This is a genomic window from Streptomyces sp. NPDC007896, from assembly GCF_042959425.1.
Classification (GTDB): Bacteria; Actinomycetota; Actinomycetes; order Streptomycetales; family Streptomycetaceae; genus Streptomyces.
The window spans coordinates 440,425-549,709 of record NZ_JBIBKX010000005.1; the positions used below are offsets into that span (position 1 = coordinate 440,425).

Below are 109,285 nucleotides of genomic sequence, written 5' to 3' on the forward strand. Positions count from 1 at the left end.
AAGCGGATCGATGACGGAGTCACTGCAGTCGCCTGCGCCCAGCTCCTCCTCTGACAGGCCCTGGTCCAGCCAGTACGCGCGCCAGGTAGCGAACGGTGCAGGCGGCGACTCGACTTTGTAACCCAGTGCAGCGGCCCAGAATGCCGCGAGCCGCTCGGGCTCAGTACAGTCGATGGTTATCTGGAGTTTGGGATTGGTGATCACCAGCCCACTGTATCGGCCGTATCAGTGCCGACTCTTCGAGTTGCGCCAAGGACTGTTGGCTCCCGGTGGATACCGAGACCTGCTCGGTGATCGGCGCTGGCGAGCTCTCGGAAGGATGATCGTGCTACGTACACCGCCTCTTCGAACGCACGCCGTCCGGTTCCCCACAACGCCCACCCGCACCACTGGAACGTCATTGCGGGGACAAGCCTTATAGCGCTGCGCCGCGGAAGTTCCGCCGATGAGTTTTCGGCGGTTGTGCGGTCTACCCGTCGACGAAGGGAGCGCACCATGCGCGAGATCATCGTTTGCACGTTCCTGACGCTGGACGGCGTCATGCAGGCGCCGGGCGGTCCGGACGAGGACGCTGAGAGCGGCTTCGAGCACGGCGGCTGGCAGAAACCGGTGGCCGACGACGAGGTCGGCGCGGCCATCGCCGGTTGGTACGAGCACTCCGACGCGATGCTGCTCGGCCGCAAGACGTACGAGATCTTCGCGTCGTACTGGCCGACCGCCGATCCCGACAACCCGTTCACCCATCGGATGAACAGCATGCACAAGTACGTGGCGTCTCGGACCCGGACGTCCGTCGAGTGGCAGAACTCCACGCTGCTGGAGGGCGACATCGTCGATGCCGCACGCAAGCTGAAGGCGTCCGACGGCGGCAACATCAACGTCGTCGGCAGCGGCGACCTCGCCCAGACCCTCATGCAGCACGGCCTCGTCGACGAGTACCGGCTGACCATCCATCCGGTGATCATCGGCACCGGCAAGCGGCTGTTCGCCGACGGAGCGATCCCCACTGCGCTGGAGCCCGTCAGCGTCTCGACGACGAAGGGCGGCACCATCCTCGGCGTCTACCGGCCGAACGGTAAGCCCAGCTACGACAGCTACTAGCGGTCAACGCTCCCGGGTTTCTGAACCCCCTGACCCGCGAAGGAAGAGCGTCCAGAGGTGCAGCCGGTGCTGCAGCCCGCTGCCCCAGCAGCCAACGGGCCTGTACCTGAAGCGGTTACTGTCCCGAGCCTACGACCGTGCGGGTTGGTTGGCGATCAGAAGGGTGATATCGGCAGTGCAGAAGCCCAGGCGGGCGTAGATACGGGCGATGACGTCCTCCGCGTAGGCGAGGAAGACGGTATGCACCCCGTGGTCGCGGGCGTGGGTGGCCAGGGCCACCGTGACAGCGGCGGCAAGACCCTGGCGGCGAGCGGTGGGCAGGGTGCCGACACCGCCGATCTCGGTCGTGCCGTTCGTCGGGTGGTAGTGGCCGGCGGCGAGCGGGGTGCCGTCCGGGGCGAGGGCAGCGATGAGTGTCTTGTGCCCGGCGTGGATGGCGGGGCGGATCGTTGCGACCGTGCCGTCCGCGGTCAGTTCCTCGGCCGCCGCCGACAGTTCCGCGCGGCCCGCCGAGCCCACCGCGGTGCCCGCCTCGGCGAAAGCCAGGCGGGGAAGGGCGAGGGCTGCGGGCAGCGCCGGGTCCTCGGCCGACAGCGCGCGGATCGTGACGCCGTCCGGCAGAGGCTGCGGGAGCACCGGGCGGTGCGGGTCGAGGGCCATCAGCGGGCGTTCTTCCACCGGGAGCCCGACGGCCTCGATACGGGCGCGCAGCATCGGCGCTGCCTCAGCGAGCCACTCGAAGGCTTCCGGCACGCCGAGTTCGCGCTGCCGGGCACGCACCCGGGCGATGTCGGCGGCGGTGACGACCGCGGAGCCCTCTGTCGTGGGCTGAGCGTGACTCGGACCGCCGTAGTACGGGGTTCCTGGCTCCTTTCGCACAAACAGCCGCAACGGACCGAACGTTTCGGCGTCGGCGAACAGCAACGGCACAGTGGCGTAATACTGCTCGATACGGGCACGCAGCGATAGGTCGCTCATGCGGCGCATCCCACCACGAAGCGGCGGCGTGCCGCATCCAAAAATTGCCGTCCGGAACCGACACAACCTCCCCCAACGCGTCCGCATAGAGACACGGCAGCAGTGCCAGAGAAACGAGGTGCCGCACTCGGGCCTATCGCCAGAGGCAATCCCTTCAGAAAGCGTCACGCCGTGACGCCTTCATGTTCCAGTGGGCTCGGCCCGCCTTCCTTGGCCCGCTCCTCCTCGCCCCCAGCACCCTCTCGATGGTCTTTCCACGCCTGCCAGGCGGCTTTGAGGCCCAGCGCGAGCGGCAGCAGACCGAGATAGGGGATGGCAGCCTCACGAGGGCACCATGTCCCAGGCCGTCCAACGCTGCGGCCTGCGCAGATCCCGCTATGGCGGCCTGGCCAAGACCAGCTTGCAGCACCAGCTCACCGGCGCCGCGATCAACCTCGCCCGCATCGATGCCCACATCACCCAAACGCCTCGGGCCAGCACCCGCACCAGCCACTTCGCAGCCATTCGCCCCGCCGAGCTCATCTTCGACGGAGCGAAATAGACCCAAGCCTCGAAATAAACCAACAGCATCAGAGCGATACCGGGGCCGGGCTACTTGCTGCGCCGGCGGCGTCCGAAGAGGGTTTCGCGCAGGTCGGGTACTGGCGCAGGCCGATGCGTCGCTGGCCAGGTGCCCTACGACAGTCCGTGGAAGGCTTCCTGACGGCCCAACAGCAGGACGTCGATGCCGGGGACGCGGACTAACTGTGTCGTCTCATGAGGTTGGTGTCACCTCAGCGGCGAGGCTCGCGCCCGGCCATGCCACGTACGGGCCCGCGGCGCGCTTCGTTCTGAGACGCTTCCCGCGGTGCGTCAGTGTGCGCTCACCCGCTCGACGCCGGAGATCCAGCGACGGGGGCTGGGGCGCAGACACCGTCCACCTCCCCGACACCCCCCGCGGCGGACTCGGCACCGCCTACCTGACCGCCCTGCACACCTACCTGAACTCGACCAACAGCGAACTGCAAGGAGGTGCGGCATGACGCTGTGGCTCACCCGCATCCAGCCCGACCTCCGCCACCGCGACGTACGCCGCGACCTGGCCAGCGCCGTCGGCATGCACCACCGGCGGATGATGCTCTTCCCCGACGGCCTCGGCCCCACCGCCCGCAACACGCTCGGTGTCCTCTTCCGCATAGAAGACACCGCCGGCCCCGCCCGCAGCCCACAGATCCTCCTGCAAAGCCGCGAACACCCCGACCCCAGCCGCCTTCCCGCCGGCTACGGCACCACCACCACCAAAGATATCTCCGCACTGATCAGCCTGCTCAGCAACGGCCTGGCCGTCCGCTACCGCATCGACGCCAACCCCGTCCGCAAACCCGGCCACACCATCAGAGCCGCCACCGGCGCCAAAGCCGTCATCCCCCTGTCCGGCGCCGACGCCGACGACTGGTGGGCACGACAGGCCGAAGAACGCTCCGGCCTGAAACTGACCAGCACCCACACCACACCGCTCACCGCCGCCCGCGGCGAACGCCACCAGGACAAACACCACATCCGCCATACCCGCACCCGCTTCGAAGGCACCGCCGTCGTCACCGACCACACCACCTTGCAGCAACGCATCCTCGAAGGCATCGGCCGCGGCAAGTCCTACGGCTGCGGCCTCCTCAGCCTCGCACCCCTCGCCAACCCCGCAAGATAAACCACCGTCCTCCCCGCGCAGGCGGGGGTGAGCCGCGCTAGCAAGCGTCCAGCCGCAGTCAGGCTCTCGACGGCCGTGCGAGGGCGCGGGAGGCCGGGGTCAGTTTCCGTCCTCGTCCTGGGCGCGTTGGTAGAGCTTGGCGATGTCGTTGTCGAAGTACGCGGCATAGGAGACGGCGTCCTCGTCACCGCCGCCTTCATGGCCGCCCAGGACGCCGATGACGGTGCCGGTGTGGCTCTTGGGATCGTAGTCGGCGAGCCAGGGGCTGCCGCTCGTGCCGCCCTCGAAGTCGGTGCACTGGATTCGCAGTTGGGTGTCGCTGAATTTCGTGGTGCGGTTCTGGCAGGAGATCGGGGTGTCACGGCTGGTGGGGTAGCCGGTGATCTTGACTTCGTTGTTGAAGCCGCGATCTATGCCGAGGCTGTTGCCGCCCAGGACGTCCTGGATGTTCTTGCCGTCCTTCGGGTCGACCGTGAGGAAGGCGACGTCGAGGTCCTCGTCCTGCGTTTTGGCCCAGCGGTCGTCGACGACGACCTTGTTGACCTTCCACAGGCCGGTGGGTTCGTTGCCGTTGCGGTAGTCGGGGGCGAAGACCAGGTCGTCCACCGGCTTCCCGGCGTCGGTGTCGAAGGCGCAGTGGGCCGCGGTGATCAGCATGTTCCGGGCGGGGCTCTGCACCACGCTCGCGGTGCAGAAGTGGGCGCCGTGGTCGTCCTTCTCGAAGACCGTGCCGATCCGGGCGTTCTCCGTGGTCCTGCGCGGGGTGTACGCGGTGCCGTCCTGGGCGGGGGCGGTCGCCGAGGGGTCCTGGTCCTGAGGGGTCTGGCCCGGCTCGCCGGACTTGCCGTAGCTGCTGCGCCCGCTGTCTCTGCTCGTGTGGGTCTCCTCCGCGGCGGAACCCACCACTGCGGCTGCCCCCACGATGACCAGCGTCAGTGCCATGCCAGCCTTCATGGAGCGAAACGGTAGCTCAGTCCGGGCATGCCGGTCAGCCCGGGGTGAGGCAGACGGGCTGACCGGTCCCCGACCCTACTCAGGGCGGCCACCGAGCGGGCGCACCCGGCAGCGGTACTGATTCGACAGAGGCGCCGGCCCGTCGCCGCCGAGCGGCCATCCAGGACGTGGTTCGGCCGAACCACTTCGTAGACGTGCTGCCGCGCCTCGAACGGAAGTCCCGGAAGCGTTTCGGTCGAAACACTTCCGACGTCCTACGCGCCTAACTTGCCCGAAGCCGGAGCACCCCATCTGATCTGTATGGACCACCCCGAGCCATAGCAGGGATGCGGCGGACAACTCGCTGCGGGAGCAGTACGCGGCGGCGATCAGCGAAATCTGGAACGGATGGATGGCCGCCTGGACCGTCGACGTTCCAGACCCGGAGGGCGACCCCGCCGCCGCCGCCGTCCTCGCCGTCCGCGACCGGGAGTTGGAGCGCCTGCGGGCCCGGCTCGACGAGGCGCAACAGAATGCCCTCGCCCTCGACCAGGGCCGCGAGGAACTCGGCAACCATCAGGTGCGCAGGATGCGCAGGGCGAGCAATGTCTGCCAGGTCCAGCCGATCGTGAGTGAGAGGCGCTGGATCAGTCCGCCGAGGTCGACCCAGCGTTGATGCTGGCTGAACGCGGCACTGGCCAAGGCCATCATTGCTGCGAAGAGCACGCCGCTGGCGATCGAGTAGATGGCCCACCCGGGTGAGTGGGACAGGGCGAATACGAAACAGGCCACCGTAAGGGCGAGGAATCCGATGAGCGAGAACAGGTCATGCAGCGCCCCTGCGCGGGTGTGGTGCTGGAGCTGATCAGGGGTGCCGGGAGGATAGCCGCTCACCGGATCCGTCCGGAAGGCGCCTGCACCCAGCAGGCCCACCGCCCACACACCGATCAGCAGAGCACCCCACTGGGAAGGCCCTACACGCCACAGACCCACCGCGAAGATCAGCGACAGTAAGCCCGTGAGGAGGAAGTTGACGGTCTGCGCCCACCCGGCGCGGCCGAGGGAGAGCGAACTGACGGGATGACGGAACGGCCTGTAGTCCACACGGCCGGCGCCTTCCAGTAGATACGTGAGGGTGAACACAGGGCCAGCGGCCATCCCGCAGGCAAGAAGCGCTTGATTACCCATCATGTCAACATAGGTTGACGAGGCGGGGTGCGTCAACCTATGTTGACATGAATGTGAGCGTCCCACGAGACTCGCTCAGGCATCGACTCGCGCGTCTGCTCCGCGAGATCAATTGCGGAACAACCCTCAGGGCCCCTGACCGGCATCCGAACGCCACGACTACAGCGACCCCATAGTGGGGCCAATCGACTCGTTCACGACAAGCCTTGAAGATCGCCAATCGGGGCCAGCAGACTCGTTCCCCTGGGGCCAATCGACTTGTTCGAAGCTAGGGGTCCTCCCCGCGCAGGCGGGGGTGACTGCCTGTTCCTGATGCGGCCATGCCATGACGGTATTGGTGGATCTGGGGTTCGTTGCGCGCGCCCGTCAGCCGTGCTTGGCTCGCCCGATGAACCTTCTGTTGACGGCGAGTGGCCTGCGCAACGAGACGCTGCGGGATGCGCTGCGGGACATGCTGGGAAAGCCGTTCGGATCGGCGAACGTCGTGTACGTTCCCACGGCATCAGTCGCCGAGCCCGGGGACCACGGGTGGTTCGTCGCGGACATGAACCGGCTGCACGGCCTCGGCTGGCGGGAGTTCGACGTCCTGGAGCTGAACGGCCTGCCCCGGCAGATGGTGCTCGACCGGCTGCTCCACGCCGACGTCATCTATGTCGAGGGCGGCAGCCACTACCACCTCGCGCGCAGCATCACCGGCAACGGCCTGACCGACGGCTTCCTGGAGGCGCTGGAGAACCGGGTCTATGTGGGGGTCAGCGCCGGATCAATGATCTTCAGCCGTCATCTCACCGGACACTCCGCCGACGTCATCGGGGACACCACGGACCTCCACGTGCTCGGCGCGACGACCGTGGAGCCGCCGTTCGGCCTCTTCGACTGGTATCTCAAGCCCCACCTGTACTCGCCGGATTTCCCCGAGCGGGACGACGCCTGGGCTGATCGCATCGCCGCGCGGGCGGACTTCCCGATCTACTTCATCGACGACGAGACGGCCGTTCGCGTCAGGGACGGCAAGGTGGATGTCATTTCTGAAGGCCGGTGGCGGTTCCATACCGGAGGATGAGACACGGGCACTGAGCCGAACGGCTTCCACTTCACCGCGATTGACGGTGGGTCCTCCCCGCGCAGGCGGGGGTAAGCCGTAGCCGAGGCCGAAGGTGGATTCGGGGCCTTCGTCCTCCCCGCGCAGGCGGGGGTGTCGAGAGGGGGTGAGACGTCAACGTGCCAGTTCTCAATAGAGTGTTGACAGTCCTCCCCGGGGTGAGCCGGTGGAGCCGTTGTCGTCTCGCTGCTCGCGCCGGTCCTCCCCGCGCAAGCGGGGGTGAGCCGGACATCCGCACGGCGTTCGGCGGCCGGAGGGAGTCCTCCCCGCGCAGGCGGGGGGTGAGGCGCTGAGCGTGCACCATCCCACCAGTCCTCCAGACGGGGAAAGCCGTGGCGGTGCAGTGGTTGTCGGTCAGCAGGTGCGTGATGTTGCCCCGCGGTTGCCTCCGGACGGGAGGCAATGCGCCACGTGGCCCCGGCCTGTCGGCCCTGTCGATCCGATGCTTCCGCTCCGCGCCGGTCACTGCGACTCCTAGGATGAAGCGTTGCTGGCTGCCCGCGCGGAGGGCGCCGAGCATGGGGGCCATGACCTCGTCCCCCCGTCCTACAGCCGCCGCCCGAACCGCGGGCGATTCCGCCCAGCCGGCCACCGGCCTGACCAGGGCCGGCCTCGCCGTGCTGATCACCGCGGTCTTCCTGCCCCAGGTCGACTTCTTCATCGTCAACGTCGCGCTTCCCACGATCCAGTCGTCGCTGGAGGCGAGTGCCGGCGCGCTCGAACTCGTCGTCGCCGGCTACGGGACGGCCTATGCCGCGACACTGGTCCTCGGCGGGCGGCTGGGCGACATGATCGGCCGGCGGCGGATGCTGTTGATAGGGATGTCCGGCTTCGTGCTCACCTCGCTGGTCTGCGGGACGGCTCCCGGGATCGGCGTCCTGCTCGCGGCGCGGATCCTGCAGGGGGCCGCGGCGGGCCTGGTCGTCCCCCAGGTGATCGCAACGCTCCACGCGACGCTGAGCGGGGAACGGCGGCACCGGGCCCTAGGGCTGTACAGCTCGGCCGCGGGCGCGGCGATCGTGGTCGGCCAGCTCGTCGGTGGCCTGCTGGTGACCGCCGACGTCGCGGGCACCGGATGGCGGCCGATCTTCCTGGTCAACGTGCCGATCGGTGCGGTGGCCCTGATCGCGGCCGGGCGCTTCGTCCCGGCGTCCCGCTCGCCACACCCGCTCGGGCTCGACCTGGTGGGGACGCTCCTGTTCGCCGGGACCCTAGTGTCCCTGCTGGTGCCGCTCGCGGAGGGACCGACGATCGGTTGGCCCCCGTGGAGCTGGGGCGCGCTGGCGCTGGTGCCGGTGCTCGCGGCGGCGACGGTCGTCATCGAACGTCGCGCCGAGGCGGCCGGGCGGGTGCCGCTGCTGCCCCCCTCGCTGCTGCGGCTGCGGTCGATGAGGCGCGGCTTCGCGATGCACCTCCCCTTCATGCTCACCTACGGCGCCTTCATGTTCGTGTTCGCCCTCACCGTCCAGACGGGCCTGCACAGTGGGGTGCTCGGCGGGGGTCTGGCGGTCCTCCCCCTGGCGGTCGCCTACTTCGCCGGGTCCCTCGCCGCGCCGCGCGCCATCGCCCGGTTCGACGCCCGCCGCGTCGTCGCCGTCGCCGCGGTGGCCGTCGCCCTCGGCCTCCTGGTGCTCGTCCTGGTCACCGTGACCACGTGGCCGCACACCGACTACTGGGCGTTCGCACCGGGACTCGTGCTGGCGGGGGCCGGCCAGGCGCTCGTCTTCGCCTGCCTCTTCCGGCTGATCCTGCTCGACGTCCCCGAGCACCTGGTGGGGGTGGGGGGCGGTGTGGTCACCACAGCGCAACAGTCCGGCCTGGCACTCGGGGTGGCGACGCTGGGCACGTTGTTCGTCGGGCTTGAGAAGACCGGCGTCGGCACCGCCTTCGTGGTGTCGCTCGCGGTCCAGGCCGCGATCATGCTCGCGATCGCGGCCGGCTCGCTCTCTCTGCCCCACCTGCATGCGCGACCGGGGGAGACCGGGGTTGCGGTCGACGTGTGACCGCCCGCGGACCGAAGGAGTGGCGTGGCCAAAACGGTTTGATCCGCCGCCGCGGCTGATCGTCGGCACCTGCCACTGACCAGGGGCAAACGGCGAGACGGTGGCCGATGCCCCACTGGCCGGTCTGCTGCACCGCGGGGGACTGACCCGACGACCGGGCCGGCTGAGCGCGGGACGGGCTCAGCCGGCGTCGGCGACCAGCCTGGTCAGCCGCTCGACGGTGTGGGGATCCGCGGGGAGCAGCACCTGCAGGCGGGTCGTCGAGCCGGGCGCGACCCAGGTGTTGGAGACAGTGAAGGTCATCCGACCAATCGCGGGGTTGTCGATCTGGCGCAGCACACCGGCGTCGACACCGCGGACGGAGTGCCGGTCCCACAGTTCGGCGAACTCCGACGACTCCGCGCGCAGCCGCGAAACCAGCGCCTTCCATCGGCCGTCGTCGACGTGCTCGGCCATTGCGACGCGCAGGTTCGCGACCTGGCGAGCCGCGGCCTGCTCCCAGTCGACGACGCGCTCGCGCCAGCGAGGCTCGGTGAAGGTGAGCCAGACGCAGTTGCGCTGTGCGATCGGCACCTCGTCGAGGTCGGTGATCAGCAGGCGCATCGCGCTGTTGTAGGCGAGCAGGTCGAACTTCCCGTTCTGGACGCAGGCGGGGTAAGGGTCGAGCTTGTCCAGCACGGCGTGCAACTCGGTACTCACGGCGTTGCACTCCGCGACCACGGCGTCGTCCACGGCACCGGCGAGCCGGTAGAGGTGGTGGCGCTCGTCGTGGTCCAGGCGCAGTGTGCGGGCGAGCGCGTTGAGTACCTGCGGCGAGGGGCGCACGTCGCGGGCCTGCTCCAGGGCCGTGTACCAGGTGACGCTCATCCCGGCGTGCTGGGCGACCTCCTCCCTGCGCAGACCGGGGGTGCGCCGCCGAGTGATCGCCACGATACCGAGCTCGCTCGGCGACATGCGCTCGCGCCGGCTGCGCAGGAAGACGGCGAGCTCTCGGCGCCGGACAGCCGCGCCGTCAAAGTCGCCGCGGCTCTCAAGACCGATGGCATGACCGGAACCGGGCGACGGGTCGACCGGCTCCTCGGGCCGCGGCACGGTGTACACAACCATCAGGATCCTCCGGGGGCAGCCAGCCAGCCCCCCACTCAGTCTGGAAGCTAGCATCAGCAGTGACTTGATACCAGTCTTGGGACCGGAAACGATACGGCCATCGGCCTTGTGCACCCTGCTCTGAAGGAGCCCTCCTACCGTGTCCGCCGTTACGTCCCCCTCGCCGCATCCCGCCGACGCACGCCACCTGCTCGTGATCGGTGCCGGCCCCGGCATCGGCGCCGCCACTGCCCGTCGCTTCGCCCGCGACGGCTACCGGGTGACCCTGGCCGCCCGGCACCGGGACAAGCTTGAGGAGCTCGCCGCCGACCTGCACCCAACCGGGGCCGAGGTGGCCGTCGTGCGCGTCGACGCGGCCGACCCCGGGCAGCTGCGCGAGGCGTTGAGCTCGCTCTACGCGGCCCCGAACCCGCCCGGCGTCGTGCTGTACAACGTTGCCCGGCTGACGCCCGACGACCTCCTGTCGGCCGCGCCCGAGGACCTGCTGGGCGCCTACACCGTCGACGTCGTCGGCGCGGTGGTGGCCGCCCAGGTCGCGGTGCCGGCCATGCGAGCCTCCGGCGGCGGCACGTTGCTGTTCACCGGTGGCGGTCTGGCCGACCAGCCGCACCCGAGCCTCGCCACGTTGTCCCTGGGCAAGCTGGGGCTGCGCGGGGTCGCGAACCTGCTGGGCACCCAGCTGGCCGACGACGGCATACGGGTCCTCACCCTCACGGTCAACGGGGCGGTCGAGCCGGGCACCCCGTTCGACCCCGATCACATCGCCGAGCGGTACCGGCGGGCGATCGACGACGCCAAGCCGGGTTTCGTCGACGAGCACTTCAACGGGGCCTGAGCCGGCGCCATCCGGACCAGGGGAGCAGCACGAGTTGGACAGCCTCCTGCCCCTCGGCCGGCTCCCCCCGGACTGGCACCACCGGGGGGACCGGAATCTCGCCGCCCTGTTCCCGCTCCAGGAGACCTGGGCCTGCAAGAGCGAGCCCCTCGCCGACGACCACCACGAGCGCGTCGCCACTGTCTACGACAACGGCTCTGTCGCGCTCGGCACCGACGGTGGACCCGCCTACTGGGTCCTCGTCGTGACCGGTCCTGAACACCTGCCGGTCGCCAACGCGTCACGACCGCCACGGCAGGTCGCCACGCCCCGCGGGCTCGTGTACTTGGCACTACTTGATCCCGTTATCTTGTTCGCCTTGGTGCGGGCCAAGCGGCAGGACTCCGTACTCCATGCAGCCTCGACAATGTTGATTCCACAGAATGCGGGTGTGGCACGCCATGTGGCTGCAGCGCATCGACACCAAAGTCACGGCTTCGTGGCGGGAACGGGCCCGAGGAGGTAGCCGCCGTCGGCGACGAACTCCGCGCCGGTCGAGTAGCCGGCGTCGTCCGACGCGACGAACAGCACAAGGCTGCTGATTTCGTCGACGTCGGCCAGGCGAGGAATGGGCTGGTCGTCGATGCCGACGATGAGTTCGCCGGTGGCAGGGTCGTAGGCCAGAGGAGTCTCGATGATGCCGGGGTGCACGCCGTTGACGCGGATGTTGTCCCGGCCGAGCTCCTTCGCGCTGATCCTGGTCAGTCCCCGGATGCCCCACTTGCTGGTGCCGTAGGCGGCCAGCCCTGCGGCGGCGCCGATCCCCGCAGTGGAGTTGATGTTGACGATGGAGCCGCCGCCGCGTCGGCGCATCGACGGCACGGCCGCCCGCGTGCCCAGGAAGGTGCCGACGAGGTTGGTGTCGATCACCTCCCGGAACTCGTCCGGGGTCAACGACATGGTGGTGCCGACGATGGCCCGGGCCGCGTTGTTGACGAGAACGGAGACCGGGCCGAAAGCGGCTTCTGCGGTGGCGACGGCAGCGGTCCAGTCCCGTTCGCTGGTGACGTCGAGCTGGGCGAATACCGCACGGTCGGTGCCGAGCTCGTCGAGGAGTCCGGTGACCTGCTCCCGACGGCGGGCGCCGACCACCACGCGGGCGTCCTCGGCGGCGAAGCGGCGGACCATGCCGGCGCCCAGGGCGCCGGCGGCGCCGGTGACGATGACGGTCTTGTCGGTGAAGCGTGGCATGGCAGAGGTCCTTTTGCGGTGAGTCGATGGTGGGGCGTCACGTTCGGGGCGGCGTGAAGCCGTCCCGGTCGGTGGAGAAGGCGACCTCGCGCTGGGCCTGAGCGCTTTCCAGCCGGGCGGTGAGGGCGTCGTGGACCAGGTGGTAGGCGTCGGAGCCGAGGAGCTGGCGCCGCGGCGGCTCCTTGAGGTCGCCGATGCGGATCATGGCTTCAGCGACTTTGCGCGGGTCACCGGGCATGGCCTCCAGGGGCACGCTGCTCTTGCCGTGGGTGAAATCCGCGGCTTGGGTGCCGGCGTAGGCGGGCAGCTGTGAGGGGGTGCTGTCCGCTGCGCCGTAGAAGTCGGTGGCGACCATGCCCGGTTCGATCAGCGTGGTGTGGATGCCGAACGGTTCGGTCTCCAGCGCGTAGGCCTCGAAGAAGCCCTCGATGCCCCACTTGCTGGTGTGGTAGAGCGACATCGCGGGGAAGGCGATATGGCCGCCCATGCTGGAGGTCTGCAGGAAGTTGCCACCGCCCTGCGCGCGCAGGTACGGCGTCACCGCGCGCGCGAGCTGGATGGGGGCGATCACGTTGGTGTCGATCTGGCGCTCGATCTGCTCGTCGGTCAGCTCCTCGGCCAGGCCGATGAGACCGTAGCCGGCGTTGGAGACGACCACGTCGATGCGTCCGAGATCGGCGAACGCGCTGTCCACGACCTTCCGCATGCGTGTGGTGTCGGTGACGTCCAGCTCCGCGCGCCACAGCCGGTCGCCGTGTCGCGCGGCCAGGTCGTCGAGTCGGGCGGGGTTGCGCAAGGTGGCGGCGACGCGGTCGCCGCGTTCCAGCAGCAGCTCGGTCATCTGGCGGCCGAAGCCGCTGGAGGTTCCGGTGATGAACCAGGTCCTCATGTCGGTACTCCTTGGGTCGGACGGTCGGTTCCTGTCCTCCATGAGAGCGCCGCGCCCGCGACACGATCAACGACGAACGCCCGCATGGTCGACAGGCTGAACCTGTCAATATGGGGGTGTGGAGCTTCGCCAGCTGGAATACGCCGTCGCCGTCGCCGAGGAACTGCACTTCGGCCGGGCCGCGGCGCGGATGCACGTCACTCAGCAGTCGGTCAGTGAGCAGATCCGTCGTCTGGAGCGTGAGCTCGGCGCCCCCCTGTTCACCCGTACCAGCCGACGCGTGACCGTCACCGCGGTGGGCGAGGCGTTCCTGCCCGAGGCGCGCAGCGCGATCGCCGCTGTCCGCCACGCCCTCGACGTCGGCCGCCGCGTCGCCACCGGCACGGTCGACGAACTTCGTCTGGGCTACGCGGAGGATCTTGGTCCGCTGCTGTTCCAACTCACGGTGCCCGCGCTGCACGCCCGTTTCCCCGACGTCCGCCTGGCCCCGCGACCGATGACCACTGTCGCCCAGCTGTCCGAGCTCAGCGACCGCCGCCTCGACCTCGGCTTCTGCTGGACCACCGAGCACCCGCCGCCCGACCTGGCCTCGCTCCTGGTTGCCCGTGAACCGCTCGTGGTCGCGCTGGCCGCCGATCATCCCCTCGCCGCCCATCAATCGATCGACCCCGCCCAGCTGTCCCACCAGCCCCTGGTCATCGTCGAGCGCGAGGTCAACCCATGGCTGCACGATCATTTCGTCAGCCAGCTCGAAGCCCGAGACGCCACGGTGACCATCCACCGCGAGATCTCCAGCCTCGACCGGCTCCTCCCCTTGGTGCTCACCGGCTCGGCCATCGGACTCACCATCACCAGCGCAGCCGCAGCCAGGCCTTTCGCCGGAGTCGTCTATCGCCCCTTCACCGACCCGAGCCCCTACGCCGGCCACAGCATCGTCTGGCACCGCGACACCACCGATCCCGCCGTCACCGCGCTCATCGACATCGTCCGCGAACTGCGCGATACAGGAGCCTTCCTCCCACCCGAAGTCCCGCACGAACCCGACGAGCCACACCGCGGCACCGCCACCGACGACACAAGGCCAGACTGACCAACATGGTCACCTGGGGAATTCCGTGACCGCACGATGTCAGGCGGCCTGCCGGCGGGACTCAGGAGGAGCATCGTGCCGAACTCCCGCATGAGTGGGGTCTCTTCACGCGGCCACGCGAGCTCCCGGCGGGTGAAGTGACCCGCCGGCCCGTGATCGACATGGCGCTGGACGATAGCCCGTGGACAGCTCAATAGCGCATAACCGAAGTCGGACGGCTTCCGCGCCCAGCTCGCCGTGTACGCGGACGGGCGGGTGATGCTGCGCTCCCGGCAGGGAACAGACATGACCGGCTCGTCCCCGAGATCCAGGCGGCGGCCCTCGCGCAGCTGCCGGCGGACATCGGGCTGGACGGCGAGCTGGTGGTGTGGGAGTCCGACCGGCTGGCGTTCGAGCGGCTCCAGCAGCGTCTCGCCCAACGCGGGGGGCCGCTGCAGCCGAGGCAACGCGCCGGTGGCCGGCGCACTACGTGGCCTTCGACCCGGTGCACGCGGGCAAGGACCTGACCGGCTGGCCGTACGAGCGGCGGCGTGCCGCCCGGGAAGCGCTGTTCGCGGACCGCAGTCTGAAGGCGCCGTTGACGCTGTGCCCGTCGACCACCGACCCGGTACAGGCGGAACAGTGGCTGGGGTGGTCGGCGGCCGGGCTGGAGGGGCTGTGCTTCAAGCGGCTGGACGAGCCCTACCGGCCGGTGCGGTCGTGGCGGAAGTACAAGGTGCGTGTCACCACCGAGGCGGTCATCTGTGCCGTCACCGGTTCCCTCGCCGCGCCCCGGACGGTGCTGCTGGGCCGGTGGAACCCGGCTCGCCGGAAGTGATGGAAGCCGTCGACCGCGCCGTGGCAGATGTCCAGCAAGGCGTGCGGAAGGGGGGCGTCGTTCAGTGCCTTCGTGAGCGTGGCGAGGGTGCGTTCTGACAGAGGGCGCCACGCCGCTGCCTCGCCGATCGGCACGTTGATGCCGGTACGGAAGATGAAGTCAGCTGTCGGGGACCCGTCGTTGTCCTGCGGGATCTGCGGGGACGTGACGTGCTGCCCCATGGGCACGGCTTCAGCCAGGCGGTCCTCGCATGCGAGGGCCAGGAGGCGGTCGCGGTCGGCCGAGGCGTTGCGGCCGCTCAGCCGGATCGGCGCTTTCATGTCCATCAGGAGCGGGCGAGGAGCAGCGTTGGGATCGATCTTGATGACGATCACGCTCCGGCCGGAGCCGTCGTCCAGCGGAACCGGGATGAACTTAGGCTCCCATGGCGGGTCGAACTTCTCGTAGCAGCCGCTGACGATCTGGTCGAGCGCGCTCTGCGCGTCGACGCCTACGACCCGGTCTTCGCCGTCGGCGGCTCGGTCGTTGACACCGACGAGGATCATGCCGCCGTAGGTATTGGCCATGGCGGCGATCGACTTCAACAGGCTGGAGGAGTACTCGCGCTTGAACTCCAGCGTCTGGCACTCGACCTGATCCGGGCGCGCGGCCAGCGCTCGTATGCGCTCAATCGTCAAATCCGCCATCCCACCTGCGAAATCAGGATGAAAAACCTCAATGTGAGCTCGAGCGCTGAGGAGGTCCAGCCTTATCCCATCCGGCTGGTGAACTGGCTCATGTCGAAATAGTCGCGCCAGGCGTTGATCTTGCCATCAGTGACCTCGAAGGTCCCCATGACCGGCAGTTCGAACGATTTGTCAGGGAGCTTGAAGACGTCCACCCGCTCGGTCATCACGATCGGTCCATCGGCTGCGATGTTGATGACGCGGAACTCGATGTGCTCAATGCCTGGCGGGCCAGGGCGGATGAACGAGGTGATGGTGTTGGCGATGGCCTCCCGGCCGGTGATCGGCTCCAGCGGGATGTTGTGGTAGATGGCGTCGTCGGTGAAAAATGCTGCCAGCTCGGCGGCCGCGGTGTTGTCCGACCACGCCGCGCAAAACCTGCGCACTACCTCGATCGGGCTCTCCATCTGGCTCCTCCTGCGGTCGATCTTGACAGTACGCCGCGATAGGACGCTAAGCGGTAAGGATGAGCTTTTCGTGCGCTGTGCCCACTTCGAGGAGGGCGTGCGCCTGCGCGGCGTCCCGCATCGGCAGCAGCCGCTGGGCACGCAGGCGGAGTTGCCCGGAAGCGAGTAGCGGCATGGTCTGCTCGACCGCGTCGGGGGCACGGTCCGGGGTGGGGGCGGAGAGGGCGACGCCGAAGTCGGCCGCGTGCTCGTCCGCGAGGGTGATCACGCGCGCGGGGCCGCCCGCGAGTTCGACAGCGTCGCGCAGGCCGCCCTTGCCTCCGGCGTCGAAGACGGCGTCCACCTTGCCGACGTGCGCGCGCATCTGCGCAAGGAGCGCCGATCCGTAGCGGACCGGGATCGCGCCGAGATCCTTGGCGAACTGCTCGTCGCTCGGGCCGGTGGCGCTGAAGACTGTGAGGCCCTGGGATACGGCCAGCTGGGTGGCGATCACGCCGACCGAGCCTCCGCCCCCGAGGACGAGCAGAGTCTCGCCGGAGGTGACGCCGAGCTGGCGCAGGACGCCGACGGCGGCTTCGGCCGAGGCGGGCAGCGCTGCGGCGTCGGCCCAGCTGACGGTCTCCGGTTTGACGGTCCAGGCCGAGGCGAGGGCGTATTCGCCGTACCCGCCGAGCGTGGGCAGCTGGGCGGCGACCTCGTCACCCAACAACACGCCAGTCACGCCCGGGCCGAGGGCGTCGACGGTGCCGGCGGCCTCGAAGCCGAGAACGGCGGGGTCGGGCAGCGGGAAGACCTCTCGGAGGTCGCCGCGCCGGATCTTCAGGTCGGTCGGGCCGACTCCCGCCGCGTGTACGCGCATCCTGATCTGGCCAGGCCCGGGTGCGGGCAGGGCGACTTCCGACCACACGAGCGTCTCGGGCGATCCGTATCCGGTGAGCACTGCTGCGTACGGCATGGGTCCCCCTGCTCCTGGCGGTCCGCGCGAGAGGATATGGGAGCGGCACGCCTCGACGGTGGTGCTAGACAGAAAGCATAGGTGACATGTCACGCAATGCCAACGGCGGCGCGCCGGTGCCCGAGGGCGGGTGGCTCGACGGCGAACAGCAACGAGCCTGGCTGGCGTACATCCGGGTTCAGCTGCGGCTGACCTACGAGATGAATCGCCAGCTGCAGTCCGACAGCGATCTGTCCCTGCCGGATTACGATGTCCTGACGGCCCTGAGCGTCGCCGACGGGGGCCCGATGCCGATCACGGTGCTGGCCGCGCAGATCGGCTGGGAGCGCAGCCGGGTCTCGCACCACGTGCGGCGGATGGCCAAGCGGGAACTGGTGAGCTGCAGCCTGTCTGCGAACGACCGGCGCGTGACCGAGGTGAGTCTGACCCAACACGGCCGAAAGGTGCTCGAGGCCGCGGCTCTGGGACACGTGGAACTCGTGCGTCGCCTGTTCTTCGACGGCTTGCCGCGCGAGCTTGTCGGGCCGCTCAGCCATGCGCTGGAGAGCGTCTACGCGAACATAATCGCGCAGGGCACGCTGCCGCCGCCGGTGGACTGGCACCCGCCCGGGGCGAGTGACCGGCGGCGGGCGCCGGGCTTGACTTAGAGACCACCCGATAGGTCACGCGACAGACGATCAATCCCGGCGACCACAACCCCCTACCAGAATCCCGGCGATCACAACCCCCTACCAGCGCGAGTACCCCACACGAGTGCCATACCAGCCCGCCCACCAGCAGCTTCAAGTTGGAATTCGCTCAATGGGTGTGGTCGGGTTTCCGTACCACCGTGCGGTGGACGCGGGTACGGAAACCCGATGTGCCAGCGGTTCTGCCGCTACAGGGCCAGTCGGTGCACGCTGCCGCCGCGCAGGCCCGCGTACAGGCACGACTGATCGGGATCGACCACCAGGGCGCGTACGTCGAGGAAGGACGGGCCGTCGGAGGCATCGTGCCAGGTCGTGCCGTTGTCCCGGGACCGCAGGACGCCTTGACCCGCCGGTGATCACCGCCGGGTCACCCGGGTACCGAATGCTGGCCGTGGCGGCGAACAGGACGCCGTCATGCTGGGCGAACGCGACGACGCGCTTGGATCGCGGGTCCGTTCGATGCCCGCGGTGTGGAAGGTGGTGCCGTTGTCGTCGCTGTAATGCCCTCGGACGCCCCGGTTGAGCTGGTCCTCAGCGGGGGCTTCGGCGTCTCACCGGATTACTGCCCGGCGTCGACCAGTTCCTTGTCCCTGACTGCGGCGTCGAACAGCGCCGCAGCTGCCGCGCGGGCCGTCGTCGCCGCGGACGGATCCCGGTCCATCCGTGCCGAAACCCCCGCACCGTCGTACAGAAGGTGCAGCTGCCGCGCCAGGCCCTCGGCGTCGGTGACGCCGGCCTCCCGCGCCAGATCCGTGAACATGGTCCGCACCCACAGCCGGTACCGGTCCGCGGCGCCCTCGACGGGGCTGCCGTGCCGTGCCTCCGCGCTGGCCGTCATGTGCGCACAGCCGTTGAAGTCGGGTTCGGTGAACAGCTGGCCTTGCGCGTCGAAGACTCCGAGGAGGCGTTCGCGTGGCGTCCGGAACCGGGTCAGGGCGCGTTCGACCTGGTCACGGGTGTTGGCGTGGCGGGCGTCGAGGTATGCCTGGACCAGTTCTTCTTTGCTGCCGAACAGGTTGTAGAGCGATGCCTTGGCCACGCCGGCCTTCTGCACGATGCGGTCGATGCCGACGCTCTGCACGCCCTCGCTGTAGAACAGCTCGTCGGCGGCGGCCAGCAGACGTTCACGCACGGACGGCTTCGAGGCGTTGGCCTTGGTGGGCATGATGGCTTCCTTCTTTCAGACTGGCGGTCCAGTTTACGGCTCCGCGCGGGGACTTATTCGCCTTCTACCCCGTCCAACAGAGCCAGACAGACCTGTCTTCCCTCGCTGACGAGCAGAGGCGGTCACCGTGCTGCGGTGATCGCCTCTGCTCTGCGGGCCTGCTACCTGGCCGCTACGTCCTAGCGGTCGAGGAAGAGCCTGGTGTGGGCGACGAACCGCTCGGGGTACTGGAAGTGGGCGCCGTGGTTGGCGTCCGGGTAGATGATCAGCTCGGCGTCCGGGAGGAACTGCTGGAGGATGTACGAGTTGATCGTGGGGATGATGATGTCGTCGGTGCCGTTGACCACCAGGACCGGGATCGTGATGTTCTTCAGGACCGAGTACGCGGGGTCCTTCGTGGCGCCGTAGGTGTGGATGGCGGTGCCCTGGCCCGCGTAGACCTGCTTGCCGAACGGGGAGGCGTCGCGGTCCTTGCGGGCCACGATCCGCTCGACGTATGCGCGGCCCAGTTTCTGACTGGTCTCGGTCGGGGCGAACAGGACCGGGAGCCACATGTCTTCCTGCCGGGGCAGCTTGACGGTGAACAGTGCGGCGGTATCCGCCGGCGTCTCGCCGATGCCCACGCCGCCGCGCGGGCCGGTGCCGATCAGCACCAGCTTGCGGGCCAGGTCGGGGCGCTGGATGGCGACCTGCTGGGTGACCAGGCCGCCCATGGAGTGGCCGACCAGGTCCACGCTCGTCAGCCCGAGGGCGTCGATGAAGCTGCCCGCGTCGGTGGCCATCTGCTCGATGGTGTCCGGGACGACGCCGCTGGTGGAGGCCACTCCCGTGTTGTTGAACAGGATGACCTCACGGTCGGCGGCGAATCCGTCGCTGATCGCCGGGTCATGGTCGTCGAGGTTGCCGATGAAGTGCTGGAAGAACACCACCGGTGTCCGGCCGGCGGCTGTGTTGCCGAAGCGCCGGTAGGCGAAACGGATGCCGCCTGCCTCGACGAACTGGGTCGGAGCGGTGTCGTGGGTGTGATCGGGCATGCTGGCGCTTCTCCTCGGATCAGCGTGTGGAGGTGAGGTGGTGGGCCGGGCGGCGGATTCCGGCAGCCGCACGTGGGGGCGTCCGGGTGCACAGGGAAGCTCTGCACCCGGAGCGGATCAGTTGGCGGTGTGACCGCCGTCGGCGTTGAGGATGTGGCCGGTGATGAACGACGCCTCGTCCGATGCGATGAACACGATCGCGGCGGCGACCTCCTCCGAGAGCCCGAGGCGGGCCAGCGGGACCTCGCTCACCAGCGCTGCCTTGTTCTCCGGTGTGCCGGTGAAGCGGGTCAGCATGCCGGTGTCCGTGGGGCCGGGGGCCACACCGTTGACGCGGATTCCCGAGGCTGCGACCTCCAGGGCCACCGACTTGGTGATGCCTTCGACGGCGTGCTTGCTGCCGACGTAGACGGAGGCTCCGGCCGCACCCTCGTGCCCGTAGGTCGAGGAGATGTTCACGATGCTTCCGCCGCCTTGTTCCTGCATGACGCGGACCTGGTGCTTCATGCTCAGGAGCACGCCGAGGACGTTGGTGTCGAACGTCGCGTTGTACGTTTCCGCGCTCTGGTCGGTGATCAGGCTTGGCCGGCCTTCGGTGCCGGCGTTGTTCACCGCGACATCCAGACGGCCGAACCGTGCGACGGTCTCGTCGACCATGGCGCGTACGTCGTCCTCGTTGCGGACGTCGGCGTTGATGAACTCGGCCCACGAGCCGGCGGCACGCAGTTCCTCGACCAGGGCCTTGCCGGCCTCATCGCGGCGTCCGGTGACGACCACGTTCGCGCCCTGCTTGGCGAAGGCGACGGCGGCGGCGCGGCCGATGCCGGTGAGGGCACCGGTGATCAATACGACGGGGTTGTCCATTGCCTTGCTCGGTTTCTGTAGGGGTGGGGGTCAGACGGCGGTGCGTCCGCCGTCGACGGGGATGACAACGCCGGTGATGTAGCCGGCGGCCGGCGAGGCCAGGAATGCGATGACGTCTCCGATCTCCTCGGCCTCCGCCGTGCGGGCCAGGAGCGTGGTCTTGCCCAGGGCCGTGAGGTTCTCCCTGGAGGAGCCGCCGGTGTAGACCGGTCCGGGGGCGACGGTGATGACCCGAACACCCCGCGGGCTGTACTCGGCGGCCCAGGAACGGGTCAGCGAGGCGAGCGCGGCCTTGGTGGCGCTGTAGGCGGCGCCGCCCGCCAGGCCGACCTGCCCGGCCATGCTGCCCAGGTTGATCACGATGCCGTCGCCGCGCTCGGCCATCGCCGGCGCGATGGCAGCCGTGAGGTAGTAGGCGCTGCGCACGTTGGCGTCGAACAGCGCGTCGTAGGTGTCGGGCTCCAGGTCGGCGGTGGGGCCGAACCAGGAGAACCCGGCGTTGTTGACGAGAACGTCGATGTCCCCGGCCGTGGCCGCAAGCTGCCTGACGGCACCGACATCGGTGAGGTCGGCGGCGAGGAACTCGGCGCTGCCGCCTGTGCTCTCGATCTCCTTGACAACTGTGGCTCCGCGGTCGGCGTCGCGTCCGTGGACCAGGACTTTGAATCCGTCCCGGGCGAGCTTCAGCGCTGCGGCCCGGCCGATGCCGGACGTCGCGCCGGTCACCAGGGCTGTCTGCGTCTCGGACATGATCGCGACTCCTCTAGCTTTGGTTAGACCGGTCTGTCTTCTTTCGCCATCCAGCTAAACAGGTCGGTCTAGTCTCGTCAACCCGGCCAGGCAGTCAAGGCATCTAATCTGTGGTTTGACACCAACAAAAAGACGCTTCTAGGGTTACATCAACCAGTGAACAGACTGGTCTAATCACTCTTCAGTGCAGGGAGCAGTGCATGAGCAGCACCTTCTTCGGCGCGTCGTTCGACGCCACCGACGCCGTACGCGCGGCACAATTCTGGGCCGCGGTTCTGGACCGCACAGTCGCCGACGGGGCAGATGAGCACGACGCCGTGGTGGAGGCCGGTGATCCCGGCAGCGGACCACGGCTGGCCTTCCACCAGGTGCCGGAGGCCAAGAGCGTCAAGAACCGGTTCCACCCGGATCTGATCACCAGGAACTACGAGGGCGAGAGCGAGCGTCTGCTCGCTCTCGGCGCTACCAAGCTCCACGAAGTCGTGCGCGGCGGCGCCCGGTGGACCACGTTCGCCGACATCGAGGGCAACGAGTTCGACCTCATCTCCGGCTAGACCACCCACCACCAGGAATTGAGGAGACGACCATGACGACGACACGGGAACCCAAGGTCCCCGGTCCCGACCATCCGATCACCATCGAGCCCACCGGCGAGCGCGTCGTGGCACGCGCCGGCACACAGATCGTCGCCGACACCACCCGGGCCCTGACCCTGCGCGAGGCCAACTACCCGCCCGTCCAGTACATCCCGCTCGACGACGTCGACCAGTCGCTGCTCACATCCAGCGCCACCCAGACGTACTGCCCCTACAAGGGCGACGCGTCCTACTACGGCATCGCCCTTCCCGAAGGCGGACTCACCGACGCGGTGTGGTCCTACCGCGAGCCGTACGACTTCGTCGCAGCCATCGCCGGCCACGTCGCCTTCTACACCGACCAGGTGGACATCCAGGTCCGCGCCTGACAACCGCGGGAGGAGGCCGCGGGCCTCCTCCCGCCTGGCCGGCGCTCCCACCACCCCAGCCAGCGAGACGAGCAGAGAAAGACCACCACGAGCGTCGAAGAGTCCACACCGCCTGCCCCAGGGGCCTCCAGGAGAGCCTGGCCGGCGGTCCTGTCCGTGGCAGTGGGCAGCTTCACCCTCGTCACCAACGAGTTCCTGCCCGTCGGCCTGCTCAGCGACGTCGCGGCCGACCTGCACGTGTCCGAAGGCACCGCAGGCGCCATGATCACCGCCCCGGGGATCACCGCCGCGATCGCTGCACTGGCCCTGCCGGGACTGCCGCAACGCGTCAACCGGCGAGCAGCCCTCCTGAACCTGAGCCTGACCTTCGTGATCGCCGATGTCTACACCGCCGTACATCCGCAGTGGGGGCGGCTGGACGCGTCGCTGGACGACCTCGGCTGCGACCGTGCCTGGTCGGGCGTCCACCGCGTCAAAGACATCGAGCTGACGTGTCCCGAGTGCCGGGGTCGGGTCTTCGCCCGCATTTCCCAGTACCGCCTTCGGCACTTCTACCACCAGGTACGGCCGCCCGACTGCGAGCTGGCGAACGAATCGGCCGAACATCACCTCCTGAAACTGGAGTTGGCGATGGCGGCCCGCGCGGCGGGGTGGAGTTCGGAGCTGGAGGTCAGCAGCCAGTCCCGGGACTGACGTGCCGACGTCATGGTCTACGACGAGCGGGGCCAGCCGTTCATGGCCCTGGAGGCGCAGCTGTCGCCGATGACCGCAGATGACGCGCAGATGACGCGCAGATGACGCGCAGATGCGCACGAACCGGCATGTGCGAAACGGGGTCACGGTGTGTTGGATCCTGACCTGCGCTGGCAGCCCGCTCAACTTGTCATGTCAGGACCCGACACAGCTTCTCAGGCGTATCCAGCCCGACGTCGTCGACGAGGGCCTGGACGCGGGCTGCCGGAGCGGAACTCGCGTGGACGAGCCTCCGAGTGTGTTACCCGCTCGATCGCGCCGTGCGGTCGATACGCTTTCCCGGCTGGTCGGACGGGCGGATCAGCGCAGTCCGGCGAAGAGATCGTTCTCGGGTATGGCCGCGCCGGTGGCGTCCTGGACACGTACGAAGGTCTCCATGCCCATCAACTCGCCGAACCTCTCCTTGCCCATCTTGAGGAAGAAGATGTTCTCGCCCTGACTGGCGTGCGCGGCCAAGGCGTCAAACTTCTGACCGCTGAACGCGGTGGTGTCCACCCACGTGGTGATCTCATCGTCGGGGAGGCCGATCTCGGCCATCGCGGCGGCCTCGGCAGGATCCGGCTCCGGCATGTCCTCATGAAACTCGCGCATGATCTCGCCGAACCGCTGCATCATCGAGCGGGGCATCGTGGTCCAGTACACCTTCGGTGTCAGCGCGGTCATCTCCAGCGCCGCCATCGTGATGCGGTGGGCCTGGATGTGGTCGGGGTGGCCGTAGAAGCCGTTCTCGTCGTAGGTGACGACCACATCAGGTCGGTAGTGCCGCATGAGTTCCGCGAGTCGGGCCGCGCCTTCCTGTACGGGGGTCTGCCAGAAGGATCCGGGGGCGTCGTTGCTCGGCCAGCCCGTCATCCCGGAGTCGGCATAGTCCAGCATCTCCAGATCGCTGACCTTCAGGACGTCACAGCTCGCCTCAAGTTCTTGACGGCGCATCAAGGCGACCGCCGCCGGATCGTGCCCGGGATCGCCCGGCTTGACACCCCCCGGTCCGTCACCGCAACCGCCGTCGGTACACGTCACGAGAACCGTGCGGATGCCTTCCGCCGCGTACCGTGCGAGGACCCCTCCGGTTCCGGTGGCCTCGTCGTCGGGGTGGGCGTGTACTGCCATGAGCGTCAAGGGCCGGTCAGTCATCAAACAGTCCTCCTGCAGAAATACGTCTTGGTCCAAGTATCGCGGCGGGCGTACCGCGATCCTGAGGCCCGGATCCTGGTGGGGCGGACGACCTTGTGGTCTCTGTGTTCCCCGCCCGTGCGGCGCCGGTCCCTCGGTCGATGCAACCGTGCCTGCCGCACCGCTGTTCCCGGCGCGGCCGCTTGGCCTTCCAGCCGTCGGCGTTTCAACGCGAACGAGGTACAGGCGCCGCGACCTGCATGTCTCAGCGCCACGTCGGATCCGACTTCCATCCGGCACCAGCCGTGAGATTCCGACACGAAATTTGCGACCCTGATATGTAGAACGCTTTGTCAAGAGGGCAGGGGTGTACGGGCTCGCCGAAGTGGGTCTGGGGGTGGCGCTGTGGGGCCGGCGGGAGACCGGAAGCGTGTTGTGCGACGACGCGCGGTCAGCCTGATATCCGCGAGTTGGGTACCGCATGACCGGATGTTCGTCGGGGGCAGTGCCTTCGGTCTACAGCCGAGCGTGGCCCGCCGGAGCGGGTGCTCATAGGGCCCGCGGGCATCGTCCCTCGCGCTGAACACGTCCCGGCCTCCCGTCGGCCGTTCTGTGGGCCCCGCGGGGACGTCAGTCCTCCATCACCGCCAAACTCCAGCACCAGCCCGCCAGTTCACGGGCGACCGTTACGGCGGCGACGTTCGTGTTCTTCTTCGAATGCTGAAGAAAACGCCGCCGGGAGCAATACGCTGAATGAGATGTTCGACGGCACCGAGGCAGGGGTGATGCGTTCTCAGGCTGTGAGTCGGAGCATGGCTGTCGCGTGTTGGGGGCGTGAGCGGTAGTGATCGGCTGCGGCGGCGTTATTGGTCCAGCCTGCTTGGCGCATGAGTCCGATGGCGAGGTTGCGCAGGGTGGCCATGGCGCGGGGTGCGGTGCCGGTGCGTACCCGCGAGGCGTCCTCGCTGTAGGTGACGTCTCTGACGTCGGTCATTGCCCTGGGGGAACCCGCCCGCGTCCGTCGACCTGGTCACCGAGTACGTACACAACGCATGTCTACATCTGAGCCATGTCAACGAAGCGGGAGTAGTGGCCCTAAAAGGCAACCGTGATCGTGTCGGTAGGGCCGTCGCGGTGTTTCGCCACGATCAGGTCGGCCTCGCCGGCACGCGGGGATTCGCGGTCGTAGTGGTCCTCGCGGTGGATGAGGACGACGACGTCCGCGTTGTCCTCGAGGGCGCCGGAATCGCGTAGGTCGCTGAGATGGGCCGTCTATCGGTGCGCAGTTCGGCGTTGCGGTTGAGTGTGGAGACGGCGACGATCGGGATCTGCAGCTCTTTGGCAAGCAGCTTGAGGCAGCGGGAAATTTCGGAGATCTCTTCGTAGCGGGAGCCGAGCTGACGTGTGCCGTAGTTGAGCATGTGCAGTGCGTCAATGGCGATGAGCCGGACGTCGCGCTGGGCATGCAGGCGCCGGCAGTGGGCGCGCAGGTCGGTGAAGGTCCTGTAAGCGGTGTCCTGGATGAACAGGGGAGCAATGCTCAAGACCTGTGGAGCAGCCCTGGGAGGGACGCGAAGGACGTACCTTCCCGAATGATCCTTTGACGGTCACCGAGTAGGCCCGCGTTCGCAGCGTGGGTCAGGAAGGCACGCCTGTGCTCAGCGTAGTCGCCGATGAAGGCTCCACCGAATCCGGCTCCCTTATCGACGAGATCGTCCGCGAGGGCGCCCGCCGGATGCTCGCCGCCGCCCTGGAGGCCGAAGTCAACTAGTACATAGCCGAGTTGACGGCCGAAACGGACGGGGTCGGCCGCCGCCTGGTGGTCCGCAACGGCTATCACCAACCGCGGACCGTGGTCACCGCAGCCGGGCAGGTGGAGGTGAAGGCGCCGCGGGTGAACGACCGCCGCATCGATGAGGAGACTGGGGAGCGCAAGCGGTTCTCCTCCAAAATCCTGCCGCCCTGGTGCCGCAAGTCGCCGAAGATCTCCGAGGTACTGCCGCTGCTGTACCTGCACGGGCTGTCCACCGGTGACTTCGTCCCGGCGCTGGAGCAGTTCCTCGGCGGCGCGGCGGGTCTGTCCGCGGCGACCGTGACCCGGCTGACGAAGCAGCGGCAGGACGACCACGCTGCTTTCCAGGACCGGGACCTGTCGGATCGCGACTACGTGTACGTGTGGGCCGACGGCGTGCACCCCAAGGTCCGGCTGGGGCAGGCGCACTCGTGCGTGCTCGTCCTGCTCGGCGTTCGCCTGGACGGCACCAAGGAGCTGATCGCGCCGGCGGAGGGCTTGCGCGAGTCCATCGAGTCGTGGGCCGACCTGCTACGCGACTGCCGCAGGCGCGGCATGCGCGACCCCGAGCTGGCCGTCGGTGACGGCGCGCTGGGCCTGTGGAAGGCGCTGGCCGAGGTGTTCCCGGCTGCCCGGCATCAGCGGTGCTGGGTCCACAAGGCCCGAAACGTCACGAACTCCCTTCCGAAATCGGCACAGCCCGGCGCGACGAAGGCGATGCAGGAGATCTACAACGCCGAGGACCGCGCTCACGCCGACAAGGCGATCGAGGCGTTCAAGAAGAGCTACGGCGCGAAGTTCCCCAGAGCCGTCGCGAAGATCACCGACGACCGGGAGGAGCTGCTGGCCTTCTACGACTTCCCGGCCGAGCACTGGATCCACCTGCGGACCACGAACCCGATCGAGTCGACGTTCTCCACGGTCAAGCTCCGCACCAAGGTCACCCGCGGTGCCGGCAGCCCGGCCGCAGCTCTCGCGATGGTGTTCGAGCTCGTCGAGTCCGCCCAGGCCCGCTGGCGCGCGATCACCGGCGCCCACCTCGTCGCCCTGGTCCGCGCTGGCGCCCGCTTCGACAACGGCGTCCTGGCCGAGCGGCGGGAGGACGCTGCTGCCTGATCAGACCTCACGCGATTCATTCAGACCGTGATCGCAAGCTTGCCCTGCACACCGCCGGCAGCCAGCACCTCGTGCGCCTCGGGCAACCTCTCCAGCGGGAACACCTGCTGCAAGTGCACCCGAAGCCCCCCCGCCTCAACCAGCTCGGTCAGCGCCTCCAGGCCGGCCGGGTCCGGTTCCACGCCGACCGCCGCGAAGCGTACGCCGGACTGCTCCGCGAGCTTGGACAGGGTGGTGCTGAGCCGCTCCACCGCCGTCACCAGCACGCCGCCCTGCCGCAGCACGCCGAGGGAACGCTCGGCGTTCCCACCGCCCAGAGTCTCCAGCACCACGTCCACCGGCGCCTCCCGGAGCACCTCGGTGTAGTCCAGGGTCCGGTAGTCGACCAGCTGGTCCGCACCCAACCCATGCAGGAAGTCGTGCTTGGACGCGCTCGCCGTGCCGATCACCTCTGCGCCGAGGTGCTTGGCCAGCTGCACCGCGACGTGTCCGAGCCCGCCGCCCGCACCGTGGATCAGTACCCGTTGCCCCGGCCGCAGCTGCGCGATCTCCACCAGCGCATGCCAGGCGGTCAGGCCGACCAGCGGCAGCGCCGCAGCCTGCTCATGGCTGATCCCTGCCGGCTTGCGAGCCAACTGCCGTGCGGGGGCGACCAGATACTCGGCGTTCGCACCGGCCGCGGCCGGGAAGTACGGCATCCCGTAGACCTCGTCGCCGACCTGGAACCGGTGCACACCCGGATCGACCTGCTCTACCACCCCGGAGACGTCCCATCCCAGGACGAAAGGCGGCTCGCCCAGCAACGGGAAGGTGCCGGAGCGGACGAACAGTTCCACGGGGTTGACGCTCGTCGCCCTGACCCGGACCACCACCTGCGTCGGTCCAGGTGCCGGCTTGGGCGCGTCGTCGACGAGCTCCAGCACTTCGGGGCCGCCGAAGGACTTCTGGGTGATCGCGCGCATTGTCATGCACTCCTGTTCGGAGAGTCGTTTGGGATGTCCCTATCCTCGGCAGGGCGGTACCCGTTGAACAGAAGGCACTTCAAAGGCATATAGGTACCTCATGGGTACTACTGACAACCTGCGCTTCTACGGTGGCGCGGATGCTTATCTGGCCGCCTGCCCCTCGCGCCAGATCCTGGATGTACTCGCCAACAAGTGGACCATGCTGGTCATGGGCGCACTGTCCGGCGGCCCGATGCGCTTTGGCGAGCTGCGGCGCCGCCTGGATGGCATCACCCAGAAGATGCTCACCCAGACCCTGCGCACCCTGGAGCGGGACGGCCTGGTCACCCGCACGGTCTACCCGACCATTCCGCCGAAGGTCGAATACGCGGCCACCGGGCTGGGCGAGAGCGTCACCGCGCTGATACACGCGATCCGCGCCTGGTCCGAGGAAAATATCAATGCCGTCTTGGACGCCCGCGACGTCTACGACGCGCGGGCCGCCCAGGAGGTACAACCAGTCACGGCCTGATCGCTCCGGCTCGGCAGCGCCTGGTCGCCCTCGGATTGGTCATCAAGGCCCAGCCCCGCTTGTTCGCCTTGCGCCACCGCGATCCACAGCTCTTGATGCGATGAAGGGGCGGGGCCTCCGCCCCCGTGGCGGGGTAGGTCCCGGGTACTCACGTTCGTCACAGCGAAGGAGGCCCCTGGTGAGCGAGTATGACGGACAAATACGTCGGCATCGACCTGCACCGCAGGCGATCCGTCATCGTGCGGCAGACCGATCACGGCGAGCAGCTGAGCGCGGTACGAATCGTCAACGACCCGGTGGCGCTGGGCCTGCAGATCGAGCAGGCCGGGACCCGCCCGGACGTGGTCCTGGAGGCCACTTACGGCTGGTACTGGGCGGCCGACGTGTTCCAGGCGGCCGGAGCACAGGTTCACCTGGCGCACCCGCTGGGCGTGAAGGGCTTCGCCTGTCGGCGCGTCAAGAACGATGTCCGCGATGCTGCGGACCTGGCCGACCTACTGCGTATGGGGCGGCTGCCGGAGTCATGGATCGCCCCGGCCAAGACCCGGGAACTGCGCGAACTCGTGCGTTACCGGGCCAAGCTGGTCGCGCTCCGCTCCGGGCTGAAGGCTCAGGTACATGCCGTGCTTGCGAAGGCGGGCGTGCTCATCGCGGTGTCCGACCTGTTCGGGGTCGATGGCCGTGTCCAGCTCGAGCGGACCGCTCTGTCCGGCGCCTGTGCCCAGCGCGTGGCGTCCCTGCTGAAGCTGATCGACATCCTCGACGCGGAGGAAAGACCTCTTCAACCGCCGTATCGCCGAACGACTTCGCGGTCACGCCGGCTGCGGGGCCATCCAGTGGCTGCCCGGCATCGGGCCCGTACTGGCGGCCGTGCTGGTCGCCGAGATCGGCGACGTGCACCGCTTCCCCTCCGCCGACCGATTGTGTTCCTGGTCCGGACTGACCCCGCGCCACTACGCGTCCGACACCGTCGCACGCCGCGGACACGTCACCAAACAGGGCAGCAAGCTGGTCCGCTGGGCGGTCGTGGAGGCTATCCAGCGCAAGACCACCCCCAAGATCAAGGAGGATCGGGCCCGGATCGAGGCCCGCCGCGGCAAGAACATCGCGAAGATTGCCGCGGCCCGCAAACTGCTCACCCTGGTCTACTACGGGCTGCGCGACGCGCACATCCGCGCCCTGGCCCGCCAGGCCGCGTGAGCAGCTCGGTGGCGGCAGGCGCGCGGTCGGGCAATTGTCTGACCCCCACCCGGCGCGGTCGCGGTTTTGACTGACCCCGCCTGCCGCACGTCGCACCGCTCCATGCGGCCTCACGCCGCGAAGGAATGACCGGCAGCCGAGCCCTGGCCCTGCCCTCCTGCATCACACAGCGGAGACGAGCGACACCCACAACCCCACAGCACACCCGCACGCTCGCCGACCTCACCCGTTGCCCGCGAACCGGTCAACGCTGCCCAGAACCATCAACAACCAGCAGATATATCGCCCTTGACGAAACCCACCCCTTCAGGAATGACAATTACTCTCTCCGAGGGCGAGTCGCTGCCTTACGACTACTACTGCACCGGGGGAATCGGCAGCGACGGGAACTACAAGTACTTGCTGTACGTCTGGTACTAGACCGGACCTTCGCGGCGGGCGGCGCAAGAGCGGGCCCCCCTTGAAGCTCAGGCCCCTGGCCCCGCCAGGGGCCTGAGCGACGTCCCCTTCACCTTGGTGCGCGCCGTGGTCCGAGTAGAAGATCGTGACGCGTCAGAACGCCCGGGGGCGGGACTCTGCGGCGTTCGGCCCCAGGGAGTGCAGCGGCTGCCGCCCGCGCGGGGCTTCCAACAGGCGCGCACCTGGGTGGGTGAATGAACGGGGAGCATGTGGGTGACGACGTATTGCTCGGTTGACGCCTCGTCGATGACGGTCGCGGTCTCACCACGGCCGGCGCGATCCTGCACCGTCACTCGGTCGCCGACAGAGGAGTACGAAATGCGTGCCCAGGCTGCTGCGCAGTTAGGGCTCATTCTGAGCTCCACGTGACTCAGGCCGATCCGCAGGTCGGCGTACGAAGCCGCGTCCACGTCACACGCCATCGCGCTCGCCTCTCGGCCCCTGCACTGATCACCCCGACAACCAACGGTCAGAGGGACCGGCTTGAACGGCTCGGACCCGGCAGACAGCGCGCTGTCAGGCGGCGGGCCGAAGACCTGTGCGCAGGCCCAGGCCACTACGGCCACGACCGCCGCCACGATCATCCCCAGACGGAACCGGTGGGTGGCCGCGGAACGGTTCCCGGCGCCGGAGGCAGGCCGCGGCGGGGCGGCGTCCTGTCGTGCGGTGTTCGCCGGTGTGTCCGCGCCGGTCACGGGTTGGGCGTCACGCCCGCTCGACCGTGCCTCGGCATGCTGCCACAGCGCCACCAGCCGCTCGGGCGGCTCTCCGGCGAGCCGCCCGAGCATTTCGACCGCGTCCCGCGGAGGGAATTTCACCCCACCCAGGTAGCGGTCCCATGACGACCTGCTGTACGGCGTCCGGGCGGCCAGGGCGGTCAGGCTGAGTCCGGAACGGTCCTTCAGCTCCCGTAGCACCCCGACCAGATAGGCGGTCTGCGGATCGAGGGACGGCGGCAGCGGCCGCCAGGTGGCACCGCTCACGCCCGCAGCAGGGCCCAGGTCTGCGGGCCCACCTTCCCGTCGACGGCAGCACCACCGGCGCGCTGTAGTTCCTTGACGGCCTTTTCCGTGTGCGCACCGAAGAGACCGTCGATCCGGCCGGGTGAATGCTTGTGGTAAGCCAGCAAACACTGCACCTCGACGACCTGCTCGCCGCCGGCATTCAGCACGACGAGCGGATCGGTCGCACTGTGGCCTGCAAGGAGACGGCCGTTGCGTCGGGCGTAACGGCAGGCGAAGCCGGACGGCTGTACGGCCGCGAGGGTCTGCTGTTTTCCGGACGGTGCGGATGACGAGTCGTCGCGTGCCGTCATCCAGCCTGCCACGGCCAGCACGGCCAGCGTCGCCGCGGCGACGACCGCGATCACGACTGGGCGCCAACGGCGCGGACGGCGTTCTTCGTGCGAAGGTACGCCGACCTGCTGTTCCTGCGTGCGTGCGTGCTTGGCCAGTTCCCACAGGGCGAGCAGTTGTGCCATGTCGGTTCCGGACACCCTGCCCATGGCCTCGACGGCCTGACGCGGCGGCAGCGCCCTGCCGTTGAGGTACCGCTCCCATGACGACCTGCTGTATGCAGTCTTGTTCGCCAGGGTCGTGGTACTGACACCCATCTGGTCCTTGAGTTCCCGTAGCCGGACGACCAACCGGCGCATCGCCGGTTCGAGTTCGTCGGCCAACGGCTTCCACTGTCCCATGCTGTCCCCCTGGCATGCGGCGGTCTCCCTCACAACGATGGCGCACGAGCCCCGATTCGGTGTGCGCTTTCCGGTGCCGTTTTCGGTCATCAGCAGGCGACAGGCGTCCCAGAAATGCGCCAGCGGTCACCGAAGAACCGCAGGCCAGGCACTTGCCGTCCCGCCTTTGCCCGTCCTGCCGCCATGTCCTGTCTCCGGCCCTGTCTGCCTCGGCACAATCGGATCACCGCCCCGCGACCGGTTCGTCCGCCGACCGCGCTCGGGCTTCACTACGACAGGAGTGAGATCCATGACCACACGAAAGAGCCGCATCATGCTGTGCACGGTGGCCGCGGCATTGAGCGGCGGCCTGATGGCCGTTCCGCAGGCGCAGGCCCAGTCGACGGCACTTCCCGCGGCCGGGCCGGGCACCGGTCACACCTCAGCCCGGGCCGCGAGCGGCAACTACAGCTACCTGGAGTTCAAGAAGGGGTCGAATCCGCAGAACTCGCGTCTGTACTTCGTCTACGTACAGGCCTCGAATCCCGACCACCCCCACAGCCACACCCTCGGCAGCTGGCGGGCCGGCTCGGGCAACGGCAGCAAGAACACCTGCGCGAGCAACGCCGGATGGCTGCCCAACGGCAGCTACAGCATCAAAGCGTTCTACCCGCATCACAACGGCGGGCCTCACGGCGTCAACGGCATCGCCTGGTACCTCGGAGACCACAGGTGCCACAGCGGCCACTGGCGCACCGACCTGTTCGTCCACAGCGAGATGCTCCCCAGCGGCAGGGCGGGCAGCTCCGAGCCGTACCGGTGGGACGGCGATAGCGACTACAAGTCCAACGGCTGCATCAAGCTCAAGCCCTCCGACATCCGCGCGCTCCACAACCTCCAGGCCAGCTACCCCAATCCCCACACCCTCTACGTGCACTGACCTCGGCGTCCCCAAGGAATCCATGAACGTGATCGGCAATCTCATCAGCAATCGCTCGAAAGCCACCTCGGTCGCCGTAGGACTGGCCCTGGCCGGTGCTCTTGTGTCCACTGGCGCCGACGCATCCGCTGCCCCTCCAAGGACAACCTTCGTCGCGACACACACCCGTTCCGATGTCGGGTGCGACTACTTCTACGGTGACCGACCGACGATCTCGTACGGAAGTTCGGGACCCATCGTCAAACAGGCGCAGTGCGAACTCAACGGCGTCATAGGTACCGGCCTCAAGATCGACGGAGCCTTCGGCAGCGCGACGAAGAGCGCAACCAAGAAGTTCCAGGCGAAGTGCGGGCTGACCAAGGACGGAATCATCGGCCCGAAAACGTGGGCCCGCCTGAACGACGCCTACTACTACCACGCCCGCTGCTGATGGCAGCCGTCACTCCAACTGTGCCCTGAACGTCAGACAAGGGAAGGCGGAAACCCGATGAACCTCAAGCAATCACTGAGCCTGGTCACCACCGCCGCGCTCACGACCGTCGGTCTGGCTGCGCTGGCCACGCCCGCGGCCCACGCCGACGAATGGGCGTGCACCTACCCGGCGGTGTGCTTCTTCAAGGACTACGAACGCACCGGCTCCTTCGTCGACCTCACCTCCGGCTGGCAGACCCTGACTTCGAGCAAGAACGCCACCGGAGCCTGGAACACGCGCAACGACGACGGGGCTCTGCTCCACTTCACCAACGGCAAACGGCTGTGCCTGGGACCGGGTGCCTCGCGCAACGATCTGCGTTCCATCGGAACCGTCGACAAGATCCGGATCATGGACAATCCCAGTTGCTGACGGCCCATCACGGCTCTTCGAAATTGGTGGGGGTTTGAGCGCCGGACGGGGTTCCACTGTGGACCCTGACTGATAGATGCCCGCGGCTCTCGTAGATCATGTTGTTGTCGAAGCAAGATGATCACAACAGAAGAGCTACCGACGTGGCAAACGATACGCCGCGGTTGTTGGGCCTTGACGGCCTGGCCGTGGTCGGGGTCGCCGACGACACCGACGGGCCGGTGGTGCACCTGGTCACTGCTGATGAGCAGGCACGCCACTGCCCAGACTGCGGCACCCGGGCGCGGCGGTCGAAGGGCCGGCGGGTGACCCGGCCGCGTGACCTGTCGGTCGGTGGCCGCCGACCGCGGCTGGTGTGGGCCAAGCGCCGCTGGCGCTGCGACGAGCTGGCGTGCCGGCGTCGCTCGTTCACCGAGTCGGTCCCGCCAGTGCCGCCACGTAAGCGGCTCACCACACGATTACGGACTGCGGCCGGGGCGGCGGTGGCCGATCAGGGCCGCACGGTCGTCCAGGCGGCCCGCGACTATGCGCTCTCCTGGCGGGTCGTTGCGGCGGCGTTCACCAGCCATGCCCGGGCGGTGCTGCCGGCCCAGCCCGAGCCGGTGCAGGCGCTCGGTATCGACGAGATCCGCCGAGGCCGGCCGAGATGGATCCTCGACGAGGCCACCGGGATCTGGCAGACCGCCGTGGACCGTTGGCACGTCGGCTTCGTCGACCTGTCCGGCAGCAGGGCCTGCTCGGGCAGGTCGAAGGCCGCACCGCCCAGGCGGTCATCGACTGGCTGGCCGACCGCGACCAAGCCTGGCGCGACGCAGTCCAGTACGTCGCGATCGACATGTGCACGATCTTCAAGTCGGCGATCCGCCGGGTCCTGCCGCAGGCCACCCTGGTCGTGGACCACTTCCACCTGGTGCCGCCGGCGAACCAGACCCTCACCGAGGTCCGCCGCCGGGTCACCGTGACCCACCGCGGCCGGCGCGGCCGCAAGGGCAACCGCGAGTGGGAACTGCGCAACCGACTCACCCGCTCCGCCGCCCGGATGCGCGGCGAGCACGTCGACGCTCTCCTCGACGAGCTGTCCAACCTGCCCAGGGTGATCGGCGCGCCGATCACCGTTGCGTGGAACGCCAAGGAAGACCTCCTGGACCTGCTTGCCACCGCCCGGACCCGCCCGGACCGGGAACGGGTCCGCGATCTGCTGTACCGGTTCTACCGCCGATGCGCCGACGCCGACCTTCCCGAACTGCAGCGCCTAGCCACAAGCGTCGAGACATGGTGGCCAGAGATCCTTGCGTTCCTGCACACTGGGATCACCAACGTCGGCTCCGAAGGCACCAACCGGGTCATCAAGACCATCGCCCGCGACGCCTACGGCTTCCGCAACCCCGGCAACCAGCGCTTACGCACCCGCTGCGCGACCACCCGTCGAGCCCGTGGACACCTCGATGCCCGCTAATTTCATTGAGCCCGCACCCTGCAATCGTGTTGGCTAGCGGCACCGAACTGTCAGTACCGCAGGTGTCCGCTTGGCTGTAGCAGGGAGTTAAACGTGCAGGACATTGTTGTCGACCCCGTTGCCCACAATCGGGCAGCCTGGGACAAATATGTCCAAGAGGGCAACGAGTGGTCGAGGCCGGTGAGTGCTGAGGATGTCGAGCGCGCCCGCATGGGCGACTGGTCGATTGTTCTCATCGGGCGTGAGCCAGTCGACCGCTCCTGGCTGCCGACGGACCTGACCGGCAAGGACGTGTTGTGCCTGGCCTCCGGCGGTGGCCAGCAGGGTCCGATCCTCGCCGCCGCAGGGGCGCGGGTCACCGTATTCGACAACTCACCCCGCCAGCTCGGCCAGGACCAGATGGTGGCGGCGCGCGACGGACTCGAGCTGCGCACCGTCCTAGGCGACATGCGCGACCTCAGCGCCTTCGGCGACGCAACATTCGACGTCGTATTCCATCCGGTCTCTAACCTATTCGTACCAGACTTGGCACCGGTGTGGCGTGAGTGCTTCCGCGTCCTGCGACCGGGCGGAACTCTGCTCGTGGGCTTCCTCAACCCTGATGTGTACTTGTTCGACCACGAGGCGCTCGACGAGCGCGGCGAGCTGATCGTCGTGCACAAGCTGCCCTACAGCGATGTCACGCAGTACTCCGCCGAGGAACGCGCCACGAAGTACGGCGCGGATGCCCCTCTTGAATACAGCCACACCCTCACCGACCAGATCGGCGGGCAACTCGCCGCGGGGTTCGTCCTCACCGGCTTCGCGGAAGCGCCGCACCAATCCAACGCATCCGCTCAATACATGTCGAACTATTTTGCGACGCTGGCGGTCAAGCCGGGCTGACCCAGCCGTGGGGCCGGCCGAGACGACCGTGTCTCCGAATGGCCAAGGGGAGCGCTGTGCCAGCCCGACCCCCACTAACTTCGCTGAGCCCCCATCACCTCACGACCGGAGGACGGGGGAAACAGGGGGCCGGCCGTACGGCCAACCGGCTGGTCCAGGAACTGCCGGCGCCTAGGGAGTGTTTTGGAAGTTGGTGGCGTGCTCAGGGGGCCAGGTGTGCGCCGTAGATGGTCTGGAGAAACGCGTTCCGCGTCAGTCACTGTCAGTGGTCCCGCATACGGTTATCCAATGGATCATCAGCGGTCGTCGCCTCGCCAAGAGGACAACTTCACAGTCCGGGAGACCGGGCAACGCTCCCTGCGAGCCAGCGATATGGGTGGGGGTCCTCCACGTATGTGCGCATCCTGCCTGGGTGGAGATCACACGTGAGCGAAACTCCGATGCACGAGGCAGGAGACGTACGAGCGGCGTGGGGCCGGGTAACCGCGTGGCTTGAACGGAACGACCCTGAAGCTCTCGCTGCGCTCGGCGGCCCGGGGAGCCATGCGGCCATTAGCGAAGCCGAACTGCACATGGGTCTGAAGCTGCCAGGGGAGATGTGGCAGTGGCTGCTGGCGAACGACATCGATGCCGGCAGGCAACGCGACGGCCAATCGTGTCTGGTGGCGCTGGGGTGCGAGGTAGCAGCCATCCCCGGCGGCCATCTCCTTCTTGGCCTGACGGATATTCAGCGGGTCTACCTCAGCCAGATGGGCTTGGAGGAGATGCAGCCGTCCGCAGACCTCGACCATCCGTTCTGGCGTCGTGAGTGGGTGCCCATCGCTGCGGAGCGTGACGGTCTCTACGGGACGTTTCTGGACACGCTCAACGGAACCATCGGAACGTGGGCTGAAGCATACGGTCCCGAGGAGGGCGTATACGCCTCGTTGTTCGCTTTCTTCCAAGAGGCAGCGGACCGGCTGGAAGGGGTCTCCTCGGGAGACTGGAGAGGCCCCGGCAAGTCTGCTAGACCCCGTAAGCTCGATCCCCGTCCGGAAGACGAGCCGATACGCCTCTGGGCACGCACCAACGGCTATCTCGTAAATGATCGTGGGCGTATCCCTGCGGCCATCCGCGAGGCTTACGGGGCATCACAGAGGTGAGCACCAGATCCGGCTGTACCGGGCAGCGACCATCGGCTGGTCACAGCCATTCGTTGATTGCAGCAACGAGGACGGTGGCCTCGAAACGGACCGCAAGTTTGTCGAAGCGGCAGGCCACCGCCCGGTTCCGCTTCAAGCGGTTGATTCCGCACTCAACCGCGTGCCGGGCCTTGTAGTCCTCACGGTCAAAGGCTGGAGGCCGTCCGCCGGCCTTCCCGCGGCGCTTGCGATGGCCCGCCTGGTCGGCGGGTTCAGGAATCGTGCACCGGATCCCGCGCTTTCTCAGGTAGGCCCGGTTGGCTCGGGACGAATACGCCTTGTCGCCCCGCACTCGCAGAGGGCGGACACGGGGACGGCCCGCCCCGATACGGGGCACTCGGATGCTGTCCAGGACGGCGGCGAACTGGGGACTGTCGCCGCGCTGACCTGCTGTGACCAGTAGAGACAGCGGACGCTGGCCTTGCTCGCAGGCCAGGTGAATCTTGGTGGTGAAGCCGCCGCGGGACCGCCCCAGGCCGTGATCGTCGGGCTCAGGGGAGGCGCCGCCCGGCGGTTCCTTCTGGGCCTGACCGTCACGGCGGGCGCCTGCAGCGTGTTGATGGGCCCGGCATATCGTGGAGTCGACGTTGACCTCCCACGTGATCAGTCCGGCCGCATCCGCCCGGGCTTGCAGCCCGGTCAGCAGGACGAACCAGGTGCCGTGCTGCCAGCGGCGAAAGAGACCGTAGACCGTCTGCCACGGACCGTACTCCGACGGCAGATCCCGCCACGGAACACCGGTCCGCACCCGCCACCGGATCCCGTCGATCAGCCTCCGCCGGCCCGACGGCGGCCGCCCCAATATCACAGCCGGCAACAACGGCTCCAGCACCGACCACTGCTCATCGGAAAGATCCCCTCGCCCCGTACCTAGATCATTACGAAGCGAGGCAAGGGGATCGAGCCACTTTCAAAACACGGCCTAGCCCCTGCCTATCCCCCGGCACGAGTCCTGGCGGACCGCCAGCAGCTGACACCGAATTACAAGATCACCGACAGAGTCAAGCTCACAGCCGGTCGAGCAACTGTCGTTTCTTCTGCTCGAACTCGGCGGTGGTGAGGACACCGGCCGCGTGCAGCTCGCCGAGCCTGGCTATCTGGTCGAGGACGTCCTGGGACACGGCCGGGTCGCTAATCGGGGCCGGGCCCGGGGCCGCCCGCCCGAGAGAGCCGATGGCCAGGCGCAGCGCCTCGTCGAGCCGTGCCAGGTCCTCCCCCTTGAGGCCTTCGAACTCGACGACGAGACCCCGCAGGGTCTCCACCTGCAGGACGCCCTGGGTGATTTTCTGGTTGGCCGCCACCGCCCTGATCTCCCCGAGCTGGAGCACGGACAGCTCGTCTCCGGAGAACTTGTCCTTGACGAACATGAGCCGCTGGTTCGTGAGGACGACCGTGCCCGTGCCGAGGTCGCTGAGGCGGCACTCCGCCACGACGAACACCTGCTCCTCGCCTAGGAGGTAGCCGGGCAACCGCTTGAGGACGTACGAGCACCGGTCACCCGTGGCCGAGGCGAGCCCGGCGGCCATGATGTCCTCGCGGGCGGCGGCCGCCGGGCCGACCTTGCGGGCGAACCGGGCGATGCGCTCCTGTTCCGCGGCGAGTTCGTGTGCGGCCCGGTCTTCCTCGGCTCTTTCCCGGGCGCGTTCGCGCTGGGCCAGCCAGGCCACCAGAGGGTCGTTCGCGGCCTCGTAGGCGGCGGCCACGTCGATGTTCTGGGCCTCGTTTGTCCTCACGACGTTCCCAAGGTACTCGTGGAGGCCGCGGAACACCTCCCGCTGCCCGTAGGTGAAACCGATCGTGTTGGGGTCCTCGTCGGATCCCACCGGGACCAGGACGCGCCCGCCGAACCACAGGTGGAGGCGACCGCGCCGAAGCCGGGTCGCGTCCTTCAACTCGACACCGGACAGCGCCTGGAAGGGCAGTACGCGCGGCGGGAGGGGGTCCGGCCTCAGGTCCGTCCGGCAGACGGTGAGCGACGCCGGGCCGATCTCGACCCAGGCGCCCACACCCTCGTATCTGACCATCGAGCAACCTCCACCCGTTCGATTGCGATATTTCTTGCCCGTCCCCGGCACGCGAAGAACACGACGCGGGCCTGGCCATGCGGGTCATCCGTGACGGTCCGACCGCCTGCCGTCGGTTCTTCCGAGATCGAGACTTGTGAACTGCTCCATGGCCGCTCGGTAAGCCTCGGCCCGGTCCCTCGGAGATGCCGACTTCACCTTCCGCAGAACGTCCTCCGGCATACCCCCCTGCCGGGACCGGTGGTCCCGAAGGCGCTCCTGGTACTCCTCGTCCCAGTCCCGGAACACCGCGCCTGACCGGGCACCGCCGAGGCCGGCCAAGAACACACCGCACAGTGCGAGACCGAAGAAGAGCAGTGCCACAACGGTGCTGTCGTGCACCAGCGCTCCCTGAAAGGCGATGGCACCGACGGTGACGCCCGCACGGAGCAGACTTGTCCAGATTCCCCTGGCGACGGTTCTGAGCAGACCGGACCGGACGACCCGTGCCCGCGCCCGGCGGCGGAAGCCAGGCAGGGGTGGCTGGTAGGCGACGCCCAGCCGCAGCGCCGCCGGGACCCGGCCGGCGATGCCGGCCACCGTCAGCCACACGCACTGCCAGGACACGCTGCGTGCAATGCCGGGCTCAGCCCAGCCCCAGACGAGCCACACCGCGGCGGTCACGACCGCTCCCCACAGCCCGACCCAGACTACCGCCCGGAGAACCGCGCCCAGCCGGGCCGCGGGCGCGCGCCGCTCGGCCTCGTACGCCTGCCACTGGCGCACGCGGCCGAGGTGCGCTTTCTGCAGCGCCTCGGTCGTCCGCCGGTCCATCCGCTCCTTGGCGACCTGTTGGGCGGCCAGTTCCGCGTAGCGCATCGCGAAGGCGGCGAGGTCGGTGCGCACGAGCCACTCGACGGGGGAGCCCGCGCCCCCGCTGTGCGAGCGCAGCCAGTCGTACCACGCCAGAACTCCGTCGGAGGGCGGCATCACGCGTTCGCGGGCCAACCGCAGCCGCTCCCCGGCGCCAGGGTGGGGCAGGAGCGCCGCCAACAGCATGCCGCGCGCCTCGTGCTCGGCCCACTCCTGGGCGTCGTCCGGCACCCCGGGCGCCTGCCGGACCAGGTTCAGCGAGGACGCCCACGCCTGGTCCCATGCCTGCTGCAGGCCCTCAAGACGGCGCAGCGCGGTGAACCCGGCGAGTGCGTCCAGCACCCCGCCCAGGCACAGGTCGTCGTACAGCTCCCGTGTGGGGCCGCTGTCGTCCATACGGCCGACCAGGCACGCATCCGTAAGCGACTCCAGGGTCACCGCCGAACCACGCCATACGGGATCGCCCTCGGGATCGAGCCAGGCCAGCAGGTGCAGCAGCTTCAGGTCGGCCGTCACACCGGAGTTCAGAAGCCGACGGTCGATCAGGACCCGGAGACCCTCGATGTCGTCGCTCACCGGATCGTCGAACTGCCGCAGCCAGGCCAGCAGGTGCCGCAGCCCTTCGGACCGTTCCTCCGTCCGCCCCTCCCCGGCGAAGAACTGCCCCGCCGCCTCCGCCCAGTGGGAGCGGATCGTCGCCGCCAGGTCCCGCCGCATCATGTGCAGGACACCTGCGAGGACGAGGGGCTTCCGCTCCGCCGCGGCGACCGACAGCTCAGTGACAAGGGGAGGTGCTCCGCTGTGCTCGGCGACAGCCGCCGTAAAGGAAGCGTCGTCGAGCAACGTCGCGCTCCGCACCGCTTCCAGCCGACGACTGCTGAAGTTCTCGGGCATGCTCACGATCACGCCCAGCATCCGTCCGCGAGCGAAAAGCGCCGCGCCCGACATACCGCCCCACGGCGAACCCTGCCCGGCCGGCTCGGGCGAGACGTCCTTGACATCGAGGACGTACCTGCCACGGACCAGACCGGCACCGGGACGCAGCGCGCACTCGATGTGCTCGATGTCCAGCCTGCCCCCCGAGGCCCGTGCGATCCGTGGAAAACCCATCGCCTGGCAGTCCCCGATCGGCGACGCATCCGCGAGCCTGGCCCAGTGCACCGGGCCCAGGCGGTGCACAACGTCCGGCGGTACGAGATCACGGGGGGCCAGCAGCAGAGCGGCGTCGCACACGGGGTCGTGCCTGCGCCACACGACCCGGCAGACCTCCGTGCCACCGCGTACCGTCGACACGCTCATGTTGTCCGCGCCGTCGACCACGTGAGCGGCGCTCAGCACCAACCGGGGCGAGAGCAGATAGCCGCTGCCTGTCCGGCCGCCTCCGGTCAGAGCGGCGACGCTCTCGAGTTCCGGCCCGGTCGCGCGCCCCGTTCTCGGAGCACCGGTCACAGCGGCCCGGCTGCGGTGAGACCGGAGGCGTCGGCCTCACCCTCCGCAGAGATGAGCAGTGGATCCCCGGTGGCCTTGCGGGGCTCCAGGGTCAGGGCGACGCGATGGGTGTGGGTGCGGCCCGCCCCCGCATCGGTCTCCCCCGAGACGACGAACGCCTTGATCCCGCCGCGCACCCGGGCGTCCGCACGTAGTTCGACGGTGAACTCCATCTGTATGGGACCCACTTGGAACGCAACGTCGTGTCCGGCTCCCTGCGCCGCGGCACGCAGCAGTTCGTCGCGCACCGCCTGCACGGCCGCCGACAGCTCCATGCGTCTTGCGCTTTCTGCAGCCCCCAACTCCCGTCCTCCCGTGGGTAGATGAACTCACACCTTGATGCGCACACAGTAGGACATCAGAGTGCCGCATGGGGACGCACTGACGCACGATCAAATCGGGCCGGGTCAGGGCCCGGGGCGCGATGCGCGTCGAAGGTGACGACGTAGCCCGGGATCCCCGGCGCCGGTCCCCTGCCCGAAGCCAGGGCCCCTAGCCCATCTCGCCGCCGCGCTGCCTCGCTTCTCCTCCCCCACTGCTTTCACCGCCGTGCCCGCGGACTGCAGAAAGGCCCATGCCAAGCCCGAAAGCCAGACCCACTCCACAGAACTGACCTCGCAGTACGCAGCCCAGGTGACGGGCGATCTTGAGCGCAACACCAAGGAACAGGAACGTATCGGCCTGGAGATCGAAGCCCTGCAGGAGCAGTTGCGTGCCCTGCAGCACGACCACACCGTGCTGGTGAACATGCAGCAGGCACTCGGCAGTGCAAGTCCCGCCGCCGAGGCAACCCCGGCGGCCGCACCGTCCGTGCCTCACCAGACCTCCGCGGAGCCCAAGCAGAGCAAGCCCAAGAAGCCGACCGCCACCAGCGCGCAGAAGACGGCGCCCAAGAAGCCCGCCGCCAAGGCCCCATCCGCGAAGGCGCCCACGGCAGCCACCAAGCCGACCCTCGTCGAGCTGATCCGCGGCCACCTGGAGCAGGAGAGCGAGCCGCGTTCCGCTGCCGAGATCGCCGTCGCGCTCACGCAGGCCCACCCCGACCGGAGCGTGAAGACCACGGTCGTGCGCACCACCCTCGAAGGGCTGGTCGCCAAGAGCCATGCTCACCGCACCAAGCAGGGCTCGTCGGTCTTCTACACCGCCACGGCCGCCTCGGAGCCCGCTGCGGCCGAGCCGCAGCAGGAGGCAGTGGCCGGCTGAGCTTCCTCCGGCCGCTCAACGAACCGCCACCATGCCCACCCCAGTTGACGCGCCCCGGCCGGGAGATCAGCGCGAAGGGCGCAGCCTGCGCGCGGCGGTGCGGGACCCAGACGGTGCCGAGCAGACCAGATATAGCGGATCTTGCGGCCGGGGCGGACGCCCTCTCGCTTTCGACCGTGAGGCGTACAAGCAGCGCAACACCGTCGAACGGTGCATCAACCGCCTCAAGCAATGGCGAGGGAAGCCCACCCGCTACGAAAAGACCGCCACCATCTACCTGGCCGGCCTCCACGTCGCGGGCATCTTCCTCTGGTCAGCCCGCTGATGCAGGCGAAACAGCCTGGCGGTACGCCTCGCGATACCTGCGCAGCCTGGGGGCGCATACGGCGGGTAGCCGGACCAAGGTGTCCTCGAAGGCACGGTGGTGGGGCGTCAGCGGGCACCAAGGGCGCGGCGGCAGGGGGTAGTCGTCGCGCAGGACGCCCTCCGGGAGGACCCCAGTCGCGGGCAGCGGCGAGGTCTCGCCCGGGTGGGCGAGGTACGCCCAGACCCCGCTGTCCAGCGGCACCACAGCTCCCTCATCGCCTGGCGGGCGCCAGGACGCCCCCGTGACGGGGTGGCGGGGGACGAGGAGGACGTCGGGACGGGGCCGGGGCAAGTGGATCCCCGGGCCGGCCAGCCCCACGGACCGGGCCCCGGGACCGGCGGGGAGGTACCGGCCGACGGCGTGGCCGAGCAACTCGGCGACGGGACCGACGGGGAGACTCACCGGGCGGTCCTCGGTGACCGCCACGAGATGGGCCAGTGCGACCCCGACCGCCGCCTCCCAGCGGCGGCTCCACGAACCGTCGGGTTCGACAGGTGGGACGCGATGCTCAGCGCGTTCCAGATCGTCCCAGTCGGGAGGCCGACCGGCCGAGAGTCCCGAGGAGCGGCGTGCGACCGCGTCGGGCTCAAGCCACACCGTCTGCCACATTCCGCAGTCGTCCATGCGGGTTGCCACGGCCCGTCCGCATCCCTCGCACGCCAGGTTGGGACCGGCCCGGCCATCAACACCCTGGCAGTAGCCTTCGCACTTGTCGGGGATCAGGGTCATTGACCGGGAGTCGCCGGGGGCGATGACGATCCTGTTCCGTGCGCCGAAGGAGACGGAGTACACCGGCGCGAACACGCCCTGCCGAGCAGCCGCGTCCGCTCCGACCTCCTTCCACAGCCGCCAGGGCGGTCCGGTGGGCTGGGGGTCAACGGCGTACGTCGCGGGCTCCATCAGCGGAGGGTGGAGTTCCTCCCATCCTCCGTGGTGGACGTGGACGGGGAGGGCGACCCGGGACACCGGCGCCGTAAGCTCCGTGCCGCACCCGGCACACGCGAACACGTCCAAACACGCTCCCCCTCGCCCCGAATCCACGGGGATTGTGCCTCGCCCGCAGCGGAGAAGCCACCGGGATTTGGAATGACTCGTAGGTTGCTTCCTTCGGATCACCTCGCCGCCATCGTCCTCCGGTCAGCAAAGTGATCCGAACGAAACGGCCTGGTGCGCCTCCCCCGCCTTCGCGCCGGAGTGGACATCCCCGTTCCCCTCGCCTCGCTCGATGCCGGCCAGCGCAGGGCGGTTCGTGGTCAGCAGCTCAGTCTGAGGATGGGGTTCCAGGTAAGCCACGCAAGGGCCTCGGCTCCCAGCTCCGAGGTGGCCGACGGGGGCGATGCGCACGTCCTCGCCCTCTGGGTCGCTGGCGTCCCACTGGCGGAATCCCCATGGGTCCGCGGCCTCGGCGTCCAGGACGTCCCGCACGATCACTTCTGCGTGCTCGGGCAGTGTGGCGAGCACCTTCGCGGCCGCCGGCGACAGCCGTACGGCTGACCGGTCACCGGCGCCTGCTCCGGATCTCCTCCAGGTCCACGAACGTGCTGTCGTCGCGACCGGAGGCGAGGAACGCGTCGACCGCCGGAGCGGAGGCGACGCGGGGCCTGCCAGACCTGGACGACCTCGTACAGCCCGGCGAGGGAGAACGTCCGGCGCGACTCCTCCAGCGCGGCCGCCCACTCCTGCTCGAAGGCCGGCACCCACCGGTCCGCGCGCTCGCTGGCACGCAGCTGGGCGAGCAGTTCGGCCGGAGCTCCCGCGGCGGGAGCGTACGGCGTGACGGGGGCGTGGTCGGGCTGCGCGCTCATCGGCTGTTCCTCCCGGCGGATCGTACCGTCACGGTCCGCGCGCACGCAGGCCGTGGAAGCGGGCATGGCCAGATGTCCCCCAATCGTCGGGGCCACGGTGGCCGTCGCTCGTGACAAGTCGTCATCTGTGAGACGTCCACTGACGCAGTGGCCGTCCTCATGCCGACTGCCGCACCCGCATCATGCACGCGGTGGATTGGCCGTCGGCGTCGCTGGTGAGGATCGCCGTGGTGTCGTCCTTTCCGTCGCGGGTGACAGCCAGAACCGCTTTGCCGGCCCGGTCCCCCCACAGTCGGCGACTGCCGCGCGGGCACGGCGCTCACCATCGTCGAGCTACACGGGCCGGGCGGTGGCGGCCACGGTGCTGCTCCGTTCTGGCCGCGCTGCGGCAACGGATCGACGAGTTCGGCATGTTCCCGTTCCTGGACCGCACCATCGCTGCGAACCCCTCCCCCGCGCAGTTCGCTGAGACCCTGGCGGTTTGCATCGAGCCGCTCCTCGACAACCTGTACGAGGCGCTCATGGAACAGCTCGCAGCCGACCCGGACAACTTCCGGATCCCCGGCGAGGAGACGTGCCCGGCCAGCTTCATGGAGAGGCGGATCCGTACGCTGCGCGAACAGACCACGGCCGGGTGAGAGTCGGGCGGACCGCCCTGCGGCCGCGGCCGCAGGACCGAAGACGCCGGCCGCTATGCGCAGGGCCAGCCGAGGGTGGTGCACAGATCCTCAAGGACCTGCCGGTCAGCTGCCGACAGATGGGGTGAGAGACCGACGCCGATGTCGATCAAACCCGGCTGCTCCAGGCTCTGGCGCATGACGGCCAGCCCAGCGAAGGGGTAGTCGGGCGTGAAGTACTCACAGGCGGCGAGTCGCGCGGCCCACACGGTGCCGGGGCGCATCCAGGCGGCTCCGTAGCGGGAGACGTCGACGGCGAGGAGCACCGGCGCACCGTCCAGGGAACGGCCCTGGGCCGCCTTCTGCGCACCGCGGCCGGCGTCGAACGCGGCGTACTCAGCCGCGCCCAGCGGGCCGTCCAGTATCCCGGCGGTGACTTCCCAGCCCACCGCGCCGTTTCCCGGACAGACCTGGACGGTTATCTCCACGGGTCCCGCGTTCTTCGGGTCCTCGACCCGGATGACCTCGGCCACGGCCGGGCTGCCCGCGCCGAGGGCATCGGCCTGGGTGCGCACGGCCGCCGCGGCCTTGTCGGCGCCCCCTGGCTGCAGACGGCTGGGATAGCGGTCGAAGGCCAGATCCACGTCGAATCGGCCGCCGCCGGCCGCTTCCACACGCTCGACGAGTTCGTTGATGTTCCGCGGCGCCCGGGCGGTCACCTCGACCCCGGCACAGGCGTGCGCCGGACCGGGTGAGCAGAAAGTCGGGGTTCGCAATCTTGGTGTCACCGAGTTCGTAGCCGATCCCGGCATCGGCCCGGGCGAGCGCGAGAGCGAACTCGGCCCGCATCTCGAGGAGTTGCCCCATCGAGGTCAGCTGCCCGAATTCCGCGATCTTCCTGCGCCAGCGAGGGTCGCCGGCGGCCGCGCCGTCGAGTGCGGACGCCATCGTCTCCAAGGCGTCCAGCCCTACGAGGAGATCCAGGTTCGTCCCTGCGGCGGCTTCCATGACCCGCACGGGGTGGGTGTGGGAAGCGCCGGTGAGCCAGCGCTGGAGCACCGGGCGGGCGGCGGAGGGCTGGGAGGTGTCGCTGGTCATCGTGCCGATCTCCTCGATCTCGCCCGGCCGGTGGCCGGGGGGTGGGCAAAGACGCCGGGCTGTCATCCGCGAGAGCGGACCCCTGTCACCGACTGATACAGCCAGGCTCGGCGTGGCCCTGCTCGATGCCCTGATGACAGGTCACCGGTTGGGCATCCTGCATCGGGACGTCAAGCCCTCCAACATCCTGCTCACCACCCCCGAGCCTCAAGTCCCCGACTCTGCGCAGCTCGGAAGGATCCTGCTCAGCGACTACGGCATCTCGCTCCAACGAGACGTCGGCGAAGCACGGCTCACCACTGCTTCCGGAATCGTCGGAACCCCCGGCTACCTCGCGCCGGAACGCGCGCGCGGAGCAGAGCCGACACCGGAATCAGACCTGTTCTCCCTCGGCGCCACGCTCTATTACGCCGTCGAAGGACACAGTCCCTTCGACCGCAGCTCTTACCTGGCCACGCTCACCGCACTGCTCACCGAAGAGCCCACACCGCCCTCCCGTGCCGGCGACCTGGCTCCCGTGCTATTGATGCTCCTTGCCAAGGACCCCGCGCACCGTCTCCAAGCTGACGACGCAACACCCCTCCTCCGTCAGCTCACGACAAAGACCCTGCGAGCCCCGCAGCAGACCATCACCGAGATGCCGCAGCCCACCGAGCAACCGTCAACCCCCCAGCCCCCACCCGCCACGACCGAAGCCCCCAACACCAGCTCCTGTACCTCATCCATCGCGTATGACACGCCGCAACATCGCCCTGACTGCTGCCGCGTTGCTCGTCGTTGGATTTGGGGCATGGGCCGTAGTGGCCGGACTCAGCAGCTCTCACAAGCCCTCCTCCAGCACGACTCCGACCGGCCCAGTGAAGCCCTACGGGAGACGCGGTCGGGTTGACCCAGGCTCTACACCCCGGCGACTGCGTCAACGCTGTATGGACAAAAGGCAAATTCGTAGGGCTACCAGGCCTGGGAATCGCGGTGAACTGCACTGCTGATCAGCATGACGGACAGGTACTTAATACCGATGCTGCGAGCTCCCTAGGCGACACTCAGAAGAGCAGCCCGGCTCGAACGTTGCGCACGCATGCCCGTAAATTGGCTAGAGGGTTTGGGACCTGGTTAACCGTCTGAGCCGGAACTCGACCGCCGATCAGGCAGGAATGGGCGAGGGCTCCCGCGCTTGTCCGCAGCAGGCTTGCTCCCTCCTGGCACGGCTCTCGCGTTGTTCGGCTGCACTCGGGGCGTGGGCTAGCTGTGCGCACAGGCAATGGTCTAAATCGAGCACATATGCAGATCGCTCAGTAGAATTTCTGCTATGGGAGAGCGGCCCGGGGTACCGCTTGCGCCCGAACTCGTTCTCGAGACCGACACGGGCTCTACGGTGATGACCCCGAACCGGAACTACCGCGTCGGGCGGGATCCATTGTGTGACATCGCCATCGACGATGCCCGGGTCTCCTGGCATCACGCGGTGCTGCGCGCCGACGCCGGTCATTGGACGCTCGTGGATGAGGGCAGCAAGAACGGCACGTATGACGGGGGACGCCGTGTGCAGGTGTGCGCTGTAGGGCCCGGAAGCGTCCTCCGCTTCGGTAATCCGATGACCGGGCCGTGCGCCGTTGTCACCGCCTGCCACCGGGAGTCCCCGGCGGCGGGTTGGCTCGAGGGGCCGTCTGCCGTGGTGGAGCCCTCGTTCACGGGAGCCTTCCGGATTCCGGCGACGGTGCGGCCTCGGCCGAGACAGACGGTGCGTATCGGCCGTGAGCGGGACAACGAGCTCGTCATCGACGACGACCTGGGCGTCTCGCGCCATCACGCCGAACTGCGCGCGCACGCCGAGGGGACGTACGAGATCGTCGATCTGGGCAGCCACAATGGCACCTTCCTCAACGGTCGTCCGGTCGGCCACGCCCTGGTCGCCGAGGGGGACATCGTTGGCATCGGCCGCTCCGCGTTCTGCCTGATCGGCGACCAGCTGCGGGAGTACGTCGACTCCGGTGAGGTGTCCCTGAATGTGCATGATCTGACGGTCGCGGTCGATGGTGGCCGCAAAACGCTGATCGCCGGGATCTCCTTTCCTGTCGGCGCGAAGTGCCTACTCGCGGTGGTCGGCCCGAGCGGCGCGGGCAAGTCCACCCTTCTGAACGCGCTGACCGGGCTGCGCCCTGCCGACCGCGGGACCGTCCTGTATGACGGCCGCGACCTCTATCGCGACTACGCGGAGCTGCGCCAGCGCATCGGTCTCGTCCCGCAGGACGACATCCTGCACACCCAGCTGACCGTGCGCCGGGCCCTCGTCTACGCGGCCGAACTGCGCTTCCCCCAGGACACCGCCCCGGCGGAACGGGAGGCGCGGGTCGATGAGGTCATCCGGGAACTCGGCCTGCAGGAACGCGCCGAGCAGCCCATCCACCGCCTCTCAGGCGGCCAGCGCAAGCGGGTGAGCGTGGCCTTGGAGCTGCTGACCAAGCCCTCGCTGCTCTTCCTCGACGAGCCGACCTCCGGGCTCGACCCCGGCATGGACCGGTCCGTCATGGCCATGCTGCGCGGCCTGGCCGACGACGGGCGGACCGTCATCGTGGTCACCCACAGTGTGCTGAGCCTCAAGGTCTGTGACCGGCTACTCGTCCTCGTCCGCGGCGGCAGGACCGCCTACTACGGACCGCCCGAGGATGCCCTGGGTTTCTTCGGCCTCTCTGACTGGCCGGAGGCATTCGAGGCGTTCGAGGCCGACCGCGGCCGGGACTGGGCCGGGGAGTACCGGCGCTCGCCACAGCACCGGCAGTACATCGAGGCTGCCGGCGCGCGGCAGCCCGCTCGGCAGGCTCCACCAGGTGTGAGCGGATCGCTTCCGCGGCGCCAGACCTGGACAGCGCAGCTGAGGACACTGGTGCGGCGCCACGCGGCTGCGCTTAGGGCCGACCGCCTTTTCGTTGCCATCATGATCGCGCTGCCGTTCGTGATGGGTCTTCTGACCCGCGCGCTCGTCGGGGGCCGCCGGCTGACTCAGGAGTCGGTGACGCGCACGCTGCTCATCCTCTGCGTAGGCGCCGTCCTCACCGGGGCTGCCAACGCGGTACGCGAACTGGTCAAAGAGCGCGTCATCTATCAGCGAGAGCGGGCCTTCGGACTGTCCAGATCCGCCTATGTGATGTCCAAAGTCATCGTCCTCGGCACCATCACGGTGCTGCAGGCCGTCGTGCTCACTCTGGTGGCACTGGCCGGCATCGGTCTGAGCGCGCCCGGCGGTCATGGGGTATTCATGGCGCCGCTGTTGGAGATCACACTCGCCGTGGCCCTGCTGGCGTTCACCGCCATGATGCTCGGACTGCTCATCTCCGCCCTGGTGAACAAGGAAGAGGTGACCATGCCGCTGCTGGTCTTCCTCGCCATCGTCCAGGTCGTGTTCTGCGGCGCCCTGCTGCCTATCCACGGGGTTTTCGGGATCGTGGCCTGGCTGGTGCCCTCCCGATGGGCACTGGCCGCGATGGCCTCAACCATCGACCTCGCCCGCATCGCCCCCACCGCAGCTGACCCGCTCTTCCACCACACCGCAACCACCTGGCTACAGAACATGGGGATACTCATCGTCTTCTCGGCCGTCCTCGGCTACGCCGTCACACGGCTTCTGCGCCGCCACGAACCCGCCATCATGCGGAAGTAGGACGAAGGGCTGCCCGCACTGACCGGCGCCTTCGAGGCGGAGGACGCCGGCGATGGCACGGAACTCGGAGCGGAAGCGACTGCGTCGACGAGACGGTGAACGACTACGAGACCTCCCCTGGGGAAGCCCCTACCTGCTGGACGACGCGGTGCGGAACGACAGCAAGGTTGATGCCCGACTACCGGGCGTCCCGCCCGCGGCAGCCTGCCGCTGTGTGTCGAGAGCCCTGCCCTCTGTGAGAACCGTGGGCCTGTGTCACCCAGGTCTGAGCCATGACCAGGGGCGGGGTTGTACGGGCACGCGGTCGCACCATGCTCGACGGCTTGCTCTACTGAAAATAAGGGTCACAAGGGACGAGCGGTGAGGGGGTAAGCAATGACGAGAACCACAAGGTCCACGTCATCATCCGCGGCGATGTACATACGGGCGCGCGCTTTGGCATCCTCCGTCGCCTTGGTGGCCGGCACCGCCAGCGCAGGCACTGGGGTCGGCGCGGAGACAACGCCCGGGGCCCGATCTCCCGCAGCTTCCGCATCCGTGAGCCCGGGCGCTCCCCTGCCCGACTCGCTCACCGGCCAGAAGCTGAGCTGGAAGAGCTGCCCGGCCCCTACGAACCTGCAGGGCGCGGATGCCGGAGCGCCAGGAAGACTGCCCGACGGCACACCCTGGGAGTGCGCCACCTTCAAGATTCCCCTCGACTACGCCGATCCGGGCGGCGACACCATCAACCTGGCGCTGATCCGCGCGAAGGCTCGCCCGGAAGACGGACAGAAGCGCATCGGCTCACTCGTCTTCCACTTCGGCGGCCCTGGCGTGTCCGGCGTTGCCGAGCTCCCCCAGTTCGCGAACGACTACCGCGATCTGCACGCACGCTACGACCTGGTGAGCTTCGACCCGCGCGGCGTCGGCGCCAGCGCGCCCGTGCGCTGCCTGAACGACTAGGACACTGACGCCGCGAACGAGCTCGACGGCAACCCCGGCAACGACAAAGAGCTGAAAGCCGACCTCGCGCAGTACCTGGCGGCCTGCGAAGCGAACTCGGGCAAGGTCATTCCGCATGTCAGCACGACCAACGCGGCCCGCGACATGGACCTGCTGCGCCACGTCCTCGGTGACCACAAGCTCCACTACTTCGGCACCTCGTACGGCACCCATCTCGGCGCAACCTACGCCCACTTGTTCCCCGGACACGTGGGCCGGGCCGTCTTCGACGCCGTCGTCGACCCCACCCAGGACCCGGTGCAGCAGTCCCTCGCCCAGACCAGAGGCTTCCAGCTCGCCCTGGACAAGGCCGACCGGGCCAGGCTTGTTGTCAAGCTCTGGCTGATGAGGCGACCTGATCTCGTCTTCACCGGCCGGGGTGCACGGCAACAGACTGCTGCTGAGGCTGGCCGGGCGTCTTGTACCAATGCGCACCGACGCTCTGGAAAAGCTTCAAGAGGCTGCCCCGCCAGGATGTCGTGGACTGCGACAAGCGTGCGCGCAGTTAGGGGGGAGGCGGTTGAAAGGCTCTGACGGGTCATTCACCGCGAGGACCAATCGAGGTGAGGATGCGAGTGCCTGCAGTGGAGAGATCCTCAGCGAGCCAGGTCGTGGTAGAGCATTACGTGCGGGCTGCGCCCGACTGGTTACGGGCGCATGTGGTGAAGTACATCGGCTACCGGTCGCAAGCCGCACCGCCGCAGCGCACACTCTGGGTCCCTGCGGCCACAGTGACTCTGTTCCTTGGGTGGGGCGACCCGCTGCGTCTGGGAGACGTCCAAGACCGGGAACGGGAAGGGACGGCGTGGGAGGCGATGGCCGTCGGCCTGCACTCGCATGCAGACATCAGCGAGATCTCCGGCACCGCGCACGGCGTTCAGGTGGAATTCACGCCTCTCGGCGCGTACTGCCTGCTCGGCCTGCCGCTGCGCCATCTCGCGGACAAGGTGATCCATCCCTCCGAGATCCTGGGCCATCGGTGGGTCGCCCAACTCACTGAAATCCTGGCCCAGACCCCGGACTGGGACGACCGCTGCGCAGTCCTCGACGACGCAATCACAGCACGGCTGGCCTGCGGCCGCACGCCCTCCCCCGTAGTCCTGGAAGCATGGCGCCGACTGTGCGAGACCCGTGGCCGGGTGACGGTCACCGAGCTGGCTCGAATCACCGGCCGCAGCCGACGCCGTCTCGAGATTCTCTTCGGCGAGCAGATCGGTCTTCCTCCCAAGACCCTGGCAAGGGTCCTGCGCTTCCAGAACGTCATCACCCTGCCTCAGACCCCGGGCCGGACCCTCGCCGAGACCGCCACCCTGTGCGGCTACTACGACCAGGCACACATGAACCGGGACTTCCGCGCCCTGAGCGGCCTCACCCCCGCCCAATTCCGCACGCTCACCACCAACACCACGGTCACCAGCGAAGCACCGGTCCACGAGCGCATTACTTCAATCTTCTCCGGCTAACACCCACCCTCCCGCGCGCGAGGCCCGACGCGGCGACGCGGACTTCGAAGACCAGGGCCGCCTGCCGCAGACCGGCATCCGCGCCGCGGGGCATTCACCGGTCGCCGATCTCGGTCACGAGCTGTGAAAGCGGCAGCCGTCCCGTGGAGATCGCCGATGTGCCGGTCGGCGCCGCGCTAGCCGCCCTCGGACTGGAGTGGGCTGCAGAGGAAGAGGCAGCGTGATAACCGGAGACAGCCCTGACGATCAGCGCGTGCAGGCGGTCGTACGGCGGCACGTCCGCAACAGTGCGTTCGCGGAAGCGGACCGCCCCCCACGGCATGGCCACCCAGGTGTTCCGCAGCGCCGACAAGGCGATCGAGACCGGGCGCACCGCCGTGGACGAAAGCGCGCTCGCCGACGACGGACCCGTGGGCGCCGTCGTCATCAACGCCGCTCGCCAGGCCGTGTGGGCCTGCTACTTCAACGACGGCACCTGGGCGCCGGAAGAGACCACCCTGCCCGAGGACCTGCGGGCCGTCCCCGCGACCGGCGAGGACGGGCACGACGACTGGCTGCACCGGTGGGATCAGTACATCACCAGGATGCTCTGACACCGACCAGCGTCTGCCTGGCCACCATGGTTCAGCACCATCGACCCCGCCCCGTTGATGACCGAGCGGTGGTTGTTCCGACGGCCGCCGCGCTGCCCGGGCGACGGAAGATACACCTCCAACCACACCCACTCCGCGTTCGTCAGATCACCTGATCCACACCGAAACCAACGAGACCAACGAGACAGCGAACCAACCGTCACATGACCCGCCGGCCATCCCTAGCCCGTTACGCACTTATTGCACAAGGGATCTTCACCATTTCCGACCTGAGTTCATATGATGCGGAGATCAACAGGCCCGGCCCGAGGGAGACTTCGGCGGGCCCCTCAGGTTCCCGTGGGGGATTCATGCGTATACGCGTCGCGGCCGCCGTAGTTTCCGGTGCCGTCGTTCTGTCCGCGCTCGCTCTTCCGGTTGCCGCTCAGGCGTCGGAGCGTGCGGGTGCGTCGGCGAAGCTCAGCTCCTTCGCCTCGAAGACCGTTCGTCCGAACGACTCGCTGGGCAACACCAAGTTCTCGCACGCGGTCATCAACGGCGGCAAGGACATCGCCCTCGGCACCACCGGCACGAAGTCCGTCACCGTCACGTACACCGCCACCGACCAGAACGGCGTCGCCCTCACCGAGGCCTTCCTGTGGCAGGGCACCGACAGCTCGACCACGGCCGGCATCACCGGCGGCCTGGGGACGGACGACGACCCCAGCTGCACGGAGACCGCGACCCAGGGCGTCTACAACTGCAAGGCCGTCTTCAACATCCACCCGGCCACCGACATGAAGGACAACGGCGTAGCCGGGACCTGGAAGCTGTTCCTGGGCGCGTGGGACCTGTACGCGAACGCCAGCTACAACGACGATGTCGCCACCGCCGCGATCAAGAAACTCTCCACGCTGACCGCCGATGCCACACCCGAGCCCGTCAAGAAGGGCAAGACCATCACGGTCACGGGCAAGCTCGTCCGCGCCAACTGGTCGACGGGCAAGTACGCCGGCTACGCCTCCCAGCCCGCGAAGCTGCAGTTCCGCAAGAAGGGCAGCAGCACCTACACCACCCTCAAGACCGTCAAGTCCAGCAGCACCGGCGTCCTGAAGACCACCACCAAGGCCACAGTCGACGGGTACTACCGCTACCTCTTCGGCGGCACCGCCACCACGGCCGCCTCGACAGCACCCGGCGACTTCGTCGACGTCAGGTAGACACCGCGACGCCGAGCGGGGCCGTCGCCCCGAGCATCCGCGGCACCCGGAGCCCGTCCGCACAGTGGGCCGGACGATCCATTTCGATCAACAGGCCGTAGCGGCCTTTGGGGCGGCCTGGCAGGAGGACGTCGACACCGCGCAGCTCGGGTCAGGCCGTCGTCCCGGAGACGGGCAGGGAACCCGCGGCGGCGGCCCCGGCCGTGAACAGCGGGAGCGGGCCGTCGAGGTGGCGCTGGACGCGCTGCGCCGGACAGGCGGTCATCGCCGCGGGCTCGCTGCCGAACTGGCGCGTGAACACGGCGGGGTCGACCGCAGCCGGCAGCGCGCCGTGAACGAGGCCCGCGTCGTCTACGAGCGCGAGCAGTCGGCCGAACCCGGCACATCGCCCTGACATCCGTCCCCGTCGCTGCCCGCGCCACCGGTGCGCCGGCCCCTGCCCGACGCGAGCGCGGAGGGCCGCCGCCCGACGCGCAACAGGCAACAGGCTCGCCCCGAACCCTCACCCCCGATCCGCCGCGTGTCTGCGTCCCCCACCCAGCATCGGACACCATCCCAATAAGCAGACAGGACAAAGGAGGGAGAAGAGGGTTGTCGCGGTGCGTGGTCGGGCCCGCTCAAGGGGACTGACCTGCACAGACAGCGGGCAACCCGCTGTGCCTGCCGGTAGGGGACTTGGCAGGGGGCACGGTAGGGGCGCCGGTAGGGAGATTGGCGGCTTGCCCCTGGAACTGGCCCTGCACCCACGCGTCGTGGTCTGGGCAGTCAGGCCTCGATGTAGGCGACGACCACGATCGTGCGCAGTGCGGTGACGAAGTACAGGACGCGGACTCGTTCGATCTCGTCTGCGTACTGGCGGAGTTCGGGGTGGGTGGTGTCGCCGGGGATCGGTTCGCCGATCTCGGGGTCGACGGAGATGGCGACCAGTGCGCGGTCCAGGGCGTGGATCTGGTGTTCGTCGGTGAGGTTCTCCAGCTGCTTCGCGGCGGAGTCGCTGAAGGCGATCTGAGCGCGGCGCCGTCCGGGCATCAGGAGACGGCCGGGCGTTGGGCGGCGAGGCGGGCGAGGTGGGCCTCGCGCAGTTCCTCCCACGGCGTACATTCCTCGACCGCCGGCAGTCCGTTGGCCGCGATGTCCTCGAGCGCGCTGGCGAACCGGTCGGCGTCGGCCCGGGTGCGGGCGGCATACGCGCGGACCGCGTCTGCGGCCGCGGGCTCCAACGGCTGGCGTGCGGCCGGTACCTGACTCATGACGGTCTCCTGCGCATCGTGGTGAGGTCCACGGTAGTGCCGGCCACTGCGGGCCGGGAGGCCTTCGACCCAGACGGGGGCAAGCGGCTGATCCTGGTACGTGTCGGACCGCCCTTCTCTGCCCTCCTGGCCGGGCGCCTCGCCGCTCGCCGGTCGACCTACGACTGTTCGAAGCGGGTCATCAGCAGTCGAAGAGCTGTCCCGTTACTGCTGAGGGGCGAGCGAGTGCTGAGCGAGAAACCGGTTCGACGTCGGTCACTGCAGTACCCGATCATGCGCTTATGCCGCTGAGAGACACTCTTGCCCGAGCCGATGCAGACCTGGCTGTCGGCCGGGTCCCCGTCGCGCGCCAGCGCCTGCGCGGGTTGGTGTCATCCTTTCCGAACGACCTGATGCTTCGCCGCCGCCTGGCCGAGGTGTACCGACTGTACGGAGAGCCTGCGGAAGCGGGCCGATGGATGTACCTCGAACAAGACCGGGACCCAGGTGAGACCTCCGCCTTCGAGGCGAGATACCGCACAGCTCCGCAGCGCATGCGGGCGCTTGCCTGGCGCGGCCCCGAGTCGCTTGCCCAATCGGCCTTTGCAAGAGAGCAACTGGCAGCAGTACGAGCAGCCTGCTCCGATGCCATGGGACACCCCGTCGACTGGGACACGGTGCCATCTGGCCGAAGCACAGACACCAAGGGAAGCACCCTCACCGACTTCCTGGCAGGGGCCGGATGCCTCGTGGCGGTCCTTGCGTTCCTCGCGATCTGGGTGAATGGTCTCGTTGCCCTCTTCGACTGACTGTTTCCCATCGACCGGCAAGACCGGGGTATCGACACCACCAAGTTTGTCCGGACAGCAGCAGAGACAGAACGCCTCGTAGCGCCTCGAATCCACGCACCCACTGGGCTGAGGCAGCAGATACATCCGGCTCGCTGACCGCCGGGGCCGCGGTCAGTTCACGTTGCGTAGGCTCCCCTGCAGAAATAGCTTCCCGAACGTCATCACCCCACTGGGTCGGGTCGATCCGATTTGTCCATGCCAAGGGTCTTCCGAGCTCGGGCGATGGCAGCCCGGCGCTTTGTGCAGAGCGACCGCAGGGATGAGAGTTCGCTGGACGGAAGATGCACGACCAGAGAGCGGCGCGCTGCCAGCAGTACGGTCGGGAGGAGCACCTTTTGCGCACATTCCCTGTCTGCGACGGCGACTGCGACCTCGCGTCGCTTGAATCTCCGCGTGGGTCCAGTGCGGGCGTACTCCCTTCGTAGCGCGGTCTGTGCGGCTTCCGGGGAGGCGAAGTCGAAACTGCGGGCTTTCAGGCATGCGCTCCATGAGGCCAGCACGACGCGATCGTGGCAGCGGGGCTGTGACGGCTGGGTCGTGTCCTGCGACCCGGTGCCGACGGTGTGAGCGTGAGGAAGAGGTCGAGGAAAGGGCCATGTCGAAAGAGCGAGTGACCGTGTGCGTCCCTCGGTGCGCCCTGGGGAACGTCCCCCAGGCCGTCGGTGCGGCCATGGCGCCGTACGACTACAACCGCGACGCCGGAGTCGGCGTGCCGGACGTCGAGACCTGGTGGGACTACTGGCGGATCAACGGCCAAGGCTGCGAGTTCCCGGTCGTCCCGGGGCACGAGGCGGACCCGCGCCTCATCCGTGGGTCCGTAACCCTCTCCGGAGAGCCGCGCAATGTTCCGCCCTCGCTCTGCGACGGCGGGCCGCGTGCGCCGCTGGACCTCGAGAGGCCCCGCGCGCGGCACAGACGACTTCTGGGCCAGGTACGTCGCCGACCCTGAGGGCTACCCGCAGACACAGGCCCTGGAGGACTTCCGCACGCAGCCTGTCATCGCGGCGCTCCTGGACCACCCGGCACTGGAGGACCTCGTGGGTGGCAACCCGGTCGCCCGTTTCGGCCACGACCTCGACACCCTGGTACGCGAAGTCGCGGACGACGCCCTGCCCGGGCACGCCCTGCTGACCCTGGACGGATGCTGGCTCACCATCGCGGGTACGGAGCGACGCCGCTACTTCAACGAGTACCTCGACGCACTTCCGGCCGACGCGTACGTCGTCCGTGTGATGTACCACGGGTGAGGCCGGCGGCCGTCGTTCAGATGTCCCGGAACAGACCAGTCGACGCCGTGGCCTGCCGCGTCCGGCCGTCGCAGGTCGTTGACCTGTACGAATGCCCTTTCGGCCGTTTCACGCTATTACCGGCTGATGCAGCCGGAATCCCAGGAGAGTCCCAGAGAACTCCCACTGGAAGGAGCCTCTCTTTCGGCTCTGCAACCGTTCGAAGCGGGTCATGAGCAGTCGAGGCCGCTGCCCCAGCCGTTCTGGTCCCGCCCGTCATCGGCTGCCACCAGCGCTGAGGATTACAGCGAGGACGGCTGCCAGGGCAGCCACGGTTGCAACGCCGGCAGTGACCGGACCGTTCAGCGACGGGCGGCGGTGAACCAGGAAAACAACGGTGCTGAGGGGGGACGGCGAGTTGGACCACTCGACGCTGCTGCGCGGTGTGGAGCTGCTCAGCAGCGGAGTGAGCCGGGCGGGCCCGGAGGCCCGCCCGGCGCTGGCGTCACATGCTGCTGAGCGGTACGGAGAACAACACCCGTTCGGGAATCGCCGGCTGATTCCACCCCCCAGCGGAGTCCGCCGCCCATTCGGTCTGCGACCACACCTGCTGGGTGCTCCACCACAGCGACATGCCTTCGCTGTGCTGAGCCCAGCACGCGTTCGTCAGATCGGAGCCGCTGCAGGTGTCCGACGTGGCGCCGCTGGTGGTCATCCGCCACATGACGCCGTGCTTTCCGGGCCCCCACCGGGCGTCGGCGCCGTAGAAGACGTGGTTGTGCACGAGCACCGACTGCAGCCCTACCGCGTATGTCACGTAGTTCTCCGTGGCATACGCCTTCCCTCCGCTGGTGACGAGCGGCATGGCACCGCCGGGAGCGGCGAGGGAGTAGTGGAAGATCCGGGCGGGGTCCGTACCGCCGGTGGAGCGCCATTCGTTGGCGACGATGCTGAACGGGCTGGTGGTGCGGTCCATGGTGAGGCCGTCGAAGCAGGGGTAGTCGCTGATGGAGTTCCCATTGCACCCTGCGCCCAGGCTGTACGAACCGATCGCGGGCATGAGGTATTGGTAGCCGCGCGCCGAGTAGCCGCCGCTGACCTTGCCGATGTCGTGGGCGTTCACCGTCGCCTGCAGGATGTGCTTGAAGTCGAAGACGAACAGCGCGTTGTCGCTGTTGTCGCCGCGGGACGCGGTGACGAGGAGCTTGTCGCCGTACCAGACCATGCCGCCGAGGTGTGAGCCCAGCTTGGCGAAGTTGTCCCCGCCTTCGGTGGGTACGACCAGCAGCACCCACCGGTATTTGAAGGCGCCGGGGGTGTTCGCGTCGATGAACGCCACCCGCGCCAGGCCCTTGTCATCGGAGGTGGAGCCCGCGAGGTCGTCGTTGTGGGTCCACCCCGAGAGGATCACCTTGTTCGTGCCCCACATGCCGTCGTCGTCGGCGTCGCCGGACGAGGTCAGCCCCTGGGGCACGAATTCCTGGGTGAGGGCATCCCCGGTGTCCCAGCAGTAGGCCGACGACGACGAAGGGCTGATCGGCCGCGCGGCCAACTCGGTACTGGAGCACCCGGAGCTTGTGCTGGAGTACATCGGGTGGTTGGCGGACTTTAGGACCGTGTCCACCCCGACATTGGGCAGATGGCCGTCCAGTGTGCTGATCGTCGTGTCGGACACGCGGTGCTCGGTCAGCACCAGCTTGCTCATCGCGCCGCTGGAATTGTTCGAGACTAGCGCCCCAGGGTTGGGCAGCGACGCAGCCTGCGCCGGTGTTCCCCACGCGAGCACGGCTACAGCTGCCGCCGCCAACGCGCCTGCCAACGTACGCCACTTCCTCATCCCGCTCCCCATTCGCCGCAGATGGACCGGCAGCCTCAATGATGTCAGGGGCATGTGAAGTGGGCATGATTTCCACAGAGTTCGCCGTGTAGTCATCTCCCGGGCCGCTCAGTAGGTGGCCCGGTACACCGTCAGCCACTCCGCCCCCATCGGCCGGTGGCCGTACACCGTGGCCAGATGGCGTACGACCGCGGGCATGTGCCGGGCCCCGTATACGACGGCGATCTCCAGGTCGTCCATCTCGTGCCGCTCCTGCAGCGCCCTGAGCGCTTCGGTGAGGAGGAGGTCGCGGTCGTGCAGGACCATCTCGTCGAGCACGCTCAGGTCGAGGTCGTCCAGTGAGGTGTCCTCGGTGCTCGGCCCTTCCTGCCCCTCCAGATACTTGGCGCGTCCGGGCCCCCAACGGGAGAAGCACGCCGATCGTCCCACCGCAAGGCTCCAACTGCCTTCAAAACTGGGAGCCGTCAAGGTCTCACGTACATAGCCAACCGACCGGCCGCCCGGCTGACGGTCACAGACCGGGATCGCCACGCGCCCCTCGCGCCGCAACGCGGCAGCAGCTGGTCGTAGTGGGCGGCCGAGGGAAGCGGCCGCTTGTCGGGAGGCAGGTGAGCCAGGCGCGCCCGTGCCGCAGAGGCATCACCATCGGCACGACCCACTACCCCACCAAGGAAGCCTGTTTGCTTCCCGTACCGTCTGGTCCCTCTCCCGATGGAGGGGCGTCTTGTGTTCCTCGCTACCGCGGCCGCGGCGTCCTCCGCGGTGCCGCCGGCCGGGCGGCACCCGAAGCGACGACAAACCGTCCCGACGGCCGGCAGTGTGACGAGTATCCGTTCGCCGCGACGAAGGAAAGCGGCGGCCAGTCCACAACCAACGGAGACGAGTGCGTCCAGCTGTACGCGCACACAGGCGGGGGTGAGCCGGCCGGGGCGGCTTGGAGCAGGTGATCTCGTTCGTCTTCTCGCCCACCGAACTGACAGATCGTCATAAACTGGGCGTTCCGTAGTACGGCACGCATTTGGCCCAGGAAACACCTGTTGGACTCAGCGCACGGCAGGCTTTCAAACACCACCAGCAACGGCGGTGGTGACGGAGGCCGCGGGACCGGCTGCGTGCCCAGCGCTTGAGGCCACCGACGGGGACGGCGTCGGCGTCCACGCTGACGGTGTCCTCGGCGGTGACGCCGGCGTCGGTGACCACCAGGTCGGGCACCATGCGGGGGTTTCGGGCGTTGCGGCGGAGGCCGGCCGCCGACCGGCGGCCGCGTCCTCCTCGACGGTGTCGAGAGCGACAGCGAGGGGAAGTGGCGCCTCTACCCGGACGACGGATACCCGCCGCCCACGTGGAAGGAAGTGTGCGGCCGGGCTTCGATGTCGGCGAAGCAGAACGAGGCCGCGGGCCGGGGCCTCTCCTCCTTCTATACGAAGGCGCGCACGGCTGACAATGACGCCTTCTCCATCGAGGCACCGGGAGTGGAGGACTGCCGTCCCGGTGAGATTTGCGTGGTCACCCCGTAATTCCTGACCCGTTCGACAGGGCGGCGGTCCGACGCGTCCACGTTTCGGACCGCCGCCCTGTCCTACTCCCACCTTACGAAGGCATCGTTATCGCTGCCGACGAGACGTGGTGTCACCGGATCGGCATAGCCGGGCAGGCGAATTTCCGTCCCCTCGGTCAGGGCGACGAGGAGATCTTGGAACATGTGCGACAGGCTGTCCCACACCTTCACCGGACCCTCCGTGTCCCCGGCTTGCAGACCGTAGAGCACGTTTCCGAACCGGTCTCCATCACGGTGGTCGATGATGAGCTTGCCTCCGGTGATGTCCGTGGCAATGGGAACCCATCGGACATGGAACGCGTATCCGTACACCCCGTCATAGATATCCCGCAAGTCGGGGTCTTCCGACTCGTTCTCGTCGACCCATTCAGCGATCGCTTCTTCCTGCGCTCGTTGACCGGCACGCATTCCTGCGGCGGCGTGCAGGATGAATCCTTCGGGGAGAATGGCGCCGGGGCCGTTGTGACCCTTCGCGGCCGTGACCCCGTCATGACGTCTTAGCCACGTCACCAGATTGGGGTGCAGGAGGAACCGACCGTCGGCTATGGCATCGATGTCCTCCTGCGTTGCCGGTGGGTTCAGGGCGACGTGATCCGCGGGCGCGTTGCCCTCCAGCCACGCGTCGAGGCGGTCGAGGACGACGGTGAGGTCGTCAGTCATGCGGCAACTCTACGAGTTACAGGTGCGGATCGCCGGGCACCGATGACGCATGTGAGCGAACTCCCAGATGGTGCCCTCGATGCCCGACCGGACCGCGTAGCGCCTGTGCCAATCCGGTTCTTGAGGGGCTCTGTTGGCGGCCGCGCTCCGCCAGGGGTTTCTGGCGCTCAGCGGTGAACGGGCTGCGCTGCGCCATTCCGGTAATGAGCCGATCACGATGGAGGACCTCGTAGCAGCACTGGATGATCTGATGGCCCGAAACGGGTCCCAGAACCCCGCGGAAGACAGCGACAGCTGACCGCCCCAGGAGAAACGTGCGCTACGCGGCGTGGTGAGCAGTTCGGCGCCCCCTCTCAGCGTCGGTGTGGGCTCGTCTCGCACCGACGAGTTGGAGATCGATGATGGGGCCGCATGGGACTGTCTCCACGTTGCGTGGCGTTCAGAACTTCTCACGCACAGCGCGGGCTTCAGTAATCAAGGTGGGCAGCGCCAGCACCAAGACGACGGCGCGGATAGCACCCGCGTACAGGAACGGGGCACGAAGCCCCAGTTCCTGTGCCATGAACCCGCCGACTAGGGCGCCGAGCGGCATCAGCCCCCAACTGAGCACCCGGAAGGCGCTGTTGACGCGGCCGAGGAGCTGTCCGGGAATGATCTGCTGGCGGAGGCTGACCGTGACGACAGCAGACAATGTGATTACGAAACCGCACAGCGCCAGCACCGCCGCGAGGGATGCTCCGTTGGGGGCAAGCCTCATCCCAACGTAGATGGCTGCATTGGCTGCGAGCGCTGGAGCGAACGCGTGAACGGAACCCATTCTCCGGGCGATCCACACACTGGCCAGACCGCCGAGGAGGCTGCCAACCCCCTCTCCGATGAGCACCAGTCGTTAGTCGCGGTTGCTGAGATGCAGAGTCTGAGTGGCGAAAAGGACAAGAGTCGCGAGGCCCAGTCGATTGCAGAAGCTGTTCACGCCAAGGAGGACAGCAAGGGTTCTGAGGAGTTCATGCCGGGTGAGCCACCGTCTGGACGACGCACTGGTTGCTGTTGGCCCGCTGTAGACGCTCCGCCGGAACGACCTGCGGCAGTACGGACTGTGCAGCATGGGTGATGACAACCTGTGCGCCGCCGAGCAGGAACCCGGCCGCGGCCAGGGCGGGAATGGATACCTTGTCCGCAGCCGCCGCTACAGCGACCGCTATTACCAGCACCGCCTGAAAAGCCTGGAATCGCCACATCAGAGTGGCGCGATCGCAGCGATCTACGATTGCGCCGGCGGGCAGGGACACCAGCAGCCAGGGCAAGCAGCTGGCAGCTGAAATGAGCGAAATCCGCTGGGGGTCTTTGGTGACGGTCACGGCCAAGAGGGGCATCGCGGCGACGAAGACGCCGTCGCCCACGCTGTTGATGGCGTTCGCCCACCACAGGCGCCAGAAGTGCCCTCCCAGCCTCACTCGCTCTAACTTCACCTCTTCGATCCGGTCCCGACCTTGCGCTGACGCGAGGTCCGCAGAGACACCCTCGCCAACCTGATCATCAGCATGCACTGGCACATCGTTCCAGACGTCCGAACCAGCACCCATCCACCTTGACCAAAGGCATAGGGGCACCCCCGGGCCAAATCGATCACCGGGCGGCTCTCGATCGCATACCTGAGCTGCTCGTTCTCGTGCTCAAGCCGTTCCATTCGCTCAGACATGTCAGGCACGGCACGGGAGCCCACCAGTTCGTCCCATGCCGGCCAGACGGTCGTCGGCACGCTATACGGACGCCAGGAGGTACGGCGCTGGGGAAGTCGCATGAAAGGCGCCTGCCCCACTCCCCCACCAGCACACAGCGTTGTCACCGAAGACTGGTGACCGCCAGGTTTTCTCACCGACGGTCGGGTGACCGTTTGCGGCGGAAACAGAAATGGAGCGGATCGCCTCCCGTACCGCGCGTCCGCTCATCGTCGGCTGGACGGACGGCCGCCCTGACCTCGCTCAGGACCCGACCGGCTGACAGCGGAAGGCGTGAACTCCGCGGGCCTGTCACTTCGGTGTCGTTCCTGGTCGGGTGGGGTCGTCCAGCGGGATCCTGGAGCTGTGGCAAGGAAGAGCGTCCGGACTTGCAGCCAGTGCGGCAGCCCGCTGCCCGAGGGCAGCCGGAAGTCACGCCGGTACTGCTCAGCGGCCTGCCGCACGAAAGCCTGGAGCCTGGAGATGGAAGCGTGAGCGGCAGGAGTGGTGGCGGAGCAATCTGGAGTTCGCCGCCGCCTTGCGCGAGGGCCGTCCCTACCGCCGGCCGAAGAAACGGTGCCCGGTCTGCAAGGCTGGTGGTTCGTCGGCGAGGTCACGGGCGGCAACCGCAAACGGGTGGATGCCCTGTACGGCTCACCGAGGTGTCGCAGCCGGGCCTATCGCCAGAGGCAATCGCGTTCAGAAGGCGTCACGCCGTGACGCCTTGACCGCGCTGTACGTGAAGATCGACGCCGAGATCGGAGGGACCCGGTGGATGGGACGGCCGCCGCTGCTGACCGACTCCGAGCTCGTCTGGCTTGCCCTGGCACAAGCCCTGCTCCGCAGGCACAGGTCCAGGCACGCCGCTCGCGCAGCGCAACGGCGAGGTCTTCCAGGTACGTGCCCACGCCGTCCCGCCCGCCGGACTGCTCGGCATCGCCACGGCGGCCACCTGTTTCGGGGTTCTGCTCGGCAGGCTCAGGGGTAGAGGCCGGCCCGGAAGGCGAACGAGACGAGTTGCGCTCGATCACGTGCGCCGACCTTCGTCATGGCCCGCACCGCATGCGTCTTCACGGTGAACGGCGACACGGACATCTGGGCCGCGATCTCGTCGTTGCCGAGACCGCTCGCGACGAGAACGACCACGTCCCGCTCCCTGGGTGTCAGAGCGTCGAAGCGTCGCAGCAGTTCCTGGTCGATCACCGGGGGCGGACTGTCGGTCATGTGACCGATGAGCGCGGCCGTCGCGGCGGCCGACAGCGCACCGCCACCGCCAACGACCTCGGTGATTCCGGCGACGAGTTCAGCGGGGCTCACGGTCTTGCTCAGGAATCCGTTGGCGCCCGCACGAAGGGCGGCGAGAACGATGTCATCCTGGTCAAAAGTGGTCAGCACGATCACCCGCATCTTTTCGGATGGGTGCTCTTTGCGGATCCGGCGGGTGGCTTCGACACCGTCGATGCCAGGCATCCGGATGTCCATCAGGACCAGGTCGACGGGGTGGTCCCGGAGGAAGGGGACGACCTGGAGTCCATCGGAGAGATCACCCGCAACAACGAGACTTGGGTCGAGCCGGAGCATCGCTTTGATGCCGGCCCTTATCTCGTCCTGGTCGTCGACGATCAGAATCCGCGTCATCAGACGACGGCTCCCAGCGGGCTGAACTCCGCATGGACCCGGAATCGCCCGTCGTCACTGTCGATGGTCAGCCGCCCGCTGGAGGACTCGACGCGTTCGCGCATCCCCACGAGTCCGAGTCCGCTGCCCGAGCCGGAGCCGCGCAGTGAGTGACCGACGCGGTTCTCCACGGTGACGCAGATCCTGCCGTCGCGCTCGCGCACATCCACCGTTGCCGCCCCCTCTCCATGCCGGTAGGCATTCGTGAGTGCTTCCTGAACGACCCGGTAGACCGTCACGCCGACGCTGGGCTCCACGAAACCGGCGGGGATGTCGATGGAGGGATGGACGTCGAGACCGATGCTCTCGAAAGAGGCGATAAGGCCTTCCAGGCCGCTGAGCGCCGGGGTCGGCCGGAGCGCCTCGTCTTCGGAGATGTCGTCTCCGAGGCGGAGGAGCGCGAGAATCCGTTGCGTTTCGACGACGACGGTGCGGGCGCTGGACCTGGCTGAGACGAGGGCCTGCCGGGAGGACTCGGCGTCTTCGGGCAGCCCGATCTCCGCAGCACCGAGATGCATGCTCAGCATCGCGACCTGGTGGCCGATGACGTCGTGGAGGTCCCGGGCAATGCGGAGTCGTTCCTCGGTCACCCGTCGGGTGGCTTCGATCTCGCGGGTGGCGATGGCGCTTTCGGCCCGTTCCTCCAGGGTGCGCCAGTGCTCTCGATGGATGCGCAGCGCGGCCCCTGTCGCACCTCCTGCTATGGCTGAGAAGAGTGCGGCGGCTCCCACGATCGCGCCGCCACGGAATCCTCCCAGCGTCATGAACGCCCCCAGGAAGAACGCCGCCACGATGCCGGTTCCGACCAGCGGCTGCTTCCCCCTGACGGTGACCGAGAACAGCACGAGCACCGCCATCATCCACACCGACAGGGGGTCGTGGCCCACCGCTGTGACGGCGAAGGACGCCGCGCTCGTCACGACCAGCCCTGCCCACGGCCTCCACCATGAGAGGGCGACACCGCCACCGGCGAGGAGCACGGAGAGGGCCGTCGGCCAACCCGACCCTCGCAGGATCACTGCCACGATCTGGCCAGTGAACACCAGCACGGCCGCCGAATAGGCGACGAGGTGCAGCGCCTCGGGGCGGCGGACCCACAGGGGTGCCACGGGCCCGTCCTGATTGTTCTGCGCCTTGACCATGGCCTGATTCTCGTCCACGTGTGCTGCGACCGTGTACTTCGAATGAAGTAGACGGCGAGCCCGGTCCGGGCGATGAGAACGGCAGAACTCATTCGATTCGAAGTGGATGGCAGAACTACTTCGTTCGAAGTACACGGCCCCTCCCGAGGCCGCTGAGACTCCTCATCGAGGCGACCGTCTCACACCATCACGATCACAAAACGGGACACCCGATGACTCAGACCACCGTGACTTCGAGCACGACCACGACCACGACGACGCCCTCCGGGCTCCGATCGCTCTACCTGATCCGAGTCGCCTTCTCCCTGATCTGGGTGGCACTCGTCGTCACGACCTCCGCCTCGCTCGTGTCGACGGACAAGCCCACAGCGATCGCGGCCGTGCTGCTCGTCATCTACCCCCTGTGGGACGTCATCGCCACGCTCCTCGAGCGTCGCATGGCCGGCACCGGCTCCACGGACCGCCTCGGTACCACCAACATGGTTCTCGGCCTCGCCACCACCGCCGGGATGATCATCGCCGTCTTCTCCACCATCGGGACGGCCCTGCTCGTGTTCGGCATCTGGGCCCTCCTTTCCGGAGCGATCCAGCTCGTCGTGGCGATCCGGCGCCAACGCACCGTCGGCGCCCAGTGGCCCATGGTCATCAGCGGCGGACTGTCCGTCCTCGCCGGTGCCTCCTTCGCTGCCATGTCCGCCTCGGCGACGAGCAGCCTCTCCACCGTCGCCGGATACTCAGCCTTCGGTGCCTTGTGGTTCCTTGTCTCCGTCATCGCCCTGAGCATCCGCAGCCGACGCGAAAAGCGTTGACCACCGCCGTCGGAGCCACCGCCTCTCCCGGAGGCGCGGCGTCGCTTGATCCCGTGATCACACGAGGCCGTACGGACCTGCTCCGCCAGCGCGTCAGCGGGCGGCACACAAAGCCGGCCGGTGAGACCAACGAACACCCGCAGCGCCGCCATCTGCGACGGGATCAGCTCCACCAGCTGCCGGTCCGGGGCTGCCTCGTGGACGCAGCTGGCAGCGGTACCTACTGTCCGAGGCGGTCCAGGTCAGCGGGGATCATGCCGGGTGGGCCGAGGGTGACGTCCGCGAGTTCCTCGGTCACTGCCATGAAAAGCTCCACGTCCAGCTCGGTCTCGGGCGTGGCAAGGTGAACGGGAGTACCGGCTCGGGCGATCAGCTCGGCGAATCCGGCCGGGGATGTGATGTTGAGGGCGCGGGCTCCGTCGGTGCCGGACTTGATGGCGTGGGGCAGGTGCTTGGGAACGGTGTAGAAGTCACCGGAACGCAGAGTAAGGGTTTCGGGCCCTGGCGGTGACGTCATGCCGCCCTTCGGTTTCCGGTCCGGATGTGAGGAGCCTCATCAGCGAGGGCATCACGGACCCGATCGTCGATGAGACGCTCGCAGCCGTCGGCATGTCTTCCGATCCTCGGGAAGCGGTCGCTGTCGCCACGCACGGGGTGCGGATCGACAATGAGCGGCATTTCGACCTCGTCCGGGTGCTTGTCACGGCGGCCGCACTGGACGAGACCGCGAAGGAAACTCTCACCCGCGCCAAACGCAGCTACCGCGAGGCTCTGGGTGTTGTGGCCAGGCGGCTGGATGATCTGGACGCCCTGGGACAGGGCATGCTCGTCGACCGCGCAGCCGACATCTTGTGGCTCTTCCTCGGCCACCACTCCTGGCGTCTGTACGCGACGAACTGCGGCTGGTCCTGGAACGACACAGAGAAGTGGGTGACAGAGCAAGTGTCGGCCGCCCTACTCAGTGACCGGGCCGACTGATCAGGGCGGCAGGGCATGGCCAGGCGCCCTCCCTGGTGCCACGGACCGGAAATCTCGGCCAGCCCCGCGAGGGTGCTGCGTCCGCTTCGGTTGTGAAGTGACAAGCGCCGCACCGGTGGCAGCCGCCGCTGCCGGGCGCTTGTCGGGCGTTTGTCGGGCCCGCTGTGGAGTGGGCCCGACCTCACCAAGCGTCTGACGGACGAGATCACACCCGCCTGGCGAGAACCTACTGGGACGTAAAGGATAATCCTCCTTGAATCAGCCGCCCTCTCACAGGTCCACGACAACGCCTCCAGCGGGTTTGGAGCAGCAGATGAGGATGTTGCCCTCGGCCGGAGGCTCGACGGGGTCGGGTGAGTAGTCGACGGCGCCGGACATCAGGGCGAGTTCGCAGGTGTGGCAGACACCGGTGCGGCAGGACCACTGGACGGGGACGTCGCAGGCCTCGGCAAGTTCCAGCAAGGACTCCTGGGCGTCGTTCCAGGGGACGGTGAGTCCGCTGCGGGCGAAGGAGACCTCGGGTCCGGTGCCGGGCGGTCCCGCGGGCTGATGAGGCGCGGGCGCGGTCGACGCGCCCTTGATCCCGGGGGTGATGGCGGGGCCCGCGCCGAAGATCTCGGTGTGGATGCGGGAGGCGTCGAGACCGCAGTCCACGAGGGCGGCGGTGAGGCTGTCCATGAAGGCGACCGGCCCGCACAGATACGCGTCGGCGTCGGTCGGCAGGCCCAGCCGGCGGACGGGCTCGGCCGACAGGCGGCTCGCTTCCAGGTAGTCGATGCCCTGTCGGTCGGTGTCGGTGGGTCTGCTGTAGTAAACGGTCGACTTTGCGTTGGGGAGTGCCGCGATCAGGTCGCGGCTTTCCTTGGCGAAGGGGTGCTCGGTGCCGTCGCGGGCGCCGTGCAGCCACCACACCTGGCGGGTGGAGTGGTCGCGGGCGAGGGTGTGCAGCATGGCCAGGACGGGGGTCGCGCCGACGCCGGCCGACAGCAGCACCACCGGGTTGTCACCGTCGGCCAGGCAGAAGGTGCCGCGGGGCGCGGCGGCCTCCAGGTGGTCGCCGACTCGGATGTGGGCGCGCAGCTCGTTGCTGGCGGCGCCGTGCGGTTCGACCTTCACGCTGATGCGGTACGTGCCGGTGCCCGGTTCGCCGGACAGGGAGTAGCTGCGGATCAGGGGTGGAACGTCTCCCGCGGGCTGGACTTTGACGGTGATGAACTGCCCCGGCAGCGCGGCCGGGAGCACGGAGCCGTCCATGGCGGCCAGGTGCAGGGAGAACACGGTGCGGCTCTCGGGCTGGATGTGCGTGACGGTCAGCGGGCGGAAGCCCGGCCAGGCAGGCGGCGGTGCAGTGGCCGCCGCATTCAGCCCTGCGCTGCCCGACCCGCCGCCGTCGCCGTCGGACTGGTCCAGAAGGATCTTCATGGAGCCTTGCCAGCCGGGGCTGAGCGCGGGGATCCGAAGCGCCCGTTCGACCTGTTCGCGGGTGTGGCCGGGCAGGTAGAGCACCCGGTCGATCTCCTCGACGGTCATCGCCTCGGGCCCGGTGGAGACCTTGACGATCTCCTGCCCGGCCTCGACCTCGCCCTCCTCGACGACGCGGAGGTAGAAGCCGGGGCGGTGGTGAGCCACCAGCAGTGCCGCCATCTGCGGTTCACCCATGCGCAGCCCCACCCGGTAGCAGGTCACCCGGGGCTGGGTCACCTCGAACAGCGCGTCCCCGATGCGGTAGCGGTCCCCGATGCAGACCTCGTCGTCGGGCAGCCCCTCCACGGTGAAGTTCTCGCCGAAGTTCCCGGGGGCCAGGTCCTCGCGCCCCAGCTCGTTCGCCCAGAAGCGGTAGGAGTCGAGCTGGTAGACCAGCACCGCCCGCTGCTCACCGCCGTGCCCGCCCAGATCTCCCTGGCCGTCCCCGTCGATGTTCAGCCGCCGCACCATCCGCGGACCGGCCACGGTCTGCTTGTAGACGCCGGTGCACACGGTCTTTCCGTGCCAGGGAACGCCCTTAGGCATCCCGACATTCACTGCTGTCAATGTGGCCACCACGCCGCCTCTCTTGGGGGCGCTTCCCATGCCGCTCCGACCGGGAAGCACGTCGCATCAGCCGCCACATCCGCTGAGGGGGCGTGGGTCTCGCTACGCCTCATGTGAGGACGCGCCCGAGGAATCCGTGGATGTATCCGCTGATGGCGTCCAGGTGCGTCTCCAGGGCGAAGTGCCCGGCCGGCAGCAGGTGAACTTCCGCCTCCGGCAGGTCACGGGAGAACGCTTTCGCGCCGTCCGGCCCGAAGATCTCATCCCGCTCGCCCCAGACCGCGAGCAGGGGCACTTGGCTGGTCCGGAAGTACTCCTGCAGTTTCGGGTATCCGTCGATGTTCGTCGGGTAGTCGCGGAACAGCGCCAGCTGGATCTCGTCGTTGCCGGGCCGTTCCAGCAGGAGCTGATCGAGGGTCCAGGTGTCGGGGCTGACCAGGTTGGTGTCGGTGGCGCCGTTCTCGTACTGCCAACGGGTCGTACTGGGGCTGAACTTGGCCCGCGCGCCCGGTTCCGTGTCGCGGCCGGGGTGGGTGGCGTACGCGAACAGGTCGTCCCAGAAGGGCTTGGCGAAGCCTTCCATGTAGGCGTTGCCGCTCTGCGAGATGATCGCGGTGACGTCGAAGGACGGGTCGAGCGCGAGGCGCCAGCCGATCGGTGCCCCGTAGTCGTGCACGTAGACGGCAAAACGTTCGATGCCCAGATGCTCCAGGAGTCCGGCGGTGATGCCCGCGAGGTTGTCGAAGGTGTAGTCGAATGCGTCGACCTTGGGCATGGCGGAGTGGCCATATCCGATGTGGTCGGTGGCGATCACGTGATAGTCATCGGCCAGTGCGGGCACGAGATGACGGAACATGTGCGAGCTGCTCGGGAATCCATGCAGCAACAGCACCACCGGTGCGTCGCTGGGGCCGGCCTCGCGGTAGAAGACCTCTTGGCCGTTGATGGTAGCTGTCTTGTGTCGCGTGGGAAGCACATCGACCTCCGGGCGCCAGGGCGCGGAACTGCGTCAAATCCACCCGCGTACAACCCGGTTGAACGCGACCAAGAGTCAGGGCGGTCGCCGCGGAGGCTCGGGAACATTTTTCCCTGGGCGGCCTGATACCTCGCGACAGATGGCGCCGACTGCCACCTTTTCCCACGCTAGACCCGGCCCGTGGTAAGGACAACGCGGCAAAACCGCTCCATGGGATCTAAAGGATTCATGTGCAGTTCACGAAATGACGGGCGCCAACACACTACAGAACGGAGGAATGACGGAGAGTCGCAGCGATGTCGCAGGTCAATGGAAAACGCCTGCTCCATATGCCGGATCAGCCTGTCAGCGTGGGCACGGGTGGCGCCGCCCGACATCAGTGACACCAGTGACACCAGTGACACCAGTGAGGAATACCCCAGAGAGCCTGGCGATCGCGGTCGCCGACACCTCGCCCGCTCACAGCACCGCCGCTTGCCGGCGACGCCCGCAGGAGCGAGCCCCGGGAGCCGGCGCCTGCCCAGTGGGGTGCGGCGTTATTGGGGCGGGCTCGCGATGACCGTCTCGTTCACCGCCATCGCAGTCTCCCGGATCTGCGGCGAGCTCGACGAGCCCCTGTGCATCTTCCGGAGCCGGGCGCTGGATCGCGCGTAGATTGGGAGTGCAGGCAGTCGCGCTCGCATGCTACGGAGAGCGCTTGATGACCGTGGACTTTGATTTCACGGCGTTCTTCGACGCCACACCAAGCCCGTACCTAATGCTGGACACGGACCTGGTGATCCGCTACGTCAACACGGCATACCTGCAGACCACCGGCCTGACCAGAAACCAGCTGATCGGGAAGTACTTCTTCGACGCCCTGCCGGAAAACCCTGCCTCTTCCGACGACACACAACAGAACCTGAAGGCGTCACTGCGCCGGGTACTGGACACCGGGAAACCGGACACCTTGGTGCTGCAGCGGTACGACATCCCTGCCCTCCACCAGCCCGGCTGGTTCGAGGAGCGATGGTGGTCCGAGATCCACACCCCGATTCCCGGGCCTGACGGCGAGGTGAAGTGGATCGTCCAACGGGCCGAGGACGTCACCGCCTTCGTCCACTCACGCCGGGCACGCCGGCTCACCGATGAGTTCACCGAGCGGGAGAAGGGCATGGCAGCCGAGCTGTACGCGCGGGCCCACGAGCTGCACCGGCTGAACCAGGAACTGCGCCAGGCCCACGCCCGCGAACGGCAGGTCGCCGTCGCCCTGCAGGAAGCCATGCTCTCCGCCCCCGACCTCGACCACTACACCGGCAACATCGCCGTGCGCTACCTGCCGGCGACCACATCACTGAACGTGTGCGGCGACTGGTACGACGTCGTCGACCTGCCACCCGACCGCTACGCCGCAGCAGTCGGAGACGTCGTCGGCCACGGCCTGCACGCCGCCGCCGTCATGGGCATGCTCCGCAGCGCCCTGAGCGCAGCCATCCGCGCCCTTCCCAGCCCCGCCCAGGCCCTGGAAGTCCTCGGCCTGTACGCCCGCTCCCTGGACGGCGCGACGGCCGCAACCGCGGTCAAGGTACTCATCGACACCCGCAGCAGACTGATCATCTACAGCAGCGCCGGACACCCACCCCCCGTCCTGCTCCACTCCGACGGGACCTGCGAACTGCTGAACCAAGCGACCGATCCGCCGCTCGGCGCCCGCCCGCACCACGTCCCCCGCCCCCAGGCCGGCCTGTCCTACACCCGAGGAGACACCCTCGTGATGTACACAGACGGCCTCATCGAGCGCCGCGACGAGGACATCGACGCCAGCCTGGCACGGCTGACCACAGCCCTGGCCAAGGACAGCACCCTCGCCCCCGACCAACTGGCCGACGCACTGTTGGCCCGCCTCGACGTCGCTGGGGGCGCCGCCGACGACATCGCCCTCATCGTCATCCGCCTATAACCGGGGTGCAGTGGCGTGATCTGCCCTTCGTCGGCCATCCAACGGCCCGGATCCCGCCGAGAAAGACCGGAAAACCCTGACCAGCGTCCGGGCGGTACAGCGCCGTGTCGGCCCATCCCGTGCGGACCCGGCGCCCCGCTGCCTGGTCTGGTGACTCTTCCTCTCGAGGACGGTAGCTGGAGGCCGCTTTGCTCCTGGTCATCTGGGCGAGCTGGCTCAGGTCGTGCCGTTCGAGCGGGTCGACGACGTACCTCCTGCTGGCGGTGTGCTGCTTTGGATCAAGCCACGACCTCGCGGCAAGCCGAAGGCCCGCCCGGTACCCCTCAGGCGCCCGGCGGGCCCGGCTCCGGGAACCCGCAGTGCGCGCTGCGCTCCGCGGGCTGGTACCGCGATAACCGCGCAGCCGGACCGCGATCCGCACTGGCGGGCACCTCCCTCGCTCCCGTGGCTGTGGCCAGCCCTCACGGCGGCGGATCCGGGACCAGCTGGTGGGTGCCGGCCGTGGCGCCGGACCCGTCGCCACCTGGGGCTGTACGGACGGCCCCCACGGGGCGTGCGAGGGCGTCCGAACGGCTTTCACCGTAGACACGACCGCCCCCACCACAACACCCCGACCAGGCACATCGCTTACCGGCCCAGCCCCCCGACCACGACCTGCCAGACCCCGACCACAACCCCCATCACAGCAGGTCAACACCCCTGCGTTGACGTGGTAGTTTGTGAGCTTGTGGCCATTCACGTGTAGCGGGCGCTCAAGTACCGCTTCATCCGACCGATGCGCAGGCAGCGGAGCTGTCGCGTACGTTCGGGTGCGTGCGGAAGGTCTACAACATGGCGCAACTGGCCTTCCTCAACGAGGTGTCGTCGGTTCCGATCCAGCAGGTCGCCAGGATCCACACCCGGATCACGGACCGGCGCAGGGACGGCCTGCACAAGCTGACCGCTCGACTCGAACGCGGCGAAGAACCTTTTGGCCGCCGGGCTGGCGGTGTCTGTCTGCGGAGCTGGTGTAAGACCTCAACGGAGAACTCCGGGCGGGCAGTCGGCGACGAAGCAGAAAATCCCACGGCGCGAGCCGTAGGAGTCCCCCTCGTCTACGAGCGAGTTTGCCCACGGCAGACCGGTGCCGGGCTTGCCGGGCCTGCGAGCTACAGGAACTCGCTTCGGTAGGTCGAGGCCAACTCGGCGGCGCGGCGGCGACGTTCCGCGAGCTCGTTCTCCGACAGCTGCGGCGGCGGCGCGTCCTTGCCGGCGACGACATCGCCGATGCGCATGAAGTAGTCGTCCTGGCCGGCGGGGGTGCACATGCAGAGCATGCGGGCCGGTGCACCTGAAGCGTTGCGGAAGTTGTGCGGCGCGTTGGCCGGGATGTTGATCGTGGACCCGGCCTGTACGGTGTGCTTTTCGCCGCGGAAGGTGAACTCGATCTCGCCTTCGAGGATGGTGAACATCTCCTCGAAGTCGTGCCGGTGCGGCGGCGGGCCTCCGCCGTCGGGGACGTGCATGTCGATCAGGCAGTATCGGCCGTTGGTCTGCTCGCCGGTGACCAGCATGGCGTACGTGTCGCCCACCAGTGAGATGTACGTCGTGCCGGGGTCGTCGGGGTTCGCCACGGTCAGCGAGCGCGACGGATCGTCGTCGGGGATCATCGTGGTCGTCTCCTTCACAGGTCAGTCAGGTGGGCGCCGGGCGTGACGACGACCTTGCCGCTGGGCAGTGCGGCCGCGGCGGCGTCGGCGTGCAGGGCCGGCAGCTCGGCCAGCGGCACCCGCTGGGCGACCTCGACGCGCAGCTCGCCGCCGTCGATCAGCTCCGCCAGGTGCGACAGCTGCTCCGCGTCGCTGCGGACGAACAGGTCGATGCCGCGTACGCCGCGCTCCTCGTCGGTGGGCGCGGGCATCCACACGGTGGTGTTCACCAGGACACCGCCGGGGCGGATCAGGCCGAGGAGCGCATCCAGGTGTGCCGGTTCGACCGGCGCGAGGTTGAGCACGACGTCGACCGGCTGGCTCAGCGCCGCGACGACGTCGGCGGTCGTGTGGTCGATGACCTCGTCCGCGCCCGCGGCCGTGACGCGCCGGCTGCTGCGCGGACCGGCCGTGGCGATCACGAAGGCGCCGGCCTGCTTGGCCAACTGCACGGCGTAGCCGCCGACCGCTCCGCCCGCGCCGTTGATCAGCACGCGCTGCCCGGCGGTCAGCTTGGAGTGCTCGAACAGCGCCTGCCACGCGGTCAGGCCCACCAGCGGCAGCGCGGCCGCGTCGGACAGCGCGACGCTCTTGGGCGCCGGCGTCAGTGCCTCAGCCGGTGCCAGGGCGTAGTCCGCGGCGGCGCCGGGTCCCGCCATCGGCAGGAAGCCGATGACCTGGTCCCCGACCTGGATGCCGGTCACGTCCTCGCCGAGCGCGTCGACCGTGCCGGCGACGTCGATGCCGGGTGTGTGCGGCAGCGTCACAGGGATCGGCCCCTGCATGAAACCGGCGCGGATGGTGGCGTCGACCGGGTTGAACGACGTCGCCGCAACACGGACCCGCACCTGCCCGGCGCCTGGATTCGGCTGCTCCACGTCCTCGTAACGCAGGACGTCGGGGTCGCCGTACTGGTGGAAACGCACTGCCTTCATAGTTTTTCTCACTTTCGCCCGAGAGATCGCGGTCGCCTTGCTTCGCATGCGAAGCAAGGCACGGTGTCTGCGCACCGGGCACGGCCGGCAGGCGGCAGATCGTTGTGGAGGTTGAAGCGCCAACCAAGCGTAGGAACAGCCGTGTGTAGAAGGGGTGTACCTTCGCGACACAGGATGGGATTCCGGCGACATCCTCATCGGGGCGGAGGACACATGACGAGCAGGCCGCGTTTCCTTGGTCCGGGCGGCAAGGTGGGCACGTTCACCGTCGACGCCGACTCCACCGGCACCGGTCGGGGAACGTGGGAGCCGTTCATCGACACCTGGAACGACCGTATGGGAGACCTGTACCCGCTGCCGGAATTCAGCGCTTCCACGGTCGATGGCTTCCAGGGAACGATGCGCTCGGTGGCCCTGGAAGACACCGCCGTCAACGAGCTCTGGGCATCCTCACCCGTGAGCACCCGGGCAGTCGGAACGTACGAGCACGATCAGATCAGGCTGTACGTCGGGCTGCGCGGCGCGGTGGCCCTGCAGGACCCGCACGATCAGGGCGGTGACACGTACGTCTCGGCCGGCACCTACTTCATGCACCATGTCGTGACGGAGAATCACTTCCACACCACGCCCGTGATCGGCACCCGCATCTTCATCTTTCCCGGCGACGCTCTGCGGCCCCTGGTCGCCGGGAAACCGCGCACCGGTCAGGCCACCTCGCCCGCAGCGCAGATCCTCATGGCACACACCAGCATGGTGCAGCGGACCGTGAGCGACCTCAGCCCGGCGGGGGCGCACGCGTCCCGCAACGCCCTGCTCGAACTGGCCAAGGGGCTGATCCTCGACCACTTCGACGACCGCGAGCCCACCTTCACCCCGGCGCTGGCGCAGGCGGCCAAGGACCTGGCCGATGCCCGGCTCACCGACGCCGAGTTGTCGCCGGCCGCGATAGCCGCGCAACTGCACGTATCAGTACGCACCTTGCAGCGGGCCTTCGCGAGTCTGGACGAGTCGTTCAGCGCCTACATCCGCCGCCGACGCCTGGAGGAAGCGGCCAAAGCGCTCACCGCCTCCGGATCACGGCTCAGCGTCTCCGAGGCCGCCGCGCTCTGGCATTTCACCGACAGCAGCCACTTCATCCGCGCTTTCAAGAAGCAATACCATGCGACACCAGCGCAATTCGCACGCCGCCTGACGTGACGACTCAGCCGGCCGCCGCGCGGAGCAGCGCCGGGAAGGCCGCGATGCTATCCACCACGTGCTCCGGTGTGACCACGCGGCTACCCATCCCGCAGGGGCCAGGTTGTCGCCGTCTGCGCAGGGGCACCTCTGAAGTTTGAATCGGTTGTTCAGTACCGCTTCATCGCGTCCGCGGCCGTCGCCGCGCCCTGCCCGTCGAAGTGGAACGACGCGCCCAACACCATCGCGTCGAAGTCCTCCTCCGGCGTCGACCTGACAAGGCGACGTGGTGTCAGGGCGGCGACGCCGGCTGCATCGAGTACCCCAGCCACCAGTACTGAGCGCGGAACCGGCCTGTCTACCCCTCATCGGCCTCCTGGTCGGCGGCTTCGTTGGCGCGGTCGATCTCGGCCATGTGCTCCTCCGCCCAGGTCCGCAGCCCCGCAAGCGCGGCTTCCAGGGACAGCCCGAGTCCGGTGAGCCGGTAGAAGACCCGCGGCGGCACGGTCGGTTCGACCCGGCGCGACACCAGCCCGTCGCGGGTCAGGCTTCGCAGCGTCACGGACAGCATCTTCTGTGAGACGCCGGGCATCCGGCGTCTCAGCTCCGCGAAGCGCACCTCGTCCGGTGCGGCATCGGCGAGCGTCTTGACGGCCATGGACGTCCACTTCGTACCGATACGGTCCAGCAACTGCCGCGTCGGGCAATGGGGATCGAACAGATCGCCGCGTACCCCGCGACCGGCGGCCCGGGCTCCTCGGGTGGTCACCTGTGGCTCACCACCTTCCCTGAAAGTGCCGTCTAGGAAGCGGCCGGACAGTTACCTATCGTTCTGTGGTCACCAATGGTAACCAGCCGGAGGAGCCGTCATGCCCGTCACCACCGCACACCACCTGCGCCGCATCGCGACGAACGGCGTCCAACTCAATGTCGCAATCGCCGGGGACGGACCTGCGGTTCTCCTGCTGCACGGCTTCCCGCACACCTGGCAACTCTGGAGCGGCATCATGGGCCGACTGGCCGGGCAGTACCGGGTCATCGCCCCGGACCTTCGAGGCTTCGGTGCCAGTGCACGTGCCATCGAGGGATACGACGCAGGCACCCTCGCCGCCGACGCCGAAGGGCTGCTCGACGCACTCGGCGAGCCCTCGGCAGCGGTGGTCGGCATCGACGCGGGCACCGCCCCCGCCGTCCTGCTCGCGCTGCGCCGACCCGGCCTCGTCCGGCGCCTTGTCGTGATGGAGGCACTGCTCGGCCGCCTGCCCGGAGCAGAGCACGTCGTCGCGGGCGGTGCCCCGTGGTGGTTCGGCTTCCACGCCGTCCCCGGCCTCGCCGAGACCGTCCTGGCCGGCAACGAGACCCCGTACATCGACTGGTTCCTCGACTCGGGGACGCACGGGCGAGGAGTACCCGACGACATCCGTGCCGCCTTCGTCCACGCGTACACCGGGGGTGAGGCCCTGCGCTGCGCGTTCTCCTATTACCGGGCCCTGCCCACCAGCGCGCAGCAGATCCAGGACGCCGTCGCGACGGCTCGGCTGACCATGCCCACCCTGGCCGTCGGCTCTCACCCCGTCGGCACCGGGCTCGAACGCCAACTCCGTCCCATCGCGGATGACCTGGTCGGACACCATCCCCAGGACTGCGGCCACACGAAGTAGGGCTCGACGGTCATCCAGCCGTTGCCCGAGGCGCCGTTCAGCCGGCCCGAGGAATTCTCGGCGAGGGTGTACCAGGACTCCACGTAGTCGGGATCGTCGGTGAACCAGCTGTCGGGGATCGCGCTCAGGACCGCGTTCACCAACGGGATGTAGGTGCCCTGGTCCGTCACGGTGAGCAGCGCCGTGGTGATCGCCTGTGCCAGCGCACGGTAGTTGGTGCCGTCGTCGTCCTCCATCATGACGACGTCAGCCAGGTTGTACTTGTAGTTGGACCAGTTGACCAGGATCTGGTTCGGGTAGTAGACGGTGCCGCCGTAGTCCAGGTAGGGCATGTCCACCGAGTCGACGCGCGCCGTGCCGTCCTGGCCGAAGCCGGTCACCAGCGAGAACATCTCGGCGGATCCCTTGAACCACGGCTCCTGGTCGTCGTTCACCTCGACGGCCGTGACCTTGGTCGCCCACCAGCCCGCCGCGCTCGCGGCGTCGGCGCTGTTCGCCGCCTTCGACGGGAGGGAGGTCAGCCCCTTGTCGGCGAAGGCCTTCCGCAGCACCTTCAGGCCGGCCCGGTGAGCCTTGGTGACGTCGATGTCCAGGACGTACAGCGGGCGGTCGGGGACGCGCGCGGTGTCGACGGCGTGGGTGTGGCCCTGACTGTCGTACGCCGTGATGTTCTTGGCGGCGTCGTCGGCCGCGGCGACGGCTATCCAGGGAGTGACTTCGGCGTTCAGGTGCGACCGCATGGACGGCGCGCCCAGCCGAACGCGCAGCAGCGACCCGGTCGACGCGGGCAGGCCCTTCAGGCCCGCGATGCGACGGTCCGCGGCAGAGACGGAAGCGAACAGGTTCTTGCCCTCCGGAGCGGCGGCCCTGCCCGCCAGCGCCTGGAGGTCCACGTCCTCGGTGCCGAGCGCGGCCGCACGGACCTGCTCGCGCCACTGCGGGTCGCGCAGCGAGGCGGACAGCGCCCGCGCGATCTCCTGCTCGGTCGACCGCACCGGAGACTTCCGGAACGGCGTGACCTGGTCCCCCGCGTCCCGCACCGGCGCGGCGATCGCCGGCTGGACGGTGCCGCCGATGACCGCGGACAGCATCATGCCGATGAGGACGCCGCGTCTCTTGCTTGATCTGCTCACCATGCTCCTTGTGTTGTTGGTCGCCGCCGCGCCCACGGTGAACGGGCGGCCGTCCTGGGGGTGATGGGCCCGGACTGCCTCGGGCACCTGAGGGGTCGCAGCCGCGCACCTGGTCCCACCCCGCCGGGCGTTCACCAGGGCGCTAGCGTTGACCTATGCATGACAATGAAGGAAACGTGGGATGAACGGGCATCCGCGCATGAGCGAGGCCACTCCGAGGCCGGGCCGCTTAGCCGCACACACCTCGCCTCGACGGGAGCCGGCGGGCCCGGAGTCACCGCCGGGAAGCGCGGCTACCGAGGGCTGGTGGCGGTCGGCTGCCCGCGAGAACTGCTCAGCGAACCGAGCATGATCTTCTCGGTGCCGGTCAGATACGTCTCCGCCGCGCGCCGCGCCTCCTCGCCGTTCCGGTCGATCACGGCCCGTACCACCGGCGCGAGCCGGTCCGTCGCCAGCGCCGCGTCCTCGAACGGCGCCCGCAGCGAGGCCCGTACCGGAAGGTAGGCGTTGAACAGCGTGTTCGTGAGGAGCAGATAGACCCGGTTCCCCGTGGCCCGTGCCAGTTCGCGATGCACTTCCACGTCGGCGAGCTGGACGGCGTCTACGTCCGGGCCGTCCGCGACCTGACGCAGCAGGTGTTCCAGCCGCCGCGCCTGCCGTTCCGTGCGCCGGTCGGCCGCGCGGCCGGCGATCAGGGTGCCGATCTGCCGCCGCACCTCGAAGACCTCCCGCAGCCACGTGGGGTCCTGTGCGGCCAGCATCGGAAGCAGGTCGGCACCGCCGACCCGCAGGTAATCCAGGATGCGCGTGCCGATGCCGTGCCGGGTGCTCAGCAGTCCCGCCTGCTCCAACCGGGTCAGCGCGTGCTTCAAGGTCGTACGGGTGACCCCGTACCCGGCGGCCAGCTCCCTCTCGGGGGGCAGCAGGGATCCGGGTTCGTGCGTGCCGCGCAGAATGTCGTCACGCAGCCGCGCTTCAAGCAGGTCGACCACGGTTCGGCGCAGAATGCTTTCGACGGCCACGGAGGATCTCCCAGGCTTCGGTCAACGGTTCAGCGGCTCACTGGTCTAGTGGCCCACTGGTTCAGCGACTTCTTGGTCTAGTGGCTCAGCCACTGAACCAGTGAAGCAGCCCCCCGACCGCGACGTCAATTACCTGATGGCGCAGAGCAGTTGAGCACGGTCCGCGTGGAGAGGACCAGCGCGCGGACGAGCAGTGTGGGCCCGGGCCTCCTCTGGAGCCGGTCCGTCGGCGGGGCGCCCGTGCGTCGCTCCGGGGGGCGCAGGGCTCTCCGACAGGTCGCCCCCCGCGGTTCGGGGAGATGCATCAAGGACACCGGGTGGGCCGGCTGTTGAGCGCGGTACGACCCTGAAAGTCGCTGAACGAGTCATCCGCGCAGGTCACATACGACTGGAGCTGCATCGTCGCAGGCCAGCGCCACTAGGCGGACAACTTCAAGAAGATCTCTTGGTCACCCGAACCTGCCGTCACCACGCACCCACCGAATCCCGCGTCTCGGATTTCGAGTAGCCGTCCGACCGCAATGAAGTCGCCTTGAGTTGGACCGACAGTCCGCTCCCGCGATACGCAGGCACTCGCTCCAGGCGTCGAGACACGCGGCCACCCCGCCGTCATACACCCGAAGAAGACTGCCATCTCCAGAAGACCCGAACTCCGCACCATCAAAGCCGCCGACCGCATCTCCCGGATGACTCCGAAGCCAAAACAGCTATCGGCACGCAACCGACCCCGTTCCGTATGCCTCACAAGACCGGGCCTGCGCGAGGGTCGACGCAAGATAAGGCGATGAGCCCTCTCCCCCACTCACGCACACAGGGACAGCCGGACAAGGCCAGACTCAGCGTCCGCACGGACGCTACCCGAACACCTGACTACTCGTCAGTGGAGTCAGCAAAGGGGCAGCGAGTGTCTGATCAGACCTGGTCACAGACGCCAACACTTGCACGTCGCACTCCGGCCCGAGTCGCTCACCACTGGACGTGACCCTCCCCCTGGGCCGATCCTGCCCAGGGGGACGCCAACCATGCCACACGGATACCCGACTCAGGGACATAGCCGCAGGTCAACGCACCCGACCCCGTGGCTTCAGCGGTACCGGCGGGAGTTCGGGAGCGGGCAGTGGGGCGCCGTCGTAGCCATGCACTTCGCCGAAGCGAGTCCCCTCCATCCAGTCCTTCCGACCCTCCTCGATGTCCTGCTGCGAACGGCCGATGAAGTTCCACCACATGACAAGCTCCTCCTCGAACGGCTCGCCGCCCAGGAGCATGAGGGACGCGTCCGACTCGGCGCGCAGGGGAAGTTCGGTGCGACCGCAGCCGAGGTAGAGCATGGAGCCCGGGAGCACCGGTACGCCGTCGACGTGCGCCTCGCCGGACATGGACAGGACGGCGTACTCGAAGTCGGGCTCCAGCGGCAGTCGTACGTCGGTGCCGCTCGCGAGGGACAGGTCGGCGCCGACGATCGGGGTGTACGTCGTGCCGGGCGAGGTCGTGCCGTCGACGGTACCCAGGATGAGCGTGGCCTTGAGGCCGGCGGCCGTGACGAGGGGCAGCTCGGCGTGGTGCTCGAAGTGCGGGTCGGTCTGGCGGTGGCTGTCGGGGAGGGCGACCCACAGCTGCGCGCCGTGCAGGAAGCGGGCGTGCGACTTGGGGCTCTCCTCGGAGTGGCTGATGGCCTTTCCGGACGTCATGAGGCCCAGTTCGCGCGGGCGGATCGTCTGGAGGCTGCCCGTGGAGTCGCGGTGCAGCACCTCGCCCTCGTGGAGCCAGCTGACGGTCTGGAGTCCCATGTGCGGGTGCGGCGGGACCTGCATACCGGGCTCGTCGGCGATGTCGTCGGGCCCGTAGTGATCGACGAAGCACCACGCGCCGATCATGCGGCGGCCCAAGTTGGGCAGCAGGCGGCGGACTTCGGTGGACTCGCCGAGCTTGACCCGACGGGGACTGAGGAGTTCACGCACCGGCTCGGCCACCACGAACCCGCGGCCACCGCACAGCGCGGGAACTGCCTCGCGATCAAGATTGCTCATGGCCCACAACCTAGCCCCGTCGGGGACCGTCCGTCAGGCCGTCCTCCCTCCGCTGGGCTCCCCCGGACTCCCCCGAGCTCCCCCGGACGGAGGTACTCGGGTCGGAGTCGGTGCGGTCCTAGGGCTACGGGCGGAGGTCGGTAGGGCGTTGGTCGGGGACGGCGCCGAAATAGTAGCCATGGACATAGTAGCCATGTACGGTTTTTCTCATGAGTTCGACATCCGAGCACGCGACCCCCGGCTTCCTCGTCTGGCGCCTGTCCATGAAGTGGCGCGTGGCCGTCGATCGGGCGGTCGCGCCGCTGGGTCTGACCCACGCCCAGTACTCACTGGTCGCGTCGCTGTACGGGATGCACAGGGCCGGGCGGCGGCCGAGCCAGCGTGAGCTCGCCGATCACACCGGACTCGAACCGCTCTACGTATCGAAGCTGGCCCGCGCCCTGGAGACGGCCGGTGTCGTCGACCGGACGCGGGATCCCGCCGATCCACGCGCGATCCGGCTGTCGCTCACGGAGGACGGACGCGAGGTCGCGCGGCGCGCGATCGGGGTGGTCCAGGGGCTGCTGGAGCAGCTCCTGGAACCGCTCGGCGGGCTCGGCGGCGAGCGCACGAAGGCGTTCAGCCGCGAACTGGCGACCCTGCTCGACGTACCGATCGACGTACCGATCGACGTACCGATCGATCTGCCGATCGGTGTGCCGATCGATGCACCTCTCGACGCACCGCTTGACACACATCTCCATTCACATCCTGACGAGGAGTAGCCATGAGCATTCCCACTCCCCCGGTCAACGGCCAGGTCATAGGACTGGCCCACTACGCGAGCCGCGCGGCCCTGGAGACCGTGCTGGCGCGTGTCGGAAGCACCTTCAACCAGTCGGTGGCACTGCGGGCCGTCGCGGACCAGGGCGGCACCGTCGAGCGCGACCGGCTCATGGGGCGGCTGACCGGGGCACTGAAGATCGAGGAGTCGGTGGCCGAGGAGACCGTCACGGAGATGACGGCCCTCAAGCTGCTGACGGAGACGGACACCTCGCTGGTGTCGCTCACCGAGCACGGCCGTGAGGTGTTCGAGGAGATCCGCACGGCCGGGAACGAGATCGCGGCCCGGGTGTACGCGGGCATCCCGGCCGAGGACCTGGCGACGGCAGGGCGTGTGCTGACCCTGGTGACGGAGCGGGCCAACGCGGAGCTGGCCGGCGCATGACGCCCACGAGGGCGAGGTAGTGGAATATTCAACCATCGAGTGGGGTTCTGGCAGTCGAAGGAGGTCAGCAGTGGACACGAAGTACTACGACCAGGGGACGGCCGCGGAGCGCTGGGAGCGGGCGCAGCTGTTCTTCGACGCCAAGGACTACGCCGGTGCGGCGCGCGTTCTGGGCGGCCTTGTGGACGAGGTGCCGGAGCAGACCGGACCGCGGCTGCTGCTGGCCCGCGCGTACTATCACTCGGCCCAACTGCGCCGCGCCGAGACCGAGTTGCGCGCGCTCGTCGAGCGTGACCCGGTGGAGCACTACGCCCGGCTGATGCTGGGGCGCACGCTCCAGCGCCAGGGGCGTCACGACGAGGCCGAGTCGCACCTGCGGATCGCCTCCGCGCTCGCGGGCGACTTCGAGCAGGTGTGACCGTCCTTGAGGGTACGACCGCCCCTCGGGGTGTGACCGCCCGCTGAGGACGTGAACGTCTCCCGAGGGCATGCACGTCGCCCGAGGACGTGAACGTCGCCGAGAGCACGACGAAGAGGCCGGGTGCCGGAGCGCCGTGGCTGGTCATCGAGGTGACCGGCCACAGCCACGGCACCCGGCCTCTGCCGTGTCACGCCGCGCGCGGCTCCATCAGCCGTGCCAGCAGGTCGTCCAGGCTGACCAGGCCGGTCAGCCGCCCCGTGTCGTCGCGTACGACGGCAAGGGAGGCTCGGTGCAGGCGGAGCTGTTCGACGGCGTGGGCGACCGTGTCGTGCGGTGACAGTTCCGGGACCGGGCGGGCCAGGTCGCGGGCGACCGCGGCCCGGCCCTGCGCGCGGGCGACCAGCGCGTCACGGGCGTGCACCGAGCCGAGGACCGTGACGCCGTCGCGGACCAGCAGGCGGGTGCGGTCGCTGTCCCCGGCGACGCCCAGTACGGCGTCGATCGCCGCGTCGGCGGGGACCGAGGTGATCCGGTCGGCCGGGATCTGGAGGTCTCCGACCGGGTGCTGCGGCTCGGTCAGCGAGCTGGTGATCAGCTCGGAGTCCTCCTTGCTGATCAACCCGAGCCGCTCCGACTCCTCGACGAGGTGGGCGAGTTGCTCGCGGTTGTGGACCGAGGCCAGCTCGTCGCGCGGAGTGACCCGGCAGAGCCGGACCAGCGCGTTGCTCACCTTGTTCAGCCCCACGATCAGCGGGCGCACCGCCCGGGTCAGGGCCCGGAAGGGCGGCGTGAGCAGCATGGCGGAACGCTCGGGGTGCGCGATGGCCCAGGACTTGGGGGCCATCTCGCCGATCACCATGTGCAGGAACACGACGACGAACATCGCGAGCGCGAAGGACACGCCGTAGCTCAGGCCGCTGGGCAGGCCCGCCTTGTGGAGCAACGGGTCGAGTTCGTGCGAGATCGCGGGCTTGGACACCGAGCCCAGGCCCAGCGTGCACACCGTGATGCCCAGTTGGGCGCCCGCGAGCATCAGTGACAGCTCACGCATTCCGGCCAGCGCGGCCCTGGCACCGCGTTGTCCGGCCGCCGCGGCCCGTTCCAGCCGGTGCCGCTTGGCGGCGACCAGCGCGAACTCGGCGGCCACGAAGAACCCGCTGCCGATCAGCAGCAGTACGGTCACGAAGAGCGCCATGGAGAAACTCATGCCTGCTCCTCCGCACTGCCCATACGGTGGATACGGTCCGCGCCGCCCACCCCGTCCACGCCATGCACGCCGTGCACGCCGTCCGTACGGTCTTTCGCCGGCCGGCGTTCCAGGCGAACCCGTTCCGGTACGTGGCGGTCCAGGGCCTGTACGTCGATCGAGACGCGGCCTCCGTCGGGCAGTTCGACGATGACGCGGTCCGCGAGGGCGGGGAAGCGGCCCAGGCGGTCGACGATCAGCCCCGCCACCGTGTCGTAGTCGTCCTCCTCGGGCAGGTCGATGCCGGTCGCCTCGGCGACCTCGTCCAGTCGGCGGCCGGCGTCGACGAGCCAGCCCTCGCCGTCGGCGACCGCGATCTCCTTGACGGTGTCGGTCTCGTCCGCGATGTCGCCGACGAGTTCCTCGGCGATGTCCTCGTAGGTGACGACGCCCGCCACGCCCCCGTGCTCGTCGAGGACGACGGCGAACTCGTCGTCGTAGGCCCGCATCTGTGCCACGGCCTCGGGCAGCGGCAGGGTGTCGGGCAGCAGCAGGGGTCTGCGTCCGAGCGCGCCGGCCGTCGTGCGGGTGAGCCGGTCGGCGGGCAGCCGCATCAGCTCGCGTACGCCTAGGACGGCGGTGATGTCGTCCGGGTGGTCGCCGAGGACGGGGTAGTTCGAGTGTCCGTGCTTCGCGATCAACTGGACGGCCTCCGCGGCCGTCGCGTCCTTGCGGACGAAGACGGCGTCGGCGCGCGGCACCATCACCTCGTCGAGGGTGCGGTCGGAGAACTCCAGGGCGTGGTCGAGGAGATCGGCGGTCTCGCGCGGCAGCTGCCCGTGCTCGTGCGACTCGCCGATGAGATGGCCGAGCTCCTCGAGGGTCGCGCCGTGGTGGAGTTCCTCGACGGGCTCGATGCCGACCTTGCGCAACAGCTTGTCGGCGGCGCCGTCGAAGAGCCGTACGACCGGGCCGACGACCTTCAGATACGCGAGCGTGGAGCTCGCCAGGCCCTTCGCGAGGCGCTCCGGGACGGCCAGGGCCAGGTTCTTGGGGGCCAGTTCGCCCAGCACCATCTGGAGCACGGTCGCGAACGCGAAGGCCAGGACCACCGAGATGCCGGTGACCGCGCCGTCCGGGATGCCGATCCCGGCGAGGACGGGCGTGAGCAGGGCGGACACGGACGGCTCGGCGAGGAAACCGACGACCAGACCGGTCACGGTGATGCCGAGTTGGGCGCCCGACAGCATGAAGGACAGCCGCTCCAGCACCTTCAGGGCGCGGGTGGCCCGTCGGTCGCCCGCGGCCGCTTCCCGCGCGAGCGCGAGGCGGTCGGCGGCGACGTACGCGAACTCCTGGGCGACGAAATAGCCGGTGCCCGCGGTCAGGACGAGGACGGCCAGCAGGCCGAGTGCGGCACTCATCGAACACCACCCCGCCGTGTGCCGCGATCAAGAGAAATCAGGCGGGGTGGTCCGGGACTGTGTCCCGGGGGGTCCGTCGGTCTGGCGGACAAGGAAGCGCTCCTCTGGGTCGGTCTGTGCCCTGGGAAACGATTCTGTTCGCAAACGAGTTCCCGTACCACCGATGTTCTTTCTACACGGCTGTAGGAACCGCGAGACGTGGTGGCGGAGCCACAGAGGGGTAGTGGCGGAGCCACAGCGCAGTGGTGGAGGAGCTACAGCGGCGTGGCCGCGTGCAGGATCAGGACCATCGTCACGGCCGAGTTCGCCGACGACATCGCGGAGACGAGCGTGCCGACCGCGGCGCCCCAGGCGGCCAGTCCCACGGAGGTGAACACGGACGGCCAACTGCGGGCCACCGGAGCGGGGCGCAGCAGGGCGGCGACCCGGCGCGGCACAGGGCCCGCGGACGCGAATCCGGCGAAGCCGGTGAACCCGGCGAACGCCGGCACCGAGCCCTGACCCGGCAGCAGGGCCGCCTTGCCGATCGCCCGTGCCACCACCGTGCGGTTGCCGACCGACCGGGCCGCGTCCTCGTCCGCCCACCGCTCCGTGGTGTAGACGACGGTCGTACGCAGCGGTCGCAGGAACGGATTGGCGCGCGCCGCGAGTCGTACGGCGAGCAGGTAGCGGTGGTGAGCGGCCGTCAGGTGGGCCCGCTCGTGGGCGAACAGGGCACGGCGCTCGGGCGAGGTGAGGCCGCGCAGCAGGGCCGTGGTGACCACCACGCGGTCGCGGCGTCCACCCGGGAGGGCGTAGGCGTAGGGCTTCTCCTCGGGGAGTACGACCACGGAACGGCCGGGCAGTCCGGCGAGCGCCCGCCGCGCGCGCTGGGTGACCCGGCGGTGGCGCCACAGGGTGCGCGCGCAGACCGCGAGGACCAGGACCAGGGCCGGGATCGCCGCCTTGCCCGCGATCTCGTCGTGCGGGACGGCCGCACGGACCTCCGCGTCGGACCAGCCGTCCGGGAGCGGGTTGCCGGGCAGTTGCGCGGTCCCGACGACCATCAGCAGGGCCAGGCAGAGTGTGCTGCACAGGGCCATGACGGTGGCGACCGCCGTCAGCAGCCGGGTGGCCGTACGCGGATGCAGATGCAGTTCGGCGAGGCGTGCCACCGGCCAGGCACTGAGTGGCAGGACGAGCGGCAGAAAGACGAAGACCCCCATGAGACGTCAGTCTTCCGTATCGCCGGGCGTCCCGTCGGTGCCATCCACCACATCGGCCCCGTCCTCCGTATCAGCCCCGTCTGACGCAGCGGCACCATCCGACACGTCGGACCCATCTGACGCAGCAGCCCCGTCCGTCGCGTGGGCCGTCTCCAGGAGCGCGCGCAGGACCTGTTCGTCGTCCGGCGGCAGCGCGGTGACGAAGCTGGCGAGGACGGCCTCGCGGTCGCTCTCGCCGTCGAGAAGCCGGCGCATCTTGAGCGCGGCCAGGCCCGCGACGTCGGCGGTGGGCCGCCATACGAAGGAGCGTCCGCGTCGTTCGCGGGCCACCGCGTCCTTGGCGAGCAGCCGGGTCAGGATGGTGACGACGGTGGTGTAGGCGAGGTCGCCGCCGAGTCGTTCCTGCACCCAGGCGGCGGTCACCGGGGCCTCCGCCTCGCGCAGCGCACCGAGCACCTGGCTCTCCAACTCGCCCTGCCCGCGGCGCCTGGAAGGCCGGTGCGGGTCCTCGCGGTTGCGCTGCGCCATGTCCGTCTCCCTCCGGCGTTCCCCTACCTGATCACGCTACCTGGCCTCCATGGGTGCGCTTGCCGCGGCGGTACGCGATCTCGCCGAGGACGACGTCCACGGCGACGAACACCGCGAGCGGGATGCCGAGCAGCGGGACGAAGTAGCCGAGCACGGCGACGGCCGCCATGAGCGGGACGAGGATCTGCGGCGGGACCTGCTGCCAGGCGCCGCGGGGTATGGGGCGGCCGAACGCGGAGGCACGGCCGCGCTGCCACCACATGCGGTAGCCCCACACGATCAGCAGGACCAGGCAGAGCGCGAGGGCCATCAGGGCGATCTGGTTGACGAGACCGAAGAGGACGCCGCTGTGGGCGTCGATGCCCCAGCGGGTCAGCTTGGCGAGCAGCGGGTAGTCGGCGAAGCGGAGTTCGTCGGTGACCTTGCCGGTCGTCGGGTCCACGGCGACGGAGTCCTGCTTCTCGGGCCAGCTGCGCTGGACCTGCTTGACCACATACGCGGTGGAGGCATCGGCGGGTACGACGATCTCGACGGGGTCGCCGAGCCCCTCGGCGCGGGCGGCCGCGAGGATCTTGTCGAGGTCCTGGGGCGTGGACGTGGCCGTGGTGCCGTCGGACCCCGTGCCGGTGTGACCCGCGTGCTCGCCGCCGGCCGCCACCGACGCGGACACCGAGGGGGTCGCCTGGCCGAGCGAGGTCCTGAGTTCGTCGATGTTGGCGCCGGCATAGGTGGACCAGGTGAGTCCGGTCGCCGAGAGGAAGAAGAACCCGGCCGCCGCCCACACACCGACGGTGCCGTGCAGACCGAGGGTGCGGCGGCGCCCGGAGGTGCCCCGCACCTTGCGCTGTGCTCGCCGCCGGGCGAACCACAGCACCAGCCCGCCGGCCGCGATGACCCACAGCCAGCTCGCGGCGAGTTCGCTGTAGAGGCGGCCGTTCTCGCCGAGGTGCAGGTCACGGTGGAGCTCGTCGATCCAGGTGCGCAACGGGAGCGCGCCGGTGGAGCCGTACTGCTCCAGCGATCCGCGCACCTTCGCGGTGTACGGGTCGACGAACACCGCGAGCGTGTGGCCCTCGCCGACGCCAGGGACGCCGGAGAGCAGCACCCTGGTCGTCGCGTCCGCCTCCGGCGACGGTCGTACGGCGGAGACCGCGCCCTGCGGGTGGGCCTTGCGGGCGGCGGCCACCTGCTCGGACAGCGGGAGCTTGTGGTCGCCGACCGGGACGGTCAGTTCATGCGCGTACACGATCTTCTCGGCCTGGTACGAGGCGGCGTACAGGAAGCCGGTCAGGGCCGCGACCAGCAGGAACGGGGCCACGAGTATTCCCGCGTAGAAGTGCAGGCGCAGGATCAGGGGGCGCAGCGGTGCCTTTCTGGTGGGGGCCGGGGCGACGGGTTTGGGGGACTCGTCCGTCGTGGTCGTGGGAGCGGTGGACATGGGCGGGCTTCTCCGGTCGGACGGGGATGGGAATGCGGACGGAAGCGGGGGCAGGAATGGGGACGGGGACGGGGACAGGAGTGGGGACGGGCGTGGGGACGGGGACGGGGACGGGGACGGGGACGGGCGTGGACTCGGGTCGTGGGCCGGGGAGTTGGGCTCTCGGCCTGGAGTGGTCCGTGGTGGTCCAGAAGTCGGGGCGCGCCGGCGTCGAGTTCCCGGGGCGCCCTGTGGCGTGAGTCACACGTACGGACGTGTGGGGACCCGGGGGATGCCCCTGGCGCCGCCTCGCTTGGCGCGATCCGTCTTGGCATCCTGGCGCGATGGCATCCGAACGTGACCCCAGCGCCTCTCGCCCACTGAGCGACCTGGTCGAGGAACTCCTCGCCCATGAAGGCCCGTTGCCCATCGTCGCCGCCGGAGACCCGGTGCTGCGCCGCCCCGCCGAGCCCTTCGCCGGCCAGCTCGACCCGGGGCTCCTGACCCGCTTCGTCGCCGCCCTGCGCGCCACCATGCACGCGGCGCCGGGCGTCGGGCTCGCGGCACCGCAGGTCGGCGTGTCCCTGCGGATCGCGGTCATCGAGGATCCGGCGCCGGTCTCCGAGGAGGTGCGGGTGGTGCGCGGGCGGGTGCCGCAGCCGTACCGGGTGCTGGTGAACCCGTCGTACGAGGGGGTGGGCGCGGGGCGGGCCGTGTTCTTCGAGGGGTGTCTGAGCGTGCCGGGGTGGCAGGCCGTGGTGGCCCGGCACGCCGAGGTGCGGCTGACGGCGCTGGACGAGCGGGGCCGGGCGATCGACGAGGTGTTCACGGGGTGGCCCGCGCGGATCGTCCAGCACGAGACGGATCACCTGGACGGCATGCTCTACCTCGACCGTGCGGAGTTGCGCTCGCTGTCTTCCAACCAGGCGATGGCGGAACGCTGGCCGCAGCCGACGCCCGCGGAGGCCGCCGCGGCACTGGGCTTCACCCTGCCCGACTGAGGGCCCGCGCCGCGAGGGCCTGCGGCGAAGGGTGTCCGGCCGCGGGAGCGACGGGGTGCCGCCTTGCGGGCGGCCCGGCCGTCCGGGCGGGGCCGACCTGGCTGAACACGGGACGCCCTCCGGGCCCGGCGCCGGAGGCCGGCCCGGCTGACACGGCCGGAGGGGCCGGAGAGGCCGTTGGGGCCGGAGAGGCCGTTGGGGCCGTTGGCGGCCGGCCCCGGAAGGCTCGGGCCCAAGCCGACCCGGGGCCCGTACGGCCGGTGCCTCGCCGTCCTCAGCCGCGCCGCCTCGGACGGCCCGGGCCTGGAGCCACCGAGGCTCGGACGGCCGCCGTCGGCTCATCAATCCCGGGCGCCCGAGGCCCAGTCCCCGGGGGCCGACCCGCCGAGGCCTGAACGACCGGCCCTGGCCGGTCGATCCAGTCGGCCGAACCCGAACCCGCCGGGGGCCTCAACCCCCGCCAAGCCCCCGACCACCCGAACGACCGGGCCAAACCCGTCGATCCCGGACGGCCGAACCCCGAAGCGGCCGAACCCCAAAACCGTCGGGACCCAAGCGGCGGACGCCGAACAGGTGAATCCATCCGGTCGGTCCCGCAGGGCCGGGACCCACGCCCTCGGCGCTCAAGCCGCCGACGCTCCAACGACCGGCCCTGGGCCGTCGATCTCAGGCGGCCGTACCCGAACGACCGGCGTCCGCCGGAGCGTCGGCTACGCGTCCCGGTACATCTCCAGCAGGCGGAGCCATACCTCGCTCACGGTCGGGTACGACGGGACCGCGTGCCACAGGCGGCTGATCGGGACCTCGCCGGCGATGGCGATCGTCGCCGAGTGGATCAGTTCGCCCACGCCGGGGCCGACCAGGGTGAGGCCCACCAGGATCTCGCGGTCGATGTCGACGACCATGCGGGCCTTGCCGCGGTAGCCGTCCGCGTACAGGCCCGCGCCCGCCACGGAGGACATGTCGACGTCGACGGCGCGGACGTGCAGGCCCGCGCGCTCGGCCTCGGCGAGGGAGAGGCCGACGGCCGCGGCCTCCGGGTCGGTGAAGACGACCTGGGGGACGGCCCCGTGGTCGGCGGTCGCCGAGTGCGTGCCCCAGGGGTCGGTCTCAAGGAGGGGCACCCCGGCGGCACGGGCGGCGATGGCGGCGCCCGCGATCCGGGCCTGGTACTTGCCCTGGTGTGTGAGGAGCGCACGGTGGTTCACGTCGCCGACCGCGTACAGCCAGTTGCTGCCGGTCACCCGCAGGCTGTCGTCGACGTCGAACCAGGAGCCCGGCTCGAGCCCGATCGTGTCGAGGCCGAGGTCGTCGGTGCGGGGCGCGCGCCCGGTGGCGAAGAGGATCTCGTCGGCCTCGATGCGGTCACCGGTGTCGGTGAGGGCCACCACGGTGGAGCCCTCGCGCGTCACCGCGATCACCGAGGTGCCGGTGCGGACGTCCGCGCCTGCCTCCTTCAGGGACTCGGCGACCAGCTCACCGGCGAAGGGCTCCATGCGGGGCAGCAGTCCCGTGCCGCGGACGAGGACGGTGACCTGGGAGCCGAACGCCTGCCAGGCCGTGGCCATCTCGACGGCGACGACACCGCCTCCCACCACGATCAGCCGGCCCGGCGCCTCGTGCGCGCTGGTGGCCTCACGGCTGGTCCAGGGCCGGACCTGGTCGAGCCCCGGCAGGTCCGGGAGCAGGGCGCGGGTGCCGGTACAGACCGCGACGGCGTGCCGGGCCGTGAGCACCCGCCGCTCGCCGTCGGGCCCGTCGACGGTCACCTTGCGCGGCCCGGCGAGGCGCCCGTGCCCGCGGTACAGGTCGGCGCCGATGCCGTCGAGCCAGCCGACCTGTCCGTCGTCCTTCCAGTGGGAGGTGTAGTAGTCGCGGTGGGCGAGGACCGCGGGGACGTCGAGGGGGCCCTGCACCGCCTGGCTGAGGCCGGGCACGCGGCGGGCGTCGGCGCGGGCGATGACCGGGCGCAGGAGGGCCTTGCTGGGCATGCAGGCCCAGTACGAGCACTCGCCGCCGACCAGCTCGCTCTCCACGACCGCGGTGGAGAGGCCGGCCGCGCGGGCGCGGTCGGCGACGTTCTCCCCCACGGGCCCGGCCCCGAGCACCACGACGTCGTACACGATGGATTCCGTTTCCGTCATGGGCACAGTCTGGTTGTTGGTGTGCGCGGTGGCCACACGGGTACGCGCGCGGAATACGCCGCCCAGGGGCGGCGTTGTGCACACCGGCTTCGCCCCGAGGCCCGAGGCCCGACATCAGGAAGAGGTAGTCACGCCATGAGCAGCACGATGGAGCTGACCAAGGAGAACTTCGACCAGACGGTCACGGACAACGAGTTCGTCCTGATCGACTTCTGGGCCTCCTGGTGCGGGCCGTGCCGTCAGTTCGCCCCGGTCTACGAGAAGGCCGCGGAGGCCAACCCGGACCTGGTGTTCGCGAAGGTCGACACGGAGGCGCAGCCCGAGCTGGCCGCCGCCTTCGACATCCAGTCGATCCCGACGTTGATGATCGTCCGCGACCAGGTCGCGATCTTCGCCCAGCCCGGGGCACTGCCCGAGGCCGCCCTGACGGACGTCATCGGACAGGCCCGGAAGCTGGACATGGACGAGGTCCGCAAGTCCATCGCGGAGCAGCAGGCCAAGCCGGCTCCGCAGGGCGAGTAGGTCCACAGGGGCGCACGAACGAGTCGGTCCGCACAACGGCCTTCCGTCAGAACGGGTACGGCGCCACATCCCCGCGCACCGTCGTCCAGCGCACGTCGGTGAAGGCCTCCAGGTTGGCCTCACCGCCGAAGCGGGCGCCGGTGCCGGAGGCGGCGATCCCGCCGAAGGGGGCCACGGCCTCGTCGTTGACGGTCTGGTCGTTGATGTGGGCGATCCCGGTCGGGATGCGCTCGGCCAGGTCCAGGCCGCGCGCGGTGTCCCGGGTGACGATGCCCAGTGCGAGGCCGTAGGGTCCCGCGGCGGCGAGGGCCGCGGCCTCGTCGGCGTCCGCGAAGGACCGTACGGGCGCCACCGGGCCGAAGACCTCCTCGGCGTACGCGGGCGTCGCGTCGTCGACTCCCGCGAGGACCGTCGGGCGGTAGAAGAGCCCCTCGTGCGTGCCGCCGGCCGCGAGCTTCGCGCCGCGCGCCGTGCTGGACTCCACCAGCCCCTGGATCTTGGCGAGTTGGGCGCTGTCGATGATGGGCCCGAGGTGCACCTGCTCGCGGTGCGGGTCGCCCACGGCGAGCGAGTCGGCCTTGGCGGCGAGCCGCTCGACGTACTCCTCGTAGAGGGAGGCGTGGACGAGATGGCGGCCCGTCGTCATGCAGATCTGGCCCTGGTGGAAGAACGAGCCCCACGCGGCCGTGGAGATCACCGCGTCGATGTCGGCGTCCTCCAGGACGATCAGCGCCGAGTTGCCGCCCAACTCCAGGTGGGCGCGCTTGAGGAGACGGCCCGCCGCCTCGCCCACCGAGCGTCCGGCGGCGGTCGAGCCGGTGAAGGAGATCACCGGTACGTTCGGGTCGGCGACAAGCGCCTGGCCCGCCTCCGGACCGCCGGGCAGGACGTGCAGCAGGCCCTCCGGGAGCCCCGCCTCGGCGAAGACGGCGGCGAGCGCGAGACCGCCGCAGACGGCGGTGCGCGGGTCCGGCTTCAGGACGACGGCGTTGCCGAGCGCGAGCGCCGGGGCCACCGAGCGGATCGAGAGGATCAGCGGGGCGTTGAAGGGGGAGATCACGCCCACCACACCGACCGGGACGCGTCGGGTGTACGACAGGCGCGGCGCCTCGGAGGGGAGGATCTGGCCGCTGGGGCGGGAGGCGAGGGCGGCGGCCTCGTAGCACTCCTGGGCCGCGACGTGCAGTTCGAAGTCGGCCTTGCCCGGGATCGAGCCGGACTCACGCACGATCCATTCGCGCAGCTCGTCGGCGTGCGCGGCGAACAGGTCGCCGGCCTTGCGCAGCACGGCGGCGCGGACGAAGTGCGGCGCCTTCGCCCACTGCGCCTGGGCGGCGTGGGCGTCCCGCGCGGCCGTGGCGACGTCCTCGGCGGCGGCGAGCGTGACCGTGGCCAGCGTCTCGCCGGTGGCGGGTTCAGTGACGGTGTACTCACCGCCCGCCAGGGTGCGGGACTGCCAGGTCTTGGGGTCGAGCAGCGGCATGTCGGCTCTCCGATCGTTCACTGTTCGCCACCGGGACTCACGGTTCACGGTCCCAGGGGCAGTCCCGTGTAGTTCGCGGCCAGTTCGGCGGCCGCGTGGCGGGATGCCGTGATCCGGCGCAGCCGGGCGAGCTGGATCCGGTGGTCGAAGACATCCCCATTTGGTTGAGCGTGCAACATCCTAGTCATGTCGTACGAGAAGCGCGTGGCCTGCCACACCCGCTCGAGACACAAGTCCGAGTAGTGGTCCAGGAGTTGGGTCGACCCCGTGCGAAGCGACTCGATGAGTCCGCGGGCCAGCACCCGTACGTCCGAGACGGCGAGGTTGAGACCCTTGGCGCCGGTCGGCGGCACGATGTGCGCGGCGTCCCCGGCGAGGAAGAGCCGGCCGTGACTCATCGGCTCGTGGACGTGACTCCGCATCGGTGTGACCGACTTGGAGGTGATGGGGCCGCGCCCCAGGCGCCAGTCGCCGTCGACCGCGAAGCGCGCGGCGAGTTCGTCCCAGACGCGCTCGTCGGGCCAGTCGGCGACATCGGTGCCGTTCGGGACCTGCAAGTACAGCCGGGACACGGTGGGCGAGCGCATGCTGTGCAGAGCGAAGCCGCCGGCACCGCGCGCGTAGATCAACTCCTCGCCGGAGGGCGGCACATCGGCGAGGATCCCGAGCCAGGAGTACGGGTAGTCGTGCGCGTACGTACGGCTCCCGTCGGCGGGGAAGGCGTTCCGGGAGATGCCGTGGTGACCGTCGCAGCCCACCACATAGGCACAGCTCAGGGCCTGTTCGCGGCCCTCATGCACAAAGCGTACGACCGGCGTGCCGCTCTCCGGGCGCTCGACCGCGAGGGCCTCGGCCCCGAACAACAGCGGTGGCCCGGCGGCGAGTTGGAGGGCGATCAGGTCCCTCACGATCTCCGTCTGGCCGTAGATCGTGACGGTGCGGCCGCCGGTGAGGGCGGGAAAGTCGATGTGGTGGCGCTCGCGGTCGAAGCGCAGCTCGATGCCGTGGTGGATCAGGCCCTCGGCGTCCAGACGGTCACCGGCTCCGCAGGCGCGCAGGGCGTCGACCGTGCCCTGCTCCAGCATCCCGGCACGCTGACGGTGTTCGACGTAGGCGCGCGACCTGCTCTCCAGCACGGCGCAGTCGATGCCGTCGCGGTGCAGCAGCCGGGCCAGCAGGAGCCCGGCGGGACCGCCGCCGATGATGCCGACCGTGGTCCGCATGGCGCCTCCCGTACCTGATCAGGCCGCTTCCGGTCCGAACGGGCCGGATGCGGCCGGGGACCAGCTACAGCCTCTCTCAGGTCGAGTCGCGGTGCACCACCCGCGCGCCCAGTACCTCGTGGCTCTCGGGCGCCGCGCCCGGTTCGCGCACCACCCGGTCGACCAGTTCCGCGAGGTCGCGCCCGGACGGCAGTTCGATGTGGACGGTGCTGAGGCGGGGCCGCAGCAGTCGCCCGAGCATGAGGTCGTCGGCGCCGATGACGGCCGTCTCGTCGGGGATGCCGACGCCCTCCTCCTGGAGGGCGCGCATCAGCAGCATGGCGTACTCGTCGTTGTAGGCGAACACGGCGTCCAGGCCGAGCGAGCGCCAGCGCGCCGCCAGCCGGGCGGCGGCCCCCTCCTCGTACGCGAGCGGCAGCGCGGTCGCCGTGGCTTCGGTGCCCGCCAGCGACCGGCGTACGCCGTCGAGCCGGGACTTGGAGAAGATCTCCAGGCCGGGTTCCTCGGGCACCACGACACCGATCCGGCGGCGGCCGCGGGCCAGCAGGTGGACGCCCGCGCTGTGGCCGACCTTGTCGTGGTCCATGAGCAGCGCGTGCGCGCCCTCGACACGCTCGGGGCCGAGTGTGACGACGGCACGGGCGCCGGAGCGCTTGAGGACGGCCACACCCTGCGGGCCGAGGTCGCTGCCGGGCACCAGCACGGCGACCGGTCGCAGCTCCGCCCAGGCGCGGGCGGCGTCGTCGCCGTGCAGACCGACACTGCCGTACTGCACGACCGTGTAATCCAGACGGCCCAGCGCCCACTGAAGTTCGTTGAGGAACTGGCTGTAGAGCGGTCCCACGGGCACGCTCGGCGTCGGCATCAGGACCATACGGCTGTGTCCGGCGCGCAGGGAGCGGGCGGCGGCGTGCGGAACGTACCCGAGTTCCTTGGCCGCCTCGTGGACGCGGCGGCGGGTGGGCTCGCTGATCCGGACGGCGCTGGTGTTGTTCAGTACGTAGGAGACAGTGGCCCGGGAGACGCCCGCCAGGCGTGCCACATCGGCACTCGTCGGCACGGGTCGTTGTGCGGGCGTCGGCGGGACGGGCTGCTTCGGTATCTGCACCATGACGTCTCGCATCCTTGCAGAAACCCCGGGCGTCCCTTCGCGCCGGGGGAACCTCGGGGCCCGTCATGCCGGAACACCCGCGTCCGCGAGGGAACTTCCGCATCTCGTGCGGGATGGCCCGTGGTGCGGTTACCGTGCGGTAGACGACGTGCTCCGGAGGTGGTCACGTATGACTCACGACCGTGCCGCAGGTCTGGCGGAGTGTGCGCGCGCCCTCGCCCAGGGGGAGGTGAGCGCACGCGAGCTGGTCGAGCGGGCGCTGACCCGCATCGAGGCGACGCAGCACTCCCTGAACGCCTTCCGGGTGGTGCGCGCCGAAGCCGCGCTCGCCGAGGCCGACGCGGCGGACAGGGAACTCGCCGCCGGAGTGCGCAGGCCGCTGCTCGGAGTGCCGGTGGCGGTGAAGGACGACATGGACGTGGCGGGCGAGCCGACCGCGTTCGGCTGCCGGGGGGTGTTCCCGCCCGAGGCCGAGGACGGGGAGGCGGTACGGCGGCTGCGCGCGGCCGGCGCGATCGTCATCGGCAAGACCAACACCTGCGAGCTCGGCCAGTGGCCGTTCACCGAGGGTCCCGCCTTCGGCGCGACCCGCAACCCCTGGCACGCCGAGCACACCCCGGGCGGCTCGTCCGGCGGCTCGGCGGCGGCGGTCGCGGCGGGCCTCGTCCCTGCCGCGCTGGGCTCGGACGGCGCGGGCTCGGTCCGCATCCCGGCCTCCTGGACCCATCTCATCGGCATCAAGCCGCAGCGCGGCCGGATCTCGACCTGGCCGCGCGCGGAGTCCTTCCAGGGCATCACGGTCAACGGCACCCTCGCCCGTACGGTCGCGGACGCGGCCCTGCTCCTGGACGCGGCGAGCGGCAACCACGACGGCGATATGCACCGCCCGCCCGCGCTGCGGGTGTCCGAGGCGGCGGGGCGCGAGCCGGGCCGGCTGCGGATCGCGCTGTCGCTGAAACCGCCGTTCACGGCGCTGCCCGCGCGCCTGGACCCCGTCGTACGGGCGCGGGTGGTCGCGCTCGCGGAGCGGCTCGCGGAGCTCGGCCACACGGTGGAGGAGGCCGAGCCGCGGTACGGGCAGATCGGGCTCACCTTCATCCCCCGCGCGACGGCCGGGATCGCCGAGCGGGTGCGCGACCTGCCGCACCCGCACCTCCTCGACCGGCGGACCCTGGGCGCGGCCCGGCTCGGCCGACTGCTCGGCGGCGCGCCCCTGCGCGTGGCCCGGCGCGCCGAGGCGACCCTGCACCGGCGGATCGGCGCGCTCTTCGACACGTACGACGTCCTGCTCGCGCCGACGACGGCCGCTCCCCCGCCGCGCATCGGCTCGATGGCGGACCTGAACGGCTTCGGCACCGACCGGGCCATGATCGCCGCCTGCCCCTACGCCTGGCCGTGGAACATCCTGGGCTGGCCCGGTGTGAACGTCCCCGCGGGTTTCGTCGACGGCGGCCTGCCGGTCGGCGCCCAGCTCCTCGGTCCGGCGAACAGCGAACCGCTGCTCGTCTCCCTGGCCGCCCAGTTGGAGGCCGACCAGCGCTGGCACGAACACTGGCCGCCGCACGGGGCGCCCGCGGACTCCCCCGCGCTGTAGACGAGTTCACCGCGCGTACCGGTGAGCGAGTTCGGGGCGCGTGCCGGTGAGCGAGTTCGGCGCGAAGGCACTGACCAGGGGATTCGGGCCGTACGCTGGGCCCATGGACGATGCGTCGATGGTCGGGTTGATGGGGCGGGTGACCGGCACGGTCGGACCCGGGCTCGTCGGTGAGGTGATCGTCCGGGTCCGCGGCGGCGCCGAGCATTTCCTCGCGTACCCGGCCGCCGCGAAGGAGCGGATCGAGTGCGGCACGGTGGTGATGGTGGTCGAGTACCTGCCGCCGCGCACGGTGTACGTATCGGCCGCGTACGACAGTTGACGGCTCGTCTGTGCACGCTCCGCCCCAGGTGAGAGCGGTGTGCGTCAAGATTGCAACAAGGATCCGTCAGCGTCTGTACCCCGGTCCTGCACAGGAGCACACTCCCTTCGTTCGGTGCCGATAGGGCACCATGCAAAGGGGGCGTATGCCGATGGTTGTCGGCGTCGTGGCGGGGGCGGTTGTCCTCGCACTGATCTTCATCGTTGTGGTCTTCAAGCTCATGTGGCGTGTCGCGGAGCCCAACGAAGCACTGATCATCTCCGGTTCGAAGCATCGGACCGAAGGCCTTGAAGAGGGCATGGGTTTCCGCATCGTGACGGGGCGCGGCACGCTGGTGCTGCCGGGTGTTCAGGCGGTACGGAAGATCTCGCTCGACCTCAACGAGACCGAGCTGCACGTGGACTGCGTGACCACCCAGGGCATTCCGCTGAAGGTGCGCGGCGTGGTCATCTTCAAGGTGGGCGACGACTTCGTGTCGATCGCCAACGCGGGGCGTCGCTTCCTCGACCAGCAGAAGATGATGTCGGAGCGCGTGCACAACGTGTTCGCCGGTCATCTGCGGTCCATCGTCGGCGGGTTGACCGTCGAGGACATGATCCGCGACCGGGAGAAGCTGACCGGCCAGACCCGGGCCGCGTGCGGTACGGAGATGGAGAAGCTCGGTCTGATCGTCGACTCGCTGCAGATCCACGAGATCGAGGACCCGACCGGGTACATCAAGAACCTCGCGATGCCGCACGCCGCCGCCGTACAGCGGGACGCGCGCATCGCGCAGGCGGAGGCGAATCGTCTCGCCACCGAGGCCGAACAGAAGGCCGCGGCCCGGATGTCGGAGGCGACCCGGGACAGCGAGATCCTCCAGGCCGGCTACCAGGCCGAGCGCGACAAGGCGGCGGCGAAGGCGCGGCAGGCCGGACCGCTCGCGGACGCCGGGGCCCGGCAGGACGTCGTCGTACAGGAGACCCGGATCGCCGAGCTCGACGCCCTCCGTCGTGAGCAGCAGCTCCAGGCGGACGTCCGCAAGCCGGCGGATGCCCAGGCGTACGAGACGCGGGCCCGCGCCGAGGCCGAGCGTGACGCGCGTATCTCGGCGGCCGAGGCCAAGGCCAAGGAGACCGAGCTCGCGGCCGCGGCCGAGGCGAACCGGGTCAAGACGGCCGCCAACGCGGAGGCCGAGGCGACGAAGGCCCGGGGTGCGGCCGCCGCGACGGCGACCAGGGCCACGGGTGAGGCCGAGGCCGCAGCGGCTCAGGCCAAGGGTCTCGCCGCGGCCGAGGCGACCCGGGCACAGGGTCTCGCGGAGGCGGAGACCATCAAGGCGAGGGCCGCGGCCCTCGCCGAGAACCAGGAGGCGGTGGTCGCCCAGCAGCTCGCCGAGAACTGGCCGGAGATCGTCCAGGCGGGCGCCAGCGCGTTCGGGAACGTCGACCACATGGTGCTGCTCAACGGCGCCGACGGCATGTCGGACATGTTCGCCAAGGCGCTCACCATGGGCGGCACGGGCCTCGGCCTCGCCCGTCAGCTGCTCTCGTCGATGAACCAGGACGGGACGGCCGGCAACGGTACGGGGAGCAACGGCACCGCCGGGCTCAACGGGGTCGTACCGCCGCGCACGGAGAAGGTGCCGGTGGAGGGGGACGGCAAGGCGTGATGCCGAAGGAGAACGCCGGGGACTGATCCCGGCGGGGCGACGAGGGTGTTCCAGTCCCTCGTCGCCCGCTCTGCGCGGGCGATTCGCCCCCCCGACTGCTCGGCCTACTCGGCCGCGGCGCCGACGAGGCCGTCGAGCCAGGCCTGGTGGCCGTTGAGCATCGGGTTCGGCCGCTCGGAGGCGAGCGCGGCGGCGGGCCGGCCGATCTGGGTCTCCTGGGTGAGGACGCGGACCCGGCCGCCGGGCAGGTCCTCCACGAGCCAGGCGTGCAGGACGTCGAGCCGCTCCTCGGGCGTGCCGTCCTGCTTCGCCGTCCAGGACAGACGGCCCGGGGTGTTTTCGGCGGGCGCCTGGAACTCCACGACGTGCGCGTCCAGCGGCTACCGCTCCGGCTCGTTCACCGCCGCGGCCCCACTGCTCGGCCTCTCCCAGCCGACCGTGACCGCCCAGATCCGCACCCTGGAGCAGCAGACCGGACGCGAGCTGTTCACCCGCCTCCCGCGCGGCGCGGAACCCACGCCCCTCGCCCACGACCTGGCCGACCAGGTGGCGGGCCCTCTCGACGCGCTGGCCGCCCTCGAAGGCCGCGGCGACGTACTCGGCGGACAGGCCGCGCCGGTGCACCTCGCCGGGCCTTCGGAGTTGTTGTGCACCCGGGTGCTGCCCGCGCTCGCGCCGCTCGTCGCCGAGGGCGTACAACTGCGCGTCACGCAGGGTCTTCCCGAACCGCTCATGGACGACCTGCGCGCGGGCCACCACGATCTGGTGATCGCGACCAGGCGGCCGCGCGGGCGCCTCGCGTCCCTGCCGCTGGCGGACGAGGAGTACCTCCTGGTCGCCGCTCCGAGCTGGGCGCGGCGCGTCGAGGAGCACCCGTCGGCCGGGGACATCTGCACCGCGGTCCGGGACGTTCCCCTGGTCACCTACGCCGAGGATCTGCCCATCGTGCACCGGTACCACGCGGCCCGGACCTGGTAGTCCGCCATCTCGGCCACCCGCTCGGCGGGTTGGACAGGGCAGGCTCTAACGTGAGCCGCGTGACTGCCTTTACCGATGACACCGCCGAAGACGTTCCCGGCCGCTACGGCCCTTCCGCGACCACCGAGGCCGAACCCCGCGAGGTGGGCCGGGTTCGGACGGAGTACGCGCCCGCGCACGACGGCGACCCCGATCCCGGCGAGATCGTCTGGACGTGGGTGCCGTTCGAGGAGAACGACGGGCGGGGCAAGGACCGTCCGGTGCTCGTCGTCGCCCGCGAGGACGCCGGCACGCTGCTCGCCGTCCAGTTGTCGAGCAAGCGGCACGACGGGGACCGGGAGTGGGTGCCGATCGGGAGCGGGCCGTGGGACCGGTCGGGGCGGGACTCGTGGGTGGATGTGGACCGGGTGCTGCGGCTGCACGAGGACGGGATGCGGCGGGAGGCCTGTGCGCTGGATCGGATGCGGTTCAATTCGGTCGTACGCCGGTTGCAGGAGCGGTACGGCTGGCGCTGAGGGCTCACCCGCAGGCGAACACCCGCTCGAAGGAGTCACGCGTCGCCTGATCCCTCGTGCGGTCCAGGACCCCGAACACGACATGGTCGAAAGCACCCTCGAAGCGGCCTTTGACCAGCAAGTCGTGGAACGCGCCCGCCACCTGCGCCGGATCGTTCCGGAAGACGCCGCAGCCCCACGCGCCCAGCACAAGCCGACGGTAGCCGTGGGCCGCGGCGGTCTCCAGGACGCGCTCGGCGCGTACGGCCAGGGCGGGTCCCAGCTCGGGCGCGCGCTCCGGGGCCGTGCGCAGGACGACTCCGGCGTTGGGGGCCGCGGCGGTCAGGAATCCGACCGTGTACGGCTCGTCGAGCAGATCTCCGCGGTCGTCGCGGAAGACGGGCACGGCGGGTGAGTGGATGACACGGTCCGTGTAAAACGGATCCCGGTGGGCGCGGTGGTGGTCGTAGAACTCCCGGGCCCCCAGCAGACACGTGTACAGCGCGGAGGCACGGCACAGTGCCTCCTCCTGAGCCTGCGCGCCGTTCAGGAAGCCGCCGCCCGGGTTGCGCGCCGAGGCGAAGTTCAGGACGGCGACCGGGCCCGCCGGGCGCCCTGCGTCCTTGCGCACGAGCCGTCGGGCGGCCTCCAGACTGCTCTCGCCCGTCACCTCGAACAGCGTGCTTTCGCGCGGCGCGCTCGCGGGGCTGCCGGCCGGTGCCCCGACCGGTCCGGGGCCGTACACGCGCGTTCCCGCCCGCGCGGCCTCGACCGCCGCGGCGATCGACACCGTGCGTCCGTCGGACGCGCGGTACCCGCCCGCCGCGACGATCTCCTCCGTCTGCCGCGCGTGCGCACGCAGGCGCGCACTCATGGCGCGACCCCCGTACGCGCCACGAGGACGCCCCTCGCGATCTCCCCCGTCGTGCCCATGAACGCATCGTGAGCGATGCTGGTCCTACGGCGCAACGGAATTTCCCAGCCTTGTAAACAGCGCCTCGTGGCCCGGCAAACAGCGCCTCCGGAGCCCGCGAGCGACGATTTGCACCCTTGTGCGAACCGCCAAGAGGGTCTTGGGTGGGACGAGCGATGCCGGTCCGGCACCACAGACGTCGGGCCGGCGGCATGGTGGAATCTCAGGAGGATCCCGACATGTCCGATTCGGTGAGTGACTGTGCGGAGCGCCGCTCCGCCGTCACCGAGGCCGAGGTGGAGGCGCTGGTCCGAGGCATCTGCTTCAAGACCGGACCGCCCCGTACCCTCGGTGTCGAAGTGGAATGGCTCGTCCACGAGCTGCGGAGGCCGCAGCTCCCGGCATCACCCGAACGACTCAAAGCGGCCTACGCCGCACTACGGACCCTGCCCCTGCGTTCGGCGCTCACCGTCGAACCCGGCGGACAGCTGGAGCTGAGCTCCCTTCCCGCCGCCTCCCTGATGGAGTGCATCGGGTCCGTCTCGACCGACCTCGACGCGGTACGCGCGGTACTTCGCGAGGCGGATCTCGGCCTCAGCGGGTACGGCCACGACCCCTGGAACCCCCCGAGCCGCTTTCTCCATGAGCCACGCTACGACGCCATGGAGCGGTACCTCGACCGGGCTGGCCCGGAGGGGCGGGCCATGATGTGCTCCTCCGCCTCCGTCCAGGTGTGCCTGGACGCCGGATACGAGGAGCCCGGCCCCTTGGGGCACGGGCGCCGCTGGTGGCTGGCGCACCAGCTGGGCGCTGTCCTGGTGGCCGCGTTCGCACACTCACCGGTGGCCGGTGGCCGGTACACGGGCTGGCGCTCCACACGGCAGTCCCTGTGGGCGGCCATGGACCCCGGACGGTCCGCCGCGCCCCCGCTGGGCGGCGATCCGCGCGCCGCCTGGGCCCGGCGCGTCCTGGACGCGCCGGTGATGTGCGTCCGGGCGCCGGACGGCCCCTGGGACGTACCCGAGGACCTGACCTTCCGGGCGTGGACCAGGTCCGAGACACCGCCCGACCGGGCGGATCTCGACTACCACCTGACGACGCTGTTCCCGCCGGTCCGCCCGCGCGGCCATCTGGAACTGCGCATGATCGACGCGCAGCCCGGCGACGACGGGTGGATCGTGCCGCTGGCGGTGACGGCGGCGCTGTTCGACGACCCGGAGGCCGCGGAGGTCGCCTACCGGACCGTCAAACCCCTCGCGGAGCGCGCCGAGGCACGGCCCGCTCCGTGCAACCCGCTGTGGAACGACGCCGCGCGGCACGGCCTGACCGACCCCGAGTTGCGTGAGGCCGCCGTCACCTGTTTCGCCGCTGCCGCCGAGGCGTTGCCGCGCCTGGGCGCCACCGTCGAGGTACGGGAGGCCGTCGCGGAGTTCACGGACCGCTATGTGGCCCGGGGCCGCTGCCCCGCGGACGATCTGCTGAGCCGCTTCCACAGCCAGTTCCATGGTCAGCTCGACGGGAAGGACATCCGCACATGACCGCCCCCGCATCACCCACGGACCCGGAGTCGCTCCGGGAGCGCGCGCTCGACGCGCTGACCACGGCCCGCGACCGCACCGCGCTCCTGACCTCCTGCGTGGAGGAGCCCGAACTGACCTCGCAGCACTCGCCGTTGATGTCCCCGCTGGTCTGGGACCTCGCGCACATAGGCAACCAGGAGGAGCTGTGGCTGCTGCGCGCGGTCGCCGGGCGGGACGCGATGCGGCCCGAGATAGACGGGCTGTACGACGCGTTCGAGCATCCGCGCGCCGAGCGGCCCTCGCTGCCGCTGCTGCCGCCCGCCGAGGCCCGTCAGTACGCCGCAGAGGTACGCGGACGGGCGCTGGACGTCCTGGAGAGCACCGCGTTCCGGGGCACGCCGCTGACCGAGGCGGGCTTCGCGTTCGGGATGATCGCGCAGCATGAACAGCAGCACGACGAGACGATGCTGATCACCCATCAGCTCCGCAAGGGGCCCGCCGCCCTCACAGCGCCGGACCCCGCTCCCGCGCCGCCGTTCACGGGACCCGCCGAAGTCCTGGTCCCCGGCGGCCCGTTCACGATGGGCACGTCCACCGAACCGTGGGCCCTGGACAACGAGCGCCCCGCCCACCGACGCGAGGTCCCGCCCTTCTTCATCGACACCACTCCGGTGACGAACGCCGCCTACCAGGCCTTCATCGAGGACGGCGGCTACGACACCGAACGCTGGTGGAGCCCGGAGGGCTGGTCCCACATCCGCTCGCACGGCATCGAGGCGCCGCTGTTCTGGCGCCGCGAGGGCGGACAGTGGCTACGGCGTCACTTCGGCGTCACCGAGGTCGTACCGCCCGACGAACCCGTGCTGCACGTCAGCTGGTACGAGGCCGACGCGTACGCCCGCTGGGCGGGGCGCCGGCTGCCCACCGAGGCCGAGTGGGAGAAGGCGGCCCGCCACGACCCGGCGTCCGACCACTCCACGCGCTACCCGTGGGGCGACACCGACCCCACCCCCGGGCACGCCAACCTCGGTCAGCGCCATCTGCGCCCGGCCCCGGCGGGCAGCTATCCGGCGGGGGCGTCACCGCTCGGCGTACGGCAGTTGATCGGTGACGTGTGGGAGTGGACGTCGAGCGACCTGCACCCCTATCCCGGGTTCGCGGCGTTCCCGTACAAGGAGTACTCGGAGGTGTTCTTCGGTCCGGAGTACAAGGTGCTGCGCGGCGGTTCGTTCGCCGTGGACCCGGTGGCCTGCCGGGGGACGTTCCGCAACTGGGACTACCCGATCCGGCGGCAGATCTTCTCCGGGTTCCGCACGGCCCGCGACGGGAACATCTGATGTGCCGTCACCTGGCCTACCTGGGACCGCCGGAGCCGCTCGGCGGACTCCTCGTAGAGCCGCCGCACAGTCTGTTCCGGCAGTCGTGGGCGCCGCGCCGACAGCGGCACGGGACGGTCAACGCCGATGGTTTCGGAGTGGGTTGGTACGCCGAAGGGGATCCGGTGCCCGCGCGGTACCGGCGCCCCGGGCCGATCTGGGCCGACCAGTCGTTCGCGGACCTGGCCCGGGTCGTCAGGAGCACAGCGCTGCTCGGCGCCGTACGGGACGCCACCGTGGCGGGAGCGGACGGGGAGGCCGCGGCGGCGCCGTTCGCCGCGGACCGCTGGCTGTTCAGCCACAACGGCGCCGTACGGGGCTGGCCGGGCTCCCTGGCCCCGTTGGTGACCAGCCTGCCCCCGGCCGAACTGCTGTCCCTGGAGGCCCGCTGCGACTCGGCGCTCGTCTGGGCGCTGCTCCTGCGCCGGCTGCGCTCCGGTGACAACGAGGGCCAGGCGCTGGCCGACACCGTCCTGGAGGTCGCCGAGGCGGCCCCCGGGTCCCGGCTCAACCTGCTGCTCACAAGCGGCGACACGATCACCGCGACGGCCTGGGGCGACACCCTCTGGTACCTCGCCGAGCCCGGCCGCCGCACCGTCGTGGCGTCCGAGCCGTACGACGACGACCCGCACTGGCAGGAGGTGCCGGACCGCACGCTGCTCGCGGCGAGCCGCACCGACGTCCTGCTCACCCCGCTCAAGGACCCGCACGCGCAGGAAGGCGCGCACGACCCCTTGGCATCCGCACGCACCAAGGAGCCCAGCACGTGAGCCCGTTCCTTCTCACCCGCACCCTGCCCGAGGACGCCACGGACGCCGCGCTGCGCGCCGACGTCCTGCACGGCCTCACCCACACCCCCAAGACGCTGCCGCCGAAGTGGTTCTACGACGCCCACGGCAGCGAGCTGTTCGACCGGATCACCGAACTGCCCGAGTACTACCCCACCCGGGCGGAGCGCGAGGTCCTGATCGCCCGGGCCCCCGAGATCGCCGCGACGACCGGTGCGCGCACCCTCGTCGAGCTGGGGTCCGGTTCGTCCGAGAAGACCCGCCATCTGCTCGACGCGCTGCCGGGGCTGCACACGTACGTTCCGGTCGACGTCAGCGAGAGTGCCCTCACCCAGGCCGGGAAGGCGCTGATCGCCGAGCATCCGGAGCTCGGCGTACACGCGCTGATCGCCGACTTCACGGGCGGCCTCGCGCTGCCCGGGACACCGGGGCCGCGGCTGGTGGCGTTCCTCGGCGGCACCATCGGCAATCTGCTGCCCGCCGAACGGGCGACGTTCCTGGCGTCCGTACGAGCGCTGCTCTCCCCCGGCGACACGCTGCTGCTCGGTACGGACCTCGTCAAGGACGAGTCGGTGCTGGTCGCCGCGTACGACGACGCGGCGGGGGTGACGGCGGAGTTCAACAAAAACGTGCTGCACGTCGTCAACCGCGAGCTCGGCGCCGATTTCGATCCCGACGCGTTCGCCCATGTCGCCCTCTGGGACGACGAGCACGAGTGGATCGAAATGCGGCTGCGGTCGCTGACCGAACAGACGGTGAAGATCCCCGCGCTCGACCTAGCGGTCGAATTCGCCGACGGGGAGGAACTGCGCACCGAGATCTCGGCGAAGTTCCGCGAGGAGGGGGTACGTCGCGAACTCGGCGCCGCCGGGCTCGACCTGGCCCATTGGTGGACGGACCACGCGGGCCGTTTCGCCCTGTCGCTGAGCGTGGCCCGCTGACAGCCGCCCGGGTGGCCGGCCTCGACGGTGGGCCGCCCGGGTGAGGGCCTGTCGTTCGGATCAGGTCGTTTCGGGAGACGGCGCTTGATCAGTGCCGGTGAGCGGGGTGCGCGTGCCGGACCCCGCGGCCCGGGCCTGATCCGGACGGCAGGTCCCAGGTCACCCACAGCGCCCCGACATCTCGCGTACCGACGCGCCGTGAGGCACCGTTGAGTGACGCGTGGCACACCCGCCACGGCGGAGAGGAGCACCCGCATGTCCGACCACACGTATCGGGTCACCGAGATCGTCGGCACCTCCCACGAGGGCGTCGACCAGGCCATTCGCAACGGGATCAGCCGGGCCTCGCAGACCCTGCGCAACCTGGACTGGTTCGAGATCACCCAGGTCAGGGGGCAGATCGTGGACGGGGAGGTCGAGCACTACCAGGTCGGCCTGAAGGTCGGCTTCCGCCTGGAGGACGGCGCCTGAGCCCTGGGGCCTTCTCAAGTCCGGGAGGTCCATGGCCACCTCGCCCCGGGCCCCTCGAAAGCGGGGCCCCAGGCAGGGCGGCCCATTGGGGAAGCGGTATCTCGGGCGGACCAGTCCGCGTCACCGGACGGCCCGAACCCGGCCGGCATGCGGTGCCCCACAACGGCGCCGCCGCACGCCGAAGCCCCGGCCGGAGTATTCGGCCGAACCGTGCGCGGCCCCGGACCGGGAGCCTTCGGCTTCGCCGAGCCGCGTCAACTGCTCCGTCTCCTCTCCGGGGAGCAGGACCCGCCCTCCGGGCGGACGACGGGAATTTGACGACAGGGCCTAGGTCCGTCCCT

109 protein-coding genes and 9 pseudogenes (2 of these 118 running past the window's edge) are annotated in these 109,285 nt (G+C 69.3%); 58 read left to right on the forward strand and 60 right to left on the reverse strand.

Annotated features, from left to right (window positions below; translation table 11 throughout):
• Nucleotides 1-204, reverse strand: partial view of a VOC family protein gene (locus tag ACFZDJ_RS19555; RefSeq protein ID WP_390935116.1) — the start only. Its footprint begins 252 nt before the window's first position; the window shows 204 of its 456 coding nt (coding positions 1-204); it begins with the start codon at nt 202-204; the stop codon falls past the left edge of the window.
• 291 nt (nt 205-495) lie between these two features.
• On the opposite strand from ACFZDJ_RS19555, the gene ACFZDJ_RS19560 reads away from it, so the two are divergent.
• Nucleotides 496-1,101 carry a dihydrofolate reductase family protein gene (locus tag ACFZDJ_RS19560; RefSeq protein WP_391060398.1) on the forward strand — a complete coding sequence of 202 codons (606 nt, stop codon included), beginning with the start codon at nt 496-498 and terminating at the stop codon, nt 1,099-1,101.
• A 129-nt stretch (nt 1,102-1,230) separates the two neighbouring features.
• On the opposite strand, the gene ACFZDJ_RS19565 is transcribed toward ACFZDJ_RS19560, so the two are convergent.
• Entirely contained in the window at nt 1,231-2,079 is an 849-nt protein-coding gene (locus ACFZDJ_RS19565) for a GNAT family N-acetyltransferase (protein ID WP_391060400.1), read from the reverse strand.
• 325 nt (nt 2,080-2,404) lie between these two features.
• Between ACFZDJ_RS19565 and ACFZDJ_RS19570 the strand changes: the two are divergent.
• From ACFZDJ_RS19570 to cas6e, 3 genes and pseudogenes are all read left to right on the forward strand, one after another.
• Nucleotides 2,405-2,620: pseudogene (locus tag ACFZDJ_RS19570) on the forward strand (transposase); the annotation flags it as partial.
• A gap of 316 nt (nt 2,621-2,936) precedes the next feature.
• Nucleotides 2,937-3,101 carry a hypothetical protein gene (locus ACFZDJ_RS19575; RefSeq protein ID WP_391060402.1) on the forward strand — a complete coding sequence of 55 codons (165 nt, stop codon included), beginning with the start codon at nt 2,937-2,939 and terminating at the stop codon, nt 3,099-3,101.
• A complete protein-coding gene (cas6e, locus tag ACFZDJ_RS19580) occupies nt 3,098-3,766 on the forward strand; it encodes a type I-E CRISPR-associated protein Cas6/Cse3/CasE (RefSeq protein WP_391060404.1) in 669 nt (222 codons plus the stop codon). The genes ACFZDJ_RS19575 and cas6e overlap by 4 nt, the downstream gene beginning before the upstream one ends.
• Before the next feature lie 99 nt (nt 3,767-3,865).
• Here the strand turns inward: cas6e and ACFZDJ_RS19585 are convergent, their stop codons facing one another.
• Both ACFZDJ_RS19585 and ACFZDJ_RS19590 read right to left on the reverse strand, forming a co-directional pair.
• Nucleotides 3,866-4,720: a trypsin-like serine protease gene (locus ACFZDJ_RS19585; RefSeq protein ID WP_391060406.1), complete on the reverse strand. Its 855-nt coding sequence runs from the start codon at nt 4,718-4,720 to the stop codon at nt 3,866-3,868.
• A gap of 555 nt (nt 4,721-5,275) precedes the next feature.
• Nucleotides 5,276-5,890 carry a DUF998 domain-containing protein gene (locus ACFZDJ_RS19590; RefSeq protein ID WP_391060408.1) on the reverse strand — a complete coding sequence of 205 codons (615 nt, stop codon included), beginning with the start codon at nt 5,888-5,890 and terminating at the stop codon, nt 5,276-5,278.
• 385 nt (nt 5,891-6,275) lie between these two features.
• Between ACFZDJ_RS19590 and ACFZDJ_RS19595 the strand changes: the two genes are divergently transcribed.
• Together ACFZDJ_RS19595 and ACFZDJ_RS19600 are read left to right on the forward strand one after the other, a co-directional pair.
• Entirely contained in the window at nt 6,276-6,950 is a 675-nt protein-coding gene (locus tag ACFZDJ_RS19595; RefSeq protein WP_391060410.1) for a Type 1 glutamine amidotransferase-like domain-containing protein, read from the forward strand.
• A gap of 566 nt (nt 6,951-7,516) precedes the next feature.
• Nucleotides 7,517-8,992: an MFS transporter gene (locus tag ACFZDJ_RS19600; RefSeq protein WP_391060412.1), complete on the forward strand. Its 1,476-nt coding sequence runs from the start codon at nt 7,517-7,519 to the stop codon at nt 8,990-8,992.
• Between the two features lie 180 nt (nt 8,993-9,172).
• On the opposite strand, the gene ACFZDJ_RS19605 is transcribed toward ACFZDJ_RS19600, so the two are convergent.
• A complete protein-coding gene (locus tag ACFZDJ_RS19605; protein ID WP_390935099.1) occupies nt 9,173-10,099 on the reverse strand; it encodes a helix-turn-helix domain-containing protein in 927 nt (308 codons plus the stop codon).
• Between the two features lie 139 nt (nt 10,100-10,238).
• Here ACFZDJ_RS19605 and ACFZDJ_RS19610 point away from each other — a divergent pair, with 139 nt between their 5' ends.
• A complete protein-coding gene (locus ACFZDJ_RS19610) occupies nt 10,239-10,934 on the forward strand; it encodes an SDR family NAD(P)-dependent oxidoreductase (protein WP_391060414.1) in 696 nt (231 codons plus the stop codon).
• Nucleotides 10,935-11,402: 468 nt separating this feature from the next.
• Here the strand turns inward: ACFZDJ_RS19610 and ACFZDJ_RS19615 are convergent, their stop codons facing one another.
• The gene (locus ACFZDJ_RS19615) at nt 11,403-12,164 is read right to left on the reverse strand and encodes an SDR family oxidoreductase (RefSeq protein ID WP_391060416.1); all 762 of its coding nucleotides are present in this window, start codon (nt 12,162-12,164) and stop codon (nt 11,403-11,405) included.
• Nucleotides 12,165-12,201: 37 nt separating this feature from the next.
• A complete protein-coding gene (locus tag ACFZDJ_RS19620) occupies nt 12,202-13,053 on the reverse strand; it encodes an SDR family oxidoreductase (RefSeq protein ID WP_391060418.1) in 852 nt (283 codons plus the stop codon).
• Nucleotides 13,054-13,171: 118 nt separating this feature from the next.
• Between ACFZDJ_RS19620 and ACFZDJ_RS19625 the strand changes: the two genes are divergently transcribed.
• Together ACFZDJ_RS19625 and ACFZDJ_RS19630 are read left to right on the forward strand one after the other, a co-directional pair.
• Nucleotides 13,172-14,143, forward strand: coding sequence for a LysR substrate-binding domain-containing protein (locus ACFZDJ_RS19625; RefSeq protein WP_391060420.1), 972 nt, complete (start codon nt 13,172-13,174; stop codon nt 14,141-14,143).
• A gap of 484 nt (nt 14,144-14,627) precedes the next feature.
• A pseudogene (locus ACFZDJ_RS19630) lies at nt 14,628-14,798 on the forward strand (ATP-dependent DNA ligase); the annotation flags it as partial.
• 26 nt (nt 14,799-14,824) lie between these two features.
• Here the strand turns inward: ACFZDJ_RS19630 and ACFZDJ_RS19635 are convergent.
• From ACFZDJ_RS19635 to ACFZDJ_RS19645, 3 genes are all read right to left on the reverse strand, one after another.
• On the reverse strand, nt 14,825-15,637 hold the full coding sequence (locus ACFZDJ_RS19635; RefSeq protein WP_391060423.1) for an RNA-binding domain-containing protein: 813 nt from the start codon (nt 15,635-15,637) through the stop codon (nt 14,825-14,827).
• Between the two features lie 71 nt (nt 15,638-15,708).
• A complete protein-coding gene (locus ACFZDJ_RS19640) occupies nt 15,709-16,092 on the reverse strand; it encodes a limonene-1,2-epoxide hydrolase family protein (RefSeq protein WP_391060425.1) in 384 nt (127 codons plus the stop codon).
• Between the two features lie 46 nt (nt 16,093-16,138).
• Nucleotides 16,139-17,047, reverse strand: a complete 909-nt coding sequence (locus ACFZDJ_RS19645; protein ID WP_391060427.1) for an alcohol dehydrogenase catalytic domain-containing protein — start codon at nt 17,045-17,047, stop codon at nt 16,139-16,141.
• A gap of 86 nt (nt 17,048-17,133) precedes the next feature.
• On the opposite strand from ACFZDJ_RS19645, the gene ACFZDJ_RS19650 reads away from it, so the two are divergent.
• Nucleotides 17,134-17,694 carry a MarR family winged helix-turn-helix transcriptional regulator gene (locus tag ACFZDJ_RS19650; RefSeq protein WP_383744004.1) on the forward strand — a complete coding sequence of 187 codons (561 nt, stop codon included), beginning with the start codon at nt 17,134-17,136 and terminating at the stop codon, nt 17,692-17,694.
• 601 nt (nt 17,695-18,295) lie between these two features.
• Here ACFZDJ_RS19650 and ACFZDJ_RS19655 read toward each other — a convergent pair.
• The 4 genes from ACFZDJ_RS19655 to ACFZDJ_RS19670 form a co-directional block, all read right to left on the reverse strand.
• On the reverse strand, nt 18,296-18,901 hold the full coding sequence (locus ACFZDJ_RS19655) for a TetR family transcriptional regulator (protein WP_390935081.1): 606 nt from the start codon (nt 18,899-18,901) through the stop codon (nt 18,296-18,298).
• A gap of 179 nt (nt 18,902-19,080) precedes the next feature.
• The gene (locus ACFZDJ_RS19660; protein WP_391060429.1) at nt 19,081-19,935 is read right to left on the reverse strand and encodes an alpha/beta fold hydrolase; all 855 of its coding nucleotides are present in this window, start codon (nt 19,933-19,935) and stop codon (nt 19,081-19,083) included.
• Between the two features lie 117 nt (nt 19,936-20,052).
• Nucleotides 20,053-20,799, reverse strand: coding sequence for a glucose 1-dehydrogenase (locus tag ACFZDJ_RS19665; RefSeq protein ID WP_391060431.1), 747 nt, complete (start codon nt 20,797-20,799; stop codon nt 20,053-20,055).
• Between the two features lie 30 nt (nt 20,800-20,829).
• Nucleotides 20,830-21,549: an SDR family NAD(P)-dependent oxidoreductase gene (locus tag ACFZDJ_RS19670; protein ID WP_391060433.1), complete on the reverse strand. Its 720-nt coding sequence runs from the start codon at nt 21,547-21,549 to the stop codon at nt 20,830-20,832.
• Nucleotides 21,550-21,749: 200 nt separating this feature from the next.
• Between ACFZDJ_RS19670 and ACFZDJ_RS19675 the strand changes: the two genes are divergently transcribed.
• The 3 genes from ACFZDJ_RS19675 to ACFZDJ_RS19685 all read left to right on the forward strand — a co-directional run bounded on the left by ACFZDJ_RS19675 (nt 21,750) and on the right by ACFZDJ_RS19685 (nt 23,206).
• Nucleotides 21,750-22,103, forward strand: coding sequence for a VOC family protein (locus ACFZDJ_RS19675; RefSeq protein WP_390935074.1), 354 nt, complete (start codon nt 21,750-21,752; stop codon nt 22,101-22,103).
• Nucleotides 22,104-22,135: 32 nt separating this feature from the next.
• Entirely contained in the window at nt 22,136-22,513 is a 378-nt protein-coding gene (locus ACFZDJ_RS19680) for a DUF427 domain-containing protein (RefSeq protein ID WP_390935072.1), read from the forward strand.
• 156 nt (nt 22,514-22,669) lie between these two features.
• On the forward strand, nt 22,670-23,206 hold the full coding sequence (locus tag ACFZDJ_RS19685) for a hypothetical protein (RefSeq protein ID WP_391060436.1): 537 nt from the start codon (nt 22,670-22,672) through the stop codon (nt 23,204-23,206).
• Between the two features lie 360 nt (nt 23,207-23,566).
• On the opposite strand, the gene ACFZDJ_RS19690 is transcribed toward ACFZDJ_RS19685, so the two are convergent.
• From ACFZDJ_RS19690 to ACFZDJ_RS19700, 3 genes and pseudogenes are all read right to left on the reverse strand, one after another.
• A complete protein-coding gene (locus ACFZDJ_RS19690; protein ID WP_217573683.1) occupies nt 23,567-24,400 on the reverse strand; it encodes a PIG-L family deacetylase in 834 nt (277 codons plus the stop codon).
• Between the two features lie 772 nt (nt 24,401-25,172).
• Nucleotides 25,173-25,373 (reverse strand): hypothetical protein, encoded by a 201-nt coding sequence (locus tag ACFZDJ_RS19695; protein ID WP_390935067.1) that lies wholly within the window; start codon nt 25,371-25,373, stop codon nt 25,173-25,175.
• A 101-nt stretch (nt 25,374-25,474) separates the two neighbouring features.
• A pseudogene (locus ACFZDJ_RS19700) lies at nt 25,475-25,923 on the reverse strand (DnaB-like helicase C-terminal domain-containing protein).
• Nucleotides 25,924-26,033: 110 nt separating this feature from the next.
• Here ACFZDJ_RS19700 and ACFZDJ_RS19705 point away from each other — a divergent pair.
• A pseudogene (locus ACFZDJ_RS19705) lies at nt 26,034-27,287 on the forward strand (IS256 family transposase).
• 20 nt (nt 27,288-27,307) lie between these two features.
• Here the strand turns inward: ACFZDJ_RS19705 and ACFZDJ_RS19710 are convergent.
• Complete coding sequence (locus ACFZDJ_RS19710; RefSeq protein WP_391060589.1) at nt 27,308-28,249, reverse strand: zinc-binding dehydrogenase; 942 nt, start codon at nt 28,247-28,249, stop codon at nt 27,308-27,310.
• Between the two features lie 100 nt (nt 28,250-28,349).
• Here ACFZDJ_RS19710 and ACFZDJ_RS19715 point away from each other — a divergent pair, with 100 nt between their 5' ends.
• The 3 genes and pseudogenes from ACFZDJ_RS19715 to ACFZDJ_RS19725 all read left to right on the forward strand — a co-directional run bounded on the left by ACFZDJ_RS19715 (nt 28,350) and on the right by ACFZDJ_RS19725 (nt 29,963).
• Nucleotides 28,350-28,763: a helix-turn-helix domain-containing protein gene (locus tag ACFZDJ_RS19715; RefSeq protein WP_266635543.1), complete on the forward strand. Its 414-nt coding sequence runs from the start codon at nt 28,350-28,352 to the stop codon at nt 28,761-28,763.
• 188 nt (nt 28,764-28,951) lie between these two features.
• Nucleotides 28,952-29,383 (forward strand): annotated as a pseudogene (locus tag ACFZDJ_RS19720) (transposase); the annotation flags it as partial.
• Between the two features lie 220 nt (nt 29,384-29,603).
• Entirely contained in the window at nt 29,604-29,963 is a 360-nt protein-coding gene (locus tag ACFZDJ_RS19725; protein ID WP_391060591.1) for a transposase, read from the forward strand.
• 467 nt (nt 29,964-30,430) lie between these two features.
• Here ACFZDJ_RS19725 and ACFZDJ_RS19730 read toward each other — a convergent pair whose 3' ends face one another.
• A complete protein-coding gene (locus ACFZDJ_RS19730; protein ID WP_391060438.1) occupies nt 30,431-31,405 on the reverse strand; it encodes a DUF2690 domain-containing protein in 975 nt (324 codons plus the stop codon).
• Nucleotides 31,402-32,208, reverse strand: coding sequence for a peptidoglycan-binding protein (locus ACFZDJ_RS19735; RefSeq protein WP_391060440.1), 807 nt, complete (start codon nt 32,206-32,208; stop codon nt 31,402-31,404). The genes ACFZDJ_RS19730 and ACFZDJ_RS19735 overlap by 4 nt, the downstream gene beginning before the upstream one ends.
• A gap of 199 nt (nt 32,209-32,407) precedes the next feature.
• On the opposite strand from ACFZDJ_RS19735, the gene ACFZDJ_RS19740 reads away from it, so the two are divergent.
• The 7 genes and pseudogenes from ACFZDJ_RS19740 to ACFZDJ_RS19770 all read left to right on the forward strand — a co-directional run bounded on the left by ACFZDJ_RS19740 (nt 32,408) and on the right by ACFZDJ_RS19770 (nt 37,364).
• Nucleotides 32,408-33,037 (forward strand): hypothetical protein, encoded by a 630-nt coding sequence (locus ACFZDJ_RS19740; RefSeq protein ID WP_390940525.1) that lies wholly within the window; start codon nt 32,408-32,410, stop codon nt 33,035-33,037.
• Between the two features lie 22 nt (nt 33,038-33,059).
• Nucleotides 33,060-33,467: a peptidoglycan-binding protein gene (locus ACFZDJ_RS19745; protein ID WP_390940527.1), complete on the forward strand. Its 408-nt coding sequence runs from the start codon at nt 33,060-33,062 to the stop codon at nt 33,465-33,467.
• Between the two features lie 57 nt (nt 33,468-33,524).
• Entirely contained in the window at nt 33,525-33,881 is a 357-nt protein-coding gene (locus ACFZDJ_RS19750) for a hypothetical protein (protein ID WP_390940529.1), read from the forward strand.
• A 98-nt stretch (nt 33,882-33,979) separates the two neighbouring features.
• Nucleotides 33,980-34,390, forward strand: a pseudogene (locus ACFZDJ_RS19755) (transposase family protein); the annotation flags it as partial.
• 185 nt (nt 34,391-34,575) lie between these two features.
• Nucleotides 34,576-35,337, forward strand: a complete 762-nt coding sequence (locus ACFZDJ_RS19760; protein WP_391060442.1) for a transposase — start codon at nt 34,576-34,578, stop codon at nt 35,335-35,337.
• Between the two features lie 93 nt (nt 35,338-35,430).
• Complete coding sequence (locus tag ACFZDJ_RS19765; protein WP_391060444.1) at nt 35,431-36,222, forward strand: methyltransferase domain-containing protein; 792 nt, start codon at nt 35,431-35,433, stop codon at nt 36,220-36,222.
• A 425-nt stretch (nt 36,223-36,647) separates the two neighbouring features.
• Nucleotides 36,648-37,364, forward strand: coding sequence for a histone-like nucleoid-structuring protein Lsr2 (locus ACFZDJ_RS19770; protein ID WP_390940535.1), 717 nt, complete (start codon nt 36,648-36,650; stop codon nt 37,362-37,364).
• A 40-nt stretch (nt 37,365-37,404) separates the two neighbouring features.
• Here the strand turns inward: ACFZDJ_RS19770 and ACFZDJ_RS19775 are convergent, their stop codons facing one another.
• The 4 genes from ACFZDJ_RS19775 to ACFZDJ_RS19790 form a co-directional block, all read right to left on the reverse strand.
• Complete coding sequence (locus tag ACFZDJ_RS19775; protein ID WP_391060447.1) at nt 37,405-38,235, reverse strand: IS5 family transposase; 831 nt, start codon at nt 38,233-38,235, stop codon at nt 37,405-37,407.
• 175 nt (nt 38,236-38,410) lie between these two features.
• Nucleotides 38,411-39,427, reverse strand: coding sequence for an SHOCT domain-containing protein (locus ACFZDJ_RS19780; protein WP_391060449.1), 1,017 nt, complete (start codon nt 39,425-39,427; stop codon nt 38,411-38,413).
• A gap of 84 nt (nt 39,428-39,511) precedes the next feature.
• The gene (locus ACFZDJ_RS19785) at nt 39,512-41,728 is read right to left on the reverse strand and encodes a trypsin-like peptidase domain-containing protein (RefSeq protein WP_391060451.1); all 2,217 of its coding nucleotides are present in this window, start codon (nt 41,726-41,728) and stop codon (nt 39,512-39,514) included.
• Nucleotides 41,725-42,042, reverse strand: a complete 318-nt coding sequence (locus ACFZDJ_RS19790; protein ID WP_384918725.1) for a trypco2 family protein — start codon at nt 42,040-42,042, stop codon at nt 41,725-41,727. The genes ACFZDJ_RS19785 and ACFZDJ_RS19790 overlap by 4 nt, the downstream gene beginning before the upstream one ends.
• Nucleotides 42,043-42,400: 358 nt before the next feature.
• Here ACFZDJ_RS19790 and ACFZDJ_RS19795 point away from each other — a divergent pair, with 358 nt between their 5' ends.
• A complete protein-coding gene (locus ACFZDJ_RS19795) occupies nt 42,401-42,970 on the forward strand; it encodes a hypothetical protein (RefSeq protein ID WP_391060454.1) in 570 nt (189 codons plus the stop codon).
• A 31-nt stretch (nt 42,971-43,001) separates the two neighbouring features.
• A complete protein-coding gene (locus tag ACFZDJ_RS19800) occupies nt 43,002-43,295 on the forward strand; it encodes a hypothetical protein (protein WP_391060456.1) in 294 nt (97 codons plus the stop codon).
• Here ACFZDJ_RS19800 and ACFZDJ_RS19805 read toward each other — a convergent pair.
• Nucleotides 43,284-44,351, reverse strand: a complete 1,068-nt coding sequence (locus ACFZDJ_RS19805; RefSeq protein WP_391060457.1) for a hypothetical protein — start codon at nt 44,349-44,351, stop codon at nt 43,284-43,286. The genes ACFZDJ_RS19800 and ACFZDJ_RS19805 overlap by 12 nt on opposite strands.
• A 413-nt stretch (nt 44,352-44,764) precedes the next feature.
• A complete protein-coding gene (locus tag ACFZDJ_RS19810; protein ID WP_391060459.1) occupies nt 44,765-45,142 on the reverse strand; it encodes a DUF6247 family protein in 378 nt (125 codons plus the stop codon).
• Nucleotides 45,143-45,552: 410 nt separating this feature from the next.
• Here ACFZDJ_RS19810 and ACFZDJ_RS19815 point away from each other — a divergent pair, with 410 nt between their 5' ends.
• Nucleotides 45,553-45,780: a hypothetical protein gene (locus ACFZDJ_RS19815; protein WP_391060461.1), complete on the forward strand. Its 228-nt coding sequence runs from the start codon at nt 45,553-45,555 to the stop codon at nt 45,778-45,780.
• A gap of 53 nt (nt 45,781-45,833) precedes the next feature.
• Here ACFZDJ_RS19815 and ACFZDJ_RS19820 read toward each other — a convergent pair whose 3' ends face one another.
• Entirely contained in the window at nt 45,834-46,478 is a 645-nt protein-coding gene (locus tag ACFZDJ_RS19820; protein ID WP_391060463.1) for a hypothetical protein, read from the reverse strand.
• A 287-nt stretch (nt 46,479-46,765) separates the two neighbouring features.
• On the opposite strand from ACFZDJ_RS19820, the gene ACFZDJ_RS19825 reads away from it, so the two are divergent.
• From ACFZDJ_RS19825 to ACFZDJ_RS19850, 6 genes are all read left to right on the forward strand, one after another.
• On the forward strand, nt 46,766-47,746 hold the full coding sequence (locus ACFZDJ_RS19825) for a protein kinase (RefSeq protein ID WP_391060465.1): 981 nt from the start codon (nt 46,766-46,768) through the stop codon (nt 47,744-47,746).
• Nucleotides 47,747-48,166: 420 nt separating this feature from the next.
• Nucleotides 48,167-50,515: an FHA domain-containing protein gene (locus ACFZDJ_RS19830; RefSeq protein ID WP_391060467.1), complete on the forward strand. Its 2,349-nt coding sequence runs from the start codon at nt 48,167-48,169 to the stop codon at nt 50,513-50,515.
• Between the two features lie 537 nt (nt 50,516-51,052).
• Nucleotides 51,053-51,457, forward strand: coding sequence for a hypothetical protein (locus ACFZDJ_RS19835; RefSeq protein WP_391060469.1), 405 nt, complete (start codon nt 51,053-51,055; stop codon nt 51,455-51,457).
• A 108-nt stretch (nt 51,458-51,565) separates the two neighbouring features.
• A complete protein-coding gene (locus ACFZDJ_RS19840) occupies nt 51,566-52,030 on the forward strand; it encodes an alpha/beta fold hydrolase (RefSeq protein WP_391060593.1) in 465 nt (154 codons plus the stop codon).
• A gap of 281 nt (nt 52,031-52,311) precedes the next feature.
• Complete coding sequence (locus ACFZDJ_RS19845; RefSeq protein WP_391060471.1) at nt 52,312-52,959, forward strand: helix-turn-helix domain-containing protein; 648 nt, start codon at nt 52,312-52,314, stop codon at nt 52,957-52,959.
• Between the two features lie 320 nt (nt 52,960-53,279).
• Complete coding sequence (locus ACFZDJ_RS19850; RefSeq protein WP_391060473.1) at nt 53,280-53,552, forward strand: hypothetical protein; 273 nt, start codon at nt 53,280-53,282, stop codon at nt 53,550-53,552.
• Between the two features lie 50 nt (nt 53,553-53,602).
• Here ACFZDJ_RS19850 and ACFZDJ_RS19855 read toward each other — a convergent pair.
• Nucleotides 53,603-53,740, reverse strand: a pseudogene (locus tag ACFZDJ_RS19855) (transposase); the annotation flags it as partial.
• Nucleotides 53,741-53,902: 162 nt separating this feature from the next.
• Here ACFZDJ_RS19855 and ACFZDJ_RS19860 point away from each other — a divergent pair.
• A complete protein-coding gene (locus ACFZDJ_RS19860; RefSeq protein ID WP_391060475.1) occupies nt 53,903-54,751 on the forward strand; it encodes a hypothetical protein in 849 nt (282 codons plus the stop codon).
• A 151-nt stretch (nt 54,752-54,902) separates the two neighbouring features.
• Here the strand turns inward: ACFZDJ_RS19860 and ACFZDJ_RS19865 are convergent, their stop codons facing one another.
• The 3 genes from ACFZDJ_RS19865 to ACFZDJ_RS19875 all read right to left on the reverse strand — a co-directional run bounded on the left by ACFZDJ_RS19865 (nt 54,903) and on the right by ACFZDJ_RS19875 (nt 56,001).
• On the reverse strand, nt 54,903-55,148 hold the full coding sequence (locus tag ACFZDJ_RS19865) for a hypothetical protein (RefSeq protein WP_391060477.1): 246 nt from the start codon (nt 55,146-55,148) through the stop codon (nt 54,903-54,905).
• A gap of 368 nt (nt 55,149-55,516) precedes the next feature.
• Complete coding sequence (locus ACFZDJ_RS19870) at nt 55,517-55,780, reverse strand: hypothetical protein (RefSeq protein ID WP_390940561.1); 264 nt, start codon at nt 55,778-55,780, stop codon at nt 55,517-55,519.
• Nucleotides 55,780-56,001 carry a hypothetical protein gene (locus ACFZDJ_RS19875; protein WP_382100763.1) on the reverse strand — a complete coding sequence of 74 codons (222 nt, stop codon included), beginning with the start codon at nt 55,999-56,001 and terminating at the stop codon, nt 55,780-55,782. Before ACFZDJ_RS19875 ends, ACFZDJ_RS19870 begins: the two co-directional genes overlap by 1 nt.
• A 281-nt stretch (nt 56,002-56,282) precedes the next feature.
• Between ACFZDJ_RS19875 and ACFZDJ_RS19880 the strand changes: the two genes are divergently transcribed.
• The 3 genes from ACFZDJ_RS19880 (at nt 56,283) to ACFZDJ_RS19890 (ending at nt 58,078) form a co-directional block, all read left to right on the forward strand.
• Nucleotides 56,283-56,789, forward strand: coding sequence for a DUF6584 family protein (locus tag ACFZDJ_RS19880; RefSeq protein WP_384924742.1), 507 nt, complete (start codon nt 56,283-56,285; stop codon nt 56,787-56,789).
• 637 nt (nt 56,790-57,426) lie between these two features.
• The gene (locus tag ACFZDJ_RS19885; protein WP_391060479.1) at nt 57,427-57,780 is read left to right on the forward strand and encodes a hypothetical protein; all 354 of its coding nucleotides are present in this window, start codon (nt 57,427-57,429) and stop codon (nt 57,778-57,780) included.
• Nucleotides 57,707-58,078, forward strand: coding sequence for a hypothetical protein (locus ACFZDJ_RS19890; RefSeq protein ID WP_391060481.1), 372 nt, complete (start codon nt 57,707-57,709; stop codon nt 58,076-58,078). Before ACFZDJ_RS19885 ends, ACFZDJ_RS19890 begins: the two co-directional genes overlap by 74 nt.
• A 484-nt stretch (nt 58,079-58,562) precedes the next feature.
• On the opposite strand, the gene ACFZDJ_RS19895 is transcribed toward ACFZDJ_RS19890, so the two are convergent.
• From ACFZDJ_RS19895 to ACFZDJ_RS19925, 7 genes are all read right to left on the reverse strand, one after another.
• Nucleotides 58,563-59,762: a hypothetical protein gene (locus ACFZDJ_RS19895; RefSeq protein ID WP_391060483.1), complete on the reverse strand. Its 1,200-nt coding sequence runs from the start codon at nt 59,760-59,762 to the stop codon at nt 58,563-58,565.
• A 240-nt stretch (nt 59,763-60,002) separates the two neighbouring features.
• Nucleotides 60,003-60,323, reverse strand: a complete 321-nt coding sequence (locus ACFZDJ_RS19900) for a hypothetical protein (RefSeq protein WP_391060485.1) — start codon at nt 60,321-60,323, stop codon at nt 60,003-60,005.
• Nucleotides 60,324-61,473: 1,150 nt separating this feature from the next.
• Nucleotides 61,474-62,112, reverse strand: a complete 639-nt coding sequence (locus tag ACFZDJ_RS19905) for an SMI1/KNR4 family protein (RefSeq protein WP_391060488.1) — start codon at nt 62,110-62,112, stop codon at nt 61,474-61,476.
• Nucleotides 62,113-62,551: 439 nt separating this feature from the next.
• On the reverse strand, nt 62,552-62,995 hold the full coding sequence (locus ACFZDJ_RS19910) for a hypothetical protein (RefSeq protein WP_391060490.1): 444 nt from the start codon (nt 62,993-62,995) through the stop codon (nt 62,552-62,554).
• A 121-nt stretch (nt 62,996-63,116) separates the two neighbouring features.
• Entirely contained in the window at nt 63,117-63,695 is a 579-nt protein-coding gene (locus ACFZDJ_RS19915; protein WP_391060492.1) for an MFS transporter, read from the reverse strand.
• A 1,113-nt stretch (nt 63,696-64,808) separates the two neighbouring features.
• Entirely contained in the window at nt 64,809-65,468 is a 660-nt protein-coding gene (locus ACFZDJ_RS19920) for a response regulator (protein WP_384924764.1), read from the reverse strand.
• The gene (locus ACFZDJ_RS19925; RefSeq protein WP_391060494.1) at nt 65,468-66,667 is read right to left on the reverse strand and encodes a histidine kinase; all 1,200 of its coding nucleotides are present in this window, start codon (nt 66,665-66,667) and stop codon (nt 65,468-65,470) included. The genes ACFZDJ_RS19920 and ACFZDJ_RS19925 overlap by 1 nt, the downstream gene beginning before the upstream one ends.
• A 194-nt stretch (nt 66,668-66,861) precedes the next feature.
• On the opposite strand from ACFZDJ_RS19925, the gene ACFZDJ_RS19930 reads away from it, so the two are divergent.
• Complete coding sequence (locus ACFZDJ_RS19930) at nt 66,862-67,458, forward strand: DUF308 domain-containing protein (protein WP_391060496.1); 597 nt, start codon at nt 66,862-66,864, stop codon at nt 67,456-67,458.
• Nucleotides 67,459-67,678: 220 nt separating this feature from the next.
• Here ACFZDJ_RS19930 and ACFZDJ_RS19935 read toward each other — a convergent pair whose 3' ends face one another.
• Entirely contained in the window at nt 67,679-67,975 is a 297-nt protein-coding gene (locus ACFZDJ_RS19935; RefSeq protein ID WP_390940581.1) for a hypothetical protein, read from the reverse strand.
• A 26-nt stretch (nt 67,976-68,001) separates the two neighbouring features.
• Between ACFZDJ_RS19935 and ACFZDJ_RS19940 the strand changes: the two genes are divergently transcribed.
• Nucleotides 68,002-68,436 carry a hypothetical protein gene (locus ACFZDJ_RS19940; protein ID WP_391060498.1) on the forward strand — a complete coding sequence of 145 codons (435 nt, stop codon included), beginning with the start codon at nt 68,002-68,004 and terminating at the stop codon, nt 68,434-68,436.
• Between the two features lie 270 nt (nt 68,437-68,706).
• Here ACFZDJ_RS19940 and ACFZDJ_RS19945 read toward each other — a convergent pair whose 3' ends face one another.
• Both ACFZDJ_RS19945 and ACFZDJ_RS19950 read right to left on the reverse strand, forming a co-directional pair.
• Entirely contained in the window at nt 68,707-70,446 is a 1,740-nt protein-coding gene (locus ACFZDJ_RS19945) for an MOSC domain-containing protein (RefSeq protein WP_391060500.1), read from the reverse strand.
• A gap of 130 nt (nt 70,447-70,576) precedes the next feature.
• A complete protein-coding gene (locus ACFZDJ_RS19950; protein ID WP_391060502.1) occupies nt 70,577-71,443 on the reverse strand; it encodes an alpha/beta fold hydrolase in 867 nt (288 codons plus the stop codon).
• A gap of 700 nt (nt 71,444-72,143) precedes the next feature.
• Here ACFZDJ_RS19950 and ACFZDJ_RS19955 point away from each other — a divergent pair.
• Together ACFZDJ_RS19955 and ACFZDJ_RS19960 are read left to right on the forward strand one after the other, a co-directional pair.
• Nucleotides 72,144-73,382, forward strand: a complete 1,239-nt coding sequence (locus tag ACFZDJ_RS19955; RefSeq protein WP_391060504.1) for a SpoIIE family protein phosphatase — start codon at nt 72,144-72,146, stop codon at nt 73,380-73,382.
• A 946-nt stretch (nt 73,383-74,328) separates the two neighbouring features.
• A pseudogene (locus ACFZDJ_RS19960) lies at nt 74,329-74,463 on the forward strand (RNA-guided endonuclease TnpB family protein); the annotation flags it as partial.
• A 67-nt stretch (nt 74,464-74,530) separates the two neighbouring features.
• Here ACFZDJ_RS19960 and ACFZDJ_RS19965 read toward each other — a convergent pair.
• Nucleotides 74,531-75,031, reverse strand: a complete 501-nt coding sequence (locus ACFZDJ_RS19965; protein WP_390940590.1) for a cupin domain-containing protein — start codon at nt 75,029-75,031, stop codon at nt 74,531-74,533.
• 14 nt (nt 75,032-75,045) lie between these two features.
• Nucleotides 75,046-76,005 carry a zinc-binding dehydrogenase gene (locus tag ACFZDJ_RS19970; RefSeq protein WP_391060506.1) on the reverse strand — a complete coding sequence of 320 codons (960 nt, stop codon included), beginning with the start codon at nt 76,003-76,005 and terminating at the stop codon, nt 75,046-75,048.
• A 213-nt stretch (nt 76,006-76,218) separates the two neighbouring features.
• Between ACFZDJ_RS19970 and ACFZDJ_RS19975 the strand changes: the two genes are divergently transcribed.
• Nucleotides 76,219-77,202 (forward strand): helix-turn-helix domain-containing protein, encoded by a 984-nt coding sequence (locus ACFZDJ_RS19975; RefSeq protein WP_391060508.1) that lies wholly within the window; start codon nt 76,219-76,221, stop codon nt 77,200-77,202.
• 149 nt (nt 77,203-77,351) lie between these two features.
• Here the strand turns inward: ACFZDJ_RS19975 and ACFZDJ_RS19980 are convergent, their stop codons facing one another.
• Nucleotides 77,352-77,513 (reverse strand): hypothetical protein, encoded by a 162-nt coding sequence (locus ACFZDJ_RS19980; protein ID WP_391060510.1) that lies wholly within the window; start codon nt 77,511-77,513, stop codon nt 77,352-77,354.
• Between the two features lie 26 nt (nt 77,514-77,539).
• Nucleotides 77,540-77,950, reverse strand: coding sequence for a helix-turn-helix domain-containing protein (locus ACFZDJ_RS19985; RefSeq protein ID WP_266435441.1), 411 nt, complete (start codon nt 77,948-77,950; stop codon nt 77,540-77,542).
• 100 nt (nt 77,951-78,050) lie between these two features.
• Here ACFZDJ_RS19985 and ACFZDJ_RS19990 point away from each other — a divergent pair, with 100 nt between their 5' ends.
• Nucleotides 78,051-78,842 (forward strand): alpha/beta fold hydrolase, encoded by a 792-nt coding sequence (locus ACFZDJ_RS19990; protein ID WP_391060513.1) that lies wholly within the window; start codon nt 78,051-78,053, stop codon nt 78,840-78,842.
• Here ACFZDJ_RS19990 and ACFZDJ_RS19995 read toward each other — a convergent pair.
• The 3 genes from ACFZDJ_RS19995 to ACFZDJ_RS20005 all read right to left on the reverse strand — a co-directional run bounded on the left by ACFZDJ_RS19995 (nt 78,749) and on the right by ACFZDJ_RS20005 (nt 83,024).
• The gene (locus ACFZDJ_RS19995; RefSeq protein WP_391060515.1) at nt 78,749-80,062 is read right to left on the reverse strand and encodes a DUF3103 family protein; all 1,314 of its coding nucleotides are present in this window, start codon (nt 80,060-80,062) and stop codon (nt 78,749-78,751) included. The two genes, ACFZDJ_RS19990 and ACFZDJ_RS19995, sit on opposite strands and share 94 nt — an antisense overlap.
• 206 nt (nt 80,063-80,268) lie before the next feature.
• Nucleotides 80,269-80,997, reverse strand: coding sequence for a GntR family transcriptional regulator (locus tag ACFZDJ_RS20000; protein WP_391060518.1), 729 nt, complete (start codon nt 80,995-80,997; stop codon nt 80,269-80,271).
• A 1,061-nt stretch (nt 80,998-82,058) separates the two neighbouring features.
• Entirely contained in the window at nt 82,059-83,024 is a 966-nt protein-coding gene (locus ACFZDJ_RS20005; protein ID WP_390940606.1) for a pirin family protein, read from the reverse strand.
• Nucleotides 83,025-83,233: 209 nt separating this feature from the next.
• Here ACFZDJ_RS20005 and ACFZDJ_RS20010 point away from each other — a divergent pair, with 209 nt between their 5' ends.
• The 3 genes from ACFZDJ_RS20010 to ACFZDJ_RS20020 all read left to right on the forward strand — a co-directional run bounded on the left by ACFZDJ_RS20010 (nt 83,234) and on the right by ACFZDJ_RS20020 (nt 84,649).
• The gene (locus tag ACFZDJ_RS20010) at nt 83,234-83,788 is read left to right on the forward strand and encodes a MarR family transcriptional regulator (RefSeq protein ID WP_391060520.1); all 555 of its coding nucleotides are present in this window, start codon (nt 83,234-83,236) and stop codon (nt 83,786-83,788) included.
• Between the two features lie 2 nt (nt 83,789-83,790).
• Nucleotides 83,791-84,231, forward strand: a complete 441-nt coding sequence (locus ACFZDJ_RS20015) for a MarR family winged helix-turn-helix transcriptional regulator (RefSeq protein ID WP_391060522.1) — start codon at nt 83,791-83,793, stop codon at nt 84,229-84,231.
• Nucleotides 84,232-84,301: 70 nt separating this feature from the next.
• The gene (locus ACFZDJ_RS20020) at nt 84,302-84,649 is read left to right on the forward strand and encodes a tetratricopeptide repeat protein (RefSeq protein ID WP_060895622.1); all 348 of its coding nucleotides are present in this window, start codon (nt 84,302-84,304) and stop codon (nt 84,647-84,649) included.
• A gap of 190 nt (nt 84,650-84,839) precedes the next feature.
• Here ACFZDJ_RS20020 and ACFZDJ_RS20025 read toward each other — a convergent pair whose 3' ends face one another.
• From ACFZDJ_RS20025 to ACFZDJ_RS20045, 5 genes are all read right to left on the reverse strand, one after another.
• Nucleotides 84,840-85,859 carry a CNNM domain-containing protein gene (locus ACFZDJ_RS20025; protein ID WP_391060524.1) on the reverse strand — a complete coding sequence of 340 codons (1,020 nt, stop codon included), beginning with the start codon at nt 85,857-85,859 and terminating at the stop codon, nt 84,840-84,842.
• Complete coding sequence (locus ACFZDJ_RS20030; protein ID WP_391060526.1) at nt 85,856-87,262, reverse strand: CNNM domain-containing protein; 1,407 nt, start codon at nt 87,260-87,262, stop codon at nt 85,856-85,858. Before ACFZDJ_RS20030 ends, ACFZDJ_RS20025 begins: the two co-directional genes overlap by 4 nt.
• 254 nt (nt 87,263-87,516) lie before the next feature.
• Nucleotides 87,517-88,467 carry a M48 family metalloprotease gene (locus ACFZDJ_RS20035; protein WP_391060528.1) on the reverse strand — a complete coding sequence of 317 codons (951 nt, stop codon included), beginning with the start codon at nt 88,465-88,467 and terminating at the stop codon, nt 87,517-87,519.
• Nucleotides 88,468-88,473: 6 nt separating this feature from the next.
• A complete protein-coding gene (locus ACFZDJ_RS20040; protein WP_391060530.1) occupies nt 88,474-88,995 on the reverse strand; it encodes a BlaI/MecI/CopY family transcriptional regulator in 522 nt (173 codons plus the stop codon).
• Between the two features lie 31 nt (nt 88,996-89,026).
• Nucleotides 89,027-90,433: a PepSY domain-containing protein gene (locus ACFZDJ_RS20045; RefSeq protein WP_390940617.1), complete on the reverse strand. Its 1,407-nt coding sequence runs from the start codon at nt 90,431-90,433 to the stop codon at nt 89,027-89,029.
• 323 nt (nt 90,434-90,756) lie between these two features.
• Between ACFZDJ_RS20045 and ACFZDJ_RS20050 the strand changes: the two genes are divergently transcribed.
• Nucleotides 90,757-91,413 carry a peptide deformylase gene (locus tag ACFZDJ_RS20050; protein WP_391060532.1) on the forward strand — a complete coding sequence of 219 codons (657 nt, stop codon included), beginning with the start codon at nt 90,757-90,759 and terminating at the stop codon, nt 91,411-91,413.
• Between the two features lie 710 nt (nt 91,414-92,123).
• Here the strand turns inward: ACFZDJ_RS20050 and ACFZDJ_RS20055 are convergent.
• Nucleotides 92,124-93,557, reverse strand: a complete 1,434-nt coding sequence (locus ACFZDJ_RS20055) for an FAD-dependent oxidoreductase (protein ID WP_390940619.1) — start codon at nt 93,555-93,557, stop codon at nt 92,124-92,126.
• Nucleotides 93,558-93,692: 135 nt separating this feature from the next.
• Here ACFZDJ_RS20055 and trxA point away from each other — a divergent pair, with 135 nt between their 5' ends.
• On the forward strand, nt 93,693-94,079 hold the full coding sequence (gene trxA / locus ACFZDJ_RS20060) for a thioredoxin (RefSeq protein WP_390940621.1): 387 nt from the start codon (nt 93,693-93,695) through the stop codon (nt 94,077-94,079).
• 46 nt (nt 94,080-94,125) lie between these two features.
• Here the strand turns inward: trxA and ACFZDJ_RS20065 are convergent, their stop codons facing one another.
• The 3 genes from ACFZDJ_RS20065 to ACFZDJ_RS20075 all read right to left on the reverse strand — a co-directional run bounded on the left by ACFZDJ_RS20065 (nt 94,126) and on the right by ACFZDJ_RS20075 (nt 97,896).
• Nucleotides 94,126-95,562, reverse strand: a complete 1,437-nt coding sequence (locus ACFZDJ_RS20065; protein ID WP_390940623.1) for an aldehyde dehydrogenase family protein — start codon at nt 95,560-95,562, stop codon at nt 94,126-94,128.
• A 44-nt stretch (nt 95,563-95,606) separates the two neighbouring features.
• Nucleotides 95,607-96,785: a 4-hydroxybenzoate 3-monooxygenase gene (locus ACFZDJ_RS20070; protein ID WP_391060534.1), complete on the reverse strand. Its 1,179-nt coding sequence runs from the start codon at nt 96,783-96,785 to the stop codon at nt 95,607-95,609.
• A gap of 76 nt (nt 96,786-96,861) precedes the next feature.
• Nucleotides 96,862-97,896, reverse strand: a complete 1,035-nt coding sequence (locus tag ACFZDJ_RS20075; protein WP_390940627.1) for a substrate-binding domain-containing protein — start codon at nt 97,894-97,896, stop codon at nt 96,862-96,864.
• Between the two features lie 169 nt (nt 97,897-98,065).
• Between ACFZDJ_RS20075 and ACFZDJ_RS20080 the strand changes: the two genes are divergently transcribed.
• From ACFZDJ_RS20080 to ACFZDJ_RS20090, 3 genes are all read left to right on the forward strand, one after another.
• Complete coding sequence (locus ACFZDJ_RS20080) at nt 98,066-99,490, forward strand: amidase (RefSeq protein ID WP_391060536.1); 1,425 nt, start codon at nt 98,066-98,068, stop codon at nt 99,488-99,490.
• Nucleotides 99,491-99,593: 103 nt separating this feature from the next.
• Nucleotides 99,594-99,812 carry a hypothetical protein gene (locus tag ACFZDJ_RS20085; RefSeq protein WP_168498610.1) on the forward strand — a complete coding sequence of 73 codons (219 nt, stop codon included), beginning with the start codon at nt 99,594-99,596 and terminating at the stop codon, nt 99,810-99,812.
• Nucleotides 99,813-99,957: 145 nt separating this feature from the next.
• On the forward strand, nt 99,958-101,463 hold the full coding sequence (locus ACFZDJ_RS20090; protein ID WP_391060538.1) for an SPFH domain-containing protein: 1,506 nt from the start codon (nt 99,958-99,960) through the stop codon (nt 101,461-101,463).
• 104 nt (nt 101,464-101,567) lie between these two features.
• On the opposite strand, the gene ACFZDJ_RS20095 is transcribed toward ACFZDJ_RS20090, so the two are convergent.
• On the reverse strand, nt 101,568-101,825 hold the full coding sequence (locus tag ACFZDJ_RS20095) for a hypothetical protein (RefSeq protein WP_390940632.1): 258 nt from the start codon (nt 101,823-101,825) through the stop codon (nt 101,568-101,570).
• On the opposite strand from ACFZDJ_RS20095, the pseudogene ACFZDJ_RS20100 reads away from it, so the two are divergent.
• Both ACFZDJ_RS20100 and ACFZDJ_RS20105 read left to right on the forward strand, forming a co-directional pair.
• Nucleotides 101,797-102,420: pseudogene (locus tag ACFZDJ_RS20100) on the forward strand (LysR family transcriptional regulator); the annotation flags it as partial. The gene ACFZDJ_RS20095 and the pseudogene ACFZDJ_RS20100 sit on opposite strands and share 29 nt — an antisense overlap.
• Before the next feature lie 80 nt (nt 102,421-102,500).
• Complete coding sequence (locus ACFZDJ_RS20105) at nt 102,501-102,956, forward strand: type II toxin-antitoxin system PemK/MazF family toxin (RefSeq protein WP_095851156.1); 456 nt, start codon at nt 102,501-102,503, stop codon at nt 102,954-102,956.
• Between the two features lie 4 nt (nt 102,957-102,960).
• Here the strand turns inward: ACFZDJ_RS20105 and ACFZDJ_RS20110 are convergent, their stop codons facing one another.
• A complete protein-coding gene (locus ACFZDJ_RS20110) occupies nt 102,961-103,809 on the reverse strand; it encodes a TIGR02452 family protein (RefSeq protein ID WP_391060540.1) in 849 nt (282 codons plus the stop codon).
• A 278-nt stretch (nt 103,810-104,087) separates the two neighbouring features.
• Here ACFZDJ_RS20110 and egtA point away from each other — a divergent pair, with 278 nt between their 5' ends.
• The 5 genes from egtA to ACFZDJ_RS20135 all read left to right on the forward strand — a co-directional run bounded on the left by egtA (nt 104,088) and on the right by ACFZDJ_RS20135 (nt 108,944).
• A complete protein-coding gene (gene egtA / locus ACFZDJ_RS20115) occupies nt 104,088-105,386 on the forward strand; it encodes an ergothioneine biosynthesis glutamate--cysteine ligase EgtA (RefSeq protein WP_391060542.1) in 1,299 nt (432 codons plus the stop codon).
• Nucleotides 105,383-106,705 (forward strand): ergothioneine biosynthesis protein EgtB, encoded by a 1,323-nt coding sequence (gene egtB / locus ACFZDJ_RS20120; protein ID WP_391060544.1) that lies wholly within the window; start codon nt 105,383-105,385, stop codon nt 106,703-106,705. The genes egtA and egtB overlap by 4 nt, the downstream gene beginning before the upstream one ends.
• On the forward strand, nt 106,705-107,514 hold the full coding sequence (gene egtC / locus ACFZDJ_RS20125) for an ergothioneine biosynthesis protein EgtC (RefSeq protein ID WP_391060546.1): 810 nt from the start codon (nt 106,705-106,707) through the stop codon (nt 107,512-107,514). The genes egtB and egtC overlap by 1 nt, the downstream gene beginning before the upstream one ends.
• Nucleotides 107,511-108,473 (forward strand): L-histidine N(alpha)-methyltransferase, encoded by a 963-nt coding sequence (egtD, locus tag ACFZDJ_RS20130; protein WP_391060548.1) that lies wholly within the window; start codon nt 107,511-107,513, stop codon nt 108,471-108,473. Before egtC ends, egtD begins: the two co-directional genes overlap by 4 nt.
• Nucleotides 108,474-108,728: 255 nt before the next feature.
• Entirely contained in the window at nt 108,729-108,944 is a 216-nt protein-coding gene (locus tag ACFZDJ_RS20135; RefSeq protein ID WP_054231621.1) for a dodecin, read from the forward strand.
• A 327-nt stretch (nt 108,945-109,271) separates the two neighbouring features.
• Here ACFZDJ_RS20135 and ACFZDJ_RS20140 read toward each other — a convergent pair whose 3' ends face one another.
• Nucleotides 109,272-109,285: the final stretch of a hypothetical protein gene (locus ACFZDJ_RS20140; protein WP_391060550.1), read on the reverse strand. It continues 499 nt past the right edge of the window; only the last 14 of its 513 coding nucleotides appear in the window; its start codon lies off the right edge, out of view — the gene reads right to left on this strand; it ends in the stop codon at nt 109,272-109,274.

Excerpts from the sequence above, each read along its gene's own strand:
- ACFZDJ_RS19850 (WP_391060473.1), top strand. The coding sequence starts at position 53,280 with ATGGCCACCCAGGTGTTCCGCAGCGCCGACAAGGCGATCGAGACCGGG.
- ACFZDJ_RS19690 (WP_217573683.1), bottom strand. The coding sequence starts at position 24,400 with ATGACTGACCGGCCCTTGACGCTCATGGCAGTACACGCCCACCCCGAC.
- ACFZDJ_RS19745 (WP_390940527.1), top strand. The coding sequence starts at position 33,060 with ATGAACGTGATCGGCAATCTCATCAGCAATCGCTCGAAAGCCACCTCG.
- ACFZDJ_RS20030 (WP_391060526.1), bottom strand. The coding sequence starts at position 87,262 with ATGAGTGCCGCACTCGGCCTGCTGGCCGTCCTCGTCCTGACCGCGGGC.
- ACFZDJ_RS19955 (WP_391060504.1), top strand. The coding sequence starts at position 72,144 with ATGACCGTGGACTTTGATTTCACGGCGTTCTTCGACGCCACACCAAGC.
- ACFZDJ_RS19965 (WP_390940590.1), bottom strand. The coding sequence starts at position 75,031 with ATGATCCCCGACGACGATCCGTCGCGCTCGCTGACCGTGGCGAACCCC.
- ACFZDJ_RS19880 (WP_384924742.1), top strand. The coding sequence starts at position 56,283 with ATGCCGCTGAGAGACACTCTTGCCCGAGCCGATGCAGACCTGGCTGTC.
- ACFZDJ_RS19640 (WP_391060425.1), bottom strand. The coding sequence starts at position 16,092 with ATGGAGAGCCCGATCGAGGTAGTGCGCAGGTTTTGCGCGGCGTGGTCG.
- ACFZDJ_RS19990 (WP_391060513.1), top strand. The coding sequence starts at position 78,051 with ATGCCCGTCACCACCGCACACCACCTGCGCCGCATCGCGACGAACGGC.
- ACFZDJ_RS19825 (WP_391060465.1), top strand. The coding sequence starts at position 46,766 with ATGACCCGCACGGGGTGGGTGTGGGAAGCGCCGGTGAGCCAGCGCTGG.
- egtC (WP_391060546.1), top strand. The coding sequence starts at position 106,705 with ATGTGCCGTCACCTGGCCTACCTGGGACCGCCGGAGCCGCTCGGCGGA.
- ACFZDJ_RS20075 (WP_390940627.1), bottom strand. The coding sequence starts at position 97,896 with ATGGTGCAGATACCGAAGCAGCCCGTCCCGCCGACGCCCGCACAACGA.
- ACFZDJ_RS19860 (WP_391060475.1), top strand. The coding sequence starts at position 53,903 with ATGCGTATACGCGTCGCGGCCGCCGTAGTTTCCGGTGCCGTCGTTCTG.
- ACFZDJ_RS20090 (WP_391060538.1), top strand. The coding sequence starts at position 99,958 with ATGCCGATGGTTGTCGGCGTCGTGGCGGGGGCGGTTGTCCTCGCACTG.
- ACFZDJ_RS19945 (WP_391060500.1), bottom strand. The coding sequence starts at position 70,446 with ATGCCTAAGGGCGTTCCCTGGCACGGAAAGACCGTGTGCACCGGCGTC.
- egtB (WP_391060544.1), top strand. The coding sequence starts at position 105,383 with ATGACCGCCCCCGCATCACCCACGGACCCGGAGTCGCTCCGGGAGCGC.
- ACFZDJ_RS19670 (WP_391060433.1), bottom strand. The coding sequence starts at position 21,549 with ATGTCCGAGACGCAGACAGCCCTGGTGACCGGCGCGACGTCCGGCATC.
- ACFZDJ_RS19735 (WP_391060440.1), bottom strand. The coding sequence starts at position 32,208 with ATGACCGAAAACGGCACCGGAAAGCGCACACCGAATCGGGGCTCGTGC.
- ACFZDJ_RS20040 (WP_391060530.1), bottom strand. The coding sequence starts at position 88,995 with ATGGCGCAGCGCAACCGCGAGGACCCGCACCGGCCTTCCAGGCGCCGC.
- ACFZDJ_RS19675 (WP_390935074.1), top strand. The coding sequence starts at position 21,750 with ATGAGCAGCACCTTCTTCGGCGCGTCGTTCGACGCCACCGACGCCGTA.
- ACFZDJ_RS19810 (WP_391060459.1), bottom strand. The coding sequence starts at position 45,142 with ATGAGCGCGCAGCCCGACCACGCCCCCGTCACGCCGTACGCTCCCGCC.
- ACFZDJ_RS19905 (WP_391060488.1), bottom strand. The coding sequence starts at position 62,112 with ATGACTGACGACCTCACCGTCGTCCTCGACCGCCTCGACGCGTGGCTG.
- ACFZDJ_RS19975 (WP_391060508.1), top strand. The coding sequence starts at position 76,219 with ATGACGAGCAGGCCGCGTTTCCTTGGTCCGGGCGGCAAGGTGGGCACG.
- ACFZDJ_RS20005 (WP_390940606.1), bottom strand. The coding sequence starts at position 83,024 with ATGAGCAATCTTGATCGCGAGGCAGTTCCCGCGCTGTGCGGTGGCCGC.
- ACFZDJ_RS20010 (WP_391060520.1), top strand. The coding sequence starts at position 83,234 with ATGAGTTCGACATCCGAGCACGCGACCCCCGGCTTCCTCGTCTGGCGC.
- ACFZDJ_RS20015 (WP_391060522.1), top strand. The coding sequence starts at position 83,791 with ATGAGCATTCCCACTCCCCCGGTCAACGGCCAGGTCATAGGACTGGCC.
- ACFZDJ_RS19845 (WP_391060471.1), top strand. The coding sequence starts at position 52,312 with ATGGCCGTCGGCCTGCACTCGCATGCAGACATCAGCGAGATCTCCGGC.
- ACFZDJ_RS19970 (WP_391060506.1), bottom strand. The coding sequence starts at position 76,005 with ATGAAGGCAGTGCGTTTCCACCAGTACGGCGACCCCGACGTCCTGCGT.
- ACFZDJ_RS19565 (WP_391060400.1), bottom strand. The coding sequence starts at position 2,079 with ATGAGCGACCTATCGCTGCGTGCCCGTATCGAGCAGTATTACGCCACT.
- ACFZDJ_RS19665 (WP_391060431.1), bottom strand. The coding sequence starts at position 20,799 with ATGGACAACCCCGTCGTATTGATCACCGGTGCCCTCACCGGCATCGGC.
- trxA (WP_390940621.1), top strand. The coding sequence starts at position 93,693 with ATGAGCAGCACGATGGAGCTGACCAAGGAGAACTTCGACCAGACGGTC.
- ACFZDJ_RS19655 (WP_390935081.1), bottom strand. The coding sequence starts at position 18,901 with ATGCCCACCAAGGCCAACGCCTCGAAGCCGTCCGTGCGTGAACGTCTG.
- ACFZDJ_RS20045 (WP_390940617.1), bottom strand. The coding sequence starts at position 90,433 with ATGTCCACCGCTCCCACGACCACGACGGACGAGTCCCCCAAACCCGTC.
- ACFZDJ_RS19695 (WP_390935067.1), bottom strand. The coding sequence starts at position 25,373 with ATGACCGACGTCAGAGACGTCACCTACAGCGAGGACGCCTCGCGGGTA.
- ACFZDJ_RS19615 (WP_391060416.1), bottom strand. The coding sequence starts at position 12,164 with ATGCCACGCTTCACCGACAAGACCGTCATCGTCACCGGCGCCGCCGGC.
- ACFZDJ_RS19790 (WP_384918725.1), bottom strand. The coding sequence starts at position 42,042 with ATGGAGCTGTCGGCGGCCGTGCAGGCGGTGCGCGACGAACTGCTGCGT.
- ACFZDJ_RS20085 (WP_168498610.1), top strand. The coding sequence starts at position 99,594 with ATGGACGATGCGTCGATGGTCGGGTTGATGGGGCGGGTGACCGGCACG.
- ACFZDJ_RS19660 (WP_391060429.1), bottom strand. The coding sequence starts at position 19,935 with ATGCCCGATCACACCCACGACACCGCTCCGACCCAGTTCGTCGAGGCA.
- ACFZDJ_RS19930 (WP_391060496.1), top strand. The coding sequence starts at position 66,862 with ATGACTCAGACCACCGTGACTTCGAGCACGACCACGACCACGACGACG.
- ACFZDJ_RS19715 (WP_266635543.1), top strand. The coding sequence starts at position 28,350 with ATGGGTACTACTGACAACCTGCGCTTCTACGGTGGCGCGGATGCTTAT.
- ACFZDJ_RS19605 (WP_390935099.1), bottom strand. The coding sequence starts at position 10,099 with ATGGTTGTGTACACCGTGCCGCGGCCCGAGGAGCCGGTCGACCCGTCG.
- ACFZDJ_RS19680 (WP_390935072.1), top strand. The coding sequence starts at position 22,136 with ATGACGACGACACGGGAACCCAAGGTCCCCGGTCCCGACCATCCGATC.
- ACFZDJ_RS19920 (WP_384924764.1), bottom strand. The coding sequence starts at position 65,468 with ATGACGCGGATTCTGATCGTCGACGACCAGGACGAGATAAGGGCCGGC.
- ACFZDJ_RS20025 (WP_391060524.1), bottom strand. The coding sequence starts at position 85,859 with ATGAGTTTCTCCATGGCGCTCTTCGTGACCGTACTGCTGCTGATCGGC.
- ACFZDJ_RS19585 (WP_391060406.1), bottom strand. The coding sequence starts at position 4,720 with ATGAAGGCTGGCATGGCACTGACGCTGGTCATCGTGGGGGCAGCCGCA.
- ACFZDJ_RS19830 (WP_391060467.1), top strand. The coding sequence starts at position 48,167 with ATGGGAGAGCGGCCCGGGGTACCGCTTGCGCCCGAACTCGTTCTCGAG.
- ACFZDJ_RS19595 (WP_391060410.1), top strand. The coding sequence starts at position 6,276 with ATGAACCTTCTGTTGACGGCGAGTGGCCTGCGCAACGAGACGCTGCGG.
- ACFZDJ_RS19650 (WP_383744004.1), top strand. The coding sequence starts at position 17,134 with ATGTCACGCAATGCCAACGGCGGCGCGCCGGTGCCCGAGGGCGGGTGG.
- ACFZDJ_RS20070 (WP_391060534.1), bottom strand. The coding sequence starts at position 96,785 with ATGCGGACCACGGTCGGCATCATCGGCGGCGGTCCCGCCGGGCTCCTG.
- ACFZDJ_RS20110 (WP_391060540.1), bottom strand. The coding sequence starts at position 103,809 with ATGAGTGCGCGCCTGCGTGCGCACGCGCGGCAGACGGAGGAGATCGTC.
- ACFZDJ_RS19800 (WP_391060456.1), top strand. The coding sequence starts at position 43,002 with ATGCCCACCCCAGTTGACGCGCCCCGGCCGGGAGATCAGCGCGAAGGG.
- ACFZDJ_RS19645 (WP_391060427.1), bottom strand. The coding sequence starts at position 17,047 with ATGCCGTACGCAGCAGTGCTCACCGGATACGGATCGCCCGAGACGCTC.
- ACFZDJ_RS19885 (WP_391060479.1), top strand. The coding sequence starts at position 57,427 with ATGTCGAAAGAGCGAGTGACCGTGTGCGTCCCTCGGTGCGCCCTGGGG.
- egtA (WP_391060542.1), top strand. The coding sequence starts at position 104,088 with ATGTCCGATTCGGTGAGTGACTGTGCGGAGCGCCGCTCCGCCGTCACC.
- ACFZDJ_RS20080 (WP_391060536.1), top strand. The coding sequence starts at position 98,066 with ATGACTCACGACCGTGCCGCAGGTCTGGCGGAGTGTGCGCGCGCCCTC.
- ACFZDJ_RS19935 (WP_390940581.1), bottom strand. The coding sequence starts at position 67,975 with ATGACGTCACCGCCAGGGCCCGAAACCCTTACTCTGCGTTCCGGTGAC.
- ACFZDJ_RS19780 (WP_391060449.1), bottom strand. The coding sequence starts at position 39,427 with ATGGTCAGATACGAGGGTGTGGGCGCCTGGGTCGAGATCGGCCCGGCG.
- ACFZDJ_RS19895 (WP_391060483.1), bottom strand. The coding sequence starts at position 59,762 with ATGAGCAAGCTGGTGCTGACCGAGCACCGCGTGTCCGACACGACGATC.
- ACFZDJ_RS19750 (WP_390940529.1), top strand. The coding sequence starts at position 33,525 with ATGAACCTCAAGCAATCACTGAGCCTGGTCACCACCGCCGCGCTCACG.
- ACFZDJ_RS19870 (WP_390940561.1), bottom strand. The coding sequence starts at position 55,780 with ATGCCCGGACGGCGCCGCGCTCAGATCGCCTTCAGCGACTCCGCCGCG.
- ACFZDJ_RS19560 (WP_391060398.1), top strand. The coding sequence starts at position 496 with ATGCGCGAGATCATCGTTTGCACGTTCCTGACGCTGGACGGCGTCATG.
- ACFZDJ_RS19710 (WP_391060589.1), bottom strand. The coding sequence starts at position 28,249 with ATGCGCGCGATCACCCAGAAGTCCTTCGGCGGCCCCGAAGTGCTGGAG.
- ACFZDJ_RS19915 (WP_391060492.1), bottom strand. The coding sequence starts at position 63,695 with ATGGGTGCTGGTTCGGACGTCTGGAACGATGTGCCAGTGCATGCTGAT.
- cas6e (WP_391060404.1), top strand. The coding sequence starts at position 3,098 with ATGACGCTGTGGCTCACCCGCATCCAGCCCGACCTCCGCCACCGCGAC.
- ACFZDJ_RS19875 (WP_382100763.1), bottom strand. The coding sequence starts at position 56,001 with ATGAGTCAGGTACCGGCCGCACGCCAGCCGTTGGAGCCCGCGGCCGCA.
- ACFZDJ_RS20065 (WP_390940623.1), bottom strand. The coding sequence starts at position 95,562 with ATGCCGCTGCTCGACCCCAAGACCTGGCAGTCCCGCACCCTGGCGGGC.
- ACFZDJ_RS19815 (WP_391060461.1), top strand. The coding sequence starts at position 45,553 with ATGTTCCCGTTCCTGGACCGCACCATCGCTGCGAACCCCTCCCCCGCG.
- ACFZDJ_RS19865 (WP_391060477.1), bottom strand. The coding sequence starts at position 55,148 with ATGTCAGGGCGATGTGCCGGGTTCGGCCGACTGCTCGCGCTCGTAGAC.
- ACFZDJ_RS19590 (WP_391060408.1), bottom strand. The coding sequence starts at position 5,890 with ATGATGGGTAATCAAGCGCTTCTTGCCTGCGGGATGGCCGCTGGCCCT.
- ACFZDJ_RS20035 (WP_391060528.1), bottom strand. The coding sequence starts at position 88,467 with ATGGGGGTCTTCGTCTTTCTGCCGCTCGTCCTGCCACTCAGTGCCTGG.
- ACFZDJ_RS20135 (WP_054231621.1), top strand. The coding sequence starts at position 108,729 with ATGTCCGACCACACGTATCGGGTCACCGAGATCGTCGGCACCTCCCAC.
- ACFZDJ_RS20050 (WP_391060532.1), top strand. The coding sequence starts at position 90,757 with ATGGCATCCGAACGTGACCCCAGCGCCTCTCGCCCACTGAGCGACCTG.
- ACFZDJ_RS20055 (WP_390940619.1), bottom strand. The coding sequence starts at position 93,557 with ATGACGGAAACGGAATCCATCGTGTACGACGTCGTGGTGCTCGGGGCC.
- ACFZDJ_RS19620 (WP_391060418.1), bottom strand. The coding sequence starts at position 13,053 with ATGAGGACCTGGTTCATCACCGGAACCTCCAGCGGCTTCGGCCGCCAG.
- ACFZDJ_RS19740 (WP_390940525.1), top strand. The coding sequence starts at position 32,408 with ATGACCACACGAAAGAGCCGCATCATGCTGTGCACGGTGGCCGCGGCA.
- ACFZDJ_RS19600 (WP_391060412.1), top strand. The coding sequence starts at position 7,517 with ATGACCTCGTCCCCCCGTCCTACAGCCGCCGCCCGAACCGCGGGCGAT.